General features: G+C 31.2%; 91 protein-coding genes, 2 tRNA genes and 2 pseudogenes. 28 read left to right on the top strand and 67 right to left on the bottom strand.

Translation table 11 applies throughout. From position 1 onward, the window contains the following. Window positions 1-29: 29 nt before the first annotated feature. Window positions 30-455 carry an HYC_CC_PP family protein gene (locus JL193_RS14660; RefSeq protein WP_243456767.1) on the bottom strand — a complete coding sequence of 142 codons (426 nt, stop codon included), beginning with the start codon at window positions 453-455 and terminating at the stop codon, window positions 30-32. 89 nt (window positions 456-544) lie between these two features. Further along, window positions 545-1,423, bottom strand: a complete 879-nt coding sequence (locus JL193_RS14655; protein WP_207971497.1) for an MBL fold metallo-hydrolase — start codon at window positions 1,421-1,423, stop codon at window positions 545-547. A 214-nt stretch (window positions 1,424-1,637) separates the two neighbouring features. On the opposite strand from JL193_RS14655, the gene JL193_RS14650 reads away from it, so the two are divergent. Continuing rightward, window positions 1,638-1,710, top strand: a tRNA-Gly gene (locus JL193_RS14650). Between the two features lie 116 nt (window positions 1,711-1,826). Here the strand turns inward: JL193_RS14650 and JL193_RS14645 are convergent. The 7 genes from JL193_RS14645 to porU form a co-directional block, all read right to left on the bottom strand. Further along, a complete protein-coding gene (locus JL193_RS14645) occupies window positions 1,827-3,470 on the bottom strand; it encodes a PBP1 and LysM peptidoglycan-binding domain-containing protein (RefSeq protein ID WP_243456766.1) in 1,644 nt (547 codons plus the stop codon). 5 nt (window positions 3,471-3,475) lie between these two features. Then, the gene (gene guaA, locus JL193_RS14640) at window positions 3,476-5,011 is read right to left on the bottom strand and encodes a glutamine-hydrolyzing GMP synthase (RefSeq protein WP_207971495.1); all 1,536 of its coding nucleotides are present in this window, start codon (window positions 5,009-5,011) and stop codon (window positions 3,476-3,478) included. A 367-nt stretch (window positions 5,012-5,378) separates the two neighbouring features. Next, window positions 5,379-6,443: a 3-oxoacyl-ACP synthase III family protein gene (locus JL193_RS14635; RefSeq protein ID WP_207971494.1), complete on the bottom strand. Its 1,065-nt coding sequence runs from the start codon at window positions 6,441-6,443 to the stop codon at window positions 5,379-5,381. A gap of 285 nt (window positions 6,444-6,728) precedes the next feature. Beyond that, window positions 6,729-6,959 (bottom strand): group III truncated hemoglobin, encoded by a 231-nt coding sequence (locus JL193_RS14630; RefSeq protein ID WP_207971493.1) that lies wholly within the window; start codon window positions 6,957-6,959, stop codon window positions 6,729-6,731. Window positions 6,960-6,961: 2 nt separating this feature from the next. After that, window positions 6,962-7,444 (bottom strand): cytidine deaminase, encoded by a 483-nt coding sequence (cdd, locus tag JL193_RS14625; protein WP_207971492.1) that lies wholly within the window; start codon window positions 7,442-7,444, stop codon window positions 6,962-6,964. 77 nt (window positions 7,445-7,521) lie between these two features. Beyond that, window positions 7,522-8,649 carry a type IX secretion system outer membrane channel protein PorV gene (gene porV / locus JL193_RS14620; protein ID WP_207971491.1) on the bottom strand — a complete coding sequence of 376 codons (1,128 nt, stop codon included), beginning with the start codon at window positions 8,647-8,649 and terminating at the stop codon, window positions 7,522-7,524. A 53-nt stretch (window positions 8,650-8,702) separates the two neighbouring features. Then, window positions 8,703-12,119 (bottom strand): type IX secretion system sortase PorU, encoded by a 3,417-nt coding sequence (porU, locus tag JL193_RS14615; RefSeq protein WP_207971490.1) that lies wholly within the window; start codon window positions 12,117-12,119, stop codon window positions 8,703-8,705. Window positions 12,120-12,322: 203 nt separating this feature from the next. Between porU and gldJ the strand changes: the two genes are divergently transcribed. Both gldJ and JL193_RS14605 read left to right on the top strand, forming a co-directional pair. After that, the gene (gene gldJ / locus JL193_RS14610) at window positions 12,323-13,993 is read left to right on the top strand and encodes a gliding motility lipoprotein GldJ (RefSeq protein ID WP_207971489.1); all 1,671 of its coding nucleotides are present in this window, start codon (window positions 12,323-12,325) and stop codon (window positions 13,991-13,993) included. A gap of 107 nt (window positions 13,994-14,100) precedes the next feature. Continuing rightward, window positions 14,101-15,357, top strand: coding sequence for a UDP-N-acetylmuramoyl-tripeptide--D-alanyl-D-alanine ligase (locus JL193_RS14605; protein ID WP_207971488.1), 1,257 nt, complete (start codon window positions 14,101-14,103; stop codon window positions 15,355-15,357). Here the strand turns inward: JL193_RS14605 and JL193_RS14600 are convergent. Further along, on the bottom strand, window positions 15,350-16,201 hold the full coding sequence (locus tag JL193_RS14600) for an N-acetylglucosamine kinase (RefSeq protein ID WP_207971487.1): 852 nt from the start codon (window positions 16,199-16,201) through the stop codon (window positions 15,350-15,352). The two genes, JL193_RS14605 and JL193_RS14600, sit on opposite strands and share 8 nt — an antisense overlap. A 125-nt stretch (window positions 16,202-16,326) precedes the next feature. Between JL193_RS14600 and JL193_RS14595 the strand changes: the two genes are divergently transcribed. Beyond that, window positions 16,327-17,067: a tyrosine-protein phosphatase gene (locus JL193_RS14595; RefSeq protein WP_207971486.1), complete on the top strand. Its 741-nt coding sequence runs from the start codon at window positions 16,327-16,329 to the stop codon at window positions 17,065-17,067. Between the two features lie 204 nt (window positions 17,068-17,271). On the opposite strand, the gene JL193_RS14590 is transcribed toward JL193_RS14595, so the two are convergent. From JL193_RS14590 to JL193_RS14470, 25 genes are all read right to left on the bottom strand, one after another. After that, the gene (locus JL193_RS14590; protein WP_207971485.1) at window positions 17,272-19,659 is read right to left on the bottom strand and encodes a GumC family protein; all 2,388 of its coding nucleotides are present in this window, start codon (window positions 19,657-19,659) and stop codon (window positions 17,272-17,274) included. Between the two features lies 1 nt (window position 19,660). Next, window positions 19,661-20,455, bottom strand: coding sequence for a polysaccharide biosynthesis/export family protein (locus tag JL193_RS14585; RefSeq protein ID WP_243456765.1), 795 nt, complete (start codon window positions 20,453-20,455; stop codon window positions 19,661-19,663). A 24-nt stretch (window positions 20,456-20,479) separates the two neighbouring features. Beyond that, a complete protein-coding gene (locus JL193_RS14580; protein WP_367890017.1) occupies window positions 20,480-22,372 on the bottom strand; it encodes a polysaccharide biosynthesis protein in 1,893 nt (630 codons plus the stop codon). A 21-nt stretch (window positions 22,373-22,393) separates the two neighbouring features. After that, entirely contained in the window at window positions 22,394-23,524 is a 1,131-nt protein-coding gene (locus tag JL193_RS14575) for an aminotransferase class I/II-fold pyridoxal phosphate-dependent enzyme (RefSeq protein WP_207971483.1), read from the bottom strand. Then, entirely contained in the window at window positions 23,514-24,131 is a 618-nt protein-coding gene (locus tag JL193_RS14570; protein WP_243456764.1) for an acetyltransferase, read from the bottom strand. The genes JL193_RS14575 and JL193_RS14570 overlap by 11 nt, the downstream gene beginning before the upstream one ends. Next, entirely contained in the window at window positions 24,124-24,729 is a 606-nt protein-coding gene (locus JL193_RS14565) for a sugar transferase (RefSeq protein WP_207971482.1), read from the bottom strand. The genes JL193_RS14570 and JL193_RS14565 overlap by 8 nt, the downstream gene beginning before the upstream one ends. Further along, a complete protein-coding gene (locus JL193_RS14560; protein WP_207971481.1) occupies window positions 24,729-25,973 on the bottom strand; it encodes a glycosyltransferase family 4 protein in 1,245 nt (414 codons plus the stop codon). Before JL193_RS14560 ends, JL193_RS14565 begins: the two co-directional genes overlap by 1 nt. Before the next feature lie 5 nt (window positions 25,974-25,978). Further along, a complete protein-coding gene (locus JL193_RS14555; RefSeq protein ID WP_243456763.1) occupies window positions 25,979-27,574 on the bottom strand; it encodes a heparinase II/III domain-containing protein in 1,596 nt (531 codons plus the stop codon). A gap of 262 nt (window positions 27,575-27,836) precedes the next feature. Continuing rightward, on the bottom strand, window positions 27,837-29,954 hold the full coding sequence (locus JL193_RS14550; protein WP_207971480.1) for a bi-domain-containing oxidoreductase: 2,118 nt from the start codon (window positions 29,952-29,954) through the stop codon (window positions 27,837-27,839). A gap of 8 nt (window positions 29,955-29,962) precedes the next feature. Beyond that, a complete protein-coding gene (locus JL193_RS14545; protein ID WP_207971479.1) occupies window positions 29,963-31,234 on the bottom strand; it encodes an oligosaccharide flippase family protein in 1,272 nt (423 codons plus the stop codon). A gap of 8 nt (window positions 31,235-31,242) precedes the next feature. Next, entirely contained in the window at window positions 31,243-32,577 is a 1,335-nt protein-coding gene (locus JL193_RS14540; RefSeq protein WP_207971478.1) for a hypothetical protein, read from the bottom strand. Next, the gene (locus tag JL193_RS14535; protein ID WP_207971477.1) at window positions 32,574-33,668 is read right to left on the bottom strand and encodes a glycosyltransferase; all 1,095 of its coding nucleotides are present in this window, start codon (window positions 33,666-33,668) and stop codon (window positions 32,574-32,576) included. The genes JL193_RS14540 and JL193_RS14535 overlap by 4 nt, the downstream gene beginning before the upstream one ends. Window positions 33,669-33,672: 4 nt before the next feature. Beyond that, window positions 33,673-34,908: an O-antigen ligase family protein gene (locus JL193_RS14530; protein ID WP_207971476.1), complete on the bottom strand. Its 1,236-nt coding sequence runs from the start codon at window positions 34,906-34,908 to the stop codon at window positions 33,673-33,675. Further along, window positions 34,905-36,131 (bottom strand): UDP-N-acetyl-D-mannosamine dehydrogenase, encoded by a 1,227-nt coding sequence (wecC, locus tag JL193_RS14525; RefSeq protein WP_207971475.1) that lies wholly within the window; start codon window positions 36,129-36,131, stop codon window positions 34,905-34,907. The genes JL193_RS14530 and wecC overlap by 4 nt, the downstream gene beginning before the upstream one ends. 42 nt (window positions 36,132-36,173) lie before the next feature. Then, window positions 36,174-37,304: a glycosyltransferase gene (locus JL193_RS14520; protein WP_207971474.1), complete on the bottom strand. Its 1,131-nt coding sequence runs from the start codon at window positions 37,302-37,304 to the stop codon at window positions 36,174-36,176. Window positions 37,305-37,307: 3 nt separating this feature from the next. Then, window positions 37,308-38,423, bottom strand: a complete 1,116-nt coding sequence (wecB, locus tag JL193_RS14515; RefSeq protein WP_207971473.1) for a non-hydrolyzing UDP-N-acetylglucosamine 2-epimerase — start codon at window positions 38,421-38,423, stop codon at window positions 37,308-37,310. Window positions 38,424-38,475: 52 nt separating this feature from the next. Further along, complete coding sequence (locus JL193_RS14510; protein WP_207971472.1) at window positions 38,476-39,408, bottom strand: Gfo/Idh/MocA family protein; 933 nt, start codon at window positions 39,406-39,408, stop codon at window positions 38,476-38,478. A 1-nt stretch (window position 39,409) separates the two neighbouring features. Next, entirely contained in the window at window positions 39,410-40,693 is a 1,284-nt protein-coding gene (locus JL193_RS14505) for a nucleotide sugar dehydrogenase (RefSeq protein WP_207971471.1), read from the bottom strand. Window positions 40,694-40,695: 2 nt separating this feature from the next. Continuing rightward, complete coding sequence (locus JL193_RS14500) at window positions 40,696-41,676, bottom strand: SDR family oxidoreductase (protein ID WP_207973485.1); 981 nt, start codon at window positions 41,674-41,676, stop codon at window positions 40,696-40,698. 128 nt (window positions 41,677-41,804) lie between these two features. Then, window positions 41,805-43,130, bottom strand: a complete 1,326-nt coding sequence (locus JL193_RS14495) for a UDP-glucose dehydrogenase family protein (protein ID WP_207971470.1) — start codon at window positions 43,128-43,130, stop codon at window positions 41,805-41,807. A 306-nt stretch (window positions 43,131-43,436) separates the two neighbouring features. Further along, a complete protein-coding gene (locus tag JL193_RS14490) occupies window positions 43,437-44,363 on the bottom strand; it encodes a metallophosphoesterase family protein (RefSeq protein ID WP_207971469.1) in 927 nt (308 codons plus the stop codon). A 12-nt stretch (window positions 44,364-44,375) separates the two neighbouring features. After that, on the bottom strand, window positions 44,376-45,608 hold the full coding sequence (locus JL193_RS14485; protein WP_207971468.1) for an alkaline phosphatase family protein: 1,233 nt from the start codon (window positions 45,606-45,608) through the stop codon (window positions 44,376-44,378). Window positions 45,609-45,767: 159 nt separating this feature from the next. Further along, window positions 45,768-46,547 carry a DUF5018-related domain-containing protein gene (locus JL193_RS14480; RefSeq protein ID WP_207971467.1) on the bottom strand — a complete coding sequence of 260 codons (780 nt, stop codon included), beginning with the start codon at window positions 46,545-46,547 and terminating at the stop codon, window positions 45,768-45,770. Window positions 46,548-46,600: 53 nt separating this feature from the next. Then, complete coding sequence (locus JL193_RS14475; RefSeq protein WP_207971466.1) at window positions 46,601-48,346, bottom strand: RagB/SusD family nutrient uptake outer membrane protein; 1,746 nt, start codon at window positions 48,344-48,346, stop codon at window positions 46,601-46,603. Between the two features lie 12 nt (window positions 48,347-48,358). Further along, window positions 48,359-51,514, bottom strand: a complete 3,156-nt coding sequence (locus tag JL193_RS14470) for a SusC/RagA family TonB-linked outer membrane protein (RefSeq protein ID WP_207971465.1) — start codon at window positions 51,512-51,514, stop codon at window positions 48,359-48,361. A gap of 214 nt (window positions 51,515-51,728) precedes the next feature. Between JL193_RS14470 and JL193_RS14465 the strand changes: the two genes are divergently transcribed. Further along, a complete protein-coding gene (locus JL193_RS14465) occupies window positions 51,729-52,346 on the top strand; it encodes a TetR family transcriptional regulator (RefSeq protein WP_207971464.1) in 618 nt (205 codons plus the stop codon). On the opposite strand, the gene JL193_RS17580 is transcribed toward JL193_RS14465, so the two are convergent. The 6 genes from JL193_RS17580 to JL193_RS14440 all read right to left on the bottom strand — a co-directional run bounded on the left by JL193_RS17580 (window position 52,343) and on the right by JL193_RS14440 (window position 61,724). Further along, entirely contained in the window at window positions 52,343-52,594 is a 252-nt protein-coding gene (locus JL193_RS17580) for a CBU_0592 family membrane protein (protein ID WP_437440080.1), read from the bottom strand. The two genes, JL193_RS14465 and JL193_RS17580, sit on opposite strands and share 4 nt — an antisense overlap. A gap of 315 nt (window positions 52,595-52,909) precedes the next feature. Next, complete coding sequence (locus JL193_RS14460; protein WP_207971463.1) at window positions 52,910-54,373, bottom strand: glutamate synthase subunit beta; 1,464 nt, start codon at window positions 54,371-54,373, stop codon at window positions 52,910-52,912. A gap of 4 nt (window positions 54,374-54,377) precedes the next feature. Beyond that, a complete protein-coding gene (gene gltB, locus JL193_RS14455) occupies window positions 54,378-58,892 on the bottom strand; it encodes a glutamate synthase large subunit (protein ID WP_207971462.1) in 4,515 nt (1,504 codons plus the stop codon). Between the two features lie 213 nt (window positions 58,893-59,105). Continuing rightward, entirely contained in the window at window positions 59,106-60,347 is a 1,242-nt protein-coding gene (locus tag JL193_RS14450; RefSeq protein ID WP_207971461.1) for an ammonium transporter, read from the bottom strand. 21 nt (window positions 60,348-60,368) lie between these two features. Further along, window positions 60,369-60,707 (bottom strand): P-II family nitrogen regulator, encoded by a 339-nt coding sequence (locus JL193_RS14445; protein WP_207971460.1) that lies wholly within the window; start codon window positions 60,705-60,707, stop codon window positions 60,369-60,371. 27 nt (window positions 60,708-60,734) lie between these two features. After that, window positions 60,735-61,724 carry an outer membrane beta-barrel protein gene (locus JL193_RS14440; protein WP_207971459.1) on the bottom strand — a complete coding sequence of 330 codons (990 nt, stop codon included), beginning with the start codon at window positions 61,722-61,724 and terminating at the stop codon, window positions 60,735-60,737. A gap of 365 nt (window positions 61,725-62,089) precedes the next feature. Here JL193_RS14440 and JL193_RS14435 point away from each other — a divergent pair, with 365 nt between their 5' ends. Then, window positions 62,090-62,872: a tRNA pseudouridine synthase A gene (locus JL193_RS14435; protein WP_207971458.1), complete on the top strand. Its 783-nt coding sequence runs from the start codon at window positions 62,090-62,092 to the stop codon at window positions 62,870-62,872. A gap of 186 nt (window positions 62,873-63,058) precedes the next feature. Here the strand turns inward: JL193_RS14435 and JL193_RS14430 are convergent, their stop codons facing one another. Further along, the gene (locus tag JL193_RS14430) at window positions 63,059-64,201 is read right to left on the bottom strand and encodes an acyl-CoA dehydrogenase (RefSeq protein WP_207971457.1); all 1,143 of its coding nucleotides are present in this window, start codon (window positions 64,199-64,201) and stop codon (window positions 63,059-63,061) included. A gap of 88 nt (window positions 64,202-64,289) precedes the next feature. Here JL193_RS14430 and JL193_RS14425 point away from each other — a divergent pair, with 88 nt between their 5' ends. The 10 genes from JL193_RS14425 (at window position 64,290) to JL193_RS14380 (ending at window position 73,496) form a co-directional block, all read left to right on the top strand. Next, the gene (locus JL193_RS14425; RefSeq protein WP_207971456.1) at window positions 64,290-65,348 is read left to right on the top strand and encodes an anhydro-N-acetylmuramic acid kinase; all 1,059 of its coding nucleotides are present in this window, start codon (window positions 64,290-64,292) and stop codon (window positions 65,346-65,348) included. 185 nt (window positions 65,349-65,533) lie between these two features. Further along, entirely contained in the window at window positions 65,534-66,766 is a 1,233-nt protein-coding gene (locus JL193_RS14420) for a Glu/Leu/Phe/Val dehydrogenase dimerization domain-containing protein (RefSeq protein WP_207971455.1), read from the top strand. Between the two features lie 14 nt (window positions 66,767-66,780). Continuing rightward, a complete protein-coding gene (nhaD, locus tag JL193_RS14415; RefSeq protein ID WP_207971454.1) occupies window positions 66,781-68,190 on the top strand; it encodes a sodium:proton antiporter NhaD in 1,410 nt (469 codons plus the stop codon). A 141-nt stretch (window positions 68,191-68,331) separates the two neighbouring features. Next, on the top strand, window positions 68,332-69,021 hold the full coding sequence (locus tag JL193_RS14410) for a MotA/TolQ/ExbB proton channel family protein (RefSeq protein ID WP_207971453.1): 690 nt from the start codon (window positions 68,332-68,334) through the stop codon (window positions 69,019-69,021). 33 nt (window positions 69,022-69,054) lie between these two features. After that, window positions 69,055-69,447, top strand: coding sequence for an ExbD/TolR family protein (locus tag JL193_RS14405; protein WP_207973484.1), 393 nt, complete (start codon window positions 69,055-69,057; stop codon window positions 69,445-69,447). 145 nt (window positions 69,448-69,592) lie between these two features. Next, window positions 69,593-70,423: an energy transducer TonB gene (locus JL193_RS14400; protein ID WP_207971452.1), complete on the top strand. Its 831-nt coding sequence runs from the start codon at window positions 69,593-69,595 to the stop codon at window positions 70,421-70,423. A 63-nt stretch (window positions 70,424-70,486) separates the two neighbouring features. Further along, window positions 70,487-70,918 (top strand): adenylyltransferase/cytidyltransferase family protein, encoded by a 432-nt coding sequence (locus tag JL193_RS14395; protein WP_207971451.1) that lies wholly within the window; start codon window positions 70,487-70,489, stop codon window positions 70,916-70,918. 13 nt (window positions 70,919-70,931) lie between these two features. Further along, window positions 70,932-72,140, top strand: a complete 1,209-nt coding sequence (locus tag JL193_RS14390) for a bifunctional folylpolyglutamate synthase/dihydrofolate synthase (RefSeq protein WP_207971450.1) — start codon at window positions 70,932-70,934, stop codon at window positions 72,138-72,140. Between the two features lie 59 nt (window positions 72,141-72,199). Continuing rightward, window positions 72,200-72,277: transfer RNA gene (locus JL193_RS14385), tRNA-Val, on the top strand. A 325-nt stretch (window positions 72,278-72,602) separates the two neighbouring features. Further along, window positions 72,603-73,496 (top strand): IS982 family transposase, encoded by an 894-nt coding sequence (locus tag JL193_RS14380; protein WP_207970412.1) that lies wholly within the window; start codon window positions 72,603-72,605, stop codon window positions 73,494-73,496. A 67-nt stretch (window positions 73,497-73,563) separates the two neighbouring features. On the opposite strand, the gene JL193_RS14375 is transcribed toward JL193_RS14380, so the two are convergent. The 4 genes from JL193_RS14375 to JL193_RS14360 form a co-directional block, all read right to left on the bottom strand. Further along, window positions 73,564-74,139: a YdeI/OmpD-associated family protein gene (locus tag JL193_RS14375; RefSeq protein WP_207971449.1), complete on the bottom strand. Its 576-nt coding sequence runs from the start codon at window positions 74,137-74,139 to the stop codon at window positions 73,564-73,566. Next, a complete protein-coding gene (locus JL193_RS14370) occupies window positions 74,140-75,465 on the bottom strand; it encodes a M28 family peptidase (RefSeq protein WP_207971448.1) in 1,326 nt (441 codons plus the stop codon). Between the two features lie 14 nt (window positions 75,466-75,479). Then, window positions 75,480-76,799, bottom strand: coding sequence for a hypothetical protein (locus JL193_RS14365; protein WP_207971447.1), 1,320 nt, complete (start codon window positions 76,797-76,799; stop codon window positions 75,480-75,482). Window positions 76,800-76,891: 92 nt separating this feature from the next. Then, window positions 76,892-77,278 carry a DUF6249 domain-containing protein gene (locus JL193_RS14360; protein ID WP_207971446.1) on the bottom strand — a complete coding sequence of 129 codons (387 nt, stop codon included), beginning with the start codon at window positions 77,276-77,278 and terminating at the stop codon, window positions 76,892-76,894. A gap of 146 nt (window positions 77,279-77,424) precedes the next feature. Here JL193_RS14360 and JL193_RS14355 point away from each other — a divergent pair, with 146 nt between their 5' ends. Together JL193_RS14355 and JL193_RS14350 are read left to right on the top strand one after the other, a co-directional pair. Then, window positions 77,425-78,006, top strand: a complete 582-nt coding sequence (locus JL193_RS14355) for an RNA polymerase sigma factor (protein ID WP_207971445.1) — start codon at window positions 77,425-77,427, stop codon at window positions 78,004-78,006. Continuing rightward, entirely contained in the window at window positions 77,993-78,403 is a 411-nt protein-coding gene (locus JL193_RS14350; RefSeq protein WP_207971444.1) for a hypothetical protein, read from the top strand. Before JL193_RS14355 ends, JL193_RS14350 begins: the two co-directional genes overlap by 14 nt. On the opposite strand, the gene JL193_RS14345 is transcribed toward JL193_RS14350, so the two are convergent. Next, window positions 78,400-79,515, bottom strand: coding sequence for a DUF2914 domain-containing protein (locus JL193_RS14345; RefSeq protein WP_207971443.1), 1,116 nt, complete (start codon window positions 79,513-79,515; stop codon window positions 78,400-78,402). The two genes, JL193_RS14350 and JL193_RS14345, sit on opposite strands and share 4 nt — an antisense overlap. A 150-nt stretch (window positions 79,516-79,665) precedes the next feature. On the opposite strand from JL193_RS14345, the gene yaaA reads away from it, so the two are divergent. Further along, a complete protein-coding gene (yaaA, locus tag JL193_RS14340; RefSeq protein WP_207971442.1) occupies window positions 79,666-80,424 on the top strand; it encodes a peroxide stress protein YaaA in 759 nt (252 codons plus the stop codon). A 166-nt stretch (window positions 80,425-80,590) separates the two neighbouring features. On the opposite strand, the gene JL193_RS14335 is transcribed toward yaaA, so the two are convergent. Continuing rightward, on the bottom strand, window positions 80,591-82,015 hold the full coding sequence (locus JL193_RS14335; RefSeq protein WP_207971441.1) for an L-serine ammonia-lyase: 1,425 nt from the start codon (window positions 82,013-82,015) through the stop codon (window positions 80,591-80,593). An 88-nt stretch (window positions 82,016-82,103) separates the two neighbouring features. Continuing rightward, a complete protein-coding gene (locus JL193_RS14330; RefSeq protein WP_207971440.1) occupies window positions 82,104-82,445 on the bottom strand; it encodes a DUF2853 family protein in 342 nt (113 codons plus the stop codon). A 258-nt stretch (window positions 82,446-82,703) separates the two neighbouring features. Here JL193_RS14330 and dnaK point away from each other — a divergent pair, with 258 nt between their 5' ends. The 7 genes and pseudogenes from dnaK to JL193_RS14295 all read left to right on the top strand — a co-directional run bounded on the left by dnaK (window position 82,704) and on the right by JL193_RS14295 (window position 92,475). Further along, window positions 82,704-84,614 (top strand): molecular chaperone DnaK, encoded by a 1,911-nt coding sequence (dnaK, locus tag JL193_RS14325; RefSeq protein WP_207971439.1) that lies wholly within the window; start codon window positions 82,704-82,706, stop codon window positions 84,612-84,614. A 1,382-nt stretch (window positions 84,615-85,996) separates the two neighbouring features. Continuing rightward, a pseudogene (locus JL193_RS14320) lies at window positions 85,997-87,299 on the top strand (NAD(P)/FAD-dependent oxidoreductase). Continuing rightward, window positions 87,296-87,604: a hypothetical protein gene (locus JL193_RS14315; protein ID WP_207971438.1), complete on the top strand. Its 309-nt coding sequence runs from the start codon at window positions 87,296-87,298 to the stop codon at window positions 87,602-87,604. Before JL193_RS14320 ends, JL193_RS14315 begins: the two are co-directional and overlap by 4 nt. A 330-nt stretch (window positions 87,605-87,934) precedes the next feature. After that, the gene (locus JL193_RS14310; RefSeq protein ID WP_207971437.1) at window positions 87,935-88,366 is read left to right on the top strand and encodes a DUF4372 domain-containing protein; all 432 of its coding nucleotides are present in this window, start codon (window positions 87,935-87,937) and stop codon (window positions 88,364-88,366) included. Window positions 88,367-88,834: 468 nt separating this feature from the next. After that, window positions 88,835-91,012 carry a TonB-dependent receptor gene (locus JL193_RS14305; RefSeq protein ID WP_207971436.1) on the top strand — a complete coding sequence of 726 codons (2,178 nt, stop codon included), beginning with the start codon at window positions 88,835-88,837 and terminating at the stop codon, window positions 91,010-91,012. Between the two features lie 390 nt (window positions 91,013-91,402). Next, window positions 91,403-91,822, top strand: a complete 420-nt coding sequence (locus JL193_RS14300; RefSeq protein ID WP_207971435.1) for a DUF2141 domain-containing protein — start codon at window positions 91,403-91,405, stop codon at window positions 91,820-91,822. A gap of 29 nt (window positions 91,823-91,851) precedes the next feature. Next, window positions 91,852-92,475, top strand: coding sequence for a hypothetical protein (locus tag JL193_RS14295; protein ID WP_207971434.1), 624 nt, complete (start codon window positions 91,852-91,854; stop codon window positions 92,473-92,475). A 206-nt stretch (window positions 92,476-92,681) separates the two neighbouring features. Here JL193_RS14295 and JL193_RS14290 read toward each other — a convergent pair whose 3' ends face one another. The 11 genes from JL193_RS14290 to kynU form a co-directional block, all read right to left on the bottom strand. Further along, the gene (locus JL193_RS14290; RefSeq protein ID WP_207971433.1) at window positions 92,682-93,770 is read right to left on the bottom strand and encodes an amidohydrolase family protein; all 1,089 of its coding nucleotides are present in this window, start codon (window positions 93,768-93,770) and stop codon (window positions 92,682-92,684) included. A 111-nt stretch (window positions 93,771-93,881) separates the two neighbouring features. Continuing rightward, entirely contained in the window at window positions 93,882-94,412 is a 531-nt protein-coding gene (locus JL193_RS14285; protein ID WP_207971432.1) for a 3-hydroxyanthranilate 3,4-dioxygenase, read from the bottom strand. 113 nt (window positions 94,413-94,525) lie between these two features. Continuing rightward, the gene (locus tag JL193_RS14280; protein ID WP_207971431.1) at window positions 94,526-95,320 is read right to left on the bottom strand and encodes an SDR family oxidoreductase; all 795 of its coding nucleotides are present in this window, start codon (window positions 95,318-95,320) and stop codon (window positions 94,526-94,528) included. 88 nt (window positions 95,321-95,408) lie between these two features. Next, complete coding sequence (locus tag JL193_RS14275; RefSeq protein WP_207971430.1) at window positions 95,409-95,627, bottom strand: DUF6500 family protein; 219 nt, start codon at window positions 95,625-95,627, stop codon at window positions 95,409-95,411. Further along, window positions 95,620-97,062, bottom strand: coding sequence for an aldehyde dehydrogenase (locus JL193_RS14270; RefSeq protein WP_207971429.1), 1,443 nt, complete (start codon window positions 97,060-97,062; stop codon window positions 95,620-95,622). The genes JL193_RS14275 and JL193_RS14270 overlap by 8 nt, the downstream gene beginning before the upstream one ends. Window positions 97,063-97,128: 66 nt before the next feature. After that, window positions 97,129-97,536 (bottom strand): RidA family protein, encoded by a 408-nt coding sequence (locus JL193_RS14265; protein WP_207971428.1) that lies wholly within the window; start codon window positions 97,534-97,536, stop codon window positions 97,129-97,131. A 91-nt stretch (window positions 97,537-97,627) separates the two neighbouring features. Next, window positions 97,628-98,146: a DUF1697 domain-containing protein gene (locus tag JL193_RS14260; protein WP_207971427.1), complete on the bottom strand. Its 519-nt coding sequence runs from the start codon at window positions 98,144-98,146 to the stop codon at window positions 97,628-97,630. Window positions 98,147-98,200: 54 nt separating this feature from the next. Beyond that, window positions 98,201-98,521: a GIY-YIG nuclease family protein gene (locus JL193_RS14255; protein ID WP_207971426.1), complete on the bottom strand. Its 321-nt coding sequence runs from the start codon at window positions 98,519-98,521 to the stop codon at window positions 98,201-98,203. A gap of 38 nt (window positions 98,522-98,559) precedes the next feature. Beyond that, window positions 98,560-100,008 carry an FAD-dependent oxidoreductase gene (locus tag JL193_RS14250; protein ID WP_207971425.1) on the bottom strand — a complete coding sequence of 483 codons (1,449 nt, stop codon included), beginning with the start codon at window positions 100,006-100,008 and terminating at the stop codon, window positions 98,560-98,562. Continuing rightward, a complete protein-coding gene (blaOXA, locus tag JL193_RS14245) occupies window positions 100,001-100,831 on the bottom strand; it encodes a class D beta-lactamase (protein WP_207971424.1) in 831 nt (276 codons plus the stop codon). Before blaOXA ends, JL193_RS14250 begins: the two co-directional genes overlap by 8 nt. Further along, window positions 100,832-102,091, bottom strand: coding sequence for a kynureninase (kynU, locus tag JL193_RS14240; RefSeq protein ID WP_207971423.1), 1,260 nt, complete (start codon window positions 102,089-102,091; stop codon window positions 100,832-100,834). It abuts the gene before it with no gap. A gap of 117 nt (window positions 102,092-102,208) precedes the next feature. On the opposite strand from kynU, the gene JL193_RS14235 reads away from it, so the two are divergent. Then, a complete protein-coding gene (locus tag JL193_RS14235; protein ID WP_207971422.1) occupies window positions 102,209-103,396 on the top strand; it encodes a C40 family peptidase in 1,188 nt (395 codons plus the stop codon). Between the two features lie 326 nt (window positions 103,397-103,722). On the opposite strand, the gene serA is transcribed toward JL193_RS14235, so the two are convergent. Next, window positions 103,723-105,615, bottom strand: coding sequence for a phosphoglycerate dehydrogenase (serA, locus tag JL193_RS14230; protein ID WP_207971421.1), 1,893 nt, complete (start codon window positions 105,613-105,615; stop codon window positions 103,723-103,725). 138 nt (window positions 105,616-105,753) lie between these two features. Further along, window positions 105,754-106,575, bottom strand: a complete 822-nt coding sequence (locus tag JL193_RS14225; protein ID WP_207971420.1) for a UbiA prenyltransferase family protein — start codon at window positions 106,573-106,575, stop codon at window positions 105,754-105,756. A 165-nt stretch (window positions 106,576-106,740) separates the two neighbouring features. On the opposite strand from JL193_RS14225, the pseudogene gcvP reads away from it, so the two are divergent. Beyond that, window positions 106,741-109,625 (top strand): annotated as a pseudogene (gene gcvP / locus JL193_RS14220) (aminomethyl-transferring glycine dehydrogenase). A gap of 470 nt (window positions 109,626-110,095) precedes the next feature. Here the strand turns inward: gcvP and JL193_RS14215 are convergent. The 5 genes from JL193_RS14215 to JL193_RS17575 all read right to left on the bottom strand — a co-directional run bounded on the left by JL193_RS14215 (window position 110,096) and on the right by JL193_RS17575 (window position 115,260). After that, window positions 110,096-110,917 carry a carbonic anhydrase gene (locus tag JL193_RS14215; protein ID WP_207971419.1) on the bottom strand — a complete coding sequence of 274 codons (822 nt, stop codon included), beginning with the start codon at window positions 110,915-110,917 and terminating at the stop codon, window positions 110,096-110,098. Window positions 110,918-110,928: 11 nt separating this feature from the next. After that, entirely contained in the window at window positions 110,929-111,639 is a 711-nt protein-coding gene (locus tag JL193_RS14210) for a DUF2490 domain-containing protein (protein WP_207971418.1), read from the bottom strand. 84 nt (window positions 111,640-111,723) lie between these two features. Then, window positions 111,724-112,086 (bottom strand): hypothetical protein, encoded by a 363-nt coding sequence (locus JL193_RS14205; RefSeq protein ID WP_207971417.1) that lies wholly within the window; start codon window positions 112,084-112,086, stop codon window positions 111,724-111,726. Between the two features lie 492 nt (window positions 112,087-112,578). Next, complete coding sequence (locus JL193_RS14200) at window positions 112,579-112,890, bottom strand: DUF3467 domain-containing protein (protein ID WP_207971416.1); 312 nt, start codon at window positions 112,888-112,890, stop codon at window positions 112,579-112,581. 156 nt (window positions 112,891-113,046) lie between these two features. Then, window positions 113,047-115,260, bottom strand: coding sequence for a DNA-directed RNA polymerase subunit beta' (locus tag JL193_RS17575; RefSeq protein ID WP_437440092.1), 2,214 nt, complete (start codon window positions 115,258-115,260; stop codon window positions 113,047-113,049). Between the last annotated feature and the right edge of the window lie 83 nt (window positions 115,261-115,343).

Below are 115,343 nucleotides of genomic sequence, written 5' to 3'. Positions count from 1 at the left end.
AGGATATTACAGTCTATTGTTTAAAAAAATCAAATTAAGTAAGTCTCGTCAATCTTAAAAATTTCTTTAATGACGAGTGGTGGTTTGTAAGCTGAATAAGAAGTTGTATTGCTATCTAAACCTTTAAAAAGATGAATGTAAGTGTAAATAAATGAAGCTACAAATAACTGTTGATTTAGAGAAATTTTATCAACTTGCAATTGTATGATTTCATCTTGACCATTAATTAATTGTTGTTCGTTTTTACAACAATCTTTTTTAATGGTTGAACAACTAGAAGTGGTTTTTGAAATTACTTTTTGACTTTCCATACCACAAGAAGAGGCTTCACTAAAAACGGAAGTATCTACAAGAGTATCTCCACAAAAATGTTTTGTGATAGCAAATGAAGTTGTAGAAAACAACACTACAAACGACATTAAAACAGCTAATATTTTATGGAAAACTATTTTCATAATACACTACAAAGTTAATCAAAAATAAGAAAACCAACTTTCTATTAATGTTAAATTTAACTTATAAATTATTGTAATGGCAGGGTACTTTATTTTGTTACCAGACTCGAATAAATAGCAACTCTAATTTTTTCTTCGTTAATCCATCCACTAAAAGCACTGTATTTTTTAGTAATTTCGTTATTTGCTTTTACTTCTTCTAACGTTTTTCCTTTGTCGATTTCTAATTGTATTTTCTCTCTTAAATCGACCAACATATTTTTATAAGCAATTAATTCTTCTCTGTTAGAAAGGTTTCCATGTCCAGGAATTATTTTGGTGTGATTGTCTGCCAATAAAATTACTTTTTCTGCAGCTGCAATAAATCCATTTACGTTTCCTCCAGAGTTTAAATCTATGTAAGGAAATTTTCCTTGAAAATAGGTATCTCCCATATGAACCACATTATTGGCTGTAAAATAAATAATGGCATCTCCATCTGTATGCGCATTGTGTACATGAGAAACTAAAACATCGTCGTTATTTATGTGCAACATTAAATTATCTGAAAACGTAATGATTGGTAGCGCTTCTTTTGGCGATGCTTTTTTTATTCTTCCTCTTATAGTAGTATCTGTACTCATTCTTTTTCTTACATTATCGTGTGCCACAATTATAGCCCCTTCTTTTTGCATATTTTTATTTCCTCCTGTATGGTCTCCATGCCAATGAGAGTTTACCAAATACTGCACAGGTTGGCTTGTAATTTTTTTAATTGCGTTTAAGATTTTAGGTGTTAAAGGTGCAAATTGATCGTCGATCATAAAAACAGCATCTTCTCCTACAAAAAGTCCTATGTTTCCACCTTGTCCTTTTAACATGTAAATATTCTCGGTAATTTTTTCTGAAGCAATTTTTACTTCTCTATTTTGAGAATGTATCGAAAAAGTAACCGTAAAAAGCAGTAATAAAAAAGTGGATGTTTTCATAATATAATTCTATTTTTCAGTTTGATAAGATACGTAGTTATTTTAGTAGCTAATTTGTAGATTCCTTACATTCTAAAATAAAAAAAATTATAAAATTTACACCTAACTAATTTAGTATAAAATACATTTGAAAAATGAGTTTATTTTAGCATTTTTTAATAAAAAAAACATTGCAGAACTAAAAAATGATTTTATATTTGCAACTCTTTACCATGCGAAAGTAGCTCAGTTGGTAGAGCGTCAGCCTTCCAAGCTGAATGTCGCCAGTTCGAACCTGGTCTTTCGCTCTAAAAGCTTCATTAGAAATAATGAAGCTTTTTTATGTCTGATAACGATTTTTTTGAATCAACTATTTTCGAGGAATTCTTTTCGATTAAATTGGTATTATTTGCCTTTTATCTTATTAATCTACTCTTGTTAAAGTTAAATCTGGATTGTATTTAACAATAAACAACCCTTTGTTTTCTGAGGTCTTAAACATTTTGCTTGTATAATCGAACTTGCTTTCTACTCTGTAAGAATAGCCATCATCAAAAGTAGATTTTAAACTTTTTCCGGATGCCAAACGTATTAAAACATCGTAAGTAACATCAAAACCTCGAGTTGCATAATAAGATGGTAAAACGCCATTTTTTTGCAAATACTTGTTGTAAAAGTTTTTAGACTTAAAAGAATCTTCTCTAACAAACTCGTCACTTACATAGGTAAAACCTATTTTTGCAAGTTTAAAATTGTCTATTTTATTAAAAGCACTTACCTTATCGAAGGTAAAAACTTGAACAGTTACATCTTCTGGCAAGCTAATTAAACTGTTAATAGCACTTGCCACAATTACGTTATCGTCTGTAGTTAAAACCACTAGGTTTTTCATATTTGGTTTTAAAACATCTGTAAACTTACTTCTTTTAATATAACCTTTTTGAGGAGTTATAACAGTTATAGAGTTTATAGAATCGTGTGTTGCTAATTCTCTTTGAATTTGATTGGTATTAAAATTAGAAGTTGCTTTTCCATCGCCTACCAAAATAATATTTCCATCGTGAAAATTTTCTTTGATATATTTTAGTAATTTCTCTCTAAATAACTCTTTATTAGGTGACGTTTTTACGATTCTTTTTGAAGTAAATGTAGATTGCTTTTTGGAATAAAAAGGAAAAATTATTGGAGTTTTTACTTTCCCTGCTAAAAACGTAGCTTCCTCAGAATACAAAGGGCCAATAATAACATCGTTATCATCTAAATCTTTTTCTGCTACAATATTTCTAATCTTAGTACTGTTAGCTCCTGTATCAAAAACATCTAATTGAATGTTTATACCTTGTTTTCTTAAAGAATCTATAGCAATTTCTGCCCCCATATAAAACTCGGTTACGATGTTTGCTAATTTACTGTTTCCAAAAATTTGAGTTTGCGTTAATGTATCTAATTCGCTTGCTCTAAAAGGCAACATTAAGGCTGCTTTAATAGAAATGTCTTCTTTAATTTTATCTTCATACAAATAATCTTCTTCATCAAAAACTTCTTCTAAAGGTTTAATTTTAATAATTTGTTGTAGTTTTAAACCATTAGACAATTCGGGGTTTAAAGCAATTAAATCTTCTTTAGAAACATCGTAAAATCTTGTTAAGCTGTAAAAAGTATCTCCTTTTTTTACTTCATGGATTTTATATTTTTTTTCTAATTCTTCAATTAATTTACTTCTTTTAACTTCTTTATCTGTAATTACCTCTGTATTTACAGTATTTTCATCCTTTTTATGCTCGTTCTTATTTGTATCTTTTTCGGTAATATTTTCATTTTTAGTCGTTCCATTTTTAAGATCTTTCATCTTTTTATTAGGAATAATAATTACCGTATTTTCTTTCGGTTTTTTATTTACATCTGGATTTAAACGATACAAATCTCTTGCAGACATATCTAATTTCTTAGCAATTTCTGTAATCGTTTCTCCTTTTTTAATTTTATATTGAATGTATTTTTTCTGTTGACCGCAAGAAACAGTAAACGTTAAGATGCACAGAAAAACAAAAAATTTTAAATGTTTCATATGTTCTATTCCCATTCTATAGTTGCAGGTGGTTTTGAGCTGATATCATATACTACTCTATTAACGCCTTTTACTTGATTTATTATCTTATTTGAGGTTTTTTGTAAAAACTCGTATGGTAAATTTACCCAATCTGCAGTCATTCCATCTGTACTTTCTACAGCTCTTAAAGCAACCACTTTTTCGTAGGTTCTTTCATCTCCCATAACTCCAACCGAATTTACTGGCAATAACATGGCTCCTGCTTGCCAAACGCTATCGTACAAACCTTCTTCTCTTAATCCGTTAATAAAAATAGCATCTACTTCTTGCAAAATACGAACTTTTTCGGCAGTAATGTCGCTTAAAATTCGAATTGCCAAACCTGGTCCTGGAAAAGGATGGCGTCCTAATAAGTTTGAATCGATGCCCATTGAAGCTCCTACTCTTCTTACTTCGTCTTTAAATATCATTTTTAAAGGCTCTACAACTTTTAATTTCATAAAATCTGGTAAGCCTCCTACATTATGATGGCTTTTAATTGTTGCAGATGGGCCTCCATTTACAGAAACAGATTCTATAACATCTGGATAAATGGTTCCTTGTGCCAGCCAAGTTACATCTTTTATTTGATGTGCTTCGTCGTCGAAAACTTCGATAAACGCGTTTCCAATCGCTTTTCTTTTCTTTTCTGGATCTACTAAACCTGCTAAAGCAGTTAAAAATCGCTCAGATGCATCTACACCTTTTACGTTTAACCCCATGCCTTCGTATTGTGCTAAAACACTTTCGAACTCGTTTTTTCTTAGCAAACCATTATTTACAAAAATACAATACAAGTTTTTACCAATTGCTTTGTGTAATAAAACGGCTGCAACTGTAGAATCTACACCTCCAGAAAGTCCTAAAACTACTTTATCGTTTCCTACTTCTTTTTGAATGGCTGCAACTGTACTTTCTACAAAAGAGTCTGCTGTCCAAGTTTGTGCAACTCCAGCAATTTTCACTAAAAAGTTTTCTAACAATTGTTTGCCATCTGTAGAATGGTACACTTCTGGATGAAACTGAATTGCATAGGTTTCTTCTCCTTTAATTTTATAAGCTGCGTTTTCTACATCTCTTGTACTTGCCAATCTTACTCCGTTTGTAGGCAATTCTTTTATGGTATCTGAATGGCTCATCCAAACCTGGCTTCCTTCAGAAATATTTTCAAAGAAAACCTCGTCTTTTTTTATGTACGATAAATTTGCTCTACCATATTCTCTTGTGTTGGAAGGCGCTACTTTTCCACCAGAAAAATGTGCTAAATATTGTGCCCCATAACAAACCGCTAATACTGGTTTTTTTCCTCTAATTTTAGATAAATCTGGATGTAAAACATTTTCTCCTCTTACCGAATTTGGGCTTCCAGATAAAATAATGGCTTTAAATTCTGAAACATTTTTTGGAGGTTTATTATAGGGATGAATTTCACAGTAAATGTTTAATTCTCTTACTCTTCTCGCAATTAATTGAGTGTATTGCGAACCGAAATCTAATATAAGTACGTTGTGTTGTTGCATGCGCAAAAATAATATATTGAGATTAGATTTACGATATTACTTCTTAGATTTTTTAACAAATTTGTTTTAAATCTTTTTTTTGTAAAATATTAAGGTAAAACTATTTATTTCTGAAGGAAATTTAGGTAGAAAATAACTTTTACGGACTCTGCCTAGCATTTAGGGTATTATTTTATGTGTAAAAATTTAAAAATATTTTGCTGAAGATTGGTTCTGAATACTAAAACTGTATCTAATCTCTTTTTGTTTTAAGCACAATAGGAACATAGAAAATATAGGTTTTTGTATGTCTATTTAAAGTCTGAAAAATCTGGAGTTTTAAAAGTTTTACAACTTTGTGTCTTTACAGTTTTGCGTATTTGCGAAATTAAAATTTGTACACAATCGCATTGATATTCATTCCTGCGCCGACAGACGCCAAAATAACAACATCGCCTTTATTGACTTCTTGGTTTTCTATATTTCCTTTTAAAACCAAATCTAACAAAGTAGGCACTGTGGCTACAGAACTATTTCCTAATTTATGAATACTCATGGGCATAATGTCTTTTGGAGGTTGCTTTTTGTAGAGCCTATAAAACCTTTTTACAATCGCTTCGTCCATTTTTTCGTTTGCTTGATGAATAAATATTTTCTTTACTTTATCAATAGCAACACCACTTTTATCTAAAGCAATTTTCATTGCAGTTGGCACATTGGTAATTGCAAACTCGTATATTTTTCGACCGTACATTTTTATATAACGAACATCTTTGTTTTCTTCTTTATTAAAAGAATTTCCAAAATGTAAAAAATAAGCTTCTTCTTTTGCAAAGGTTTGTGTGGCATGACTTAAAATTCCAGATTCTTTATTCTCTGTTGCTTCTAAAATGCATGCTCCTGCTCCATCACTATAAATCATAGAATCTCTATCGTGCTTGTCTATAACTCGAGACAACGTTTCTGCGCCAATTACCAAACACTTTTTTGCCATTTTTGCTTTTATAAATGCTTGTGCTTGTATAACTCCTTCTATCCAACCAGGGCAACCAAAAAGAATATCGTAAGCAACACAATTGGGGTTTGCAATGCCTAATCTATACTTTACTCTTGTTGCCAAACTAGGCAACATATCGCTTTGGATGGCGCCTTGCTTTACGTCGCCAAAATTATGCGCAACAATAATATAATTTAGGTCTTCTGGATTTATATTGGCATCTTCTATTGCTTTTTGAGCGGCAAAAAATGCCAAATCAGACGTTTTGTATGTCGCTTTTGCATAACGTCTTTCATCTATACCTGTTATGGTTTTAAACTTATCGATAATTACGTCGTTATCAGAAGAAAAAACAGAACCATCTTCATTTAAAAAAGCGGCCTTTAAAAAAGCTTTATTTTCTTTTTTTATTGAAGGTATAAATGTTCCTGTTCCTGTAATTTTTGAGGTAATCATAAATTTTATTTTTTTTTACGAATAAATTGTGCTTTAAAATTACAAACTTTGTTTGTCTTTTAAAATGCAAAGAAAACTAAAAACCGATGTTCAAATTTGTCTTTGTTTTAAGGTGCAAACTTGTAAAATAGTTTTCTTATTTATAGATGCCCATCTTAAGCTCCATTACTGTTGCTATAGACCTTGCACGGTTTTTCATATTGTTGGCATTTTCGCCTTCGAAATAAGCATCTATTGTTTCGAATAAATACGATATCCAACTTGTAAAATGTTGTTTTTCGAACTTTACAAAAGCATTTTATCTAAATGTTTTTGCATGGTATTGTTTTTATAGGTAGAAGTGTAAAAAAGTAGGTCGTTCCAAAAGTCGGAAATAACTTCTAGGTGTTCTTTTAAATGATTTTCTGCAACAATGTCTTCAAAAAAAGGAAACATCGTTTCGTCTGCTAACAATTTATCGTAAAATTTTGTAATGATAAATAGAATGTCTTTTCTGTTGGAAATGTCTGGTTTCATAATTATAAATAAGCGCTATCAAAAGAAAAAGGCAACAAAGATAAAAGCGATTCTGTTTTTACAACTTCGCCAACTTCGCCCATAAATAAAATTTCGAAAGGTTGTTTTTGGTTGATTTCAAATTCTAACAATGTTTGCCTGCAAGCTCCACAAGGTCCTACAGGTTTGTTTACTTTAGATATTGTTGAGCTTGCAGTTATGGCCAATTTTAAAATTTTTATATCCGGAAAACGAGAACCTGCGTTCCAAATGGCAACTCTTTCTGCACACATGCCTGATGGATATGCTGCATTTTCTTGATTGTTGCCCAAAACTATTTTGTTATTTTCTAACAATAAAGCAGCGCCTACATTAAATTTAGAGTAAGGTGCGTATGCGTTTTTTCTTGCCTCTATGGCTTTTCTCATTAACATTTCGTCTTCTTTAGGAAGTTCTGAAATATTTTTAAAAACAATTGCTTGAGTAGTAATTTCTATTTTTTTCATAAATAAAACAGTCAAAAAAAGCAGCCTTTTGCAGACTGCTTTTTATCTTTTATAAATTTACTATTTTTTTATGACTTTTAAAAATCTTCGTAAATTTCTCCTAAATCAAAAGATAAAGAAAAACGAAGTGAATTTTCTAAAGGATTATTTACATCTGAGGCATTAATTAAATAAGACAAATCGATATTTAAAGCATTGGTTTTAAAACCTCCACCCATTGTAAAGAATTGCCTGTTTCCTTTGTCTTCACTTTCATGAAAATAACCGGCTCTTAATGCAAATGCATTGTTATATAAATACTCTGCTGCTAATGCGTATGTAACTTCTTTTAGCTCTTCGCTAAAACCTCCTGGAGCATCTCCAAAAGAACTAAAAATACCTTCTACCCAGCCTTTTTCGTTATTTGGATCTTGTACTGTTGGCACCAGTAGTTTTGTAAATTCTACTGTTGTAGAAATTGTATTATAATCGTCTAAAATAAAATCGAAACCTCCTCCTAATTTAAGATTTGTTGGTATAAAATCTTCTTCTCCAGGAGTGTAAGAAACTTTTGGCCCTATGTTGGCAATGTTAAATCCGAGTCGATAACGCCCGTTAAAGTTTCCGTAAAATTCTTCTGTAGATTGGTAATACCCAGAAACATCTACTCCAAAAGAATTAATTGGCTGTAAATTGTTTCCATTGGTTCCATTAAAAACTAAATTAGAACGAATGTATTTTAAAGAAACTCCCATCGCAAAAGTTTCGCTTAATTTTAATGAGTAAGCTCCTGTTGCTACTAATTCATTAGGGTTTATAGAACCATTATCCCTACCATCGTCAGTTGTTAAATCGATTTGTCCTAAAGAAAAATACTTAAAATCTGCACCCCAAGCAGCGTTTTCACTAAATCTATTAATATAAGAAGCACTTCCTACAAAAATATCGTCTGTTAAATTACGTAACCAAGGTGCATAGGTAATTCCAGTTTTTATTTGCCTATCGCTAAAAGCCATTTTAGATGCGTTGTGAAACAACGAAAAAGCATCTGCAGTTGTTGCAACACCAACATCTCCCATACCTCCTGATCGTGCATCTGGTATAATTAATAAAAATGGCGCTGCTGTTGTAATTCCGCCAATTCTATCTGTATTGATTGTAGTTTGAGCGTTAACTTTTAATGTCGCTAAAACACAAAGTACTAAACATATTCCTAATTTCTTCATCTATTATTTTCTTGTTAATTATTACAAATATACTATTTATATATTATTACTATTTATTGAAGTATTACCAATTTCTCGTATTTCTCGGAAACCAAATTACTTGTTGTAGATTTTACTCTTAATTTATATACATAAACTCCTTTTCCTATTTTATTTCCAAAATCGTCTAAACCATTCCAAGTAACACTTCTCGATAAATTACCTGTTGTTTGTATATTTCGATTGATTGTTTTTATCAATTTTCCAGAAACAGTAAAAACCTGAACTTGAACCTCTAAAGGCTCGTTTGGTTTGTTATGATTGAACCAAAACTGGGTGTAATTTACAAAAGGGTTTGGATAATTTAAAACGTTTTCTAAATTTAAAATGGCATCGCTAACCACCACGAAGTTCAACGTTGTTTCTGATGAGTTATTGTATGTATCCCACGCTTTTATTTTTAAAGTGTGTGGACCTACTGCCAAATCTCGCAATTTATAGGTTACTTTTCCTTTTGTAAAATCGTTTAATTCGGTTTGGTAAAAATCGTTTAATACAATTGGGTTAGAGGTGTCTCCATCTAAAATTCCAACAATATCGTGATCTACAGCTGTAATAGAAGTATTTATGCCACTTGGATCCGACAATACTGCAATTAAATTCGGAGATGTGTTTGTATTACCTCCGTCTATAAAAGATTCGTCATTCATAAATAACTGAATTTCTGGACCAACTGTATCTTCTGGAGCGTTCTCGTTAATGCCACCAACTACTACATCAAAATTAAAACCTGCTTTGTCTGTTTCTCCATTTTCTGCATAAAAACTTAGTTTTCCTTTTCCAAAGGCTACTTTAATATCTTTGGGCACAATAAATTCAAAATTAAAGGTGCCGTTTGTAATGGTCGATTTTCCTCTAAATAATTTACTATCTTGTGTATCAAATGGCATTGTTACTCCAAAACCATCGTTATCTAAGGTCGATTTATCTAAAGGTTTATCGAAAACGGTTGTCGATAAAGAGCCATTAAAGTTATTTAAAACAACATCTGCATTATCTACAACCACACCTTCGAAACGAACTTTAGACAGTGCCTTTAAAGTATCTAAGGGTTGGGAAATATCTTTCCCATTCATTTTAGTAATTTTTACATTGGGTTCTGGCACTGCTAATTTCATGGCAGGATCGCCAAATGAATAAATAAAGAATTTTTGAGTGTTAAAAAACTGATTTTTTGCTCTTGTTAAAGATTCTGAAATGGTTAAATCTTCGTTATTAAATTCTAGTAAAATTCGAATTAAATCTTCGTTAAAACGTTGGCCTACAGGAATAAGAACTTCTCTTGTAGTTGTTATCATACTTGCTGCACCTCCATTTTTGTTCCACAATGTAAGTTCGCCTGCAGTAATTCTACTCGGGTTATCGAAACGAGAAAAATCGCAGGTAACTGTTATTAATAAAGGCAATGTGTTTGGATTGTTAAACTGTTGTATTTGAGTTTTTTCTAGAATTCTTTCGGATGCAAAACCATCTTCTCCTCCATGACCAAAATAATCGAGAATTAGGGTTCCTTTTTCAATAGCATTTGTAATGGCTTTATTCACTTCTGGATAACGCTCGCCACCAGAAGAATTTTCTTGCACAAAAGCGTCTGCATATATTTTATTGATATTAAATATTGGCTTTTTTATTTTAATTTCATCTGCAATAGACTCTACTCCACTTTGTATTACTTCTTCTCCAGTATCATCTATATCGTCTGCTAAAAGTGTTATTGTATTTCGCCAATCGCCTATCGCTGTTTTATTATAATAAGAGAGAATTTTATCTACAACTTGTTTTGCTTGTGCATTGGTACTTACAGGTATTCTACTGGAGGCAACATCTAATGTATGTGATGCTAACATGGTGCCTTCATGATCTTCAAGCATCACAAAATAATCGTCGGTAACATAAGAATTTGCCAAATTAAAACTATTTTCAGATAGTTTTACAGGAACAATGTTATTGTTGCCAGAAATTCTATCTTTATAGTCGTAAGAAGCATCTCCAAAAAAACAAACATATTTCAGTTTTCCATCTTCGGATGAATTGGCATATAAATGTTTTAAAAAATCTCTAACACCAGTAATATCTTTAGATCCTGAAGCAAATTCGTTATAAATTTCATCTAAAAGAACCACTTTCGTGGTAAGGTTAGAATTTTTTTGGTGGTAATCTGCCAATCTTTGTGCTTGAGAAAACAACTCCGAATTTGTAATTACAATATAATTAAGGTCTTTTAATGCATGTAAATTTTGATTGTTAACTTTAGAATTTTCCACAGTCTCTGGAATGTAAAAATCAGATTGATTTAAAACCACATATTCTTTTAAAATCTCTGTATTGTTTTTATCTCTTGTTCTTGTTTCATCTTTAAAACTGAAGTTGTTTGCTGTACTTTCGTTTGCAATTAATTTCGGAGACATAAAATCGGAAACATCCCAAACCTGAAAAATGTTATTTTTATTTTGAATCTCGAAAGTTACGGTTCCAGATGCATCAAATTGCTCGAAACTTCTAAACGAAAATTGATTTCCATTTGCGATTAAATTCTTTTTTCCAACAACTTCTATAAAATCTAAATAAGTATTTGCTGAAGGGTTTCCACCATTATCGTAGGTAATTTCAACATTTATAGATTCTGAAGAATTATTAATGCTCGCTGTTCTTTCTGATGTTAAAGCTTTGGTTAAAGAAGAAGGATTTATGGCTGAGTAAGGTATGGTGTACAGCTCTACGCCATTTACTTTTACTTGCATGGAAGAAGATGCCACAGAATTACTAACTCCTCTAGTTCTAATAGAAATTAGCGAATTTGTAATTGCATTGGCAAAAGGTATAGAAAATTTCTGTGTATTTTCAATGCTAAAATCATCATTAAAAAACCATTGTGTTCCTGCTGCAAGTATATTTAATTCTTCTTTTTCTAAAAAAGTAAAATCGTCGAATGTATTAATTGTTAAAGTTGATGAATTTGTATTCGGTGCTTTGGTTGCAATTCTTTTTCCATCTGTTTCGTTTACAGTAATAAAGTAATACCCCTTATCTGAATAGATGTTTTGACGATGTTTTGCGGTTTTAGATGCTGTATCTACCTTCCAACTATGAGGCCCTTTCGCATAAAAGAGAATAAAATCGTTATTATCGAAACTTCCATCATTTTCGCCTTCGATAAAAATAGCGTTTTCTTGCAAATCGTCATATCTAAAATCGCTATTTAATTCTGGCAACAAATTGCCACCATTACCATAAATATGTATTTTTTTGGGGTTTAAACCGTTTGTAGAAATACCAATTCTTTGTAGTAAATTTTTATCGATTTTAAAAACCCCAGTCGTGTCTATAGAGAATTTAAACCAGCTTCCAGAAGACAAAACCGAATTGGTTGTTTGTGCGTTGGAAAAAGGAACAAAAAATACAAATAACAATAGTTGTAAAACTCTTTTCATAAAATATATTCAAATAACGCAAATAAATTAGAGATATTTTAATCGTTACAAAGATAAATTATACTAAATTTAATTTGTACTCGTTTAATAAAATATGAACAAAAAATTGATGCGTTAAATTTTATTATTTACTTGCTTGAAAGTATAATTATTGTAAATTGCATCGCAAATACGAAAAATCATAAATAATTTTCAATTTGGAAATGAAAAATATCTTAAAAATAACTTTAATTGCCCTAACAACACTGCTATTAGCGAATTGCAATAGATCTAGTGCTGGTAAATCTCGTTTAACAGGTTTATCTTTTAACGACCCCAAAAATGGCAATTACATTCGTTCTAATTCTTTTGAAGGTCAAAAACCACCATTAGGTATGGTAGAGATTGAAGGTGGTAGCTTTACAATGGGGCGAGTTCAAGACGATGTAATGTTCGATTGGAATACAACACCAAAGAAAATACACGTTCGTTCGTTTTTTATGGATGAAGCAGAAGTTACGAACTCGGAATATTTTTTATATGTGCAATACATAAAAGATGTATTTCCGCCTTCTGAAGAAAAATACAAACATATTTACAATTCTGTTCTTCCAGATACTTTGGTTTGGAGAAAAAGTTTAGGAAATACAGATATTTTAGCCGAAAACTATTTTCGCCATCCTGCGTATGCAGATTATCCTGTAGTAGGGGTTAGTTGGTTGCAAGCAAATGAATATTGTAAGTGGAGAACAAACGCTGTAAACTTAAAAACCTTAATCGAAAAAGGACATATAGAAAATATTTTCGAAAGAGATTCTGTAAGAAACTTTTTTGATACGGATGTTTTTTTAGCAGACGACTCTAAATTATTTGAAGGAGATACTACTATTTATAAAAGGGGAGTTAGAACCAGAGGAAGATCTTCTAAAAGTGATAAAAATTCGTTTCAAGGAAGAAAAATTACAAAAGCCGACGGAATTTTACAGCAAAAATTTAGATTGCCAACAGAAGCCGAATGGGAGTTTGCGGCAAAAGCAAATATTGAAAACAGAGAATATAACAATATTAGAGGTAGAAAAAAATATGCTTGGAATGGTAAATACACTAGAGATAAAAAGAAGCGCTTTAGAGGAAATCAGTTAGCTAATTTTAAGCAAGGTAAAGGAGATTATAGTGGTTTGTCTGGTTGGAGTTCAGATGGATCTGACATTCCTATTCGTATAAAATCTTACCCTCCAAATGCATTTGGTTTGTACGACATGTCTGGAAACGTAGCTGAATGGGTAGCAGATGTTTACAGACCAATTATAGACAACGAAGCAAACGATTTTAACTATTTTAGAGGTAATTTGTTTACTAAAAAAATGATTAACGAAGACGGACAAGTGGTAATTGTTGGAAGTGAAACTGCAGAAGTGGATTACGATACTTTACCAAATGGTAGAATTATACCCAAACAACTTCCAGGATCTATCAAGTACATTCCAATTACAAAAGACGATGCTACTTTTAGAACAAACTTTTCTAAAGCAGAAAATGCAAATATTGGAGATGGAGATTTAAATTCTACACGTTATTACGAAGATGACGAAGAAAGATTTGCCTCTAGACCTAGCATGTACAATTCTCCTAAAAGACCAGTAAGGGTTAGAGATTCTGTTACAGGAAGAGATGTTATTGCTACAGACTCTAAAACTAGAACTACTTTAATTAGTGATAGAACAAGAGTTTATAAAGGCGGTTCTTGGTCCGATAGAGAATATTGGTTAGATCCTGCTCAACGAAGGTATTTACCAGAATATATGGCTACCAACTATATTGGTTTTAGATGTGTAACCGATAAATTAGGTCCAATGACCTACAAGAAAAGAAAAAAGAGAACACCAACGAGATAATTAATGTATCTTTAGAATAATTACAGCCTCATTGTTATCTTTACAATGAGGTTTTTTATTTTTCCAAAACTTTATAAAAATAAAGGATTACCATTTAAGATTTAAAAATGCGCATAGAAGAAATTTACGAAAAATATACAGCACACTATTTAATAGCTACCGATACAAGAAAAATTCGCTCTAATGCAATTTTTTTTGCATTAAAAGGAAGTAATTTTAATGGAAATAATTTTGCAGAAAAAGCATTAGAATTAGGAGCCAAATATGCTGTTATAGATGAAGCTGACTTCGAAATTAAAGGAAAAACCATTTTAGTTGATAATGTTTTAGAAACATTACAAAACTTAGCCAAGCATCATAGAAATCAATTAGATATTCCAATTATTGGCTTAACAGGCAGTAATGGAAAAACCACAACCAAAGAACTTATAAATAGTGTGCTTTCAGAAAAATATAAAACAACTGCCACTATTGGAAATTTAAACAATCATATTGGGGTTCCTTTAACTTTACTATCTATAAATCCAACAACCGAAATAGGCATTGTAGAAATGGGCGCAAATCATCAAAAAGAAATCGATTTTTTGTGTTCGATTGCTCAGCCCGATTTTGGTTATATTACAAACTTTGGCAAAGCACACTTAGAAGGTTTTGGAGGTGTAGAAGGGGTTATTAAAGGAAAAAGTGAACTGTACAATTATTTAATTAAAAACAACAAAATAGCTTTTGTAAACCCAGATGATACTATTCAAATGGAAAAAACAACAACCTGTAACAGGGTTCTCTTTTCTAATAAAATAAGGTTTTTGGAAGCAAATCCTTTTGTAAAATTATCTTACAATTCTAAAGAAATTCTTAGTAATTTAATAGGAAAATATAATTATACAAATATAGCAGCTGCCATTAGTTTTGGTCGTTATTTTAATGTTTCTGATGAAGCTATAAAAAAAGCCATCGAAAAATATTCTCCAACGAATAATCGTTCTCAAATTATCAAAACAAATTCTAACGAAATTATTTTAGATGCCTACAATGCAAATCCATCTAGCATGAAGGCTGCATTAGAACATTTTTCTAGCTTAAAAAAGGGAGAGAAAACTGTAATTTTAGGAGATATGTTCGAGTTAGGGAAAGATCGCTCTAAAGAGCATCAAGAAATCGTAGATTTATGTGATTGTTTTTCGTTTAAAAATACTTTTTATGTTGGAGAGTTATTTTTTGAAACTAGCACAAAAAACAAGGTTTTTAAAACTTTTGAAGATTTGAAACAACACCTCATAAAAAAACCTCTGGAAAATCAATCTATTTTAATTAAAGGCTCTAGAGGTATGCAATTAGAAAGAATACTCGATTTTATTAATTGATATTGTTTCTGTGATATTCTAATAAATTATCGATAGGTCTTTGAATAACATCTGTAATTTGCAAGTTATTTTTTTGAGCGATTTTCTCTAAAATATCTCTAAAATAATGTGCTATAGAGCCTATAAAATATATTTTTGTTTCACGATTAATATCGTAAGGTAAAATTCTATATTTAAAAAACTCTTGAAATCCTTTTTTAATAATTCTTTTGATATATTTTTCGTCTTTAAAATCGAACATAAACTTCGCAAAAGAAGCTAAATACATATTTGGATTGGGTTCTTTGTATATATTTTTCTTAATATAATCTGCTTCTAAATTAAATTCCTCATTAAATTTTTCTGCAATTGCTTTGGGCATTTTGCTGTAATAGTAATCTACAATTAACTTTTTACCAAAGTAATTACCACTCGCCTCATCCATTAAAATATACCCCAAAGAAGGCACTAACATTTGCATCTCATTACCATCGAAATAACAACTATTAGACCCTGTTCCTAAAATACAAACCATGGCAGGTTCTTTACCAGTTGCTGCATAAACTGCCGCCAACATGTCTTCTGCTATAAAAACTTTTGCATTTGTAAAAATAGATTCTAATATTTTTTTTAAAATTGCAGTTGGTTTTGGAGTTCCACAGCCAGCACCATAGAAATGAATTTCAGTAACATCTTCTTTAATGTTTATTAACTGAAACATATTTATAATTCTATTGTACAATTCCTCTTCTGCAACAACAGCCGGATTTAAACCCAAGGTTCTTACTCTAAATTCTTCTTTTTTGTTTTTATTTATGGCTATCCAATCTGCTTTGGTAGAACCTCCATCTGCTATTAAAATCATATTTTTAGTATTTAAGACCAAATATATAACAACGGAATCATTTTAACAATAATAACTAAAACTTCAATCGTTTTCGCTGTTACAAATAATCTGAAATATCGTAAATTTGCAATAAAATATGATGTATGGTTTTTTTTAAGAAGAAAATAGTGCCTTTAACGGATATTTTCTCTGATAATTTTATCGATATTCATTCGCACTTATTACCTGGAATAGATGATGGAGCAAAAAATTTAAAAAATTCATTAGAATTAATTTTAAAAATGCATTCTTACGGAATTAAGAATTTTATAACCACTCCGCATGTTTTGGGTGATGTATATCCTAATTCTTCTGAAACGATAAAAAACAAACTTACAGAAGTACAAAATGCTTTAAAAGAAAAAGGATATACTGATATTAAAATAAACGCTGCTGCAGAATACATGATGGACGAGCAATTTAGCATTCGTTTAGAAAAAAATGATATTCTTCCTTTGAAAGACAAGTATGTTTTAGTAGAGATGTCTTATTTTAATGCTCCTATTAATTTATATGAAATCCTTTTTGAAATTCAATTAAAAGGCTACAAACCTGTATTAGCACATCCTGAAAGATATCATTTTTATCATAATAATTTCGATAATTATTACAAACTTAAAAAGGCTGGTTGTTTGTTTCAACTTAATTTACTTTCTTTAACGGAGCAGTATGGTAAAAATGTGCAAAAAATAAGCAACGAGATTTTAAAGTTAAATATGTACGATTTTGTAGGTACAGATACGCATCATCATTATCATTTAGAGCTACTTAAAAAAATTGGAACAAAAAAGAATGCTAAAAAAATTGAGCATCTATTAAGAAATAATGCTACAGTTTTTAATTAAAAGAAGCTGTCTCGAAAGTCTTAAAATTTGTCATTTCGACTGTCATTGAGAAATCTTATTTGCTGAATTTCAATATTTTATATTTTTCGATGACTTCGTTAGCTACTTTCAATCAAAATATATTTTGATTTTAGTAATGCTCAAAATGACCATTAAATTTACTTTTGTGAAAGCCTCTTTTTATGTGATATGATAATTTGTCTATTATGAAAATATTTTTTTGTACCAAGGTTTTGTTTCATCTTCGGAAAGATAGCCATAACCTCCATAACCATAACCATAACCATAGCTTCTTTTAGGATCTGTATCGTTTAAAACGATAGACATATTTGGCAATCTCTTGCTTTTATAAAGTTCTTCTGGAATCGCTAATAACCTTTTGTCTAAATAATTTGCTCTTACTACGTATAAAAACATATCTGCATATTTAGAAATTAATAATGTATCTGTTACCAAATTAACTGGAGCCGTATCTACAATAATAAAATCGTAATAATCTAAATCTCTAACTTCTTTAAATAAGTTCTCGATACTTTTACTTGCTAACAATTCTGCAGGATTTGGAGGAATAGCTCCAGAAGATATGATGTCTAGTCCTTTAGATTCTGGAATACTAAACCTAATATCATCTAATGATAAATTATCATTTGTAATGTAGTTGGTAATCCCTTTACGGCTTTCAATACCTAAATATTCGGTTACTTTTGGAGCACGTAAATCCATTCCCATTAACAACACTTTTCTATTAGACAAAGCTAATGTAGCTGCTAAATTTATGGAAATAAAAGATTTTCCTTCACCACTTGTGGTAGAAGTAATAAATATAAACTTGCTGTTTTTTGTGTTGTTAGCCAACATAAAATCTAAGTTTGTTCTTATCAATCGAAATGCTTCAGAACCACTAGATCGTGCATCGTTACTTACAATAATTTTCTCATTACTTTCTGATTTTGGTATATCTCCTAAAAAAGGAACGGATAAAGCCGCTTCAATATCTTTTTTATTGTGGATTTTGGTATCTAATAAATTTTTTAGATAAATAATGATAAATGGAATTAAAAGTCCTAATAATAAAGCTGCCAAATAGATGATTTTTTTCTTGGGAGAAACCGGATTTTCTGAACTATAGGCTACATCAATAATTTTTGCATTGGGCACAGTAACTGCTAAAGAAATATCTGTTTCTTCTTTTTTCTTTAATAAGTATGAAAATAAACCAGATATAATTTCTTGTTGCCTTGCAATATCTATAAAACCTCTTTCTAATGCAGGTATAGAGGAAACCTTAGAACTCACAAGAGAAGCAGATTTATTTAGTTGCTCTAATTGTGCTTCTAGAGAATACAAATGGTTTTTTATACTTTTTTTAAGGTTCCTTCTCTGAGAATTAATTTCGCTCCTGTATTGTATTAATAGTGGGTTCTTTGCACCGGCATTTAAACTCAATGCATTTTTTTCATTAACCAATTCGTTATATCTTATTATTGATTCAGATATACTCAAATCTTTAAACCCTAAATTAGGAGGTAAAGTCTCATCTGCGTCATTAATAGTATCGCTGTTTAAGCTTTCATAAATGCCTTTGGCTAAACTTAATTCTGTTTTTAGTTCTATTATCTTTTCATTATTTTTGGATGCATTTTCCAAAGCCAATTCGCCTTCCATTGAAAGGCCTGTTATTTTATTTTTTTCTCTATAATCTTTAACGCTATCTTGAATTTTACTTAAATCCTGACCTATTTTCTCTATTCTTTCCGAAATAAAATCTCTTGTTTTTTTTGAAACTTCACTTTTATCATTAATTGCATCTATATTATACTGCCTAACTAATTCATCTAGAAAATCTTCTGCTTTTTGCCTTACAGCATCTTTAATAGACAAATTAAGAACACTAGAATTCTTTCCTATGGAACTAATATTTAGTCTTTCCCTGTAACTGTCTATAATTTTAGACTTTTTGTTTATTAAAATAAAAACATCTGACTGGTCATCTTCAAATACTGTATTCCGTGAAATTTTAAACTTACCAATTTTAGAAATAATAACTTCATTATAATTATGTGTCGAAATAATTTCTCTGTCAATATTTTTTAATTGAAATTTATTTTTATCTTTAAATGAGATTGTAATTAAGGTATCTTTATTTGTAAATGCGGAATCTCTTGATAACAATACTAATTTAATTGGACTGGAATTATATAATTCTGTTTTCTTTATTCTACCTTCCCTGAAGTATAAAATATCCAAATCTAAAGAATCGACTACCTGCCCAATAATTTTTCGAGATTTTATAATTTCTATTTCGTTATCTGTATTGTTGACAGAACCTGTACCCACAATTCCTAAATCTGCTATTGCCGATAATTCTTGCGAAATCCCAGACTTCTGATTGTCTTTAATCATTATCGTGGAAGAAGCACTGTATTGAGGAGTTGTATATCTTAAATATAAAAAAGCCCCTATTAATGCCATAGTAACTCCTAAAACAAACCATTTCCAGTAGATCGCATACTTTTCTACCTCTTCTCTTATATTAATAGTGTCGTTATTCTCTTGTATTTGAGAATTTATTATTTCAGAATTTTTATCCATTCTATCTAGTTAAAACAGCGATTAAAGAAATTAATATCGAACCTATTGAAATAAATAGTCCTGTATTTTGATTGTATGAAGCAGATTGAATTGCAGCGTTATTATGCTCTACATACACAATATCGTTTTGTTGCAAGTAAAATACTGGGGAGGTGTTTAATTTATTCGATCTTAAATCTACTTTATATTGTATCTTTTTCCCATCTACTTCTCTCTGAATCATTACATTGTCTCTTCTTCCTGATATATTTAAATCTCCGGCCAATGCAATGGCATCTATAATGCTTACACGTTCATTCGGAATATTATAAGTACCTGGTTTTCTAACATCTCCTAACACCGAAATCTTAAAGTTAGAAATACGGATATTGATATTAGGATCTATTACATAATCTGGATCTAATTTTGATTTTAATAACAAAATTGCTTCTTCTCTTGTTAATCCACCAATTTTTAATTTCCCTAAAATCGGGAAATCAATTTCTCCTTTACTATCAATTAAATAAGATTGTTGTCTTGGTTGCCCAACCACAGCATCTGTTGTTGAACCAAATGTTACTGCTGGCAAGTTAAATGGTTTTACCGCTTTTAAATCTTCGGAAGAAACGGTTATTTGAAGTAAATCATCGGGTTTAAAAACTGTTTTGTAATTGTTACTTACATTTGCTTGATCAATTTCATCATACTGAAAGTAGGCAATTTTTTTATTTGAAACACAGGAAGATAAGCTTCCTATCACTAGAAGAAATAAAATAGATTTCTTTAAAGACATATCCATGACAATAATTTTGGGCAAAAATAGCATTTTTAAATTGAAATCTTATTTATTAACATCTAATTTTTCGTAGATAGAATTTTTAGAAATATACTCTGGTACAATTTCTTTAATCGCCTCCACAATTGCATAATTATTTAGATGGTAATTTTCTACACATAATTTTTCAATCTGCCCCTTCACAATTGCGTGTTCTATTTCTGGAGATTTTGCAATCATTATTTTTTCATGGTATGTTTTCTTCGTATTCTCTCCATTGGCTAAAAGCTCTTCGTATAGTTTTTCTCCAGGTCTTAAACCTGTTATTTTTATGTCTATATCTTCAGGATAATTTAAGCCCGAAAGAGAAATCATTCTTTTTGCCATGTCAAAAATCTTTACAGATTTTCCCATATCAAAAATATAAATCTCACCACCCACACCCATTGTACCTGCTTCTAAAACCAGTCTGCACGCTTCTGGTATGGTCATAAAATACCTAGTAATATCTTTATGTGTTACTGTTAATGGCCCTCCATTTTCAATTTGTTTTTTAAACAAAGGAATCACAGAACCATTAGAACCTAAAACATTTCCAAATCGCGTAATGGTAAACTTTGTAAATTTAGACTCTTTACTTAAACAACAAATGTATTTTTCGGCAACTCTTTTAGATGCTCCCATTACATTTGTAGGATTTACAGCCTTATCTGTAGAAACCATTACAAAACGTTCTACATTATATTTTAACGATAAATCTGCAATATTTTTTGTTCCGCAAACATTAATTTTTATTGCTTCATAGGGGCTATGCTCCATTAATGGCACATGCTTATAGGCTGCTGCATGAAATACTTTTTCTGGTTTAAATTCTTTAAATATTTCTTCCATTCTAACAAAATCTCGAACATCACCTACAATCGCTACAAAATTGTTAATGCCTTGTTGAAATAATTCTTGCTGTAAATCGTATAAAGGCGATTCTGCCTGATCTACTAATATTAACTTTTTTAATTGATAAGAAGCTAATTGTCTTGAAATTTCACTTCCTATAGAGCCAGCTGCACCTGTAACGATAACCACCTTATCGTTTACCTCTCTTTTAACAATAGGATTGTCAATAGAAATCTGATCTCTTCCTAATAAATCATCGATATTGATTTGTTTGATTTGATTTGCCTGTAAATTACCTCCAATCCATTTAGACAATGGTGGTACAATTTTAACTTCTACGCCTAAGGATAACAATTTATCGGTTATTTCTAACAGCCTATTGGGTTTTATGTTTTGTATCGAAATAATAACTTCATCAATGTCATGATAATCAATAAACTCTTCATCTATTTTTTGAGAATCATAAATTTTTATTCGATCGATTTTTTTTCCAATCTTATTTGAATCATCATCTATAAAACCTAAAACATCGTAATTATTCTCTCTCTCTCTATTAATTGCTCCGTAAGTGATTAATCCTGAATCTCCAGCTCCATATATCAATACATTAGTGATTGACTTTAATTCCGTAGAAATAATTTCGTAAAAAGCTTTAAAGACAAACCTACTGACTATCAATACAAAAAGTGATACTAAATAGTGGATAAAGACAATGGATTTGGGAACAGTAAAACCATCATAAATATTAAAAAACTGATTTAGCAGTACAACTGTTATCGTAATAAATGTAAAAATACTTACCCCCAAAAAAACATTAAAAGCGTCTTTAACACCTGTGTGCCTGATAATGCCTTTGTACGAACCTACTACCAAAAAGCTAACTAAGGCAGCAATAATAATAAAAGGAAGTTGCATTTTTAATGCCTCTACATTATAGTTTAACGAAAGATTAAACCGAATAGAATATGCAATTAAAAAAGACGTACAGATAAGAAAAATATCTATAAGTAGCACTAGCCATTTAGATACATAATTATTTAAAGCGTCTAAAAATAGTTTTTTCATCATCCATAATTTATTACAAAGTTACAACAATTTATTTATTGAAACTTCAATTCTTTGTCTATCGTTTTGAGAAAGATTGGATCCTGATGGTAAACATAACCCATTTTCAAATAAACTTTCTGATACTATTGTGCCATAAAAATCGTAGTTTTCAAAAATAGGTTGCAAGTGCATGGGTTTCCAAAGGGGTCGCGACTCGATATTATCTTTTTCTAATATTAGACGAAGATTTTCTCTTGTAAAACCTGTGATTTGTTCGTCAATTAAAATACAACTTAGCCAATGGTTAGAAAAATAATTGTTGTTTGGTTCGTCAAAAACAGTAACGCCATGTACTTTGAAAAATAGTTTTTTATAAAATTGATGCATTCCACGACGAAATCCTATGTGTTTGTCCAAAACTTCCATCTGTCCACGACCAATTCCTGCCAAAATATTACTCATTCTGTAATTATATCCTATATGAGAATGTTGATAATGAGGTGCATTATCTCTAGCTTGTGTTGCTAAAAAAATGGCTTTTTGCTTGTCCTCTTCATTCTTACACACCAAAGCTCCTCCGCCTGAAGTGGTAATAATTTTGTTCCCGTTAAACGATAAAATTCCGAAATCACCAAACGTACCGCACTTTTGTCCTTTATAAGTTGAACCCAATGCTTCTGCAGCATCTTCTATTAAAGTTATATCATACTTTTTTGAAATAGCTACTATTTCATCCATTTTAGCGGGCATTCCGTACAAATGCACTACGATGATAGCTTTGGGTTTTTGCTTTTTTTCGATACTTTTTTTGATGGCTTCTTCCAAATGACTTGGACACATATTCCATGTATCCTTCTCACTATCTATAAATACAGGAGTTGCTCCTTGATACGTAATTGGATTTGCTGATGCCGAAAATGTAAAGCTTTGGCAAATAACAGTATCGTTATGGGTTACTCCTGCTAAAATTAAGGCTAGGTGTAAAGCCGAAGTTCCCGAAGACAAGCAAGCCACTTTACTATCACTACCAACATAGTTTTCTAAATCCTTTTCAAAACCATTTACATTTGGTCCTAAAGGAGCTACCCAATTGGTGTCAAATGCTTCTTGTACGTATTTTTGTTCTCCACCTCCCATGTGTGGAGAGGATAGCCATATTTTATCGTTCATACTTATTATATTTTACTATTTTTCCTGGATTACCAACCACTACGGCATAATCTGGTATGTCTTTAATTATTACCGTTCCTGCTCCAATAGTTACCCATTTGCCAATGGTAATATTTGGAATGACTGTAGCTCCAGCACCTATGTGTGTTCCTTCTCCTATTTTTACATTTCCTGTAATTGTTGCGTTTGGAGAAATATGAACAAAACTATCAATAACACAGTCATGATCTACTACTGCGGCAGAGTTAATAATTACATGTTCTCCTATTTTAACATCAGAATTAATTACTACCTTTGGCATTATTACCGTACCATTATTAACAACTGCGTTATCTGCAACTGATGATGATACATCAATAAGTTTTATAAAATTATTAGGTAATTTTTTCGTAACTTTCTTTCTAACTCTATTATTTCCTATACTTATTAGAAAATTATGTTCTGTAAATTCATTCAACTCATCGGTATGCTTTACAACTGTATCTTGAAGAAGTTTAACATCAGGGTTATCATCAAAAAAAAAGGCTACGTCCATACCTAAATTATTAGCTATTTGTTTTACTACTTTACCATGTCCACTAGCTCCATATAGACAAATATTATTCATTACCTGTAAATTTTACTGTTGTAGCTTGGTTTTGTGTATTTATTCCTTCGGATTTAAACACTTTTAAAAAAGTCATAAAGAATATTTTCGCATCTAAAAAAAAAGATAAATTCTCTACATACCAAACATCATATTCAAATTTTTGCTGCCAACTTATTGCATTTCTGCCATTTACTTGAGCCCACCCAGATATTCCTGGTTTTACCAAATGACGTTTCTTTTGTCGCTCGTTATATAATGGCAAATATTCTGGCAACAAGGGTCTTGGACCAATAATGCTCATATCTCCTTTTAGTAAATTATATATTTGAGGCAGTTCATCTAAAGATGTTTTTCTTACTATTTTACCAATGGTTGTTAATCTTTCGGCATCGGGAAGTAAATTCCCATCTTTATCTTTTTTGTCGTTCATAGTTTTGAACTTCACAACTTCGAAAATTTTCTTGTTTTTTCCAGGTCTTTTCTGAAAGAAAAATGGTGTTCCCTTATTGTTATAAATCAATAATATAAAAACAATCAAAAAAAATGGAAAAAAAACAATAACGCCTATTAATCCTATTAGGATATCGAAAAAGCGTTTAAAAAAGTGTTTGTACATTATTTTATAATTTCATTAATTTTTTGTAGATACTTTGTGGCAAGTTGATTTCTATCAAAATGTGATTTCGCATACAGGTAACCATTTACTCCCATTTGATGAATTTCTTCTTGCGTTTTTGCAAGTAAGAACCGAACACCTTCAACAATTGCTTCTATACTCTCTGGCTCAACATATACTCCGCATTTAGCATCATTAATCAAATCTTTAGAAACACCATCTATTGCTAATAGAATTGGTTTTTTACAAGACATATAGTCGAAGGTTTTGTTAGAATAAATAGTTTTAAATGTATCTACTTTTTTTAACACAGATGCTCCAACATCAGACGCTAAAATATATTTAAAAACTTCTTCTTTAGGAACTGAATCCCTAAAAACAACATTTGTTAGTCCTTTTTCTTCAGCTACCTTTATAAGGTATTCTTTTCGCATTCCAGCACCTATGAGTTGAAAAACAACATTTGTATCCAACAGCCTCTCTGCTGCATTAATTATTTGTATAAGATGATTTGCCACTCCATGAGCTCCGACGTAAGTAATAACAAATTTATCCTCTAAATTTAGTTTCCTTTTAAATTCAGTAGCATTAAAATTTTGCTGAACTTTTTTTGCTAATGAAAAATCTGCGGCATTGGGTATAAAAATAACTTTTTCTTTTGGTATTTGTTTCTCATTTACCAATTTATCTCTAAAGGCAGGTGTTAAAACATTAATTAGTCTTGCTTTTGAATAGATAAATTTTTCAAACCAATATGCAAACTTAATAATAAACTTGTTTTTTAAAACTCCTGTATCAATTGCGGATTCTGGCCATAAATCACGAATTTCAAAAACAAAAGGGCTACGTTTTAACTTTGACAATACATAGGCGGTAATTCCTACAAATAATGGTGGAGAAGTAACTACAATTACATCAAACTTCCCCTTAGTTTTAAAAAAACCTGCATAGATACTTGAAAAAACAAATGAAAAATATGCCCATAGTCTTCCTAAAAAATTAATATTATAACTCTCTGAAACGTAACAACGTACAACATCAACATTTTCATAAAAACTTTTATCTTGATAGGTGAATTTACCTTTGTAACGCTCTTGCTTTTTACCCGTAGCATAATGAACCATACCTGCAAGCACCGTAATTTCATGACCTTGAGCAGACCAATTTTTAGTCATTTCGTTAAATCGAGAACCTCCACCATCACCTTTTTCTAAAAAATATTGATGAATTAATAATATTTTCATTTACGCTATGCTTTATATTTAATTGTGGTTTCTACTTCATTTTCAAAAACATACGACTTTGCAGCTCCCTCAGTCTTAACTCCATAATAAGAAGAATTTAATGACATCTCTTTCTGTTCTTTTAAACTAGTAGAACTCCAATCAATTTTTGCATCATCAAAATGCCAAATTTGTTTTTTCTCTGACGAGTCCAAACCTATAATTTTGTCATATACTTTCCAAGTAGTATCATTTTTATTAATTTCTACTTTTCTGTAATGTTTCGCTGAAGAACTTAATTGTTGAAAAGCCTTTATAGTTCCTTCAAAAATATAAGACTCTTCTGTTTCTTTCCAATGAGCATTTTGAGACTGCGTCCAATAAAACCAAATAAATCGACTCCCTTTTAACATTTGCGAATGCTTATCAACTACAACAGCATTATGTCCCTTTGTACCATTAAAATAGTTTATATATTTTTCTTCAGTATTGTACTTATATGAACCTGAATCTCTCAAAATATTTTTACCTTTTACCCAAACATCTATATGAAGATTATCCGATTGGAATGGTCTATCCTTATAACTACCACATCTTATGAATGTAAAATGATTTTCGGTTTTGCAAATATAATAGCCGCCTACATCAAATGATTGTATCCCATATTTTTTTGTTATGGGTTTCGTCTTATTAATGGCTGAATCATCTCTCAAAAAATCTTCAATTAATGTGTCATCTTGATAAAAATATGCCCCAGTTAACAATTTATGTAAACTATTTAATTGCGGTCGATAATCTCTATAATCTGTATCGGACAGCGGAAAAAACCATGCCCCATCGTTTGAGCCATAATTAGGTAAATATCCATTTTCCTCTTGTAAGCATTGATATAGAAAATTAAGCGATTTATACGCTTTTTGATATACTACCGCAGAAAACGGCTTGTCATATTTTTCGGATATTGAAATGCCTAGCGAAAGTAACTGAATTACCACACGATGATAATTCATGCTAAATTGCAAAAAAGTTCCATCATCATAAATTTGATAATTTATTTCTTCTTCAAAATATTTTCTGCCTTTTTGAGCCCATTTTTTTGTTTCCGAAATAAAAGGAAATAACAATTCACTTACTGTTAAAAATAATGTTTCGGTAATAGCGTGGTTATTTCTTACTGCAATCCTAGAAAAATTGATATGATGATATACATGATGCAAAGACCAATAAATGGTGTTTTGTATTTTATTCCACCTCTCTTCTGTTAGCGCTTTGTCATTTTTATAATAGTCTAAAGCAAAACACCAATTAAAAATTCGTAATGAAATTTCTTGGCTACAACGCCAATTAGGACCTTGGTTTACTGGGTTTGCATCAATCCAACTTTCTATTTCAGAAAAAATAAACTCAGCATTATTTTTATCAAAATGATAATCATAACGCAAAATAGTTAGTAAATAACTGAACCTAGATTTTTCCCAAACAAATTTAATATCACCTGCTTCTTTTGCTAAATCTGGAATTTCTGACCAATGTTTAAAAATATCGTATCTAAAATCTGTTGATGGATTGGTTACCCAATCATAGTCTTTTTTTAAATTTTTCCATTCTGAACTAAAAAACAATAATTCTCCTTTAAAAATTCTATTGGCTTTTTCTTCTATTTTTTTGTGGAGTTCTTTTCCTTTTTATTAAGATTTATAACTGAAAAATTAGTTTTTCTCCAGTCTCCAAGAGAAATAAATTTTTTATTTGTAGGATTTGTAGGGTGTTTCCTTTTTAATTTTCCTGTTTTTTTTTCAATAGCATGACCAATTCGATACTTTACGTATCGAAAACCCATATTTTTAAACAATTGTAAGGCTAATTTTAGTTTCATCAAAAATACTATAAATCAATCCATGTATCTTTTTTAAGGCTTTCTATGGCTGCAAAACTTGCCTGTGTTGTGTTTATAATTTCATCAAAAGGAATTAACTCTTTTCCTCCTTTTTGAACGGCTTCAACCAATCTTGAAAATTGGTTTTTGTGTCCTTTGTCTAATTTCGTTTTCAACTTAGAGAAACCTTTAAACCCGTAGGCTTTGGTAACTCTAAAATTATCCATGACTATGGTTCGCTCTTGTGAATATACTTCAACCCTTTCTTTAGAGTAAGACTTAGATCCATTAGAAAAATAATTGATGACTCCTGTAGAACCATTTTCATATTTCAATAAAATGGTTGCATTATCTGTGTTTTCTTCGGGATTTATTCCCATCGCGTTCATACAAACACTTTTCACTTTGCTTCCTGTTAAAAAAGTTATTAAATCAATAAAGTGGCAAGCTTCTCCAATAATTCTTCCACCTCCGACTCTTAAATCGTGTACCCAAACATTTGGTGGAATTGCCCCTGCATTCATCGTAGCAATTACATTCATAGGTGAATTTCCCAGTACACTTTTCATCTTTTCGGCATGTGGTGAAAAACGCCTATTGAATCCAACTGTTACGGTTTTATCATTATTTTGGTACGCTTTGATAACCTCTTGTAGCTCCTCGTTATTTAACGCTAATGGTTTTTCAACAAAAGCATGTTTCCCAGCATTTAGCACTTCAACAGTCATTGAAGCATGTAAGTTATGACGAGTTGTATTAAGTACTAAATCTACGTCTTTGTCGTTCAAAATTTCTTTGTAATCAGATGTAGAGTTGGCTATGTTGTATTTTTGAGCCATTGCAGTTCCAGAAACCCCTCCTTGACTAGCAATATATTTTAAATTTGCTCCCGTATTTTTAAAAGCAGGAAGCATTGTCATTTTAGTAAAGTTTCCTGCGCCAATAATTCCTAAAACTCCTTTTTTTCCTTGAAAAGTGTTCTTGTCTAGTGTTACAACACTTTTTGGTTTTTTATTTTCTTGATTAGGATATGATAAAATAGAGGCTATCGACTTACTTGCTCCTATCTCTCCATATATCTTCAAATAGTCGTTTAGAGGAATAACTTCAGAAATCATTTCTTTTACATGAAGTTTTCCTGCAGAAATAGTTTGTAAAATGGCTTCAAAGTTTCTTTTTTCTGTCCACCTTACAAAGGCTAACGGATAGTCTTGTCCTTTTTGTTCGTAGTTTTCATCGTAACGACCAGGACCATAAGAACAAGATACTTGAAATGATAATTCTTTTTCGTAAAACTCTGCTCTACTTAAATTTAATCCAATCACACCAACTAAAATAATTCTACCTCTTTTACGAGACATTCTTGCTGCTTGCGAAATAATTTCATTATTCTTTACAGAAGCTGTAATGATAACTCCATCAGCTCCAACACCATGGGTTTGTTCTTCTACAAACTTAACAACATCGCCACCGGAAATGGGATTAAATGGGATTATTCCCCACTGTTTTGCTAATTCTAATTTTGCATCGTCAATATCAACACCAATTACTTTACATCCGTTAGCAATTAACAGTTGTGCTGTAATTAAACCTATTAAACCTAAACCTGTTACTACAATCGTTTCGCCTAAGGTAGGTTTTAACAAACGAATGCCTTGCAAACCAATAGCTCCAATAACGGTAAAGGATGCTTCTTCGTCGGAAATATTATCGGGTATGTGTGCTACTAGGTTTTGTGCTACACATACAAATTCTGCATGTTGCCCATTTGAAGTTACACGATCACCTACTTTAAAATCAGTTACGCCTTCTCCTACAGCAATTACTTTTCCAACGTTACAGTACCCAAGTGGCAATGGTTCTCCTAACTTGTTAAAAACAGCTTCAAGCGTTGGTAGTAAACCATCTGTTTTAATTTTATCTAAAACTTGTTTTACTTTATCCGGTTGTTGTTTAGCTTTTGATATTAAATTGGACTTACCAAACTCTACCAACATACGCTCTGTACCTAATGACACTAAGCTTTTGGTAGTTTGTATTAAAACAGCTCCTCTTTTTACCTGTGGGGCTGGTACTTCTTCTAATATGGTTTCTCCTGTTTTAAAGGATTGTATGATTTGTTTCATTAATATACTTATTTATTCTTTAAAAATTTAAAATTTACTAAAATTGAAGTAGCTATAAAAATTAAAAGACTAATTGTTATAATACTATAAATTACGACAATTAAAGATGCTTTATTATTTAATAAAATAAAAATAACTGTAAAATTTAATAATGCAAATATTAGATTTATATAGTTAGTTACATATGTTTTAGCTGTTCCTAAAAGGAATGAAATATTGATTGCATTTAAACTTCTAAAAAACCATGCAAATAGTAGTATTTCTAAATATTTTATTCCTAAATAAAATTTTTCTCCATAAAATAATTTAATCATCATAGGTAGAGTGAAATAACATAAAAGAAGAACTAAACACGCTGCAATTAGTAAAAATAAACTATATTTTTTGTATACACTAATTAATATGATTTTATTATTTATATATTTAGAAAAGAAAGGAGTTGATACCTGTACAATAGTGCCTTGAAACATTCCTAAAGCTGTTATGAAAATAGTTGCAAATCCATATTGACCTACTAAACTTGGATTAGAAGAGTAAAAATAACCTAATAAAATGATATCAATGTTTAGTGCTATATTCCCAAATATATTGGCTCCAAGACCGTGTATACTTATTTTTAATTGCTCTTTTGTTTTGTCCCAAAATTTACTAATATTAAAGTTAGTATTAAGTCCATAATTTTTTTTTACAAAGAAAGCATAAATAAATAACGTCAATAGCAAACCTATCCATAATCCGTGCATAAAACCTAAATATCCAAAGAAATATGTGGTTATGACAATTAATATTAATGATAAAATTTTAGAGACTATTAGAATAAATGAAAATTTCTTAAAATCTCTGTTAGCTTGAAAAAAAGAAGTATATAAAGCTGTTATAGCTAAAATAATCATTATAAATGAAAAATCACTAAACAAAATTTTGACTTGATCTATTTTAGTAGAAAAACCGAGATAATTCGCAAACATAAATAATATCCAAACTACAATAGAAATTGGTATTACGTTAAATAAAGCTACGCAGAATAAATCTCCTTTTCTATTATAATTTTTTGGATTAGCCGCTAAAACTAAAAGCGAAGTGCTAAAACCTAAACCAGCTAAAATTCCTAAAATTTGAGTAGTACTTTGAAAAATCTTGATAAAACCTAACTCTTGTTCTGTTAAGAATTTTGCAACCAATAGTTGAGATCCAAATGCTACTAAAGCAAATAGTAAATTTGCTATTAAAACATGAAAAAAACCTTTTTGATTAACACTTTTAATTATTTTTAATAACAAAATTCTTTTTATTTTATTAATAGATTTATTTTACCAGACTTGGTTCTATAAGGCTCTTTAACTTTCTTAAACTCTATATCTAAGTTTAAATTTTTAGCATCAAATAGTTCTTTAGCCATTTCTGTACTAGCATTTTCGGAAACAAAAAAAATAATTATTTTTCCTTGTACAGGTTGTTTAAGCTGTATAAATTTAGCATAATCAAATAATTTATGATGTCTACCAAAAATTAAACCTGTTAGGCTTATTTTTTTCCTATTTTTATCTATCACAAATTCCCCTTCTCTCCCTCTACTAATTTTAAATGAGTCTAATAACTCATCTTTATAGTGCAGGTCATTTATCTTGTCTTGGGTATTATATCGTATTAACGGACTAGCATAATTATAATAACTGGTAGATACTAAGTCATAATCTTTTTCATTTTTTATAGCCTCTGTAAATCCATATGTTTGGAAAGGTTCATAAACAAATTTTTCATTTCTTTCATAAGCTAAAACTGCTCTTTCAGTGTGACCATACCAAGAAATGGATTTTGTATTAAACGTTTTTTCTATAACATTTCTAAAGTGACTATGAGGATACTCAGACCCTAAAAACACTCCATTGAGTTTATTTGATATTGCCAACTTTAATTCCTCATCATAATCCCTACAATAAGTAGCAAAATCGTATATAGATGATGGATATCCATGTAAATACTTTATGGATTGTCTTTTTAAGATTTTTTTTAAAACCTTAGATACCTCGATATAATCTGCATAAATATTTATAGCATAGTGGTTTCTAACAACATCATAATCTATAGTATTTTTCACATTACTTCTTCCTCCAAAAACTAGTTTTAAATCAGATGGTTTATATTCAAACTTACTCCATATAGTGTGCATATGCGCCCATTCATGTCCCATAGAATCAGGCAATATATTTAAACTAAAAGGAGTTCCTGAGGTGCCTCCTGTATTGACTTTATAACTATTTTTGAAATATTTACTCCGCTCATCAATTGTGTATGAATTTAAAATAGCTTTATTTATGATTGGTATACGCTTTATATCTTCGAACTTTTTTAATAAGCTAGGATTAAATTTTTTTTCTTTGTAGTAGGTATTGTAAAATTTAATATTATTATATGAGTAATTAACAATATTCTTCACTTTTTGAAATATAAAATCTTGTTTTTGATTAGTATTAAAGTTATCAAAATTATGAATGTCCTGTTTTGATCTAGTGTAGACTTTACCTATACCTGGCCTAAGGCCATATGGTAACTTATTAATAATAACACCTATGTCTGGTGGAATATTTTTTAAATTTTCTTTTAAAAATAATGCTATATTCATTTTATCATTTTATTCAAAGCCTTATTAAAATTTGTACTGAAATAATACTTATCAATAATTATGTTTTTTATTCTTTCTTTTTGTTCTTGATTTTTAGCATTTTCATTTAAAATTTTTTTCTTCATTTCTTCCGCAATTTTATTTGCATCTAATGGTACTAAATTAAAATCAAACCCAAAATATTTTTTTAAATATTTGTAGGGAGGTATATTACTTATAATAAGCTCTTTTTTATTAATTAATGGTTCGAATATTGTATTGGATAGCTGATCGTGTTCAGCTATTTGTAATCCGCAGTCCATTACTTCCCACATTAAATTAAAATTTTTAGTATCAAAATATTTAACTCTCTCTAATAAAATCACTGTTTCACTCAAATCATACTTTTTAACTAAATCTTTAATGTAATTTTGCCTCTCTATATTTACGGCATTGCCGTCAATAAAATATACTTTAAAAGCAGGTAAGTTTTGCATTTTTAAAATCTTTACTGCTTCAACTACCAAATCGTGTCTGCTAACAGATAAAAAAGACTTCGGGTAGTAAAAATTATAACTATTTTTACTAACCTTTTTTTTAAGTTTAATTATCTCTTGATCTACAGGGTTTGGTTTTAAAAAGTACTCTTCAGAGAGTCCTAAGACATTAACTTTAACCGAACCATTTTTAATCTTTTTTTTCAAAATTTCTGCCGTCCCGTACCAATTGCAATTAATTACTTCATAATACTTTATCAAAAAACGAGTAAATTTTCCAAATATGTTATCAGAAACAGCTCTCAAAGGCAAGGTTTCCCCCCAAATATGTAAAATCGTTACACATTTTTTCTTTTTGAAAAGTAGTGGAATAAACAATAAATAAATTAGCCTTCCTCCTCCCATTAACCAAATAAAATCGTATTTTCTAACATTGAATACAAAGTACAAAAACTTCTTAGAAAACTTAAAATAGTTTAACTTATTATATTCTTTTTCAAATTGATTGTCTCCATGATAATAAAAATCTACTTCAAAACGACTATCTTTATCAAAGTAACTTATAAAAGAATACATGTTGTGACCATGCCCAGGACCGAATAGTGCTATTTTCATTTGTTTAGCTAGTGAATATTAGTTTATTCTTTTCATTACTATTAATAATAGTTAAAATTGAAAACAATATTAAGTTAGGAATATAAAAAAAAAATGAAGATGGGATAGCAAATATGTATCCCACGATTATTAATGTAAACATAGCGATTTCTACAGTTGTTTTTTTAGAAAAATTATAAAAAAAAGAAAGAACAAATTTTAAAGTCGTTATTAGGAAGAATACTAAAAATAATAATCCATAAAAAAACAACATAAACACATATTCGTTATCTGTTTGTCTAGCTTCTTCACCAAAATAATCTTTACCCCAACCTATTAATAAATACATTTCATTATCAAACGCCTTTTCTTTTAAGGCATTCCATATTGAACTTCTATCATTAACTGTTTGTTTACTGATACCACTTTCATACAGACTTACAAATCTAACTAGTTTATCAGAATTGTTTTTTAAAAAATAAAACAACCCTAAACTAAATAAAACCATCAAAAAGAAAATTGACTTAAATCCTTTTCTTCTAAATTTGATTAAAATTAAAATAATAAAAGAAATAAGCATACAAATCAAACCAGTCCTAGATAGTGTAGCAAAAATAATAAAAGCTAAAATAAAAATCATAAATAAATTAATTATTTTTTTTGATCTTTCATTAAATAAATAATTTGATAAAAAAAGAATAAAAAAAAACACAGATGATGAAGCATGTTGCCCTGGCCCTGAAAAAAGACCTTTACTTCTCCCTCTCGAAACCCAATGTGTTTCAGCCCAATAGTTAGCCTTAATCAACTTAAAAATTGAGGTATCAGATGTATAAGCGATAAAAAACTCCATTAGGGTTATAGAAAAATCTACTAAAACAACCAATGTCAAAATCCTTATTAAATGGTTAAAAGTGAAACCTTTGAAAGAAGATGACATTACTAACAAATAAACTGGTAAAAATAAACGAGCTACCTCGGTAATGTCTTTTTCCAAAGAGACATTAAGTGTAAAAATTCTAATTAAAGTAAATAGAACAAAGCTTAAAAAAGCTATAACTAACATTTTAGTATGACTTATTTTATTTTTTTTGTATGTAAAAAAAAATAAAATTACCATAGTTAAAATTAAACCAAAATAAGTTTTGTAATTCTGTCCTCTAGGTAAGAAATAAACAGATGTTAAAAATAAAAAAATCTTACCTAATGTATAAGACTTTATTTTTTCTCCCTTAACATTTAAAATTGAAAAAACATTCATATTAAGAATTCGCCTCGATTTATCCCACAAAAATCCAAAATAACTTTATTACCACCAATAGACACTTCCTTAAACTCATTATGAGCTACTAAAAATACTATAATATCAGCTTTACTGCAAGCCTCCTTATAATCTGTTATTTTAAACACATTATGTTCTTCAATATTTGGCTCAACAATAAAATATTCTCCATTATTATCGTTTTGTAAAACTTTATTAACGATATATTTTGCTGGAGATTCTCTTAAATCATCAATATTTGGTTTAAAGGCTAAACCCATTAATGCTATTTTTGGTTTTCTTCCATGGTTTAATTCAAACTTTAGTTTTTCTGTTTGAATTTTTTCTGCACACCAAAACGATTTATAGTTATTTACTTCACGTGCTGTTCCTATTATTTTAGATTCCATTGGATACTCTGAGACTATAAAATAAGGGTCAACAGCAATGCAATGTCCTCCAACACCACAACCAGGTTGTAAAATATTTACACGCGGATGTTTGTTTGCTAAATTAATTAACTCCCAAACATTGATATCGGCTTTATCACAAATTAACGACAACTCGTTAGCAAATGCAATTTGCACATCTCTCGAAGAATTTTCTGTTAATTTACACATTTCTGCTGTTCTAGCGTTTGTAGCGTGCAATGCTCCTTTAACAAATTGTTTATAAAAATTTAATGCTTTTTCGGTAGATTTTTTGTCAACACCACCAATTACTCTATCATTATACACTAATTCATGCATTACATTACCAGGCAAAACTCTTTCTGGACAATATGCTATGTTTAATTTATCTTCTAACTCTGGTCTTTCAGAATAGATAAGATGCATCATTTTTTCTGTAGTACCAATTGGAGAAGTTGATTCTATAATGTATAAATCATCTTCTTTTAATAAGGGAATTATGTTTTTAGTTGCAGCTTCAACATATGATATATCGGGCTCGTGGTTTCCTTTAAAAGGTGTTGGAACTACAATAAGATAAGTTTCCGCTTTAACAGGTTTAATATCTGCTTTTAAGAAGCCTTTCTTAACTGATTCTTCAACTGCAATATCTAAACTCGGCTCAACAATGTGAATTTTACCTCTATTGATAGTGTCCACTACATTTTGATTTACATCGACGCCATGAACTTGAATTCCATTTTGTGCTATTAATGCAGATGTTGGCAACCCAATATAGCCTAAACCTATAGTTACTACCTTTCTTGTATTCATAAATTTTAAATTTGAAAATAAGCTAGAATAAAAAACATATTATTACCCATATGTTTCTTCATTTAATGATTCGATTATTTTTATATATTTTTCGGTCCTATCTAGACTACTATAAAATCGTCTAAAATTTTTTGCTGCTAAATTAATTATTTTAGTTCTAAAAACATCGTTTTTAATTATGAAATTTATTTTATCACTTGCATCTTTAGCACTTAAGGGGGTGAAATAAACTGCGCCATCTCTGCATATATCTTTTGCAAACAACAAATTGGTTGTAAGAATTATTTTTCTTGTGTACATGGCTTCTATATAAGAAGCAGAAAAAGTTTCTAATAAAGTAGGCATAAACAACATATCTACGTTAGAATATAGTTTTGGTAAATCTTCAATATCTACCTCTCCAATAAAATCTATATGGTTATCATATTTTTTATCAAAATTTACTTCTTGTTCATCTAATGTTAAAATAAATTTAATTTTTTTTTCATTATTTGATTTTAGTAAATAATCAATTACTATAGGAATAATGTTTATGTTTTTGTGCTTGTAATTTGATGATAAAACCAAAATATTAAAAACTTCTGCATCTTTCCTTTCATAACTTATTTTCTTATCAAGAAATACTTGATTCAATGCATTGGAAACTATGTATGTTTTTTTTTTATTTTTCCTATTATATAAAAGATTAAATCTTTCTTCAGCTAATTTAGTTTCAAAAACTAGAGATGTAGATCTATTCTTTAAGAAAAAAAGTTTAGTTTTTTTGAAAATAAATAATTTAAATAAATCTCTCTTTGATAATGTTTTAAAGTATGGAGACTCATAATACAAGTATTGTGCAAGTGCAAAACCTACTAGTTTAGGTACATTACTTTTATAGTATGAGGGACCAAAAACTGAAAAAACTATATCTGGAGACACTTTCTTTTCAATACTTTGTAACTTATTTATTCTTTTGAATAAATATGAATAAATAGATGTGGGCAAATCAATAAACTCAAACTTTTTTTTATCAAACAATTCTCTATCAAAAATTGTTTTCATTTGTGGCGAAAGAACGATAGTATATCGCTTAATTTTACAACTAATAATCTTTAAGTCATAAATAAAAGAAGCGGCCACTTGAATCCCACCTCCAACTCTCAAACTAGAACAATCAATTAATAATTTCATTTGTTACAACTTTGAAACAAACTCAATAATTCTCTGACACGCTTTTCCATCTCCATACGGATTGTGTAAAGCGCTCATTGAGGTATATGTTTCAGAATTGTCTAGTAATTCTTGTGTTTCTTTAATAATCTTTTGCGTATCAGTTCCTACCAAAATCACCGTTCCTGCTTCTACTGCTTCTGGTCGTTCAGTCGTGTCTCGCATCACCAAAACAGGTTTTCCCAAACTTGGCGCTTCTTCTTGTACACCACCACTATCGGTAATAATCAAATAACTTTTATTCATCAACCAAACAAATGATGGATATGATAATGGTTTTACCAAATGAATATTTTTAACTTTACCCAATAGTTTATTAACTGGCTTCAATACATTTGGGTTTAAGTGTACAGGATATACAATTTCTACAGATGAGTTTTCCTCTGCAATATATTTTAGAGCCGCACAAATATTGATAAATCCTTGTCCGTGATTTTCTCTTCTATGACCAGTAACTAATAAAATTCTTTTGTTAAAATCTACTTTTTCTTGAAGATGTGTAATTTCTTCGTTTTGCAAACTTTCTACTCGGTTGGAACTTTCTAATAATGCATCAATTACAGTATTTCCTGTAACTAAAATATCATCTTTGAGAATGTTTTCTTTAAGTAAATTTTCCTGTGATTTTATTGTAGGTGCAAAATGATAAGTTGCAGCTCTTCCTGTAACTTGCCTATTCATCTCTTCTGGAAAAGGCGATAACACATTATGTGTACGTAAACCTGCTTCTACATGACATACTTTTGCTCCTGAATAAAACCCTGCAATACTTGCTGCCATCGTCGTCGTCGTATCGCCATGGACATATACAAAATTAGGTTGAAATTCTTCTAGAATTGGTTTTAATCCCGAAATAACCTCGCCTGTTAAATTATATAAATTTTGATTGGGTTTCATCAAACTCAAATCATAATCGGGTGTGATGTCAAAAAAGTCTAGTACTTGATCTAGCATTTCTCTATGCTGACCTGTTACACAAACTCTAGTTTCAAATCGATGATTTTTTAAAAATTGATTAACCAAAGGTGCCATTTTAATAGCTTCTGGTCGGGTACCAAAAATTATTAGGTTCTTTTTCATAAATAAGTCTTTCAGAGTTGAAATTTTATTTCTGCAAATATATAATAATAATCTATTTATTAAAGAAATGGTTATTGATACTTTTAAAAATCTGATTATTTCTAATATCATGAACTATTTGTATAGACTGTCTAACATCTTCCAAACCAAAACCATTTCCTTTTAATATTTGTTGATAACTTTTTGTATGTAATTCAGTAAAACCGTCGCTAAACTCAACTTCTTCATTGTTTATAGTTATAGAACGAAAAGTTCTTTGGTTGATTTGTTTGATATGAACTGGCAAATCATTTTCATCAATAGACAAAAACCATCGAACTCTGGCGTTTTCAAATTCTAAATAGCCTGCTGCTTTGTGGTTTTCTCTTAAATGAACTTTATTTTCTTGTACTCTTCCAAAGACCCAAGATAACATATCGTAAAAATGTACTCCAATATTGGTTGCAATTCCTCCTGATTTACTTTCATCTCCTTTCCATGAAATATCATACCATTTTCCTCTTGAGGTAATGTATGTTAAATCGACATCGTATTTCTCTTTTCTGTTTTCGGAAGCTACTTTATTTTTCAATTTTATAATAGATTCGTGCAATCTTAATTGAAGAATTGTATTAATGTTTCCTTGTGATTCTTTTTCAATGGCTTCTAAAGCATCTATATTCCAAGGGTTTAACACGATTGGTTTTTCACAAATTGCGTGAGCTCCTCTTCTTAGCGCCATTCTTATATGAGAATCGTGTAAATAATTTGGCGTACAGATACTTACATAATCTAATTGTGTTCCTGCTCTTTTTAATTTTTCTATATGACGATCAAACCTTTCAAATTCTACAAAAAAATCGGCTTCTGGAAAATAACTGTCCATAACCCCCACAGAATCGAACTTATCTAAAGCTGCAATTAAATGATTATTGGTGTCTTTTATGGCTTTTAAATGCCTTGGTGCAATGTAACCAGCTGCTCCTATGAGTGCAAAATTCTTCATTTTAAAGCGATTTGTCTATTTTCTCTGTTTCTAAAAAATTCTTAACATCGTAAACCACAGATTTTTCTTTTTTCAACTTATCTAAATTGAGTTTTTTAAATTCGTTGTGAGCAACTGTTAATATGATTGCATCGAATTTTTTATGAGGAATATTTTTTTGAGAATCTAAATTGTATTCTTTTTTAACCTCTAAAGGATTGGCGCAAGGGTCGTAAATAGTAACATTTGTTCCAAAATCTATCAACTCTTTAACAACATCTACTGCTTTGGTGTTTCTAACATCGGGGCAATTTTCTTTAAACGTAATTCCTAAAACTAAAATATCTGCATTTTTTACTTCAACATCTTCTTTTATCATTAGTTTTGCAACTTCAGACGCTACGTATTTACCCATACCATCATTTACTCTTCTTCCTGCTAAAATAATTTCTGGATGATATCCAAATTCTTGTGCTTTTTGCGCTAAATAATACGGATCTACACCTATGCAATGTCCACCCACTAAACCTGGTTTAAATGGTAAAAAGTTCCATTTTGTGCCTGCAGCTTCTAAAACATCATTGGTATTAATATCCATTAAATTGAATATTTTTGCCAATTCATTTACAAAAGCAATATTGATATCTCTTTGAGAATTCTCTATCACTTTTGCTGCTTCTGCAACTTTTATGGTTGGGGCTAAATGAGTACCTGCGATAATAACCGATTGATATAAATTATCTACTTTTTTTCCAGTTTCTAAATTTGACCCAGATGTAACTTTTAAAATTTTTTCTACGGTATGTTTTTTGTCTCCTGGATTAATTCTTTCTGGAGAATAACCCGCAAAAAAATCTTTGTTATATGTTAGTCCAGATTTCTCTTCTAAAATAGGTACACATTCTTCTTCTGTTGCTCCAGGATACACTGTCGATTCGTAAATTACGATATCGTCTTTTTTTAAAACAGCTCCAACAGTTTCACTCGCCTTTATTAAAGGTGTTAAAACGGGTCTGTTATTTTTATCTACTGGTGTTGGAACGGTAACAATGTAATAATTACAATCTTTTATATCGTTTCGTTTTGTGGTGCAAAAAAGTCCTTTTTCGTTCGAACCATCATCAATTAAAACATCTTTTAAAATATCTTCTTCAACTTCTAAAGTAACGTCTTTTCCTTGCATTAATTCAGATACCCTCGTTTTATTAATATCAAAACCAACTACTGGATATTTTGTAGCAAACAATCTTGCCAAAGGAAGCCCAACATAGCCCAAACCTATTATTGCAATTTTAATCTCGCTCATATTTATAAATTATTCCAATACCAATCTATTGCTTCTTTTAATCCTTTTTTTAAAGAAAACTCAGGTTTATAGCCTAATATTTTTTTTGCTTTATTTATATCTGCTTGTGAATGTGGAATGTCTCCTTGCCTATTAGGCCCGTATTCTACCACAATATTTTTTATTTCTGGATTGTATTCTGATAAAAAAAATTTTAGGTATCCTATTAAATCGTTTAACGTATTTCTATCTCCGTACGCAATATTATAAACTGTATTTATCGCATTTTTATCCGCGACTAAGCTTAATAAATTGGCCTGAATTACATTATCTATATAAGTAAAGTCTCTTGAATAATTTCCATCTCCATTAATTGTAGGAGATTCTAAATTCATTAATTGACTAACAAATTTTGGTATTACAGCCGCATAAGCTCCATTGGGGTCTTGTTTGCGTCCAAAAACATTAAAATAACGCAATCCAATGGTTTCTAAACCATACGTTTTTGAAAAAACAGCTGCATACAACTCGTTTACATATTTCGTAACCGCGTAAGGAGAAAGCGGTTTTCCTATTTTATCTTCAATTTTAGGGAGTGATTCCGAATCGCCATAAGTAGATGAACTTGCTGCATACACGAATCTTTTTACCTTATGATCTCTTGATGCGACTAACATATTTAAGAAGCCAGAAACATTAACTTCGTTAGAGGTTATTGGATCTGCTATTGATCTTGGAACAGAACCCAGTGCGGCCTGATGCAAAACATAATCTGCATTTTTTGTTGCTTTTAAGCAATCTTTTATATTTCGAATATCACCGTTAATTAGGGTAAAATTAGAATCTTCTAAAAAAGGAATTATATTTTCTTTTTTTCCTGTTGAAAAATTATCTAAACAAACAACCTTATTGTTTTTATTAAGAAGTGTCTCACAAAGATTAGAGCCGATAAAGCCAGCTCCGCCTGTTACTACTATCTTTTTTTCCGACAATTCAATATTCATCAACAATAACTATTTTAAGGTAGCGAAAATACAAAAACTATCTTAATCATTAATCCAATAATAAGAATTCGTTTCTGTTTTAGAAAATTTCATGTTTTTTTTCTTCTTAAATTAAGAATAATTTTACACTATTCTTTCCCAATCTGGTAATACTCAAATCCATTATCCTTTAAATTAAAAGCATTGTACTGATTTCTACCATCAAAAATAATAGGAAATTTTAATTGTATTTTTATTTCTTCAAAATCTGGAGAACGAAACTCTTTCCATTCTGTTAATAAAATTAAAGCACTTGAATCTTGTAAAACTTCGTATTTCGTATTGCAGTAAACAATATTTCGAATCTCTTTTAAATAAAACGCTTTTGCATTCTTAGTGGCTTTCGGGTCGTACACTTTAACAACAGCGCCTCTTTTTACCAATTCTTTAATTGTATAGATAGAAGGTGCTTCTCGCATATCGTCTGTTCCTGGTTTATAGGACAACCCCCACAAACCGAAAGTGAACCCTGTTAAATCTTCTCCAAACTTTGCAATTACCTTGTTAACAATTGCTAATTTTTGACTGTTGTTTACCTCTTCTACAGCAGCGATTAATTTTGCTTCATATCCACAGTTTTCTGCTGTTTTTTTTAAAGCTTTTACATCTTTTGGAAAGCAAGAACCTCCATAACCAACTCCTGGATAAATAAAACTATACCCTATTCTTTTATCTGAACCGATTCCTAACCGTACTTTATTTGCATCTGCCCCTACATTTTCGCAAATATTGGCAATTTCGTTCATAAAAGAAATTTTAGTTGCCAGCATCGCATTTGCGGCATATTTTGTCATTTCTGCAGAACGAACATCCATTCTTATAAAACGATCGTGAGTTCTAAAGAAGGGTGAGTATAATTGTTCCATTTTTGTAAAAACAGCTTCTGAATTTGTACCAATAACTATTCGATCTGGTTTCATAAAATCGTTAATGGCATCTCCTTCTTTTAGAAATTCAGGGTTGGAAACGACATCAAAATCAATAATTACATTTCTAATTTTTAACTCTTTTGCAATTACTTCTTTTACTTTATCTGCTGTTCCAACAGGCACTGTAGATTTATTTGCAACAATTAACTTATTTTGCATTGTTTGCCCAATTGAACTCGCTACTTTTAAAACATATTGTAAATCTGCTGAGCCATCTTCGCCCATAGGAGTTCCTACAGCTATAAAAATAATTTCGGTGTTTTTAATAACCGAAGACAAATCTGTAGTAAAAGAAAGGTTCTTATTTTTTGCATTTTTTTGAACCATCTGTGTCAAGCCAGGTTCAAATATTGGAATTATTCCATTTTTTAAGAGGGTTATTTTTTCTTTATCAATATCTACACAAGTAACTGTATTTCCCATTTCCGCAAAACAAACTCCCGAAACTAACCCAACATAACCCGTTCCAACAACAACTACTTTCATTATATGCTTTTAAAATTAAAACAAGCGAAGTTACAAAAAAAGTGAACATTGTTTAAATAAAAAAAATCCTTTACAGGATGTATAGGATTTTTATCTTGATTTGTAAATGACCTCTAAGGTTTCTTCTAAAGTTATGTTTTTATACCATTTATCATTTGAAAATCCTGTAATAAATCGCCTTTTTTTCCTTTCTATTTCAGAATAAAAAAAACCGTAGCTAAGGCTATGCTTTCGTTTTCTTGTTTATATAAAGAAAAAAATTATCCATTTCTTTTCCAGTAATTTCAAACAATAACGGGTATTAGATTAATAAGGATGTGGATAATAGATGTTATTTATAGATCCATCGTCGAAGAAATCGATAATAGAATATCCAGGAGGCGTTTCGTGATACCAATATTTGCCTGCAGAATCTTTATCTCCTTCTCCCCACCAATAACCACTCATAGAACCATTGCAGTAGTAATTTACGTTATTATAAATGGCTGTATCTAACAAATGCATATGACCACTAATGCAATGTATTTTTTTGTTTGGATGTTTATAAAATAACTTCATAATGTATTTACTATCTGTATGACTACCTCCATAAGGAATGGTGCTTACAGCCAAGATCGGGTAATGGCTCATTACTAATACTGAAGCATCTTTTGGCATTTTGCTTAATTCATTTTCTAACCAAGCACGCTGTTCTTTATCTAAGGAACCTGCTCTAGAATTATTACTGTCTAGCACTATAAAATACCATCCGTTTTTAAAAAAGCTATAATACCTGCTTTGCATTTCCATTCTTTTAATTACATAGTCTTTTCCATACATTGAATCTTTTTTATCTGGAGCTGCCCACCACATATCGTGATTGCCTAAGCAACTGTACATTTCGTATTCTTTGAATTCTTGTTTTAATTCGTCCCAAAGTTTCCACTGCTCTAATACTCTTTCGCGAGTAATGTCTCCATAGTCTGCAGCCATAATTGTATCTCCTCCATTTAGAAAAAAATCGACGTTGTGTTTTTTTACGTCTGCTATACACTTTTTAAAACGATTGGGCGCATCATTACCATCTGACATGTGAATATCTGTGACATGTGCAACTCTAAGCACCTTTTTTTTGCTACTTTTAGTCGTGTTGTTTTGAGCCGACAATGTTATGGGAGCTATTGCTGAGGCACCTGCAACCAATCCGATTTTTTTTATAAACTCCCTTCTTTTAGAATTTTGAACTTCTTTCATGCTTATTAAATGTTATTTATTAATTACCCAAGTGTTAATGGTATTGTATTTTCCTTCTAAAACAACTTTATAAAAAGATGATTTAAATTTTGAGACATCGATTATCACTTCTTTTTTCCTAGTTTTGATATTTTTCATCAGTATATATTGATCTTTTTTACCTTTAGAGAAATTATTTGTAGTTGCTATATACACCTTTACTTTCCCTTTTTTATTTAGCACTTCCCAATTAACCTGTAATTTATTGTTTTTAAGATTTGCTGTAGCATTTGCAATGGATACTTTTCCTGTTAATGGAACCCCATCTATTTCCCAAAGTTGTTCTTTTTTGGGTTTAAGGTTAAGACTGCGTAGAATTGTAGGCATTATATCTACAATTGCTGGTTCTTTTGTTTTAAAATAAGAGTTTGTTTTTGCATTTGTAACAATCCAAGTAAGTCGTTCTCTATCGCTTTGTCCTCCATGTCCTTTTCCTGTTTTACGATTTCTTCCATGGTCGGTTGTAATAAAAATTTCCCAGTTCTCGTTATGCGATTTCTCTCTATATTTTAACGCATTCCACAAACTACCTATCTGTTTATCCATAATTTTTACAGCATTGTAAAATTGCTCGCTGTCGCCAAATCTATGTCCCATATCGTCTGTATATTCTAAATATACCCAAGAGAGATCTGGTGATTTTTTTTTAATATATGCTGATGCTTCTTTTACCACGTGTTCATCTATTTTATGAATAAACATCCTTTCTTTATCATGAGGAAAGTTTAAGGTATCTTTTTCAAAACCATCAAAATGATAATCTAGTTGTAGGTTTCCTGTAGCAGGAAGATTTTCGCCAACTAATTTGGTACGATTGTCTAACCAAGTAGAAAAAATAGCGGTTTTTAAATCTGGAATATGCAGCTCTTTTGCAAATCTAAAAATAGTCCAATATTTGTAATTAGGAGCCACAATCCCATTTCCCCAAACGTTGTGTTTGTTAGCCCAAGTACCTGTTAGCAGACTATTATAGCCGACTGCTGAGATCGTTGGGGTTTTAGAATACCCATCTTTTAATCCTCCAACATATGCACGTGTATAACTACCTTCTTTGGCAATAATATCTAAATTTGGAGTAGGTATTTTTTCGATAACATCTGCAGAAATGCCATCAACAATTACAAAAAGTACTTTTTTTTCGTTATTTTGAGCATTACTAATTTGAATGCTAAATGCAATTAAAAAAATATAAAATATCTTATTCATCTTTAATTAAATCATTTAATATAATAAGAATTTGGCAAGTTATAATTGATTATTAAAGTAGAAGAGAAAGACATTATACCTTTCTCTTCTTACTCAAATCAAATTAACTCAAACAAAAATTATATTTTATGATTTAACATTTTTATTTATTATTAAATATTAATTTTTTGAAAATTTAAATGGATAGGATGTTCTTCCTCCATATCCTTCAAAAACTGGATCTACGTTTAATGTAAATGTATTTAAATCGTAAGTTCCTGCGGGACCAGCAGTATATTTACAATTATAACCAAATGATTCGAATGACACGTCATTCAAAAGAGTAATAGAACCTGTAAAGTCTGATGAATCTGGTTCCCCTAATTCAAGTTCAAAAACCACTTCTGGAGTTGAACTTCCCCAAAACTCAAATGTTAAAGTAACATGCGTACAATCTGTTTGCACTGCAGTAACTGTTGATGGGCTGTAACTTGGAAATATAGTATCGGCTCCATTAACTCCGGTTCCAGACCAAAAATCTGTTAAACAACTAATATCTGGCATATTAGGGTCTTGTTCTATAGATATTGTCCAATCTGCAGTAGCTCCTGATGGTGCTGTAACTCTGTACGAGCTTGATAAAAAATTACCAACTCCTCCAAATTCTGGTGACCCATTTAAAGGCTCAATACTACACCCTGTCTCTAATCGCACACTTGCCCATACATTTTCAATAGAAGCAAATGTTTCTAGATACATTTTTATGGTATGTTTCTCGGTATCAATTTCATTTAAAGAAACTGTAATAGGGCTAAATGCACCTGTCTCACTCATAGAACCAACCATTACTTCTGTAATATTAGCAAGGTTTGGTACAACATCAACATCTATTTTTTCTGGCTGCATACAACTTACAGCGAAAAAAATAGCAAATAAACTTATTTTAGAAATTTTTCTCATGATTTTATATATTTTTTATTTTTATACACGGCTATTTATTTATAAAATGAAAATTACCAACCAAATATTTGTTTTAATTCTGGATTTACGAGAACTTCATTTGTTGGTATTGGTCTATAGTAATACTTTGGCTCCACAAATGTACCAATACTTGTTTGTTCTAATTTGAACATTATGTGTCCAGATTTTCCAAACTCAAGAAAAATAGGAACAGTATCTTCGCTAGTAATTAATCTAGTTATTCCACTTGGTAAATTTCCTGGATCATTTGATCCATCGTCACTAATAAAATAATCTGCAACACCATCTCCTGTAATATCAACCAAACCTGAAGGTGGAACATAAATTCCTCTTTGTGGTTTTTCAAAAATCTTTCCTACTTTCCAACGCATCATATCTGTATAACGATGTCCTTCTCCAAATAATTCGACTCTTCTTTCTCTTCTAACCTCTAAAATTTCTGCTTTTTGTGATGAAGAAACATTTGGATATAAAGCTTCTTGTGAAGGATCTATTGGAGGGTTTATTTTTAATGGTGCCACTCCTACTCTAGAACGAAGTTTATTTATAGATTTATCTAAATCGCTTTGCGTTAACTCACCTAGTTCTGCTTTTGCTTCTGCATAAATTAACAGTACTTCTGCATACCTGTATAAAGGAAGGTCTGTATGAACGGTTGCAAAACCATCCCAATGGGTATCTCTTTCATTAGGCATAAACTTAATTTGCGCATAGCCACCTGTTTTACCAATTGGTAGTTTATATGGGTTGGTGTCTGTTGGTACAATATAACCTGGATAGAAAAGTGATTGCACCATTCTAGGGTCTCTTCCTGTAAATGCATCATTTATTTCTAATGTTTCGGTGTCTGTAGATGTCATAAAGGTACCATCTAATTTTAAATACGAATCTGCCATCGATCGACTTACTCCATTTTCATAATCTAACACTAACTCTGCACCATGTTCTCTTTTATCGTCTTCGTAGTCTAGATACATAATAGTTTCAGGGCTGCCCGCTAAATCTATTACTCCGTTAAATAAATCTCCATAATTACCCGATTGGATCGAAAACTCATTTGAATTTATTATTGCATTTGCAGCTTCTATTGCTTTATCGTAAAAATATTTTGGAGGTGTCGTAACATTTAAATCTTGTTCTCCTGCATGATATTGCCTGTACGTACCTTCATATAAACAAAAACGTGCTAATTGTGCGTATGCTGCCCATTTTGATAAAATTGTTTTATCTCCTTCGCTTTTAAGGTTTGTTGTCGCAAATTCTAAATCGGCTATAATTTTCTCTACAACAAATTCTCTGGTATCTCTTGGTTTATACAATTCTTCACTATTTGTATTTAATACAGTACCATACCAAGGAACATCACTAAAGGTTTGAACTTTGTTAATATAGAACATAGCTCTAGAAAAGTAGCCCATTGCTGCGAATTTATTAATATCTTCTTGGTTGCCTTGTGCTTTTTCAAAATTATCTAAAAAGAAATTTATAGATCTTAATCTGCTCCAATTATTTTTACCCCATCCACTTGAGTTATCGGCAGTTACATTACCTAACATTAAGCGTCTAATAGCGCCTTTTTCAACAGTTGTATTGTCTGAGGGTCTGTCCCAAAAACTTGCTCCTAGGTAATCATAAAATTGATAGCTATATGTTTCTAAATCAGAGACATTATTGAAAAAGTTTTTTTCACTAATTTCCGTTTGAGGAAATCTTTCCAAATAGTCGTCATTACATGAGACTAAAAGAAGAACTAAAAATGTAAAATATATTGTTTTCATTTTGTATTTAATTTAAAAATTTAGATTCAAACCAAATGCAAACAAACTCTGCATTGGATAACCAGTATTAAGTGTTTCTGGATCGATATTCGGGTTTTTTAATCCCGTAAACGTCGCTAAGTTTTCTCCCGATAAATAGAGCCTTAATCTATCAATACCCATTTTTTTATTGAAATTTTCAGGTAAGGTATAACCTACTGTTACATTCTTTAAGCGCATATACCATGCATTTTGAAGGTATCTTGTATTTTCTTGTAAAATCTCTGCTCCACTAAAGTTTGAAGCTGCATACCCTTTTACTCTTGGTAAGTAAGCATCTGGTGTTTCTGGTGTCCAGGTATTATTATGGTTGTATTTTTGTAAGTTACTCCAAGGACTTGTACGTAATCCCCAAAAATCGAGTCCTCCAGGATACCAATCTCTTTTTAAAACACCTTGCCAAAACATACTAAAATCAAATCCTTTCCAATTAGCTCCATAATTTACACCAATTGTATATCTAGATCTTCTATTTCCAATTATTCGTTCATCTTGCAGATCGTTTATAGTTAATGCTCCTCTTATAACACCATCACCATTTAAGTCTTTAAATTTTATATCACCAGGTGCTGGAGGAGTTTTATCTGGGTAAGACCAGTAATTTGATTGATTTGCATGATTTGCAATTTCTTCTTCTGATTGAAATAGCCCATCTGATTCAAACCCAAATATGGTACCTATTTCGTATCCTACGTAATAATCGTTTAAATTACCATTAGGGTTATCGAATTCGGTAATCCAAGAACGACTGTCTGCAAGAACAACACCAAAATTATAATTAAATCTTGATCCTTTCATCTCAAATCCATCTCTCCATCTTAAAGAAAAATCCCAACCTTTAGTTACTAAATCTGCTGCATTTTGTTGCGGTTCAGAAGTTCCTAATACTCCTGGTAATTGCTTCGATTTTGTTAACATATCTAGGGTTTCTCTTTCGTAATAATTTGCAATTCCCGTTAATCGATTGTTAAAAAAACCAAAATCTAAACCAAAATTTGTTGATCTTACTGTTTCCCAAGTTAACGAACCTGAAACAAGGCCTGGAGAAAGCAATGTAGTTTGTTGATTTCCTCCAATAATAGTAGTTGTTTCTCTAGATGACATCGATGCTAAATACGCGTAAGAATCTACATCTTGGTTCCCCAGAGAACCATAGGAAAACCTAGGTTTTAAACTACTTATATATTCACCCGCTATGTCTTTAAAGAAATCTTCCTTAGCAATATTCCAAGCAATGGAAACAGAAGGAAAAAAACCAAAACGATCGTTTTTTGAAAACCTTGAAGTTCCATCATACCTTCCATTTAACTCCAATAAATATTTACCTTTGTAATCGTAAAGAAATCTACCAAATCCGCTTCGAGTTGCCCAATCCCAAATTTCTTCTTCAACATCACGATCTCCAGTTGCTAATTCGAGACTTGGCACACTTGTACTTATTAAATCTCTACGCTCTGCAAAAAACCGAACCTGAGAACGATATTCTTGATTGTACCCTACTAATAAATGTAAATTATGATTACCAAAACTTTTTTTAAGATCTGCAAAAACATCATAAACATTTTGTACTGTTTGTATTGCTTCACGTCTTGCTACTGTTAAGGCTCCTAAAACCCCACCACTGTTTGGCCCATTGTTGTAACTAACAGGAAGTGAATATCTACCGTACATTCTATCTCTTTTCATATAACTCGCCCTAGCTGTTACAGTTAATAAATCTTCCCAAAAAGATCCTTTTACTGTAAAAAAGGTCGAAAATCTTGAGTTTGATGTTGTTGCACGCCCTCCTTCAGAAGAACGACCAAAGATACTTGCTCCTGATTGCGTCCATGATCCATCAGGATTCCTAATAACATCTGTTGTAGGTTGATTTCGAAGTCCATTAAAATTAAAACCTTGAGATGGTTCATCGTATTCATCTAAAACAAATGATGAATTATTGGAAATCGTTAACCAGTCTGAAGCTTTAAAATCTAGCTTTGTTCTTAAGTTGTACTTATCGAAAGTATCTTTTCCATATTTAAAAGCACCATCCGTAGAAGATACACCTCCTGACATAAAATAACTTACCTTATCGTTACTTCCAGATAATGATAAATTGTATATTGTAGAAGCAGCATTCTTATTTATTGCTTCCTTGTACCATTCTGTTCTTCCTGCATATAAATATCTATTCGTATTGTCTGGGTTTACAATTACTTCAGTTCCTTCGTCGCTTAATTTTCTTAACAAATCCCAACTACTGTTTCCCCAAACACTTCTTAAATCATACCACCCTCCAGCACCAGTAACACGGTTTTCTTGAACAGTGTATGGGTCTAAAATATATTCTGGAACGTGCAAAGCATTTCTATACGATGTATTGGTATCAAAAGAAACACTTAATTTACCTTTTTTTGCACTTTTTGTTGTAACCAATACTACCCCAAAAGATGCTCTTGCCCCATAAATTGCAGAAGAAGCAGCGTCCATTAAGGTGGTTACACTTTCTATATCAGAGGGGTTTAACTCTGTAAACTGTCTAATATCTGATGGAATTCCATCTATTACAATTAAAGGAGCTCCTCCAGACAGAGATTCAAATCCTCTAATGTTAATATCTGCCAATTCATTTGGCCTTCCATTTCCATAGGTAATATTTAAACCTGGTAAGGCACCTTGTAAAGCTTTTAAAGGATCTACAACAACTCTATTCTCTAGTTCTTTTGCAGAAATTGTTTGAACTGCACCTGTTAAATTCGCTTTTTTTCTTGTACCATAACCAACTACCACTATTTCGTCCAATGCTTGGGAATCTGGTTGTAAAGTAACATTTATGTTCGTTTTTTCCCCCACTACAATTTCTTGGGTTAAAAAACTTACAAATGAAAATCTGAGTATCGATTTTTTGGAAGGAACAATAATTTCATATTTACCATCAAAATCTGCAACTACTCCTGTAGTAGTTCCTTTTATTAAAACACTGGCTCCAGGTAACGGCTCGTTTGTCTCGGCGTCTTTAACACTACCGGTTATTTTAATTGATTGTGCCCACCCTTGATGAGCAAAAAGCAATAACAATAAAAAACTTATTACTTTAATACTGTTTCCACTTTTTAAGAAGACGTAACATTTTGTTGCTCTTTTCATAAAAAAAATTAAGGTTAATTAGTTAATGTTAGTTTTTATATACTACCAAACAGTTTTATTTCTATTGATTAAATAGTTAAACAACACTTGTTTAATTAATATTGGGCTAATATAGTAAAAAATATTTTGATTGAACAATCAATCAATTTAAAATTAAAGTGTTACTTTTGTAAAGTTAAAGTTAAATTTGCTCTATATATAATGTAATATAAATATGGGAAGGAAAAGTTTAAAAAATGTACGGCAAAAAGAAATTATAGAATCTTTTTATACTGTAGCTCAAAGAGAAGGGTTGGAAAATGCTTCTTTAGCGAAAGTTGCTAAAGAAATGGGTGTTAACACTAGTTTAGTACTGCATTATTTTAACTCTAAAGACGATTTAATCTTCGAACTTATCAATTACATCTTAAAGCGCTACAGACAAATTTACCTATCTGCCAGTTCTACAAACAATAAAGGGGAACCCCAAATATTACGCTTGGTTGATAATTTATTTTCAAGAGAATGGAATGCACTTATCGATGATAGTGTTTTTTATAGCTCATTTGCATTGATTTTTAGAAATAAAAAAATTAAAACAGCCTACAGGAAACTTCACGACAATTTAAGGTTATTACTAAGTGAGGTTATTGAAGATGCTAAAAAAAACGGAGAAATTGATGTAGATGATCCTAAAAAAACAGCAGATTTAATATTTATTATTGTCGAAGGTGCTTACTATTACTTATCTTTATATGATCTCGATGAAGATTATATAGAGAAATTAAACGAATATAAACATACAGCTCTAAATTTGCTTCAATTCACTAAAAAAAAACAACTTTCATTTTAGTTTTTCTTAGCCCTTTTCTTTACGATTTGTACGACAGCGAAAAGGCCTATAAACATCCAAACAAGATTTGTAAATAAATTTGGATTGTCTTTTGTGCTATATGCCGAAATTACAAGGCATAAACCGCCTAATATATTCATTAATTGATACGGAATATTGTCTGCTTTCAATTTATTTGTACTTAGTAGAAAATACGAGACAATAAAAAGCGCAGATCCAATCCAACCTATAATTTCAAATACACTCAAATTTTATTAATTTTTAGTTTCGCTGGAAAGATACTTAGAAATTTAAGAAATGTACAGGAGCAGTTCCAAAAATTATGCGTGAATTACAAAAATTTGATTTTTATTACTCAGTTTTGTAAACAAAAAGAAGCTGTCTCAAAAGTATTAAAATTTGTCATTTCTACGCTAACAGAAAAATCTTATTTATTGAATATTAGTATTTTAGACTTTTCAACTTCACTCAAAACGACAGTAAAATTTACTTTTGTGACAGCTTCTTTTATTCGAAAAAGGCATTTAGACTAAACTACACAATATATAATAGTAGTTCTTGAATTACATAGCTACCAAATCTCCAGAAACATCTTTAGATGGTAATTCTGATTTACCCATTAAATAAATATCTACTTGTCTTGCAGCTTCTCTACCTTCGGAGATTGCCCAAACAATTAAAGATTGCCCTCGCCTCATATCACCAGCTGTAAAAATGTTAGAAACATTTGTTTGATATTTTCCATATTCTGCTTTGTAATTCGAACGAGCATCTTTATCTATCCCTAATTGATCTGCTAAAGTGCTTTCTGGACCTGTAAAACCAAGGGCTAATAGTGCCAAATCACATGGCCAAGTTTTTTCTGTACCTTTAATTTCTATTAATTGTGGTCTTTGTCCTGGAACCATTTTCCACTCAACATTTACTGTTTTTAATGCAGTTAATTTTCCATTTTCATCGGTTACAAATTCTTTGGTGTTAATTAACCAATTACGTTCTACACCTTCTTCGTGAGAAGAGGAAGTTTTTAACTGTAAAGGCCAAAAAGGCCAAGGAGTTGTTGGAGAACGGTGTCCAGGAGGTTTTGGCATAATTTCGAAATTAACGACAGACTTTGCTCCTTGCCTGTTTGAAGTTCCAATACAGTCTGAACCTGTGTCTCCACCACCAATTACAATTACATTTTTACCTGTAGCCATCACTTGGTCTTTTACTTCTTTGCCAAATAAAACTTTTGTTTGCTGTGTTAAAAAATCCATTGCTTGTACAACGCCATCTGCATCTATTCCTGGAGTTGGTAAACTTCTTCTTTCTGTTGCACCCCCACATAAAACTACAGCATCGAAACTTTTTAATTTTTCGATATTGTAATTAACGCCTACATTTACATTGGTTTTAAAAGTAATTCCTTCTGCTTCTAAAATAGCAATTCTTCTATCGATAATTTCTTTTTCCATTTTAAAATTCGGAATTCCATATCGTAGTAACCCGCCAACTTCGTCGTCTCTTTCGAAAACCGTAACTGTATGACCCGCTCTGTTTAATTGTTGTGCAGCCGCTAAACCAGCAGGACCAGAGCCTACAATAGCAACTGTTTTTCCAGTTCTTGTTTTTGGAGGCTGTGGCTTAATCCATCCTTCTTTAAAAGCACGTTCTACAATGTTTTTCTCGATATTTTCAATAGATACTGGGTCTTCAATAATACCTAATACACATGATTTTTCGCACGGAGCAGGACATAAACGACCTGTAAATTCAGGAAAATTGTTTGTTGAATGTAGAATCCAAGAAGCTTTTTTCCATTCACCTTGATGTACCATATGATTAAAATCTGGAATTAGATTTCCTAACGGACAGCCACTATGGCAAAAGGGAATACCACAATCCATACAACGTGAACCTTGCTTTGTTAATTCTTTTTCTGAAAGAGGAACTGTAAATTCTTTGTAATGCTTTATACGATCTTTTACAGAAATGTATTTTTCATCTTGTCTTTCAAATTCTTTAAATCCTGTTACTTTTCCCATGACATTATGCTTTTGTTAATTCTTCGAACATTGGTTCTTCTGTTTCTAAACGTTTTAGTGCTTTTTTATATTCTATTGGCATTACTTTTACAAAGTTTTTTAAACTTGTATCCCAATTTGCCAATAAAGTAGCACCTTTTTTACTATTTGTATATAAAACGTGTTTTTCTATGGTTGTTTTTAAGTCTAATGCATCGATGTCTGAAACTTCTTCGAATTCGATGGTTTCTGTATTGCAAAGACCATTTACAAATTTGTTTTCAGGATCATATACATAAGCAATTCCTCCACTCATTCCAGCAGCAAAATTTCTTCCCGTTTTTCCTAAAACAATTACTTTTCCACCAGTCATGTATTCACAACAGTGGTCTCCAACACCTTCTACAACTGTTTTTGCACCCGAATTTCGAACCGCAAAACGTTCTCCTGCGATTCCGTTTATGTAGGCTTCGCCTTCGATAGCTCCAAACAAACAAACATTTCCTACAATGATATTGTTTTCTGCAATAAAATCTGCTTCTGCTGGTTTTTTAACAATTAATTTGGCTCCAGACAATCCTTTTCCTAAATAATCATTTGTATTACCACTTAAAGTAAATGTTAAACCATGTGCCCCAAAAGCTCCAAAACTTTGCCCTGCAGAACCTGTGAAATTAACATTTAATGTATCTTCAGGTAAACCTAAATGCCCATAAATTTTAGAAATTTCGTTACTAACAATTGCTCCAACTGTTCGATCTGTATTTTTTATAGAGTACGAAAGATTCATTTTTTCTTTACGATATAAAGCTCTATGTGAATCTTTTAAAATAGTAAAGTCTAAAACTTCATCTAAATTATGATCTTGCTGTTCTGTGTTTCTTACGGGAAGATGATCGTACCCCATTGGTCTGTGCAAAATACTAGACAAATCTAATCCTTTTGCTTTGTAGTGTTTTATGGCTCTATTCGCATTAATTTTATGCGTTTGCCCCACCATTTCGGCTACAGTTCTAAAACCAAGTTCTGCCATTATTTTTCTTAATTCTTCAGCAATATAATAGAAGAAATTAATAACATGTTCTGGGGTTCCTTTAAAGTTTTTGCGCAACTCTTTATCTTGAGTGGCAATACCAACTGGACAGGTATTTAGGTGGCATTTACGCATCATAATACAACCAGAAGCGACTAAAGGAGCTGTTGCAAAACCAAATTCTTCTGCCCCTAATAAGGCTGCAATTGCAACATCTCTACCGGTTTTTAATTGCCCATCGCATTCTACCACAATTCTACTTCTTAAGTTATTCATCACCAAAGTTTGTTGTGCTTCAGACAAACCAAGCTCCCAAGGCAAACCTGCGTGTTTTAATGATGTTAAAGGAGAAGCTCCAGTACCCCCATCGTAACCAGCAATTAAAACAACATCTGCTTTTGCTTTTGCAACACCAGCAGCAATGGTTCCAACACCAACTTCAGAAACTAATTTTACATTAATTCTCGCTTCACGATTTGCATTTTTTAAATCGTAAATTAATTGAGCTAAATCTTCAATTGAATAAATATCGTGATGTGGAGGAGGAGAAATTAAACCTACAAAAGGCGTTGAGTTTCTTGCATTTGCAATCCAAGGCAACACTTTATAACCAGGTAATTGACCACCTTCACCAGGTTTTGCACCTTGTGCCATTTTAATTTGAATTTCTCTAGCATTCGTTAAATAGTGAGAGGTCACACCAAATCTACCAGAAGCCACTTGTTTTATTGCCGAGTTTCTACTATCTCCATTGATGTCTTTTTGAAAACGTTTTCTATCTTCACCGCCTTCACCAGAATTAGATTTTCCACCAATTCTGTTCATTGCAATGGCTAAATTTTCGTGCGCTTCTCTAGAAATTGATCCATAAGACATGGCACCTGTTTTAAAGCGTTTTACAATTTCTGTCCAGGGTTCTACTTCTTCTAAAGGAATTGGATCTAAATTATCGAACTGAAATAAACCACGAATGGTCATTAAATTTTCGGCTTGCTCGTTAATGGCTTTAGAATACACATCGTAACTTGCTTGATCGCTTAAACGAACCGCTTGTTGTAATTTTGCTACGGTAGTTGGGTTGAATAAATGACGTTCTCCATTTCTTCTCCATCTGTAATCTCCACCAATATTTAAACCTAAATTTTTATCAATTTGATTGTCTGGATATGCTTGTTTGTAACGTTGATCTATTTCTTTTTCAATTTCATATAAACCAATCCCTTCGATTCTTGAAGCTGTGTATGGAAAGTATTTTTCTACAAACTGTGAATTAAAACCAACAATTTCGAAAATTTGAGAACCTCTATACGAATGTAAAGTCGAGATTCCGATTTTGTTCATCACTTTTAAGATTCCTTTTCCAATTGCTTTATTGAAATTATCTACGGCTTTTTGTTCGTCCATACCAACAATAAAGCCTTCTTTTACTTGTGCTCTAATAATTTCGTTTACCATATAAGGGTTGATGGCACTTGCTCCATAACCAAATAAAGTTGCAAAATGATGAGGTTCACGAGGTTCTGCTGACTCTATAATGATATCGAAAAAAGAACGTTTTCTTAAACGATTTAATTGATGGTTTACAAAAGAACACGCTAACAAAGCAGGAATTGGGGCAAATTCTTGATTGACACCTCTGTCTGAAAGAATGATGATGTTATTCTTATTTTCAATTGCTTTTTCAACTTGAATAACAATATTATCTAAAGCATCTTCCAGCCCATTTAATCCTTTTGCTTTTGGATATAAAATATTTATGGTGGTTGCTTTAAAACTTTCAATATTTATACTTCTAATTTTTTCTAAATCGGCATTAGAAATCACAGGGTTTTTAATATTTAATTTTCTACACTGTCTTTCTGTAATGCTAAAAATATTTCTATCTTTTCCTAGGTTTAAACTGATATCTGTTACAATTTCTTCGCGAATACCATCTAAAGGTGGGTTTGTAACCTGTGCAAATAGTTGTTTAAAATAGTTAGAAATTAATTGTGGCCTGTCAGATAAAACTGCCAAAGGAGTATCAATTCCCATAGAACCTAACGCCTCTTTACCAACTTGTGCCATTGGCGTAATTACTTCTTGAATATCTTCAAAAGTATAATTAAACAAACGTTGGCGTGTTTTAATATCTATGGTTTCAATTGGGCAAGTATCTCCAGTATAAGGTACATCTTTTAAATGCAAACGCGTTTTATCTAGCCATTCTTGGTAAGGTCTTTCTAAAACAATTTTTGCTTTTATTTCTTCATCTTCAATAATTCTACCCTCATTCATGTCCACCAAGAACATTTTCCCTGGCTCTAATCTACCGTGTTTTTTTACGTCTTCTGGAGCGATGTTAACCACACCAATTTCAGATGACATAATTAACTTTCCACTTTTTGTAACGGTATATCTTGAAGGTCTTAAACCATTTCTATCGAGTAATGCTCCAATGTAATCTCCGTCTGTAAATGGTACAGATGCTGGGCCGTCCCAAGGTTCCATAATACAACTATTGTATTCGTAAAAAGCTTTACGCTCTTTAGACATTGTTTTGTGTTTTTCCCACGCTTCAGGAATCATCATCATCATAATTTCTGGTAAAGAACGTCCTGTGTGCGTTAGTAATTCTACTACCATATCCATAGAAGCAGAATCTGATTTTCCTGGTAAAATAATTGGGAATAATTCTTCGATTTGTGGCCCAAAAACATCACTTTTCATGATTTCTTCTCGCACACGCATTCTACTTACATTACCACGTAAGGTATTAATTTCTCCATTCTGACACATGTGTCTAAATGGTTGTGCCAACTCCCAAGTTGGCATTGTATTGGTTGAAAAACGTTGGTGCACCAACGCCAAACGAGTAACCAAATCTAATTCTTGGAGGTCTTTATAATACAGCCCAATATCTTCAGGCATAATAATACCTTTATAGATAATAGTGGTTATAGACAAGCTTGAAACGTAAAAATAATGACTTTCGGAAGTTTTAGACTTTCTTATTTTATGTTCTGCTATTTTACGAGCAGCATACAGTTTTGCTTTAAAGGTCGCTTCGTCTAAATCTTCTTCGTTTTTACCAACAAAAATTTGCTCGATATTGGGTTCGGAAGCCAATGCAATTGGTCCTAGTTGGGTAGAATCTACAGGAACATTTCTCCACCCTAGGATAGAAAGCCCCTGTGCTTTTATTTGATTTTCGAAAGTAGATTTACAAAAATTATATTGGTTTTTTGCTTTTGGTAAAAAAACCATTCCAACAGCATATTCTCTTTGTTCAGGAAGCGAGAAATCACAAACTCTTTTAAAATATTTGTGAGGAATATCGATTAATAAACCAGCCCCATCTCCTGTTTTTCCATCAGAACTAACACCTCCTCTATGTTCTAGTTTTACTAGAATTTCTAAAGCATCGTGTATAATTTGATTTGTCTTTTCTCCATTTAAATTACAGATAAATCCTGCACCGCAATTTTCGTGTTCAAATTCGGGTAAATATAAGCCTTGTTTCTCCATATTATAATAAATTATATCTGCTAATTTATATTTTTTATTGAGAAAAAAGTACTGTTTATGAGCTTTTAATATAATTTTTATGATGAAAATAAAAATTCACTAGAAATAATTCAGTAATAATAATTAAATGATATTATATTGTGATATTCATAAAAAAGGGGAAACCTGCAAATTTTAAAAAATTTGCAGGTAAAATAAGGGGTGTTTTATGAGTTAATGTTCGTTTAAACGAAAGTCTGGATATGCATCCATACCATGTTCGTGAGCATCTAAACCTTCTAGTTCTTCTTTTTCGCTAACACGTATTCCTATGGTTTTCTTTAGGGCGAATATAATTATAAACGAAGTTATTAAGCAGAAAACTGCATAACAAGCTACACCAATTAACTGACTTAAGAATTGTGCACCACTAGCTAATTTTCCAAAAATTCCAACAGCTAAGGTTCCCCAAATTCCACAAACTAAGTGAACAGCAATTGCCCCAACAGGGTCGTCTAATTTTAATTTATCGATTAAACTTACAGCAAATACAATTAATGCTCCAGCAATTCCTCCAATTAAAATAGCATCTGTTGGCGACATTTGATCTGCACCCGCAGTAATACCAACTAACCCTCCTAAAATTCCGTTTAGAAACATTGTTAAATCTAAATTTTTATACATAAATGTAGAAACCAGGGCTGCAACCACTCCACCTGCTGCAGCCGCTAAACAAGTTGTTACTAAGGTTAAAGAGGTTAATGTTGGGTCTGCAGATAAAACAGAACCTCCGTTAAAACCAAACCAGCCTAACCAAAGAATTAAAACTCCTGCAGTTGCTAATGGAATGTTGTGACCAGGAATGGCTTGTATTTTTCCGTTTTTAAATTTTCCAATTCTAGAACCCAATAAGCAAACTGCCACTAAGGCAGCCCAACCACCAACAGAGTGCACTAAGGTAGAACCTGCAAAATCGTAAAAAGGAGTTGATAATTGATCTAAAAAGCCACCACCCCATTTCCAAGAACCAGCAATTGGGTAAACGAATCCTACATACAAGATTGTAAAAATCATAAATGGTCCTATTTTCATTCTTTCTGCAACAGCTCCAGAAACAATGGTTGCAGCTGTAGCAGCAAACATTCCTTGGAATAAGAAGTCTGTCCAATAAGTATAACCTTCGTTATAAGCTAAGTCCAATGTTCCTTCTGCTGTTAATGGAGAAGAAAGCCCAAATACGAAGTCTCCTAAATAACCAGATGCATTAGCACCCCAAGTTGGGTACATTAAGTTAAAACCAACGAATGCATACAATAGCAAACCAACTGTAATAATAAAAATGTTCTTAAATAAAATATTAATGGTGTTTTTTTGTCTTGTTAAACCAATTTCTAAAAATGCAAAACCAGTATGCATAAAGAAAACCAGTGCTGTACAGATCATCATCCATACATTATTTGTTGTAAGTAATTCCATAATAAAAAATAGTGTAATAGTTTAGTTTAAAGTTTGTCCTCCTTTTTCTCCAGTTCTAATTCTGTAAGCATCTATAATGTCGCTTACGAAAATTTTTCCATCGCCAACTTCTCCTGTAGAGGCCGCTTCAATTATTGTATTGATCGTAATTTTTTCGAAATTATCATTCACAACAATAGAGATATATCTTCTTTGAATGTCGCTTGTACTATAGCTAATTCCTCTATAAACATGTCCTTCTTGTTCGTTACCTAAACCAGTAACATCCCAATAAGAAAAGAAATTAACCCCTACTTCATGTAGTGCATCTCTTACTGCACTAAATTTCGATTTTCTAATGATTGCTTCTATTTTTTTCATAATTAATAAATATTATTTGTTTGAGTATTAGAATGAGTAAACTGCGGCTAAAGTAACACCAGTCATACTATCTTGAGTTGGAAAACCTGGAATAATCATATCGTCTGAAGAGTCGTATCTAACCTCTGGAATAAGATTTAAGCTTTCTGTTAAAGAAATGTTCCCTGATAACGTAATCGCAGTTACACTTGCATCTCCAGCCCCAGAAGTTGTTTGAAAATATTCTGGCCTTAACCCTAAAGAAAACGTATCGCTAAATGTATTTTGCAAGTATAAAGCAACACCTTGGTAACCAGCATCTGCATCCTTAGAATTAGAATAGGCTGCATTAATTCCTAAATAAAAAGAGTCTGATACATCGAAACCACCTGTATAATCTAGGTATAAAACATCGTTAAAGCCAAACCCATCTGCCCCGTAAGCAAAGTTAAAATACTGCCCTTTATAACCCGTTTGAAACCCTAATTGATAATTTGTACTTGGATTCGCACCTGCTGTAACACCATGAGGATTTGTAACCGCTAACATAAAAGATAAATCTTCTGAAGCTGCATAATCCATTTTTAAACCTGTATGAGAAAATGGCCCTGCGTTAAACAAGTAAGAAACAGAATAATTAAAGTTTCCTGCGGGAGAAATAACTTCATATCCATAAAAAGTATTAAACTGACCTAAAGTAAAAGTAATTTTTTCTGATGCTTTATAGTATGCATATAATTGATTAATTGCGCCTTCATACGCATTCGCTGCATTCGCTCTTGGCCCATAAGCTAAATCTGCAACCACCCCAGCTTTTCCTTTTTCATAAGAAAAAATAGTATTTGCCATTCCTAAACCAAATCCATTTGCGGCACCACTACCTCCATACAACACACCAACACTTCCTAATGAATTGTCTTTAAGGTTACTTGTGTAGTAAGTATCAACCGTTCCACTAACTGTAAATGTACCTTTTTCTTCTTGTGCAGTAGCTACTAAACTTGTAGTTACTAATAAAGTTAAAATGATTTTTTTCATAATAGTTGTTCTTTTTAATTGTTAGTTGTCTTTAAATTTTATTGAACGGGTCAAATGTATATAAAAGTATTTTAATTTTAGGGGTGTGATTTTTAAAAATGATGTATTTTTATTTTATACCCTCAAAAAAATAGGGGTAATTTTAATAAAAATGTATTTTTACAATTTTAAAGGCTATTAAAAAGAAGGTGTAAACATAAAACAAACTTTAAAATTGCGATATCAATAAAAATGCACTTTTTGAAAAAAAAGTTTATTTTCTTTTGTTTTTGATGAAGAAAAAATGAAGATTTTAAAATTTTGAAGATAAAACTTCAGCAATCGGGGTTTGCGATTTAAATTTAGTTTTATTGTATTTTTGAAAGATGAAATATTCTTTTTCTTATATAATTAAACTTCAATTTTTAGGATTCCGATTTTCTGGTTGGCAAAAGCAGGCAAATGCCAAAACATTACATGATATGGTCGATAAAACCATTTCTTTTGTAATTAAAAAAGGAACTTACAAAACCATTGGAGTAGGAAGAACAGATGCAAAAGTATCTGCAAACTCTTACTATTTACAACTTTTTACGTTTGAAGAAATTAAAGAAAATGAATTCTTAAAGTCTTTAAATGCTAACTTTTCTGGAGACTTTAGAGCGCTTTCTATAAACAAGGTAGAAAGAAGTTACAATATTATAAATGCTCCAAAAACAAAAGAATACCATTATTACTTTGCTTTTGGCGGTAAAAGCCATCCTTTTTCTGCACCTTTTATGGTTTCTTTAAAAGAAGATTTAGACATTAAAATAATGATAAAAGCCGCAAAACTATTTGAAGGCGAGCATTATTTTCATAAATATTGCACCAAACCATCTAAAAATACAATTCTAAAAAGAACCATCACTTCTTGTGAAATTGTTGAAAATGATATTTTAACAGCTAATTTTTTTCCTGAAAAGAGCTACGTTTTAAAAATAAAAGGAAAAGGTTTTTTAAGATATCAAATTCGCCTGATAATGGCAACTTTGTTCGAAGTGGGGAAAGGAAACCTCGATTTAAATTTTATTAAAACTTCTTTAAAACCAGATAACGACAGAATGTTTATGAGAAATATAGCACCTGCGTCTGGTTTGCAATTATTTGATATCGAATTAGAAAATTAATAGCAAAATAAGGTTGCGCAAAGGATTGTTGCATTTGTTTGAGCTCTTTTTTTATTTTTCATAAAAAAAGCGAACACCTTTTGACTTCACTCAAGATAAACTCCAGGCCCAGTCTGAAAGGTTGCGCCCTAAAAAAAATCCACCTTTTAAAAAGATGGATTTCTATACCTTATATAATGAGCTATTTTACCCTTTGATAACACCTCTCGAAATTACAATTTTTTGAATTTCTGATGTTCCTTCGTAAATCTGTGTAATTTTTGCATCGCGCATTAAACGCTCTACATGATATTCTTTTACAAAACCATTTCCACCGTGAATTTGCACAGCTTCTACAGTTTGTTCCATGGCAACTTTCGATGCGTATAATTTCGCCATTGCAGAAGACATATCGTAATTGTTCCCTTGATCTTTGTCCCAAGCAGCTTTCATAACCAACATTCTAGCAGCTTCAATTTCTGTGTACATATCTGCTAATTTAAAGGCAATTGCTTGATGATTACAAATTTCTGTACCAAAAGCTTTGCGTTCTTTAGAATATTTTAAAGCCAATTCATAAGCGCCAGCAGCAATACCTAAAGCTTGTGCAGCAATACCAATTCTACCCCCAGAAAGTGTTTTCATGGCGAATTTAAAACCAAAACCATCTTCACCAATTCTATTTTCTTTGGGCACTTTTACATCATTAAACTGCAAGGTATGTGTGTCTGAGCCACGAATTCCTAATTTATCTTCTTTGGGACCAATATGAAAACCTTCTGTTCCTTTTTCAACAATAAAAGCATTAATTCCTCTGTGCCCTTTTGCCTTATCTGTTTGCGCAATTACTAAATATACATCTGCTCGTCCACCACTTGTAATCCAGTTTTTTGTTCCGTTAATCACATAATGGTCGCCTTTATCTTCTGCAGTTGTTGCTTGCGAAGTTGCATCTGAACCTGCTTCTGGCTCACTTAAACAAAATGCCCCCACAAATTCTCCTGTGGCTAATTTGGTTAAATATTTTTGTTTTTGCGCTTCACTTCCGTAAGCTTCTAAACCATAACAAACTAAAGAATTGTTAACAGAAACAATTACAGATGCAGAAGCGTCTATTTTAGACAATTCTTCCATAATTAAAACGTAAGAAATGGCATCCATTCCACTTCCTCCATATTTTGGATCTACCATAATTCCCAAAAAACCCAAATCGCCCATTTTTTTCACCAATTCTTGTGGAAATTCTTGTTTATTATCTCTTTCAATAACTCCTGGTAGCAATTCGGTTTGCGCAAAGCCTCTTGCAGCATCGCGAATCATCATATGTTCTTCTGTTAAGCTAAAATTCATAGTAAGTATTGTTATATTCGTAATTTAAGAGTGTAAAGATATCGATTTCGTAACATATTTTCAATAGACTTTTATTATTTTTACAGATATGAATAAAAAGAAGGTTTTTTCAATAGGAGTAATGTCTGGAACGTCTTTAGATGGAGTAGATTTGGTGTATGCAAATTTTGAAAAAAGTAGTTATTCTAATTTCGAGATTTTGCATGCAACAACCATTCCGTATTCGCTAGAATGGAAACAGTTATTGCAAAATGCAATGGATCTTTCTAATAAAGAGTTAAAAGATTTAGATGTTGTTTACGGAAAGTATTTAGGCAAAATCATCAATCATTTCATCTTAAATTTTAAAATTAAAAACATCGATTTTATAGCTTCACATGGACATACAATTTTACATCAACCCCAAAAAGGAATTACGCTACAAATTGGTTTTGGCAAAGAAATTGCAAAAATTACACAGCAAAAGGTAATTTGCGATTTTAGAACCCAAGATGTAAAATTAGGAGGGCAAGGAGCGCCTTTGGTACCAATTGGAGATAAATTGTTGTTTGGCGAGTATGATTTTTGCCTGAATTTAGGAGGTTTTTCTAATATTTCTTTTGATAAAGATGGCGAAAGAATTGCGTACGATATTTGTCCGGTAAACATTGTACTAAATTTTTACGCAAATAAAATCGGTTTAGAATACGATGCCTTTGGAAAAATAGCATCTAAAGGAAAAATAAATGATCCGTTGTTAGAAAAATTGAATTCTTTAGAGTTTTACAAAAAAGAGCCCCCAAAATCTTTAGGATTGGAATGGGTACAACAAGAAATATTTCCCTTAATTGAGCGTTTTGAAAAAGATGTTTCTTCGATATTAAGAACTTTTGTAGCACATATTGCCATTCAAATAAGTAAAGTTATTGCGGGCAACCAGTCAGTTTTAGTTACTGGAGGTGGTGTTTTTAATTCATTTTTAATGAAACAAATTGAAAAACATTCAAATGTTAAAATTAAAGAAAATAACAAGAAAATTATCAACTATAAAGAAGCCTTAATTTTTGCTTTTTTAGGCTTATTAAAGCTTGATAATCAAGTTAATTGTTTAAAATCGGTAACTGGTGCCGAAAAAAATCATTCTTCGGGTGTTATTTTTACACCATAGTTTTTGGTTTAAAAAATTTAAAGAATCATTTTTTTACATTAAGTTTGTAGGTAACAGTGTTAATAAATAATAATTCTAAAAAAATATAAGTATGAATCAGCTTTAACTTCAATAAAATTGAACAATATTGTAAAAATTGCATTTGAAAGTTCGTTAAAAACAAGTTGAGAATTTATAAAAATAGAATGAAAGAATTATTAAAAAGATACGAAAATAAGCAGCCAGAAATTGTTTTTCATTGGAAAGACCAAGAAACAGAAGCAGAAGGCTGGACCGTTATAAACTCTTTAAGAGGAGGTGCTGCAGGTGGTGGCACAAGAATGAGAAAAGGCTTAGACCAAAACGAAGTAATGTCTTTGGCAAAAACGATGGAGGTGAAATTTACAGTCTCTGGCCCAGCAATTGGTGGCGCAAAATCGGGCATTAACTTCGACCCAAACGACCCAAGAAAAAGAGGCGTTTTAGAACGTTGGTATAAAGCTGTAACTCCGCTTTTAAAACATTATTATGGAACTGGAGGAGATTTAAATGTAGATGCAGATAAAGATGTAATTCCAATTACAGAAGATTGTGGTGTTTGGCATCCGCAAGAAGGTATTTTTAATGGGCACTTTAAACCATCTGAAGCCGATAAAATAAACCGAATTGGCCAATTACGTATGGGAGTTATTAAGGTAATTGAAGACGAACAATTTTCGCCAGATATCACTAGAAAATATACAGTTGCAGACATGTTAACAGGGTATGGAGTTGCAGAAGCTGTAAAACATTACTACGATATTTATGGCGGAAACATTAAAGGAAAACGTGCCATTGTACAAGGTTTTGGAAATGTAGGTTCTGCTGCGGCTTATTATTTAACTCAATTAGGTGCAAAAGTAGTAGGAATTATAGATCGACAGGGTGGAGTTATTAACGAAAAAGGATTCACTAAAAATGAAATGACAGAATTGTTTCTTTCGAAAAACGGAAATCAATTATCAACAAAAAACATGATTCCTTTTGAAGAAATAAATGAAAAAATTTGGAGCTTACCAGCAGAAATTTTTGTTCCTGCAGCCGCTTCGAGATTGGTTTCTCAAAATCAAGTACAACAAATGATAAATACAGGTTTAGAAGTAATTTCTCCAGGAGCAAATGTACCTTTTGCAGACAAAGAAATTTTCTTTGGTCCCATTATGGAATATACAGATAATCACTTAAGTTTGTTGCCAGATTTTATCTCGAACTGTGGTATTGCCAGAGTTTTTGCTTACTTAATGGAAGCAAGAGTAACATTACCAATGCAAGACAAAGCTATTTTTAAAGACACTTCGAATGTTATAAAAAAAGCATTGCAAAAGACATTTAAAAAGAGTGCATCAAAAACAAATATATGCTCAACAGCATTCGAAATAGCATTAAAACAATTAATATAAATTAAACTAAAAGTATGGAATCAGTAATTATAATTATATTCGTAATGGGGTATTTAGCCATTACACTAGAGCACAATATAAAATTAGACAAACTAATACCGGCCTTAATTATGATGGCTGTTTGTTGGGCTTTAGTTGCACTTGGCGTAGATAATTTTACAAATTGGTTCGATTCCAGTCAGCATTCTTTAGTAGAAGGTTTTGGCACTATGCTACATGAAGATAAGTTACATTTAGTCGAAGAAACCTTGTTGCATCATTTAGGAAAAACTGCAGAGATATTGGTTTTCCTCTTAGGTGCCATGACAATTGTAGAAATTATAGATTATTTCGACGGCTTTTCAACAATTAAAAGCTTTATTAAAACAAAGAAAAAGACAAAAATTTTATGGATTTTTTCGATCTTAGCTTTTATTTTATCTGCAATTATAGACAATTTAACAGCAACCATTGTATTGATTTCTATTCTTCAGAAAATTGTTAAAAATAGAGAAGAAAGAATTTGGTTTGCAGGTTTAATTATTATTGCCGCAAACGCAGGTGGGGCTTGGTCGCCAATTGGAGATGTTACCACAACAATGCTTTGGATTGGTAAAAAAGTAACTACTTTAAAATTAATAGAATATCTATTAATACCATCTTTATTATGTATGGTTGTTCCTGCATTTATCGCTTCTTTTTTACCCGCTTTTAAAGGAGAAATAGATTTTGAAGAAGAAAATGACAAACCCAAAAGCCCACATAGTGGAAGAATGTTATATTTAGGCTTAGGAGCCATTGTTTTTGTACCTATTTTTAAAACAATTACACATTTACCACCTTATGTTGGTATGATGTTGTCTTTAGCAGTTGTTGCTACTTTTGCAGAAATTTATAGTAACTCTAAATTCTCTATTTCTAGTATCGAAGGAGAAGAAGCAGAAGAACATGCAATGGGTGCACACCACAGTCCTGTACATGCATCATTATCTAAAATTGAAATGCCTAGTATTTTATTTTTCTTAGGAATTTTAATGGCAGTTGCTGCATTAGAATCATTAGGAATTTTATTCAATTTTGCATCAACCCTACAAGAAACTGTACCAATGATGGGAACAGAAATGCACGCTGCAGGAACAGCTGGAGTATCTGATTTGGTAGTAATGCTGTTAGGTGTTGGCTCTGCAGTAATCGATAACGTACCATTAGTTGCTGCCAGTTTAGGAATGTTTTCGGAACCAATAGACAACGAATTATGGCACTTTATTGCATTTTCTGCAGGAACAGGAGGCTCTATGTTAATTATAGGTTCTGCTGCAGGAGTGGTAGCCATGGGAATGGAAAAAATAGATTTTTTCTGGTATTTAAAAAAAATATCTTGGTTGGCGTTAATTGGTTTTGTGGTAGGTTCTGCTACATTTATGATTACAAGAACATTATTTTAATTAAAGAAAAATAAACTAAAAAATGTCATTTCATCTTTTTTCTTTGAAATGACATTTTTTATGCAACATAAATTGATTTGGCAAAACAAAACAATTTTAAAAAAGATTTCTCGTTAATATAAAGAACATAAAAAAAGATTCATGATTTTACTTTTTCAAGAAAATACAGAGCTGTTAGAAGAAGCCGTTTCCGAAGAAAAAACATTATCTATCTATAAATTAATTATGGATGGTGGTTTAGGAGGCCAAATAATAATTGCAATCCTTTTTGTGCTATTAGCAATCGCTATTTATATTTATTTCGAACGATTTTTTGCAATTAAAGCCGCTTCTAAAGTAGATAAAAATTTTATGAACCAAATTAGAGATTATGTTTCTAACGGCAAATTAGAATCTGCAGATGCATTGTGCAAAAGTAAAAATACACCAACTGCACGTTTAATAGAAAAAGGAATTTCGAGAATAGGAAAACCTCTAGAAGACATCAATACAGCCATAGAAACCGCTGGTAAATTAGAAATATATCAGCTCGAAAAAAATGTAAGTGTTTTGGCAACAATTGCCGGAGCAGCACCTATGATTGGGTTTTTAGGCACCGTAATTGGAATGATTGTTGCAATTCACGAAATTGCAAATGCTGGCGGACAAATCGATATTAAAATGCTTTCAGACGGATTATATACAGCCATGACAACCACAGTTGCAGGTTTAATTGTTGGTATTATTGCATACATTACATACAATCATTTAGTCGTTAGAACAGATAAAGTAGTGTATCAAATGGAAGCAAAATCTGTAGAATTTTTAGACTTGCTAAACGAACCAGTATAACAAGGGGTTTAAACCCCTTGTCAAATGAAACTTATGAATTTACGCGGAAGAAATAAAGTAGATCCAACATTCAATATGTCGTCCATGACAGATATTGTTTTTTTATTGTTAATCTTTTTTATGTTAACATCTACTTTGGTAACCGTAAGCGCAATTGATGTTTTGTTACCAAAAGCTGGCGGAAAGACAGAAAACAGTAAATCTGTAGCCATTTCTATTACAAATAAATCGATATTTTATATCGATAAAACAAAAGTAGATGCATCTAATTTAGAAAGCGAAATCTTAAAAAGCGTTGGAACCGATAAAAAGAAAACCATTGTAATTAGAGGAGATAAAGACGTACCTTATAAAAATGTAATGAAAGTAATTGATATTGCAAATAAGAACAAATTAAAAATGATTTTAGCTGTAAAAGGGAAATAATTTTTTTGGGCGTTTTAACGGGCTTTACACTATATCTTTTTGCTCAAAAAGGCAAAAAGGATGTCGTTTCAATCCCTAACGCAAAATGCTTGTTTAAAAAAAAAGGTATCATTCAAAATATGACAATAATTCTTTACAAAAGAAAATGAAAATATTAGAAACAAAACATAAACGAAAATCGGCATTAATAACAGCAATAATTTTAATGTTATTAGTGTTTGCTATTTTTAATTATGGAATGCAATATTTAGATCCGCCAGAAGAATATGGGTTGTCCATAAATTTTGGCGATTCGAATGTTGGTATGGGAGAACCTGTGATAAACTCAAAAAAAACAGCTCCAAAAGTTGTCGAAAAAAAAGAAGAAGTAGTCGAAGAGGTAAAAGAAACTCCCAAAGAAATTATCAAAGAAGAAATTATTACAGAAGATACTACAGAAGATGTACCAGTAGTTGAAAAAATAAAAGAAAAAAAGAAAGAAACAGTAAAAGAAGTTGTTAAAAAAGAAGTAAAACCAAAAGAAAAACCAAAGCCTAAACCCTCGAAAGAAAATCAAGATGCTTTAAATAAATTATTAAACGGAAACTCTTCAGACGGAGAACCTAAAGGAGAAGGAGATGACAAGGTTGAAGGCGTAAAAGGAAAAAAAGCTGGAGACCCAACATCTTCTAAATACTATGGAAATACAGGAAGTGGTTCTGGCGGAAATTATAATTTAGCCGGAAGAAAAGCATTGTCTAAACCCAAACAACAACCAGATTGTCAAGAAGAAGGTATAGTTGTGGTAAGAATCACAGTAAATAAAAACGGCGAAGTAATTCGTGCAATTCCAGGGGTAAAAGGCTCTACAAATACAGCACCTTGCTTATTAAAACCCGCAAAAGAAGCCGCCCTTAAAACAAAATGGAACGCAGATACTAAAGCGCCTTCAAAACAAACAGGAACAATTATTTATAAGTTTTCTTTGTCTAAATAACATTTAATTTGGTTATTTTTAACCGTTATAAATGTTTAAGACACTCTTAAAAATCATTAAAACATGAAAATAGGAATTACTTTTAGCGCCTTCGATTTACTACATGCAGGCCATATTACAATGTTAGAAGACGCAAAACGCCAGTGCGATTATTTAATTTGCGGATTACAAACAGACCCAACAATAGATCGACCAGAAAAAAACAGACCCGTTCAATCTGTAGTAGAACGCTATATACAATTAAAAGGATGTAAATTTGTAGATGAAATAGTACCTTATGCTACAGAGCAAGATTTAGAAGATGTTTTACGTTCTTTTAAGATTGATGTAAGAATTATTGGCGAAGAATATGCAAGTAAACAATTTACAGGTAGAAAATATTGTGAAGAGAAAGGAATAGATTTGTATTTCAATAAAAGAGAACACCGTTTTTCAAGTACTTCGTTACGCAAAGAAGTTCAGGAAAAAGAAAATTTGAAAAAGAAAGACAAATAATTGTTTTTTTTGTATGACTTACAAACAAACTTTAGATTGGATGTTTGCACAACTTCCAATGTATCAAAGAGAGGGTAAAACAGCTTTCAAAAAAGACTTAACCAATATTTTAGCATTTTCTGAAATACTAAATTTTCCAGAAAAAAAGTTTAAAACCATTCATGTTGGCGGTACAAATGGCAAAGGTTCTACAAGCCATATGCTGGCTTCTATTTTACAAGAAGCAGGGTATAAAGTAGGTTTATACACCTCTCCTCATTTAAAAAATTTTACAGAGAGAATCCGAATAAATGGTAAAGAAATTCCAAAACGAAAAGTCTCTTCTTTTATCAATAAAAACAAAGCTTTTTTAGAAAAACAAAAACTATCTTTTTTTGAAATGACAGTCGGAATGGCATTTGATTATTTTGCCAATGAAAAAGTAGATATTGCTGTTATTGAAGTAGGTTTAGGCGGAAGGTTAGATTCTACAAATATCATTGCACCAGAAGTGTCTGTAATTACAAATATCGGTTTGGACCATACGCAGTTTTTAGGCGAAACATTGCCAGAAATAGCTTTTGAAAAAGCAGGAATTATTAAAAAAAATATTCCTGTTGTAATTGGTGAAGCGCAAAAAGAAGTAAAACAAGTATTTCTTAAAAAAGCAAAAGAAACAAATTCTAAAATTATTTTTGCCTCTAAAAACAAAGAAGTCTATAAAACAGATTTGTTAGGCGATTATCAACAAAAAAACACAAAAACAGCAGTTGCTGCGCTTCAATATTTAAAGGAATTTAAAATTTCTGAAGAAAACATCAAAACCGGACTGCTAAATGTTGTAAAAAACACCAATTTAAAAGGAAGATGGCAAGTTCTTCAAGAAAATCCAAGAGTAATTTGTGATACAGCCCATAATAAAGAGGGTTTACAAATTGTTTTAAATCAACTTCAAAAAGAAAAACATAAAAAAATGCATATTGTTTTAGGAGTTGTTTCTGATAAAAAATTAGAAGAAATATTTCCTTTATTTCCGAAAGATGCAATTTATTATTTTTGTAAACCAGATATCCCAAGAGGGCTTTCAGAAAACGTTTTGCAAGAAAAAGCCAAAGATTTTAATTTATTCGGAAAAAAATATTCATCCGTAAAATTAGCTTTTAAAAAAGCATTACTAAATGCAAATCAAGAAGATACAATTTATATTGGAGGAAGTACATTTGTCGTTGCAGAAATAATTTAAAATAAATGTCTTTTTTATTTTGGAGATATTAAATTCTGTATTATATTTGCACCCGCTAAGGGCAATTAGCTCAGTTGGTTCAGAGCACCTCGTTTACACCGAGGGGGTCGGGGGTTCGAATCCCTCATTGCCCACCAAAGTAAAATCCTTCACAGATGTGAGGGATTTTTTTTGCCCAATACTTTCTTTCGTAAACTGGATCAAGTGGATCAAGGAGGATCAAGTCCAAAAGTTGTGTTTACGCAAATATTGTTGTTAATTTAAAAAGAAAGAACTCTACTTTTACACGAATCATTTTTTTATCTGCTAAAAAGTAAATACAGGTTTTGGAATAAATTATAGTTTAAAAATTTGTATTAACCTGAGTTCGATTAAAATTTAGGCATTTTTTTCTAGTAAAAAAGATAGATTTTCAGTAAATTAAAGTATTGAATTTCAATTTATTAATCTAAAAATCTATCTATGATAATCTACTCTAAAATTACTGAAATTTTCTGTCTTGTTGATGAATTTTGTAAAGAATATGACCAAATAGTCAGTAAACACCTTTTAGGCAATCCATCAAAACGTCCCAGTGTTATGTCAAATAGCGAGGTAATTACCATTACCATTTTGTTTCAGCTTAGTGGTTTTAGGACCTTTAAACACTTTTACGTGTATTACTTGCAAAAGCATATGCAAGATGATTTCCCAGCTACAGTTTCATACAATAGATTTACAGAACTCATGCAGCAAAACCTCATGCCAATGACTTTATTTTTAAAGACATGTTGTTTAGGTAATTCTACGGGTATTTCTTTTGTAGATTCTACACCTGTTAGAGTTTGCAGCCCCAAACGAATTAAGAATAATAAAGTATTTAAAGGCATTGCAACCACTGGAAAATCCACTATAGGATGGTTCCATGGCTTTAAATTGCATATCGTTATAAATGATAAAGGTGAAATCCTAAACTTCTGCATAACCCAAGCTAATGTTGATGATAGAACGCCATTAAAAAAGAAGTCTTTTTTAGATAAAATTTATGGTAAGTTATATGCGGACAAAGGTTATGTTGGAAAAGATTTAATGCAGTTACTTTTTGCTGATGGATTGCATTTAATTACTCATATTAAAAACAATATGAAGAATTCTTTAATGACAATGAGTGATAAAATTTTACTGCGTAAACGCTCTGTTATTGAAACCGTAAATGACGAACTCAAAAATATTTGTCAAATTGAACATTCTAGACATAGAAGTTTTACTAATTTCTTGTCAAACATAATCGCAGGTCTTATTGCATATAGCTTTTTACCAAAAAAACCTGCTATAAAATATCAGACTGTAAAGTCTAATCAGTTGACAATTTATTAATCGAACTCAGGTTATTATGTATTCATTTGAATTTTTCTTTTACAGCAATTTCAAATAACAAATGGCATTACCTATTTCCCCTCGATTTTATATTTTTTTCAGAGAGCGAAATAATTTCTGCAATTCTTTTTTCTCTTGTGGTTATTCTTTTTGCTTGATTTAGCCAATACAAATAATTCTTTCTGTAGCTTGGAGCAAAGTTTTTGTAATTTGTAAGAGCAGTTTTATTTTTATCGAATTCTGTTTGTAAATCTTCTGGAATAATTCCTTGTTCCACCTTGTCTAAAGCTGTCCAAGAACCGTTTTCTTTTCCTATTTGAATAATCTCTAACCCACTTTTATGCATTAACTTATCTTTCGATAATTCTTTAATGTATTTTTTATTGAGTGCACTCCAAACACTTTTAGGGTTTCGCTTGCAAAAATATTGCCTTCGCTTTCCATTTCCTAAACTCTTTACAGTAGAATCTATCCAACCAAAACATAAGGCTACTTTTACAGCTTCTTCCCAACGCATCGATTCTTCGTCGTTTGTTACTTTATAAAAAATAAGGTAAACTCCTTTTGAAGAATTATAATTTTTAGACAACCAATTACGCCATTCTACATCATTTTTAAAATAAATTTCTGGTTTGTCGGGCATTTATCTTATAATTTTATTTGGAAAAACCACTACGCTTTCATGCCCGTTTTTACCTACTGAAGCCACTCCAAAAAAGAAATTATCGATTACAATTCCATCTAACGTAAATTGGGTACCTTCTACATATCTACTATAATCCCAAGTTGGCGATGTTGTATCTCTCCAGTAAATTTTATAGCCTTTTGCCCCTTCTACTTTATTCCATTTTAATTTTGCAGAAGCCTCTACAATTCCACCAATTTCTACTGTGGTTGGACTTGGAGGCGCCCAAGCCAAACTTGCTAAATTAATGGCATTTACGGCTGTTAATTTTTTGGCATACCCGAAATTTACGTGCTCGAAAGTATCTCCATATTTAATTCCGTTTTCGGTTCTTATATCTTGGTGTTGCTGCGTATAATTTTCATGAGCTTCCATAATTCTAATGCCTGCAAAACCTAAGTCGTTAAAGGGTCTGTGGTGCCCTCCTCTACCAAAACGATCTAGTCTATAAATCATCATTGGATTCATTTCTGGCATGTATATTTTTACATTTTTGTGAATGTATCTTGCTAATTGGCGAGAAATACCATCTACTTCTCCTCCATAAAAACGCCTAGCTTTTCGCTGTCTTTCTGTTTCGTTTGCAGATACTGGTTCCGAGAAAATTCTAAAACTTCTATTGTCAATTACGCCATCTACGCCTTCAATATTTCCAATCATATCGTTGTTTAAAACTCCTATAATGTCCCAACCTTTTTCTTTGGCATATTTAGCGAATCCTGCACCGCCAAACAAACCTTGTTCTTCACCAGACAAACCTAGATAAACAATACTACTTTCAAATTTATACTTACTTAAAACTCTTGCTGCTTCGATTGTTCCTGCCATTCCTGAGGCATTGTCGTTGGCTCCTGGAGCATCTTTTGTAAAGTTAGACCCATCACTATTTCGAGAATCGATATCTCCACTCATAATTACAAATCTATTGGGATATTTTGTTCCTTTTTGTACAGCAACTACGTTTACAATCCATGCATCATGTGGTACTCTACTGCTCATTTCTTTAGTAACCAAATCTTTTTGGTAAAAAACATCTATACAATGGTTACAATCTTTAGAAATGTTTTCGAATTGAGATTTTATCCAACGTCTTGCAGCACCAATTCCTCGAGTGTTAGAAATGGTATCAGAAAAAGTGTTTCTTGTACCAAACTCTGTTAATGTTTTTACATCTGCTTTTATTCTTTCTGCAGAAACTGCATTTATAATGTTATAAATTTTAGCATCTGTTTGTGAAAAACCAACAGTTGCAATCAATAATACTAAAAGTGTAATTTTTTTCATTTTTTAAATTTTTTCTATTGTTTATAATACCAAAAAGGAATGTCTATAATATGTTCGTTTTCTAGCTTTTTGCTTTTTTCTGATGTTACAAATCTATTTAAATTTACAGTGTGTTTTCCTTCATTAACATTATTTAACGAAATAAAAGTTTCAAAACCTAACTGATTATTAATTTCTGTTACAGAAAAATCTGATGTCACTTTTTTACCATCGATTTTTAAAGTATATACATTTTGAAAAGCTTTTAAATATAATGAAGTGATACTATCTTTTTCCTTATAACTACTTTTTTCTTTAGGTAAAAAAAAACTAGTTCTAAAACCTCTTCTATCTTTAGTTTTTTTTAGGTCAACATTTTGTTCTAAAATTAAGTCTTCAATTTTTTCTTTAAAAGGAATAAAAACCTGCAAATAGTTCTCTTTTATAATTTTAGATTGTAGCGCAGCAACTCTTATATACTGATATTCTTCTAAAGAATTTAAATAGTTGTTATTGTTTGAATAATATGTAGATGCATATTTTTGTTTTACTACATAATTAGATCTAATACTTGTAAACGTGGTTAAAAAGAAAGCTAAAATGTACACAGGAGTTAAAACCATGGTTAATCTTCTGCTAAACTTATTATCTAAAATATTATAAACCAAAGGCCTATATAAAAAAGACATGGTTATTACACTAAAAATTTTATATATAGGAAAGTAAAGAAAAGAAGTCCATTCTTTTTTCTTTAAATAACCTTGAGTAATAAAATCTAAAAAAACAATAAATAATAAAAAAATAAATACAATACCAAAAAAACCTAAAATTGTTGTTCCTAAAACTTCTGGGAAAATGCCAGAGATTACAAATAAATAAGTTGCTCCTACAAAAATTAAAACAGCAATAAAAAATGAAATAAGATAAAATAACGATAGAAAGGTAATGGCAAATAAAATACTACAATAGTTTTCTAAAACTCCAATATACTTATCAAAAGAACCTACTTTCTTTTTTAAATGATTCGTAAAACGTTTTTTATATTTTAAAGCATCGTAATCTATTTCTCCGGAAACATATCGTAAACCTATAGCACCAATCCATAATCCGCGTAAAACTACATGAACAACTAAACTTATTATTAAAAGATTACAGGCAATAAAGGCAATAGGATATAAAAACTTAGTATTCGACTCTAAAGCAACAGCTCGATTCCATAAATTTTCTATGGGACCTAACGAGGTAAATAATCCAAAAATTGCAAAACCAGAAATAAGCAATTCTAACTGCCAACTTTCTTGTTGTAATTTATCTAAAAGTTCTTTAAACTTATTTTGTGAATAATTGTTGTTCATTAAAAAAATATTTTTTTAAAGATAGTAACTTTATAAAACACAAAAAAACCACTTCTAAAAAAAAAGTGGTTTAAAATTTATGTCGCTAAATCTTATTCTTTGTCTAAATTTTTGGTAATACTAAATCCAATTAATAAAGAAGCTCCTGCACATAAAAAGATAGATGCAGCGTATAAAGTATCTGAACTTATATAATTAGCAGGTCTATTTTCCCAACCTCCATTATAGCCGAAGTTATAGCTTAAAATCGCTCCTAATAAAACACCTACTCCAATTCCCATCGCCAATAGTCCTAGGTTTAAAATTAAAATTTTCCAAAAAGGTGCTGCTTTTTTATTTTGTTCACCTTTCATAAAAATAGAAGCATCTGCTCCTTTTTCTATTAATGCTAAACGTTCTTTATTTCTAGTTGAAAAATACAAATAGAAAATCCCAAATACTACTGCAAATAAAAATATAAATACTATTCCTGGTCCCATAATTTAATGTTTTAAGTTTTAAAATGATTAATTTTATTGTGTTTGTAGCTTTGACGATTACCTTAAAAAAAAGGTTACAAAAAATAAAAATTATTTTTTTTATAAATAGTGTAACCTATTTTTAAAAAGTACAGTCAAATAATAAAATGACTAACAACGACCAACTAATTATTAATAAAGTACTGAAAGGAAATACAAATGCCTTTTCAGAATTAATAGACACCTATAAAGATTTGGTGTTTTCGCTGGCAATTAAAATGACTAAAAACAGAGAGGAAGCAGAGGAAATAAGTCAAGATACATTTGTAAAAGCATATAAAAACTTGAATAAATTTAAAGGAGATTCTAAATTTTCTACTTGGTTGTACAGAATTACGTATCATACTTGTTTAGATGCTCTTAAGAAAAACAAAAAACATACAAACAGTTTCGAGTTGAATGAAATTACGCTTAATCAAATACAAACAACGGATAATGCTTTACAAACTCTAGAAAGAAAAGAACGTGCAAAAACAATGAACAAATGTTTGTTACAGTTACCAGCAGAAGAACGTTCTATTTTATGGTTATTTTATTATAAAGAATTAAGTTTAAAAGAAATTATTGAAGTAACTTCGTTATCGGAAGCAAACATAAAAGTAAAATTACACAGAGGTAGAAAGAAATTATTAACGATTGTTAAAGACACTTTTGAACCTGAAACTATAGCACATTATGGGAGAAAATAAACACATAGACGAACTAGATGCTTTTGCAAAAAAGTATGTAAAAGAAATAAAAATTGATAAAACACCTACAAATTTTACTTCATCAGTAATGAATAGCATCATTGCAGAAAAAAGAAGTAATGCTATTAAAAATTCAGCATTAATTTCTAAGAAAGCATGGTTTTTTATTGTAGCCTCATTAATTACTTTTTTATTTATATCCTTTAAAAACCATAAAGAAAGTGCAATTACTTTCTCTAAATTTGATTTTTCTTTTTTAGAAAAATTTCAAGCTTTAAATTTATTTGAAAACATAAGCATTTCTAAAACCGTTTTTTACTCCGTGTTTTTCTTTGGTTGCATGTTATTATTTCAACTTGTGTTCTTAAAAAAATATTTTGAAAAACAATTACATTAAAATTCTCTAGTAACTATTTGCGGTTTTAATTTGCTTTTAAACGTATTTATATTAAAGTCAACAACCCCCAAAACCAAACTTTCTTCGGTAATTACCTCTACTTTCCATTGCCCATCTATTACGTTGTTTTTGTAGCTGTAACCCCTGTAACCACGATCTCTTCCGCCAACAATTTCGAAACCTATTTTATCTAATGTAATCCATTCTTTAGTTTCTGGATTGTACCATTTCCAAACATGATAAATTTTCTTTTTTAAATCTGTTGGAGCAAAAACTGATGTAAAAATATAAACTGGTTGATTTCGATTTCTATTAAAATTTATCTTATGGTCTCGCCAAAAAACATACCAATTATCTACCTCATACGTAACAACATAAGTGTCTTTTTGTTTTAAAACACTATGTGCCACCAAACCTTTGTCTAATGCTAATGGCACTGGAGGAATCAATCTAAAATAATAGAATGTATTAATTAATACATATATGGCTAAAATCATTCCTAACATTTTCCATTTTACAATTTCTATTCTTGTAGATGCGCTACTTCTGTACACCAAAACAATTAAAAGTAAGGTTGATGCCAAACTTAAAATTCCTGAAATTATAAAAATGGTGGTATTCATTTCCTTTAAGATTACAGGAACAAAAAAGCTTAAAAAAGTAAAATTAACGAAGAAATAAGCACAAAACTGTAAGTATTTATTCGAAATTCTTTTCTTAAAAAGTTCGTTTGCAATTAAAAGAAAAATTAAAATTAAAAAGAAAGAGGCTGTTTTAGATATAGAAACGCTTCTCGAAAAATAAATTACATATGCACTAGACAATCCTCCTAAAAAAAACTGAATGGCCAAAGGCAAGTATTTTCCATAACGTTGTACGAATTTATTTTTCCATTTTTCATTATCTACCAAATTATAAAAATAAATACTTACAGTTAGCAATGTTATATAGGTACATAAAATAACATTGTCGTATAATCTATCAATTCTTCCTAAAGTAAGAGAATCCCAAGTAAAACCAGCAATAAAAAATAAAAGAGGGGCATATTTTTTATGTTTTTTTAAGAAAACACCAAACTTACTGTCTTTGTATTTTAACAAGTTACTATTCATCAATTGGTTTTGTATAGAGGGTAAGAAATATACATAAATTTTATCAATACAATAATAAATATAAAATCAATTTTTATTGAAGAAATACAGCAATCATTTGTATTTTTAAGGTCGAATTTTAAGAACACACATCTTTTCAATTTTATAAAAATGAAAATAATTATATCTCCAGCAAAATCATTAGATTTCGAAAGTAAAGTGCCCACAAGTTTGCATACACAACCTCGATTTTTAGAAGCTTCAGAAAAGTTGAACAAAAAACTAAAAACACTATCAAAAAAGAAATTAGCAGATTTAATGTCAATTTCCGACGATTTAGCTTCTTTAAATTACGAAAGAAACCAAGAATGGAAAATTCCATTTACAGAAAAAAATGCAAAACAAGCAATTTATGCTTTTACGGGAGCCGTTTTTCAAGGAATTGATGTAAATTCTATGGACGAAAAAAAACTACCACTTTTACAAGAGCGTTTGCTAATTTTATCTGGCTTGTATGGTTTGTTGAAGCCTTTAGATTTAATTTTACCTTATCGATTAGAAATGGGCACAAAATTAAAAGTTGGTCGAAAAGAAAATCTTTATCAATTTTGGGGAGATACCTTAGCAAAATCTTTAAATGAAGAATTAGAAGAAGGCGAATTATTAATTAATTTAGCAAGTAAAGAGTATTTTAAAGCGCTACCAAAAAAAGCATTAAAAGTTCCAATGATAACTCCAGTTTTTAAAGATTTTAAAAACGGACAATATAAAACTATAATGACTTATGCTAAAAAAGCACGTGGACTAATGGTACGTTACATCATAGAAAACAACATAAAAACCTTAGAGGAATTAAAAGGTTTTAATGTTGAAGGTTACGGTTTTTCGGAAAAAATGTCGTCTGTAAATGAATTGGTTTTTACGAGGTAGAATAGTAGGCAGTCGCAGTTTACAGTGGCAGTTGCTAACTTTTAAATGCTGACTGCTTACAAAAGTTTATAATTGAATATTAAATTACAGATTACTTCGTACCTCACAATAACGAACAGACTGAAAACTGCTACTGCAACTGCCAACTGAAGACTGCCAACTAACTCTAGCAGTCCACCATTCTTACGGTTACAGCCAAGCCACCTTCAGATGTTTCTTTGTAATTTTTATTCATGTCTTTTGCAGTTTCCCACATGGTGTCAATCACTTTATCCAAAGGAACTTTTACATTTTTAGGATCGGTTTCTAAAGCCATTTCTGCTGCGTTAATGGCTTTAATGGCGCCCATGGCATTTCTTTCGATACAAGGTATTTGCACCAAACCCCCAATTGGGTCGCAAGTCAATCCTAAATGATGTTCCATCGCAATTTCTGCAGCTACCAAAGATTGTGCTGGAGTTCCTCCTAATAATTCTGTTAATGCAGCTGCAGCCATTGCCGAAGAAACGCCAATTTCTGCTTGGCAACCTCCCATAGCTGCAGAAATTGTGGCATTTTTCTTAAAAATACTACCAATTTCGCCCGCTGTTAATAAGAACTTTTTAATATGTTCGAAATCTGCATTGTGGTTTTCTATGACCAAATAGTACATTAAAACTGCAGGAATTACACCTGCACTTCCATTAGTTGGTGCTGTTACCACTCTTCCTAAAGAAGCATTTACTTCATTTACAGAAAGCGCAAAACAACTTACCCATTTTAAAATTTCTCGGAATTTTACCTCTGTACTTCTTATAGAAGTAATCCATTCTTTTGGGTTTGTATAAGTTGTATCTTTTATAAGTTTAATATGTGTGTCGTAAGCACGTCTTTTTACATTTAAACCTCCTGGTAGTTTTCCTTCTGTATGGCAACCTATATACATACATTCTAACATGGTTTCCCAAATTCTATTCAACTCGAAGTCAATTTCTTTGGCGTCTCTTAATTCCAATTCGTTTTTAAATACAATATCAGAAATTAATAAATTATGTTCTTCGCAATACGCTTCTAACTGAATGGCTTTGTTTACAGGAAAAGGAAAATTCTTTTTATTAATTTCTATTTCTTCTTCTAAATTATCGTTTTCTTGAACGATAAAACCACCTCCAATAGAAAAATAGGTTTGGGTAGATATTTCTTTACCTTTAGCGAAACCTCTAAAAGTCATACCATTAGAATGAAAAGGCAAAAACTCTCGATTGAAACGAATGGAGTTTTCAGGAAAAGTAACTGTTTTTCCTCCTTTAAAAAGAATTTCTTTTTGTGTATTTATTCTGTCAACAATAATAAAAACATCTTCAATTGGTACATACTCTGGGTCTGCTTCACTTAAACCCAAAAGTATTGCCAAATCTGTTGCATGCCCTTTTCCTGTTAAAGATAAAGAGCCGTATAAATCGACTTTTATTTCGTCGATTGCATCGAACTTTTTGTTTTCTTTAATTTTTTGAACCCAAGCTTCTGCAGCTCTCCAAGGACCTAATGTATGTGAGCTTGATGGCCCCACACCAATCTTTAACATATCGAAAACACTAATAAATTGCGACATTCCTAAAAATGATTAAAAAATTTGCTGTAAATGTAAAAAATCCAACTCAATGAGTTGGATTTTTTTATATATTTTAAAAAAAATCTTTCTACATTCCGTAAACTGACTCTTTATCAAACTTTTTAACTAACATATAGTAAACTACGGCTCTGTATTTTTTTCTTTCAGATTTTCCAATACGCTCCATTACTTCTTCTATACCTTCGTCTAATTCTTTACTGTCTGTCAATCCTAATTTCTTAATCAAGAAGTTGTTTTTTACGGTTGCCAATTCTTTCGCATCAGAACCAGAAACAGTTTCTGCATCTGCTTTATAAATAGATGGTCCCAAACCTTTTGTAACTGCAGCTAATAAATCGGTATTAGAACGTAAATTTCTATCGTCCATAAACTTCTTGTACAATGCTACTTTTTCGTCGAATTTACTCATGTTTTCTTGTGGTTTAATTATTTGTATTTTATTTAATTCTAATAAGAACTATCCAAATATATGAAAAAAAACGATTCATTTCAAATATTCTTCTGCTCAATGCTTTAGACACCAACTTGTGTCATTATGTCACATCAAATTTCAAAATTGTTTTCAAAAACTGACATTTTCCAAAGAAAAAATGGTTGGCACACACTTTGACTAATTGTAATTGTAAAATTGAAAAACGAATTAAAAATTACAAAATAACTATTAATTATGAGTAAAATAATTGGAATCGATTTAGGTACAACAAACTCTTGTGTTTCTGTTATGGAAGGAAACGAGCCAGTTGTAATACCTAATTCAGAAGGAAAAAGAACGACACCATCTATTGTTGCCTTTGTTGAAGGTGGAGAACGTAAGATTGGTGATCCTGCAAAAAGACAAGCAGTTACAAACCCAACAAAAACAGTTTCCTCGATAAAACGTTTTATGGGAAACAAATTTTCTGAATCTTCAAAAGAGGTAAAAAGAGTACCTTATAAAGTAGTAAAAGGAGATAATGATACACCAAGAGTAGATATTGATGGACGTTTATATACACCTCAAGAAATTTCTGCAATGGTATTACAGAAAATGAAAAAAACTGCCGAAGATTACTTAGGCGCAAATGTTTCTGAGGCTGTAATTACAGTGCCTGCATATTTTAACGACGCACAAAGACAAGCTACTAAAGAAGCTGGTGAAATTGCTGGATTAAATGTAAGAAGAATTATAAACGAGCCTACTGCTGCTGCATTAGCTTACGGCTTAGACAAATCTAATGACGATAAAAAAATTGTTGTTTTTGATTTTGGTGGTGGAACACACGATGTGTCTATCTTAGAATTAGGTGATGGTGTTTTTGAAGTATTAGCTACAGATGGAGATACGCATCTAGGTGGTGATGATGTTGATGAGAAAATAATTAACTGGTTAGCAGAAGAGTTTAAAGCTGATGAAAATATGGATTTAAGAGACGATCCAATGGCTTTACAACGTTTAAAAGAAGCTGCCGAAAAAGCAAAAATAGAATTATCTTCTGCGACTTCAACAGAAATTAATTTACCTTATATAACTGCAACTTCTAGCGGACCAAAGCACTTGGTTAGAACTTTATCTCGATCTAAATTCGAACAGTTAATAGACGATTTAGTTAAAAGAACAATCGAACCTTGTGAAACTGCCTTAAAAAATGCAGATTTATCTAAATCTGATATCGATGAAATTGTATTAGTAGGGGGTTCTACAAGAATACCTGCTGTACAAGAAGCAGTCGAAAAATTCTTTGGAAAAGCGCCAAGTAAAGGTGTAAATCCAGATGAAGTAGTGGCTTTAGGAGCTGCAATTCAAGGTGGCGTTTTATCTGGAGATGTAAAAGATGTACTGCTATTAGACGTTACACCTTTGTCTTTAGGAATCGAAACTATGGGGAATGTTTTCACTAAATTAATTGATGCAAACACAACCATTCCAACTAAAAAGTCGCAAATATTCTCTACAGCAGTAGATAATCAACCTTCTGTGGACATTCATGTTTTACAAGGTGAAAGAGCCATGGCTGCAGACAATAAAACAATTGGACGCTTTCAGTTAACAGACATTCCTCCAGCACAAAGAGGGGTACCACAAATTGAAGTAACTTTCGATATTGATGCAAACGGTATTATAAAAGTTTCTGCAGTAGATAAAGCTACTGGAAAATCGCAAGATATTCGTATCGAAGCTTCCTCTGGATTGTCTGAAGAAGAAATCGAAAAAATGAAACGCGATGCAGAAGCAAATGCAGATGCTGATAAAATTGCAAAAGAAACTGCTGAAAAAGTAAACGGAGCTGACTCTATGATTTTTCAAACAGAAAAGCAATTAAAGGAATTTGGTGACAAATTATCTGCAGCTAAAAAAGAACCAATTGAAGCCGCTTTAGTAGAATTAAAAGCTGCACACGAATCTAAAGATTTAGCACAAATTGATGCTGCAATGGAAAAGATTAACGAAGCTTGGAAAGCAGCTTCTGAAGAGATGTATGCTGCACAAGGTGGTGCTGAAGGTGCAAATGCTGGAGCACAGCAACAAGGGCAACCAGAAGCTGGAAATGCAGATAGTGGAGACAATGTGGAAGATGTAGATTTTGAGGAAGTAAAGTAAGCAGAGAACCAAAATTTAATTAGAAATTTTGTGTGAATCGCTTATACCTGTGAAAACAGGCATCTATAATAAATCAAAGTTTTTGTAAATATTTAAAACGCAATCATTAATTTGATTGCGTTTTTCTTTTAATAGCAATAGAAGTTCAAAATCTACAATTTGTATATTTTTTTAAACATTCTTTTTGAAGAAAAAACGACTAAACTTCAACCTAAAAAAGTTGTTTTTAGCATTCCGTTTCTCCACACAATTTGTCATTCCGTAGGAATTTCACATTAGTGGCTTACTTTTGTTTGAGACTCTTTCAGCGTGACAAAACTGTACGTTTAATTTTTAATGAAATTAAAAAAAATTTGAAATCAACTATCTTTGGAGAAGAGTTACAGAAATATTTCGCTAACAAATTCTTTTCGATTAAAAAATTCAGATAAAACAATATCTTATAATTGTTTTTAGCATTCCGTTTCTCCCACACAGTTTGTCATTCCGTAGGAATCTCACGTCAGTGGTTTGCTTTTGTTTGAGACGCTTTCTGCGTGACAAAACTGTACGTTTAATTTTTAATGAAATTAAAATAAATTTGAAATCAACTATCTTTGGAGAAGAGTTACAGAAATATTTCGCTAACAAATTCTTTTCGATTAAAAAATTCAGATAAAACAATATCTTATAATTGTTTTTAGCATTCCGTTTCTCCCACACAGTTTGTCATTCCGTAGGAATCTCACGTCAGTGGTTTGCTTTTGTTTGAGAAGCTTTCTGCGTGACAAAACTGTACGTTTAATTTTTAATGAAATTAAAAAAAATTTGAAATCAACTATCTTCGGAGAAGAATTACAGAAGTATTTCGCTAATAAATTCTTTTCGATTAAAAAATTCAGATAAAACAATATATTATAATTGTTTTTAGCATTCCGTTTCTCCACACAATTTGTCATTCCGTAGGAATCTCACGTTAGTGGCTTGCTTTTGTTTGAGACACTTTCTGCGTGACAAAACTGTACGTTTAATTTTTAATGAAATTAAAAAAATTTGAAATCAACTATCTTCGGAGAAGAATTACAGAAGTATTTCGCTAATAAATTCTTTTCGATTAAAAAATTCAGATAAAACAATATGTTCTAATTGTTTTTAGTATTCCGTTTCTCCCACACAGTTTGTCATTCCGTAGGAATTTCACGTTAGTGGCTTGCTTTTGTTTGAGACGCTTTCTGCGTGACAAAACTGTACGTTTAATTTTTAATGAAATTAAATACCCGAAACAAAACAAACTTATTCAATTTAAATCTGTGTAAATCTGTGTTATAATTTATTACCAATAAATTCCTTTTCAGTAAATTTGTACTTAGAAAAACCCTAACACTTAAGTCCAAAAACCAAATATGAACATTCCACAAACAAGTTTTCCAAGAATTGTAATTATTGGTGGAGGATTTGCTGGTTTAGCAGTTGCAAAAGGATTAGAAAAACAAGAACTACAAGTTGTTTTAATAGACAAGCACAATTACCACACATTTCAACCTTTATTGTATCAAGTAGCCACTGGTGGTTTAGAACCAGATTCTATCGCTTTTCCTTTAAGAAAACGGTTTAATGATGTAGATAACTTCTTTTTTAGATTGGCAGAAGTTGTTAAAATAAACCCAGACAAAAACCTCGTTGAAACTTCCATTGGAAATTTAGAATACGACGAATTAATCATTGCCACTGGTTCTACAACCAACTTTTTTGGAAATACCAATATTCAAAAATATGCGATGGAAATGAAATCTGTTCCACAATCTTTAAATATTAGAAGTTTAATTTTAGAAAATTTCGAAGAAGCATTACTAACTTCTAACTTTGAAGAAAGAAACGCGTTAATGAACTTTGTAATTGTAGGTGGTGGCCCTACAGGAGTAGAATTGGCTGGTGCTTTGGCAGAAATGAAAAAAGGAATTTTACCAAAAGATTATCCTGATTTAGACATCAGACAAATGCAAATAAATTTAATACAAAGTTCTGGCGAAATTCTAAAAGGAATGAGTGCAAAAGCTTCTGAAAAAGCAGAAGATTTTTTAATTGATTTGGGCGTTAATGTTTGGAAAAACCTGCGTGTGTTAGATTATGATGGTAAAACAGTTACGACAAACGGATTAGACCATTTTAAGGCAGAAACTGTTATTTGGGCTGCTGGTGTAAAAGGACAAACGATTGACGGTTTACAAGCAGAATGTGTAATAGAAAGAGCTGCAAGAATAAAAGTTGACGAATATAACAAAGTTTTTAAACTACGAGAATATTTATGCAGTTGGTGATGTTGCTTGCATGACTTCAGAAAAAACACCTTTTGGACATCCAATGATGGCGCAACCCGCCATTCAACAAGGAAAATTAGTAGCAAAAAATATTTTAGCAAAATTATTCAACAAAAAACTAAAACCTTTTGTTTATAATGATAAAGGTTCTATGGCAACCATTGGACGTAATAAAGCTGTAGTAGATTTACCTAAATGGAAATTTCAAGGAGTTTTTGCTTGGTTTGTTTGGATGTTTGTACACCTTTTTTCTTTAATAGGTTTTAGAAACAAAGCCATTGTTTTTCTAAATTGGGTGTATAATTACATTCGTTTTGATAGGGAAACACGTTTAATTATTCGTCCTTATAAAAAGAAAAACAAGTATTCTTTTAAAGAACAATTATGAGCGGAAAAAGAATTATAAAATGCCCTAATTGTGGCACTTTTAACACAAATAAAGAGTATTGTACGAATTGCAATACATTAATTTCCCATCAAAAAAAACAAGAAATTAAAGCCGAAGCTGGAAAGCAAAAAAGAATTGAAAAAGCGATTTATGAGAAAGAAAACCCTAATTTGGTTGAACGTCTAAAAAAGCATCCTTTCTTTTTATACAGAATTGTGGGTTGGATTTTTCATTCAGCAATTACGGTGGTTAGCACAATTGGTGCTGGTTTAGCGTGGTTTATTGCAATGGTTGCTGCTGGTTAACATGAAAAACATCCTTTTAAAATATGTTGTCTTATCATTTCTTTTAGGGAGTTTTATTTATTTTTCTTCTTTTTTAAACATTCAATTACCGCAATGTATTCGTTTTTATGTGAATGATTTTTTAATCATTCCAATTGTTTTATTTCTTTGTTTACAGGTTTTAAAACGGACTAAAAACAACCGGAATTACAAAATACCTTTTTTAATCATTTTATACTGTTGTTTTTTATATAGTGTACTTTTTGAATCATTGTTGTCCGATAAAAAGAAGCCAAAAAAGATTGGCTTCTTAAATGATTCGTAAATTTGTGTTTCGAAATACAAAATACGATGAGTAAAAGTAATAATTTTTCTAGTAAATCTGTTTTCGGACAGCTGATTTCTTTAATTGATAATTCAATAATCACAAGAGCCGTTAAAAAGTGTGATTCAAATCGCTACACAAAGCGATTTACAACAAAAAATCATTTGATAAGTATGCTTTTTTGTTCGTTTTCTAAGTGTACATCACTTCGAGAAGTATCTGGTGCAATGCTTGGTTTGTCTGGAAAGACCAGTAATTTTCAATTGAATTGTATTCCAAAACGAAGTACTTTATCCGATGCAAATAAGAAAAGAGACGTTGTGGTTTTTGAAAATATTTATCATCAATTACTAAAACATTATGGTAGTTTTTTATCGGACAGCCGAATTAAGGATGTAATAAATAAGCAAATTAAGATTTTTGATAGCAGTACAATTAGTTTGTTTAAAGATATTTAAACGAAATTGGGCGTTTTCTAATTTGGTTAGTTTTTGTAGAATCCATCTTTTTAATTACCTGAATCTGATTAGGTTTTTGGAAGATCCAGAAAAAGACTGGATTATTGATAAAGCAGAAAAGGAACAACTATCGTTTAATTGGTAGCCTGTTTTTAGAAATTAATAAAACTAAAAAATTAAAACACTGAATATTAGTCATATAGAAAATAGAATCAATCCATTATATTTTTTATCGGACATTAATGATTTAAAATAATCATTTATAACTTTTTTTAAGTTGAAATAAAGCTATTTGAAGCTAAAGAATCAATTAGGACTAAACAAATTAAAAAAATATATTGTGTCTAATTTTTTCAAAGCCTAAAAATTAAAGTGACAACTCATCATTTAAAAATTACAATTCGGTAGTTCTTTTTATAAAAAAGAATACGATTCCTTTCATCTTTGTACCATCAAAAAAACAAAATGATGAAACGATTATTATTTTTTCTCTTTACAATTTGCCAATTTACTTTAATTGCACAAACCACAGTTTCAGGAAAAGTTACCGATTCTAAAAACATTCCTATTTTAGGAGCAAATGTGTATTTAGATGGTACTTATGATGGAACCTCAACAAACGAAAAAGGAGAATTTACTTTTAAAACAGAAGAAAAAGGCACTCAAACTTTGGTAATTTCTTTTGTTTCTTTCGAAACTTATACAAAAACTGCCAATGTAAAAACATTCAATAATTTAAAAATAAAATTACGAGACGATGTAAATTCTTTAGATGCAGTTGTAATAAATGCAGGAACTTTTGAAGCTGGAGAAAAAGGAAAAGTTACTGTTTTAAAACCTTTAGACGTGGTAACTACAGCAAGTGCTTTAGGAGATTTTGTAGGCGCTTTACAAACATTACCAGGTACTGTTGCAGTTGCCGAAGATGGGCGTTTATTTGTAAGAGGTGGAGAAGCAGAAGAAACTCAATTTTTTATAGACGGCGCAAGAGTTTTTACGCCATTTACACCAACCACAAACAACATTCCAACAAGAGGTAGGTATTCGCCTTTTTTATTCAAAGGAATAACATTTTCTACAGGTGGCTATTCTGCAGAATACGGGCAAGCGCTTTCTAGTGTTTTAGCATTATCAACTATCGATGAACCTGATCAGGAAAAAACAGATATTTCTTTAATGACAGTGGGTTTAGGTGTTGGAAATACGCAAAAATGGGACAAAAGTTCTTTCAGCATCAATACTTCTTACATCAATTTAGCCCCTTACAATGCCATTTTTAAAGATAGAAATATTTGGAACAAACCTTTTCAATCTGCAAATGGTGAAATGGTTTTTAGACAAAAATTTAAAGACGATTCCATGTTAAAATTATACAGTGCTTATAGTTACTCTGATTTTGATGTTGTACAAGATGACATAAATTTTGATAATGGTTTACGTTTTGCCTTACAAAACAGAAACTTATATTTTAATGCTTCTTACAAAAATAAATTCGGTAATAATTGGAAATATGAAACCGCCATCAGTTACACAAACGACAATTCTAACATTAAATTTATAGATGATCAAATTAAAAGTAATGAAAACTCATACCATTTTAAAGCAAAATTAAGAAAGCTTTTTTCAAGTAGATTTCGTTTAAATTTTGGAGCAGAATATTTTATTACAAATTACGATGAAAGTTACACACCAATTAACAATAATAAATTCCAATACGGTTTCGATAATAATATTTTTGCCTCTTTTGTAGAAACCGATATTTTCTTCTCTAAAAACTTGGTTACAAAAGTTGGCGTAAGGGCAGAAAATTCTGAATTATTAAACGAGTTTACAGTATCTCCAAGAGCTTCCATTTCATACAAATCAGGTAAAAACTCACAATTTTCTTTGGCATATGGGCAGTTTTATCAAAACCCAAATAATGAGTTTTTAAGATTTACACAAAATTTAAAAGCTCAAAACACATCACATTTAATCGCTAATTATCAATCTGTAAAACAGGGTCAAATATTCAGAATCGAAGCTTATTACAAAGACTATAACAGCTTGGTTAAGTTCGATAATAATTCAACGAATTTTAATGATAATCAGCCTAACTTTAACTCAACATTCAACAATAATGGATTTGGATTTGCCAAAGGAATAGATGTTTTTTGGAGGCAAAATGGTAAAATTAAAAATACAGATTATTGGGTTTCTTACTCCTATTTAGATACTGAAAGAGACTATAGAAATTACCCAAATACAGCACAACCAAACTTTGCATCGAAACATAATTTATCCATCGTAACAAAACATTGGATTGAAGATTGGAAAAGTCAAATTGGTTTTAGTTATCAATTTGCCTCAGGTAGAAATTACACAAACCCGAACGAAGCAGGTTTTTTAAACAGTCAAACAAAAAATTTCAACAATTTAAGTTTCAATTGGGCATATTTAATAGACCAACAAAAAATATTATATTTTTCTGTAAACAACGTTTTAGGAACAAAAAACATCTTTGGCTACACCTATAAAAACACACCAAACATGAATGGAAATTTCGAAAGACAAGCCAGAGTACCCAACGCAGATAGTTTCTTTTTTGTTGGTTTTTTCTGGACAATTAGCGACGATAATAAATCAAACCAGTTAGATAATTTGTGATTTTTTTAAGGAGCTATTTCCAGCTTGCAATTTATCTTGAGCGAAGTCGAAAGGTTGTATCTTTTTGTTGAAAAAAAAGAAAAGGATGTCATTTCAATCTGGGCTAGACTTGTTTGCTAACTAATTGCCATAATCAAAAGTAGATTGTCATTTCGATTGAAACGCAGTGGAATTGAGAAATCTCAAACATAATTTTAAGATTTCTCCATAAAGTCGAAATGACATTCAAAAGAAAGAACTCTGCAACCTTGAAACCTTGAAACCTTGAAACCTTGAAACATAAATAAAACCACAATTCAGTATTAAAAAATTACAATTCGGTATGTTTCTTGTTTTAAAGTTCTAAAAACAACCGATATTTACATCATCAAACAAATACAACAAACAATTATGAAAAAACTACTTTTAACAATAGCCATTATTTTTGGAGGAATTTTAGCCACAAACGCACAAGAAACAACATTCGATTTAACCGTTAATATATCTGGTTTAGACTCTAACAAAGGAAAAGTTTTAATCGCTTTATACAACGAAGAAGGGCAGTTTTTAAAAAAACGTTTTAAAGGTGGAATGGCAAAAATTACCGATAAAAAAGCAACTTATACTATAACAGGAATTCCAAAAGGAGAATATGCAGTTTCATTTTTTCATGATGAAAACGACAACGATAAAATGGATACCAATTTCTTAGGAATCCCAAAAGAAGATTACGGTTGTTCGAATAACGCAAGAGGATTTATGGGTGCTCCAAAATACAAAGACGCAAAATTTCAGTTATCTAAAAACAAAACAATTAATATCGAAATATAAACCAACAACCTTAACTTAATCTCTTAAAAATGAAAAAACTAGCACTCTTATTTATCCTAATGTTTACAGTAACTATTTCTGCACAATCAAAATATCAAAACGGAATGAAAAAAGCTTTTTCTCATTGGGAAAAAGGAGAAATGGTAAAAGCTTTTCAATTATTTGAAAGAATTTCGAAAGCCGAACCCAAAAAATGGAAACCTGCTTACTACGCTGCAACTGTAGAAATTCTAGCAAGTTTTGGCTTAAAAGACGAAGCTACTTTAAAGGCAAAATTAACAAAAGCACAAGAGTTTTTAGATGTTGCAAAATCCAATTCAGAAAATAATCCAGAAATTTTAATCACCCAAGCACTGTTAAACACAGCATATATTGCTTTTGACGGGCAAAAATACGGAATGACGTTGTCTGGAAAAAATGCACAATTATACGCAAAAGCTTTAGCAATTGCACCAAACAACCCAAGAGTAATCATGGGAAATGCGGAATGGAATATGGGAGCAGCTCGTTTTTTCGGAAAATCTACAAAACCTTATTGCGATGAAATTAAACGTGCCATTAAATTAGGAAAAGAAGAAAAAATTGAGGAAGAATTTTATCCGAAGTTTATGATAAAAAGAGCAGAACAGGTTTTAAAACAGTGCGAGAAGTAGAATTAGTTTGCAGTTTTCAGTAGGCAATACCCAGTCAGAAACTCGACTAAAAACAAAGACCGCATACAGAAGACTGCCAACTGAAGACTGCCAACTGCATACTGAAAACTGCAAACGTTAAGAACTTTCATTTCGAGCGAAACGCAGTGTAGTTGAGAAATCTTTTTATTACATTCATAGATTTCTCCACAAGGTCGAAATGACAGTTATGCTTTTAAAATCTTATTAATAAGGTTTTGTTTCGATTTTTCATCATTCCCAAACAACCATTGTAAAACGTTGTCTTCCCAAATTTCATCACAATCTTTATCATTTAAAATATTGCGTTCTTTAGCCAAATCTAATATTTTTCCTGGATAAGAAGATTGTTTTGCACTTTCCATTTCACCTAAAGGATAAGGATCGTCTAAACCCATTAAAATTTGTTTGGTTCCTTGATTTTTTACTAATAAATCTAACGAATTAGTATCATGAACCAACGTATCAAAAAAGATATTTTTATGACCAACTGCTTTTCTTGGGTGTGTTTTGCCTTCAAATAAATCGGGTCTTCCATCAAAACCTTGAATTCTTCTTCCTAAATTTATTTGCGCTAATTGCCCTCCATGTGCAAAACAAACACGCATTCCTGGGAACTTATCTTGATAACCGTTTAAGGTAAAAAAATGATAAGCATCCGCACATTGTGCCAACATCCAAATTAAATGAAAACGCCAAGATGTATTTTCTAATTTTATAAATTTTTCTCCATCATAAGGATGAATTTCTACAGCCAAATTATGCTTACTGGCTAGCTCAAAAATTGGGTCGTTTTCTTCATCAAAAATGCAACGCCAAGTTCCAATGGTATCCATATAATGCGTTGGCAAACACAACAATCGCATTCCTAAAACCTCTACACAACGTTCAATTTCCCAACAAGCACCTCTTACAAATCCTGGATGCACCACAAATCCGCAGGTAAATTTAGAAGGGTTTTCATGCTGAATTCTCGCATTAAAATCATTTTGAAAACGCAATGCTTGTTTCATTTCTTCTACGCGCAAACCATTTCCATATAATTGCGATAAGTTTAAAACCACAGCATGATCTATTTTGAAACGCTCCATCCAAGCCAATTTTTCATTTAAGAAAAAACTAGAGTCTGTAATGGGTCTGTTCCAATCTTTTTGGAGCATAAATTTACGATCTTTATCTACCCAAAAAATCCCCTTATCTTTCATGTATTGTGGAATTTCCTCTGGATAAGGAAGCAAATGCGAATGTCCGTTAATGCGTAGTTTTCTTCGTGTCATAATTTTTGTAATTCCTTAAAAATTAGAAAATTTATTATTATTAATTAAAATATATTGTGGATTTCTACTGAAATTTACTTTGATAAATAGTTGAAAGTCAGAGATAAAAAATTATTTAACTTTATTAGGTGGTTGCATTACGGTTCCACAATTGTCGCAAGTACATTTTTGTTTGTCGGAATAATATTTATCAAAAATAACGGGCATATCTGTTTCGATATTGTCTAACGCAAATTCTTCTCTGTATAAAGGATTTCCACAGTTTTCACAATACCATTCCAAGGCATCTAACATTCCTTCCGAACGCGGATATTCTATAACCAAACCAACCGTATTTTCTTTTCTTTGTGGCGAGTGTGGCACTTTTCCTGGAAGCAAATAAATATCTCCTTCGTTAATTGCTACATCAATCATTTCGCCTTTATCGTCTATGATTTTTAAAATCATATCGCCCTCTATTTGATAAAAAAATTCGGGAGTTTCGTTATAATGGTAGTCTTTTCTGTTATTGGGACCACCCACAACCATTACAATGTACTCGCCATTTTCCCAAACTTGCTTGTTACCAACTGGTGGTTTTAATAAATGACGGTGTTCGTCAATCCACTTTTTAAAATTTAAAGGTTGTACTAAATTACTCATAATATTATTTTTTGGGCGTTACCTAAAAAGGTCGGGCTTTTCGCTTCAATCTTTTGCCTTAAAAAAGGCAAAAGGATTTCCACTGCAATCCCTAACGCGAAATTTCGTTAAATTTACAAACTTTTCGTTCTTCCACCATCAACAGGAACGTTAATTCCGTTGATAAAACTGGCTTTTTCACTCGCCAAAAACACAATTGCATTGGCTACTTCTTCTGGTTTTGCGAAACGTTTTGCTGGGGAAGCATTCATCATATTTTTAGAAACTTCTTCTATTGACAAACCTGTTTTGCCTGCTTTATTTTTAATAATTTCATTCAAACGTTCTGTATTTGTGGCTCCTGGCAAAACATTATTTACGTTAATTTTAAATGCCCCCAACTCATTTGCCAAGGTTTTAGACCAATTGGCAACTGCACCACGAATGGTATTTGAAACGCCCAAACCGTCTAAAGGTTGTTTTACAGAAGTAGAAATTACGTTGATAATTCTACCATAAGATTCGGTTTTCATAAACGGAACCACTGCCTGTACCAAAATATGATTGCATTTTAAATGCTGAGTAAAAGCGCTTTCGAATTCTTCGATTTTTGCATTAAATATTGGGCCTCCTGCAGGACCTCCTGTATTGTTTACCAAAATATGAAATTGCAAATCCGAATTTTCTAACACTTGTTTTAATTCATTTGGTTTGGAAAAATCTGCTACTAAATAATTGTGATTTTGTTCTCGACTGCGCTCGAACTGACACTCTTCAATTTCTTTTAAAACTGATTTCAGTTTTTCTTCATTTCTAGCAAGTAAAGTAACATTAGCGCCTTCTTCTGCCAATAATAATGCTGTTGCTTTTCCTATACCTTGTGTGCTTCCACAAACCAAAGCGTTTTTGTTTTTTAATTGTAAATTCATATACTTCTGTCATTCCTGTGAAAACAGGAATCTATTTTTAATTTGTAATTCTATTATGGATTCCTGCCTGCGCAGGAATGACAATAGGTTATTTATGTTCAATAATCATTCTCTTAATCTTAATCGCTTTTTCGAAATAATCTAATTTATGGGTTTCAATCCACCAAGTTGCAACTTCCATTAACAACTTTGGGTTATTATTTTTATTTTTGAAAAATGCATAAAAAGACAAACCTACGTTTTCTCCTTTTTTAGCAATTTTCTCGTTACAAACTTCTATTATTTTTTCTCTTATTTCTTTATTCATATTCGATACAAATGTTCTTTGGCTCTGTAAAAAAACGTAGTGCTTCAAAACCACCTTCACGTCCTACTCCACTTTCTTTTGCTCCCCCAAAAGGTGTTCGTAAATCACGCAACATCCACGTGTTTACCCAAACAATTCCGGTTTGTAACTGTTTGGAAAACTGCATCGTTCTGTTTAAATTGTTTGTCCATAAAGTTGCAGATAAACCGTATTTTACATCGTTCGCCAATTGCAGTGCTTCTTCATCTGTTTTAAAAGACATAATAGTTACTACTGGTCCAAAAATTTCTTCTTGATTTAGTTTACAATTGTTGTCTGATACTTCAATAATTGTGGGTTGCAAATAATAACCGTTTTCGTAATTTTTTACATGTACTTCTTTTCCACCAAAAAGGATTTTCCCTCCATATTCTTCTGCATTATCTATATAAGATTTTACTTTTTCTAAATGTTGTTTGGAAACTAATGCTCCAATATTTGTTGTTGAATCTGATGGATTTCCTACTTTTAAATTAGCTACTTTTTTAGTAAAATCTTTTTTAAATTGCTCGTAGATTTTTTCTTCAACCAAAATTCTACTTCCGCATAAACAAATTTGACCTTGATTTGCAAAGGAAGAACGCACTGTGGTTGCCAACATGTTCTCATAATCACAATCTGCAAAAATGATATTCGGGTTTTTTCCTCCTAATTCTAAAGAAAGTTTCTTAAACATGGGTGCTGCAATTCTAGCAATGTGTGCTCCTGTTTTTGTACCTCCAGTAAACGAAATCGCTTTGATTTTTGGATGCGCAACAATGGCTTGTCCTGTTGATATTCCTAGGCCATGTACAATATTTAAAACACCTTTTGGGAGGCCTGCTTCGTCGCAAATTTCGCTTAATAAAAAAGCAGTCATTGGTGTAATTTCACTTGGTTTGGCAACGACACAATTTCCTACAGCAATGGCTGGTGCGATTTTCCAGGTAAATAAATACAAAGGTAAGTTCCAGGGAGAAATGCAACCTACTACTCCAAGTGGTTGACGCAAAGTAAAATTAACAGCATTTAAACCTACACTTTCGTGACTTTCTGATGCAAACTGTGTAATGGCATTGGCAAAAAATCGAAAATTACTGGCTGCTCGTGGAATATCTACCGTTTTTGCTAAACTGATTGGTTTTCCATTGTCTTTGGATTCTGCTGCTGCTAAAAAATCTAATTTTTCTAAAATTAAATCCGCAATTTTTAATACTATTTTACTTCTTTCTTCTAAAGTTGTATTGCTCCAAATTGGAAATGCTTTTTCTGCGGCTTGTACTGCTTTTTCTACATCTTCTTTGGAAGAATTAGGAATTTGTCCGTAGATTTCTCCTTTTGATGGAATGTAATTATTAATATATGCTCCATGTATTGGATCTTCGAATTTTCCGTTGATGTAGTTTTTTATTTTCATTCTTTATTTAGATAAGAGAAAATAGATTAAAGATTCAAGACCTCTTTATTCTCTTTTCTTAATTCTTTATTCTTGCTTTTTATAAGCAGTTACTTTTATCTCTACCACCAAATCTGGATGTGGTAATTGATGTACAGCAACTGTGGTTCTTGTGGGGCCAGTTTCCTTGTCGAAAAATTCTGCATAGGCTTTGTTATAGTCTGCAAAATCGTTCATATTTACTAAAAAAGAAGAAACATCTACAACGTCTTTTAAACTTGCGCCAACGGTTTGCAAGTTCTTTTCTATATTTTCTAAAACGGCTTTGGTTTGTAAATACGCATCTAATTTTTTAGTTCCCATTTCGTCAATAATTACGACTCCTGCAATAGAATTATCTGCTCTTCTGGAACTTGTTCCTGAAACAAAAATAAAATCGCCCACAACTTTTATGTGTGGATATGCGCCTCTTGGTGTTACTTTTTTTTCTTCCATTTCTCTTGTCAGGTCGAGCGCAGTCGAGACCTAATTTAATGTTTGTTATTATTAAAAACCTCTCGACTGCGCTCGAGGAGACATTTAATAATTATTTTGCTAATTCTAATAGCTTTAAAGTTGTTTTGTAATTTCTTGTTGTTGCAATTACATTCAGTTTTTTCTCAATTGTATTGTTGGTTAATTTTGTTTTTCCAAAACCTGATGGACAGTATAAATATACAACATCATCATTCAATTGGAATTTATCTTCATCTAAATTCCTGATCTCCAAATTTAAATTTTTTGGCTTTTTACTTAGAAATGCAAAAGCTACTATTTTTTCGTTTTCTATTGAAAAAGGATAATTATCAATTACTTTTTTCCATTCTTCAATTGTTCTTGCTAATACAGGAACATCAAAACCAAATTCCTCTTGAATTCCTTTTTTTATTTTTGAGCAAGTTTCTTCTTTCTCTAAAGTGGTTTCTAAGATAATATTACCACTTTGAATATAAGTTTGCACATTTTTAAAACCTAAACTAGTTAATATGGTTCGTAAATCTGCCATTGGAATTTTGTTTTTTCCTGATACATTTATTCCACGAAGTAAAACAATATATTTTTTCATTCTTTTTGTCAGTTCGAGCCTTTCGTTAAGCTCAAGACAGGCTCAAGTCGAGAACTATTTATTTTCAGGTTTATATTTATGATGAGTTGCTTTTTGACATTCTGATAATATTTCTAACATATCAAAATCATCATTTGTCAAAGCTAATTTCTTTTTCTTACTCCACTTTTTAATTTTCTTTTCAAAATAAATTGCTTGTTCGACATCATTAAATTCTTGATTGAAAATTAATTTTACAGGCCTTCTTTTAAAAGTAAAACAACTTTTATTTAGTCCTTTTTGATGCTCTTCAAATCTTCTTTCTAAATTATTTGTAATACCTGTATATAATAACTTATCTGAACATTCTAATATGTAAACAAAATATCTATTCATATTTACTTCTCGACTGCGCTCAAAGTGACAAAATACTTCTACAATCCCGCAATTTTATCTTCTTTTAAAATTTCGTTTGTTTCTTTAATTACTTTTTTTAATACAATTTCTAACTCTTCTTTTGTCATATCGAGCGAAGTCGAGATGTCATCACCCGAAATTAAATTCAACAGTGCTTTATCTTGCGCTCTACCTCTATCCATGGCTTTTTTATATCCCATATTTTCTTTAAATGTTACCAAAGAATATTTTGAAAAATATTGCATTGGAAAATGCTTTTCTAAATCCATTTCTATTTTTCTTTTTTCTTTAAAAAGCGGATTTGCAACATGGTCTTTCATCTCATGAAAATTATCAATTGCCAAATCTGCAATGGCATCTGTGTCTTTTTTCCTGGCTTTTTGATACGCTTTAAAAACAGTTTTCCAATCAAAGATTTCTCGACTGGAACCAGTCTTGAGCTTGTCGAAAGGCTCGAAATGACAAAGAATTTCATCTAACACAAAAACATCTTCGAAAGAAGCATTCATTCCTTGTCCGTAAAAAGGGACAATTGCGTGTGCAGCATCGCCAATTAAAAGCGTTTTATTTTGATAGTACCAAGGACTGCATTTTACGGTTCCTAAAGCACCTGTTGGATTGTTGATGAACTCTTCTTTTATGTTTGGAATTAATGACAATGCATCTGGAAATTCTTTTTCGAAAAATTCGGTTATTTTTTCTTCGGAAGTTAAATTTTCGAAATTATATTTACCTTCATCGTAACTTAAAAAGAGTGTTACTGTAAAACTACCATCCATATTTGGTAAGGCAATAAGCATAAAATCGCCACGTGGCCAAATGTGTAAATGGTCTTTACTAATTTGATGATTTCCTTGCTTATTGGCTGGAATCTCCAGCTCTTTATAACCATGATTTAAGTAATTTTGCGAATAACTGAATAAGAATTTTCGCTCGGAAATATAGCTTTTTCGCAATGAGGAACCTGCGCCATCTGCCCCAAAAATAACATCTGCAATTACAGGAAATTCTTCTTTGGTTTCGTAATCTTTAAAATGTGCGATATTTTTTTCTATTTCTACTTTTTTGCATTTTTTGTTGAAATGAATGTTTACATTTTCGTGTTTTTCTGCTTCGTCTAATAAAATGGCGTTTAAATCTCCTCTTGAGATGGAATTAATGTATTCATTTTCTCTTCCAGAATAATTAGAGGAAAACGTGTTTCCTTCTTTATCGTGTATTAATCTGCCATACATAGGAATACAGATCTTTCTAGTTTTTTCTTCCATTCCGCATAAACGCAAAGCTTTTAAACCTCTGTCTGACAGGGCTAAATTGATGCTTCTTCCTGCAGAAATATCTACTTTTCTTAAATCGGGTCTGCTTTCATACACCTCAACTTTGTACCCTCTTTGTGCCAAACGCAAAGCTAAAAGTGAACCACATAATCCTGCTCCAATGATTAATATTTTATCTTTTTTATTCATCTATTATTTCTAATTCTTTTAAAGCTAACATCGATATTTCTTTCCTTAAAGGAATAAAATCTCTTCTAATCATCTCTTCTTTTGGGGTTATTATTGTGGCAAAATAATAAACGCTTTTATTAATTTCTACATAACCAACAAACCAACCTGCATCTTTTTCCTCATTTATTGCTAAACCAGTTTTTCCTCTTAAAATATATTTTTTAAAAACATCTATTTTTAGAATATTTTTAACTATTTCTGAAGTTGATTTTGAAACTGGTAATTTATTATTATATAGCCTTGTTAAAAAGTCAATTTGTTGAAAAGGAGTTATTTTAGAATTTCCTAAAAGCCAAAAACTATCAATTGTTTCTGAATTTACGTCCATATCTCCAAAAGATAACTTCTGAAGATATTTATTCATTTTTTCAACACCAATACTTCTCGCTAACTCTTGATAACAAGGAACACATGAGCTCTGAAATGCTTCTTTTAAACTTAAATCTTTCTCCCAAATAGACATAGCTCTCGATTCTCCATTCCATTTAAAAATAAATTGTTCATTTTTAATAAAACCTGTTTCTAAGCCGATAATGGTATTTGGAATTTTAAATGTAGATGCTGGTAAATATGCTTCTTTGGCTTTTACAAAATTATTAGAATAATACTTCTTTTGTTTAGCGTCGTAAATAAGAATTGCTCCTTCTAAATTATTATTCTTTAAAATACTTTCTAACTCTTTATTTTTAACGTATTTTAATTCCACGTTTTTAACTTTCTGCTTTTTTGAACAAGAAAATATTAACACAGAAATAAATAAAATAAAAAGTATCTTTTTCATTTATAATAATCCTTTTAAAATTTCTACCATTCTGTAAACATCTTCAAAAGAATTATACATGGGTACAGGTGCACAACGTATTACATCGGGTTCTCGCCAATCTGTAATTACATGTTGTTCCATTAATCTTTTATGTAAACTTTTATCGGCATTTTTTACCTGGATAGATAATTGGCAGCCTCGTTCTTTTGGATTTTTTGGGGTGATGATTTTAATGTCATCTGAATCAATTTCGTTGATTAAAAACTCGAAATATCCTGTTAGTTTTTCTGATTTTTGACGCAACTTTTCCATACCAACTTCGTCAAACAAATCTAAAGAAGCCTTAATCGCTGCCATCGATAAAATAGGAGGATTGGACAATTGCCAACCTTCTGCACCTTCCATCACATCAAAGGGTTGTCGCATGTTAAAACGCGTTGCTTTGTTATGGTTCCACCAACCTGAAAAACGTGGCAAATCTTTATTTTTAGCGTGTTTTTCGTGTACAAATAATCCTGCTAAACTTCCTGGACCAGAATTTAAATATTTATAGGTACACCAAGCAGCAAAATCTACTCCAGATTCGTGTAAATTGGGTTGAATATTTCCTGCACCATGCGCTAAATCGATACCCACAACACAGTTTTTTGAATGACCGATTTCTGCGATTTTTTTTAAATCTAAAAACTGCCCTGTATAATAATTTACGCCTCCAATTAATAACAAAGCGATTTTATCTCCTTGTTCTAAAATAATTTTTTCTAAATCTTCGACATGTAGCAATTCTTCTCCTTTTCTTGGTTTCCATTCTATAATATCATCCGCAGAAAAACCGTGAAACTGTAATTGCGATTGTACAGCATATCTATCTGATGGAAATGCATCACTCTCGATAACAATTTTATATTTGGTTTTGGTAGGTCTGTAAAACGAAACCATTAGCAAGTGTAAGTTTGTGGTTAGTGTATTCATTACCACAACTTCTATGGGTTTTGCATCTACAATTTTCGCCATTTTATCGGTTAAATATTCGTGGTAATTTAACCATGGATTTTTTGCTTCAAAATGCCCTTCAACCCCTAAATTAGCCCAATCTTCTAATTCTTGATGGAGGTATTTCTTGGTTGATTTTGGCTGTAAACCCAACGAATTTCCTGTAAAATACAACCATTCTTTTCCTGACTTATCTCTCGGGATATGAAATCGATTTCGTAAATGCGAAAGTGCATCTTCTCTATCTTGTTGCTTTGCAAATGCTATGTTATTTTGATATTTCATCAACTAAAAAAATGAGTTCTTCAAATATAAAACAATCTTACTTTAGAATTAAATTTAAAATAATTAATTACTATCTTTATTCTTAAATTTATACCATATATTACTTAACAACAACGTATGAAATTGATAAAACACTTATTACTTATTACACTAATTCTTTTTGTTTCTTGCAATAACAATTCGCTTTTAATTAGCGGATTAAAAGGTGTAAACGACAGCTTTAAAAACCAATATGCACCTGATAAAAGAGTGGCTATTTACACGATTGAATTTGATAGTTATGATGATAAAATTATTGTTGAAGGAGAAACAGATTCTAAAGAAGCGTACGTAAAATTATTAGACAGTCTTAAAATTTTAAAAGTTAAAATTGTAAATAAAATTAGAGTTTTACCAGATTCTGTTGTTGGAGATAAAATGTTTGCGGTTGCGAGAAACTCTGTAATAAATATTCGTTCGAAACCTAAACATTCTGCAGAACTAGGCACCCAAGGTTTGTTAGGAATGCCGTTAAAAGTGTTAGATAAAAAAGGCGATTTTTATAGAATTCAAACTCCAGACAGGTATATTTCTTGGGTTGATAAAGGTGGCATTCATTTAATGACCAAAAACGAATACGAGAATTGGAACACGTCTAAAAAAGTACTTTTTACACAAAATTTTGGGTATGTGTATTCGAAAAGTAGTTCTAATGCGGCCATTGTTTCTGACATTACTTTGGGCGGAGTTCTAAAATATTTGTCGGAAGATGCTTCTTTTTACGAAGTAAAATATCCTGATAATAGAGTTGGATTCATTAAAAAAAGTGAAGGCGTAATTTTTGATTCGTGGTTACAAAAACTGCAACCTTCGCAAGAAAACATCGAAAGAATTGCTCTAAAAATGGATGGTTTTCCTTATTTATGGGGAGGAACTTCTTCGAAAGGAATGGATTGTAGTGGTTTTACAAAAATGGTGTATTTAATGAATGGCTTGGTTATTCCACGTGATGCTTCGCAACAAATAAATGCGGGTAAAGTTGTCGATAAAAACTTAACTTTTAAAGATTTAGAAAAAGGCGATTTGTTGTTTTTTGGTAAAAAAGCTACTGAAGAAAAAAAACAAAGCGTTACACATGTTGGTATTTGGTTAGGAAATGGTAAAATGGAATTTATACACGCTTCTGGAAATGTACATTTGAGTTCGATGGATTCTCTGCAGCCTAATTACGATGAGTTTAATAAAAACAGGTATTTGGGTAGTAGAAGATATTTAGGTGTAAAGGATATTTATATTTTAGATCTAAAGGAAGAGTTGAAATTTTAGATTCTTATGCCATTTCTTGTTTGAAATTACTATAATGAAACGCCCTTTTTTCTTTACAAAAACATAGAGGTACAAAGTTTTTTTAAAGCTAAAAGTTATTGGATAGGTTTAGCCCAGATTGAAGCATTTGTTTGAGCTCTTTTTTTATGCTAAACTCGAGTTAGTACCTGCTTTAATCATAAAATTAATTGTTTTGTAAGCGAGGTGTTGAAATAAATTCGGCATAAAAAAAAGCGAGTGCGTAAAGCTGGAAATAGCTCCAAAAAAAAACCTTTCAACATAAAATGGAAAGGCTTTTTAACTTTTTTAAGGGGTTGTAGCCTCTTTTAATACAAAACTCTAAATCTAATTGTACCTTCTACTTTTCTTAATTTATCGATTACTTCTGTATTGTATTCTTTGTCTAAATCTGTAATTACATACCCTACTTTTGGGTCTGTTGACAGGTATTGTCCGTTGATATTTAGGTCGTATTTCGCTAAAATCTTGTTGATTTTCGCCATCACTCCAGGTACGTTTTTATGAATGTGTAAAAAACGGTGTGCATTGGTTTGCCTTGGTAAACGAATATTTGGAAAATTTACAGCATCTACTGTGTTTCCAGAATTGATGTATGCCATAATTTTACTCGGTACAAAATCGGCAATGTCTCTTTGTGCTTCTTCTGTGCTTCCACCCACGTGAGGTGTTAAAATTACGTTTGGCAAGCCTTTTAATTCTGTATAAAATTCTCCGTTTTTTCTTGGTTCTTCTGGATATACATCTATTGCAGCACCAGCTAATTTTCCACTTTTTAAAGCGGCAACCAAAGCAGGAATATCTACCACAAAACCTCTTGCTAAGTTTACTAAATGTGCACCATCTTTCATTTGAGAAATTTCTTTTTCTCCAAAGAAGTTTTTGTTGGCAGCATTGTCATCTACATGTAAAGTTACGACGTCTGAAATTGCTAATAAATCATGTAAATTACTAACTTTAGTAGCGTTTCCTAAGGCTAATTTGTCTTCTACATCGTAATAATACACGTCCATTCCTAAAGCTTCTGCTAAAACCGATAGTTGTTTTCCGATGTTTCCATAACCAACAATTCCTAATTTTTTACCGCGAACTTCTTTAGAGCCTTCTGCTGTTTTATTCCATTGTCCATTGTGTATTTCTGTACTGCGTTGAAAAACAGAACGCATTAGCATAATTATTTCTCCAATTGCCAGTTCTACCACAGACCGTGTGTTGCTGTAAGGTGCGTTAAAAACAACAATTCCTTTTTCTTTACAGGCTTCTAAATCGATTTGTTTGGTACCGATACAAAATGCGCTTACCACCATTAATTTTTCTGCGGCATTCACCACTTTTTGTGTAACGTTTGTTTTAGATCGAATTCCTAAAACGTGTATGTCTTTTATTTTTTCTATCAATTCGTCTTCCGACAAACTTTTAGAAACTGTTTCTACAGAAAAACCGTCTTTCGATAGCTTTTCGAAAGCATCTGAATGTACGTTTTCTAATAATAAAATTTTAATTCTGTTCTTTGGGTATGAGATATTTCTTGGCAAATCGTTTATGTATAAAAATTCATCTAAATTTGGTGCAATATGGTCTGCGTTTTGGGTAGTTTTTTCTCTTGAAACATTTTCTGTGTAAGCAAAAAATTTGTCTGCAACACCAGCTTCACGAGTTACATAATCGCTGTAACCATCACCAATAACTTGTATTTCTCCGTTTAAATCCATGTCTTTTAAACATTGAATTTTTCCATTGTGTTTTGACAGCACATTGTTTGCATCAAAACCAATAATTTCTCCATTTTTAGCAAACTCGAAAGTATTTGCATATACTCTTTCGGAAGGAATGTTGTATTCTTTTACAATTGGGTCTATAAATTCTTTAAATCCGCATGAAATTACATAAATGTCTTCTGCAAATTTTTCGAAAAACTCTTTATTACTTTCTATAGATTTAGAAACTTGCTTTTTTAAGGCTTCTACCAAAGCACTTAAATCGGCTTTGTTGGCTTTTAAAAGTTTTATTCTTCTTTCTAAAGATTCTGTAAAAGAAATTTCACCATCGATACCTAAATTGGTAATGTTGGTAATTTCTTGAATAATCGCTTGTTTCTTCGGATTGTTTTCGAGTGTAATTTCTGCCAAAACATCCAATGCTTCTACTTTTGTTAAGGTACTATCGAAATCGAAAATATAGTTTCTTTTGTTGGTACTCATTTTTAAAATCTTGGTTGATTTATTAACCGTAAATCTACAAATATCGTAAGTTATTAGAAAGTAATTTTAAAGTTTTATCAAATCGATTTTATTTGATATCAATAATATTGAAGTCTGTAAAAAACAAGTTTAATTTCTTTAAATATTATGAATTCCCAAAAGAAGTAACCACCAAAAAATAGGCAATGCTTCTACCCAAAACGAACTATAATATTTAGATTGGTTAATTTTTGCCCTCATTAAGAATAAGATCACCAAAAAAAAGAAAATCATAAATGCATTTTTCGCATCATTTTTTGGCACAATTAAATATTCTAAAAGCAACGAAAACATCATTAAAATTAACCCTAATTTTTTTGTTTTTTGAACGCCAATTTTCTTAGGAATTGTTTGTAGTGAAATGGCATCGTATTTTACATCTCTAATATCGAAAGGTAATATTAAAGTAACTACAATTAAAAACCGTTGAATGGCCAATAACACCACATTAAAATCGATAGTTTTAGTTGAATCAAAAACAGGAACTAACACTGTAAAACCCGCCCAAACCAAAGCAACTACAACTATTTTTAAATAACTAACCTCACGTAGGTTTTTATGAAAACCACTTAAAAAAGGAACCGCATATAAAACTGTTAACAAGGTAAAAGGAACTACAAAAAGCAGTGTTTTAAAAGGAATTAAAAACGCATAATAACACAATACTAAAAAACAAATAAAAGAAAATATTTGAATAATTTTTAAGCCATTTGTTAAACTTCTATGATGCAACTTTGCAACCCCTGCATATTTTACAAAGTTATAACCTGTAATTGTACCTAAGAAAATAAAAACATCTAAATTTTTACTGTACGATACACCTAAATAAACCTCTGTAATTCTTACCAAACTATATACAGCCAAAGCTACGTGAATGCTAGCATTTATATAAAAGTCGAAAAGCGTCTTTAAAATCTTCATTTTACAAAAATAGCTTTTCTGTTAATAACATTGCCGTTTGGTTAATAATTAACTAATTATTATTAATATTCTATCAAATAAGAATCTATTAAATTCCCTATTTTTGTTCTGCTTAAAAAAGCACAACTCAATCGTTTGAGAAAAGACATAAAAAACCTTATTTTAATGAATACAAACTCGTTTCAACTAAGACATATTGGACCTAATAAAAAGGAACAAGAAAAAATGTTAAAAACTATAAAAGCCGATAGTTTAGATCAATTAATTAACGAAACCGTTCCTGAAAACATTCGTCTAAAAAACGACTTGGATTTAGAGCCCGCAATGAGCGAATATGAGTATTTAGCTCATATTAAAGAACTCGCCGAAAAAAATAAAGTTTTTAAAAGTTACATTGGTTTAGGATACCATGAAGCAATTGTACCCAGTGTTATTCAAAGAAATATTTTAGAAAACCCAGGTTGGTACACTGCTTATACACCTTACCAAGCAGAAATTGCCCAAGGTAGATTAGAAGCCTTGTTAAATTTTCAAACAATGGTTTGCGATTTAACAGGAATGGAATTGGCGAACGCCTCTCTTTTAGATGAAAGCACTGCTGCTGCAGAAGCCATGGCCTTGTTGTTTGATGTTAGAGAACGTGCTAAGAAAAAATCTGGCGCGAATAAATTCTTTGTTTCTGAAGAAGTTTTACCACAAACCCTATCTTTATTACAAACACGTTCTACACCAATAGGAATTGAATTGGTGGTTGGAAATCATGAAGATTTCGATTTTGGTAACGACTATTTTGGTGCCATTTTACAATATCCTGGAAAATTCGGGCAAATTTTCGATTACGAAACCTTTGTTGCCAAAGCAAATGAAAACGATATTAAAGTAGCAGTTGCTACAGATATTTTATCGTTAGCAAAATTAAAAGCTCCTGGAGAATTTGGTGCTTCTGTAGTCGTTGGAACCACACAACGTTTTGGAATTCCTTTAGGATATGGTGGCCCACATGCTGCTTATTTTGCCACAAAAGAAGCGTATAAAAGAAGTATTCCTGGAAGAATTATTGGGGTTACAAAAGATACTGATGGTGGTTTTGCATTAAGAATGGCATTACAAACTAGAGAGCAGCATATTAAACGAGAAAAAGCAACTTCTAATATTTGTACTGCACAGGTTTTATTAGCGGTTATGGCAGGAATGTATGCTGTTTACCATGGAAAAGATGGAATTCAGTTTATTGCAGATACAGTTCATAACAAAACAAAATTGGTAGCAAGTTATTTAGAAAAAGCAGGTTTTAAACAATTAAACTCGGCTTATTTTGACACCCTTTTAGTAGAAATTGATGCTGTTCGTTTAAAACCCATTGCAGAATCTTTTAAAGTAAACTTTAATTACATTACAGATAGTCTTATTTCGATTTCTATAAATGAAGCAACAACACAAAAAGATTTAATGAAAATTTTTACCATTTTTGGTCAATTAAAAAAACAGCCAAACTCTTCTACAGCAGAAAGTTATGGCGATTTTCATCAAATTTTAACGCAAGAATCTTTTGGTTCTGATTTTGAAGTGATTGCAGAAAATACAAAAGAACAACACCTTTCTTAGAAAACGAAATTTTTAACACCTATCAATCTGAAACAGATATGATGCGTTATATTAAAAAATTAGAACGCAAAGATTTGGCGTTAAACCACTCTATGATTTCTTTAGGGTCTTGTACCATGAAATTAAATGCCGCTTCAGAAATGTTACCTCTAAGCAACCCTCAATGGGGCAATATTCACCCATTTGTGCCTTTAAATCAGGCAGAAGGATATCAAATTGTTTTAAAAAAATTAGAACATCAATTAAATATTATTACTGGTTTTGCTGGTACTTCTTTACAACCAAATTCTGGTGCACAAGGCGAGTTTGCTGGTTTAATGGCTATTAGGGCTTATCATCAAAGTCGTAGCGATTTTAATCGAAATATTTGCTTAATTCCTGCTTCTGCACATGGTACTAACCCTGCTTCTGCTGTAATGGCAGGAATGAAAGTGGTGGTAACCAAAACCGCAGAAAATGGAAATATCGATGTTGATGATTTACGTGAAAAAGCGCAATTACATAAAGATAATTTAGCTGCTTTAATGGTAACATACCCTTCAACTCACGGAGTTTATGAGAAAGAAATTAAAGAAATTACCAAAATTATTCATGATAATGGTGGACAAGTTTATATGGATGGTGCAAATATGAACGCACAAGTTGGTTTAACAAACCCTGCTACCATTGGCGCAGATGTTTGTCACTTAAACTTGCATAAAACATTTGCAATTCCACATGGTGGTGGTGGTCCTGGGGTTGGTCCAATTTGTGTTGCTCCACAGTTGGTTCCTTTTTTGCCATCTAATCCATTAGTTCCTACTGGAGGAAAACAAGCAATTACTGCAATTTCTGGAGCTCCTTGGGGGTCTGCTTTGGCATGTTTAATTTCTTACGGATACATTACAATGTTAGGTTTTAGCGGATTGAAAAATTCTACAAAAAATGCCATTTTAAATGCAAATTATATTAAAGAACGTTTAAGTGGACATTACGAAACTTTATATACTGGAGAAAAAGGGCGTGCTGCGCATGAAATGATTATTGATTGTCGCAATTTTAAAGAAAACGGAATTGAAGTCGTTGACATCGCAAAACGATTAATGGATTACGGTTTTCATGCACCTACAGTTTCTTTTCCTGTTGGAGGAACCATGATGATTGAGCCTACAGAATCTGAATCTTTGGCAGAATTAGACCGTTTTTGTGAAGCAATGATTTCTATTCGCGAAGAAATTAAAAATGCATCTAAAGAAGACAACAACAATCCGTTAAAAAATGCACCTCATACACAAGCCATGTTAACTGCAGACGATTGGACTTTACCATATACAAGAAAACAAGCTGCTTTTCCTTTAGAATATATTTCAGAAAACAAATTTTGGCCTACTGTAAGAAGAGTAGATGATGCTTTTGGTGATAGAAACTTAATTTGTTCTTGCAACCCTATTGAAGATTATATGTAGCAGACAATGTCTGTAGATAAGTATTTTAAAGAAAGCTGTCTTAAAAGTAAATTTAGCTGTCGTTTTATGCATTACTAAAATCAAAATATATTTTGATTGGAAGTAGCTAACGAAGTTATCGAAAAATCTAAAATATTGAAATTCAATAAATAAGATTTCTCCATTACAGTCGAAATAACAAGTTTTAATACTTTTGAGACAGCTTCTTTTTTTTTATAAAATTGAGTATAAATGCCAATTTATAAATAAAAAGATCCTTTCAGGTTTTAAAAAATCTGTAAGGGCTAAAATTTTGTTTTTGCAAAAAAAATAAAACATAGCCTTCGTTACAATTTCTTTTTTACAACGAAATAGAAAAGAAAAAAAAGACGTTTTATTACGATAATTTCAAATAATAAATGGCATAAAAAACCGCCTAAACAAAAAATTTGCTTAGACGGTTTTTCTCCAATCAAAAACTAACGGTATATTTATTTTGTCATTTTTATTTTTCTTCCATTTAAAGGTTGTTCATTTCTATAATTATTAATAGGCATTAATTTTTTTAATTTATTTACCTGCTCTAAAGAAACCGTAATTGGTTCTTTAAAAACAAACCAATTTACCCCTTGTGTACATGGTGGTGTGGTAAGCGAACCTACATAATTGTAATATCCTTTATTTTTAGGAAGATTTAAATTAAGATTAAACGAGCTATCTACCGTTTTTATTTCTCCTTTCTTAAGTGGTAAATAACTTTCTAAGAAATCGAAAGGAGCACTTGAAACACCTTCTTTTGCCATAACTGCCAATACTAAGTACTCTCCTTTTTTACTTACATGTACCATGTGAATTACCAACGGAAACCGAATTCCGTTTATTGTATGTTCAGACGATTCATGAAAATGAATTTGCTTTAAATCGTAGGTATCGCCTTTATAATTGATATAATCTCCACTTTCAAAATTATACTGAATAGAATGTCCGTTATTTTTTACATCATGAATTTTAGTACTAGATGCGTAATGGATGTCTAATGGTTTTAAACTTTCATCTGCCAATGCATCTACACTTACAATATTTACCGGAGATTGAAACTCTCCTCCACATTCTGAGTTTTTTTCGATCTCTACCCAATGTTCTGGACCGGTTTCTCCAGCATAACTCCAATGTTTTTTTTGATGATTTGTTGCAGAAACCTGCTCTTTTTCAGGAGTTTTTTTAGATTGCTTTGCTGTTTTTGTTCCTTTATTGCAAGACGTGAATGTAATTGCAAGTAATACGACTGCGAAAATGCTATTTTTAATTTTCATTTTAAATTTATTTAAAGATGATATTTTAATGTTGTTTGTAATATATTATTGTTTCTAAAACTATTTACCCCCACTGGTGCATAATCATTTAAATACCCCATACCTAAAGAAGCATTTTTAAATATTGGGTAAGAAATTCCTACATAAAACCAATTCTGATTTATTGATTCTGGTACAATTCCACTACCTGTATTCAACCAAATCTCATCAAATGCCGTAAGGTTTATTTTTTTAGTATCGGTAACTTTAAATAGTGGCATTCCCCAAGTGAATCGATATCGAAAACGCATCTTAAAGTCGGTTCCATTTTCGCTAAAACTAGCATTAGAAAGTTGTACAAATTGTTCTATAAAACGTTGTTCGAGTCTAAAACGATGTTTAAAGTTCGATTTTCCAGATGCATGCGACAACATTATTTGTTGCCATATATCGTTTTCATTAAAATTATGAGTATCTCTATAATTTTTAGCAAAAGTATAACCTACTGCAAAATCGACCGTTTTGTTAAGATTGTAATGTATAGAAGGTCTTATTAAAATTTGTTGCCAATCGTCTAAAAAATGAGTTCTTCTAAAATGGGCTTCGTTTTTTAAATAAAACTTGTTGTTAATTTTATAATCTAAAATTACAGTGTTCCAAGAACTATTGCTTTGTTTTACTGTTTTACTTTGACCTAATACTGCTACAGGTATTAAGAATAGTATAATTAATATATATTTCAATGTATTATTATTTAAGTTAAATAGTGGTTAAAGGAATTCTAAAACTAGAAATCCTAAATGCGTACGAACTGATAAATAATAACCTTAGAAATGTGTTTTTAACTGGCAGTATAAAATATAAAATCGCTTTTTTGCTGAAGAAAATAAATGTCCATCAATACACTTATAGAAATGTATATTATTTTGGATATAAGCGATATTGCTAGAAAGAGTGCCCGAAAAATTATTAGAAAAACTTTCTTCTTCCTCTTTTTGTTGTTCTGCAAAAATTATAACATCTATCAATACATCGTTCTCTTCTTCATTAAAATTATTTGTTGAAAAAGATATCGAGCTTAAATTAGAAGATACGGGTAAAGTATTTGCCTGTAATTTATTATTAAAAACAAGCGCAAATATTACTGTAAAAAGTAATTTAAAATAAGGATATTTAAGTAAATGTTTCATTTGCAATACAAATGTACAGTAGTTTATCAATTCTATTTTACGAGAGAATTCTTTTTAACATAATTTTTAACAAAGTGTTTGTTTTGTCTCGTTTGTCTCTAAAACTATTTTCAAATGGTATTCTTACGTGAAAATTCACAAGCTACAGTAGCATCATTTAGGAATGTTTAGTTTTGAAATTATTTGAGAAAATAATGTTATATTTAGCATCAGAGAAAGCTGTTTTTTGTGGTGCTCCACAAAGGTAACTTTGAGAAACAAATTTCCCTTTCTCTTTTTTAATCGTTTAGGACGCTATTGTTTTTTAAATATTAATTTTCAAGAAAATTCCATTCAAAAAAACAACAGCAAAAAAGATTACCATAAAAGAGTTAATCGCCCATTATGGGCTTCGTTTGTAAGAAAAACATATTTATATTTCTTCTTTAGAAAAAGAATTACTAACCATAAAAAAAAGCGAAATGTAATATTTCACTTTTTTAATTTTAACTTTTAAGCCTGACCTGTAGGGCCAAAATTCATTGGAATTGGTGGTTGCTCGTAATCTTTTATTTCTCCATGTGCTTCTTCGAACTTACGAACATTGTCTGCCAAAGCTTTAGTAAGTCTTTTGGCGTGTTGAGGAGTTAGTATAATTCTAGATTTTACTTTTGCCTTTGGTACGCCTGGCATAATATTTATAAAATCTACAATAAACTCTGATATCGAATGGTTAATGATTGCCAAGTTAGAATAAGTACCTTCTGCGATTTCTTGATCTAACTCGATATTTAACTGACCGTCTTTGTTTTGATTTTCTTCCATTTTGATAAATTTGTCAGGTCGAGCGCAGTCGAGACCTCTATTATAAACCTCTCGACTGCGCTCGAGGAGACATCATAAAAAAAAGTTGAATTGAATATTGTAATTAATTACAGCATACAATTCAACTTTTAAAATATTTAAGTGTTTACACGTTATTTAGAAACTTTGTTCTATTTCGTCTTTAGGTCCTACGATTATTTTATCGTAAACTCGCATTCCTGTTCCTGCTGGTATTTTCTTACCAACAATTACATTTTCTTTTAAACCTTCTAATGTATCTACTTTACCACTTACAGCAGCCTCGTTTAATACTTTTGTAGTTTCTTGGAAAGAAGCTGCAGAAATAAACGACTTTGTTTGTAAAGAAGCTCTTGTAATACCTTGTAAAACTTGTTCTGCTGTTGCAGGTTTTGCATCTCTTGCGGTTACTAAGTTTTGGTCGTTTCTTCTCAATAAAGAGTTCTCGTCTCTTAATTGACGTGCAGAAATAATTTGACCCGGTTTTAAGTTTTCTGAATCTCCAGCATCTTCGACAACTTTCATTCCATAAATTGCATCATTTTCTTCGATAAAGTCGTTTTTATGAATTAATTGATTCTCTAGGAATAAAGTATCTCCAGAATCTATAATTCTAACTTTACGCATCATTTGACGAACTACAACCTCGAAATGTTTGTCGTTAATTTTTACACCTTGTAAACGATATACTTCTTGAATTTCGTTTACTAAGTATTCTTGTACTGCAGAAGGTCCTTTGATTCTTAAAATATCTGAAGGAGTTGTTGCCCCGTCTGATAATGGCATACCTGCTTTAATAAAGTCGTTTTCTTGAACTAAAATTTGGTTAGATAATTTTACCAAATACTTTCTAACATCTCCTGTTTTAGACTCAACAATAATTTCTCTATTACCTCTTTTTATTTTTCCGAAAGAAACCACACCATCGATTTCTGAAACTACAGAAGGGTTCGAAGGGTTACGTGCTTCGAATAACTCTGTTACACGTGGTAAACCTCCAGTAATATCTCCTGCTTTACCAGATTTTCTTGGTATTTTAACTAAAGTATGACCTTGTGCTACTTTATCTCCATCGTTAACCATTAAGTGTGCACCTACTGGTAAACTGTAAGAACGTAAGGCGTTACCATCTTTATCTTCAATAATTAAAGATGCGATGATTTTCTTGTTCTTAGAGTCAATCATTACTTTTTCTTGGAAACCAGTTTGCTCGTCGATTTCTACAGAGTAGTTAATACCTTGTTCTAAGTTATCGAATTTTACTTTTCCTGCAAATTCAGAAATAATTACACCGTTAAATGGATCCCATTGTACAATTGCATCTCCTTTTTTAATGGTCTTTCTATCTTTATCGAAAATGATAGAACCGTAAGGTAAAATATTGGTACTTTGTGTAATTCCTGTTTTCTTATCTACAATTTTAATTTCAGCAGTTCTAGAGATTACAATATCTACATCGTTTCCTTCGCTATCTTTACCTACTACTGTTCTTAAATCTTCTATTATTACATTACCATCGAACTTTGCAATTAATTTATTATCTTCGGAAATGTTACCAGCAACTCCACCAACGTGGAATGTACGTAATGTTAACTGTGTACCTGGTTCTCCAATAGATTGTGCTGCAATTACACCAACTGCTTCACCTATTTGTACTTTGTTACGGGTAGATAAACTTTGTCCATAACATTTTGCACAAATACCTTTAGAAGATTCACATGATAATGGAGATCTTACTTCTACACTATCTATACCAGATTTATCAACTGCTTCTGCTAATTGAGAGGTAATTGGTTGGTTTGCTTCTAAAAGAAGTTCGTCTGTTAATGGGTGATAAACGTTGTTTAAAGAAACTCTTCCTTCGATTCTGTCTGCTAAAGATTCTACAATCTCATCATTTTTCTTCAATGGAGCAACTTCTAAACCTCTTAGTGTACCACAATCTTCTTCATTAATAATAACATCTTGAGAAACATCTACCAATCTACGAGTTAAATAACCTGCATCTGCGGTTTTTAAAGCGGTATCTGCCAATCCTTTACGTGCACCGTGTGTAGAGATAAAGTATTCTAAGATCGATAAACCTTCTTTAAAGTTCGAAAGAATTGGGTTTTCGATAATTTCTCCACCACCTGCTGTAGATTTTTTAGGTTTCGCCATTAATCCACGCATACCTGTTAACTGACGAATTTGCTCTTTAGAACCCCTTGCTCCAGAATCAAGCATCATATATACTGAGTTGAAACCTTGTTGGTCTTCACGCAAATTTTTCATAGATAATTCAGTTAATCGATTGTTGGTGGAACCCCAAACATCAATTACCTGATTGTAACGCTCTTTTTGCGTTAACATACCCATGTTATAGTTTCCTACGATGATATCTACTTCTTTGTTCGCTTCATCAATCATCGATTGTTTTTCGTCAGGAATAATAA

The organism is Polaribacter batillariae (assembly GCF_017498485.1).
GTDB classification, from domain to species: domain Bacteria; phylum Bacteroidota; class Bacteroidia; order Flavobacteriales; family Flavobacteriaceae; genus Polaribacter; species Polaribacter batillariae.
This window is presented reverse-complemented; position numbering and strand designations above follow the sequence as displayed.

Excerpts from the sequence above, each read along its gene's own strand:
- JL193_RS14660 (WP_243456767.1), bottom strand. The coding sequence starts at position 455 with ATGAAAATAGTTTTCCATAAAATATTAGCTGTTTTAATGTCGTTTGTA.
- JL193_RS14655 (WP_207971497.1), bottom strand. The coding sequence starts at position 1,423 with ATGAAAACATCCACTTTTTTATTACTGCTTTTTACGGTTACTTTTTCG.
- JL193_RS14645 (WP_243456766.1), bottom strand. The coding sequence starts at position 3,470 with ATGAAACATTTAAAATTTTTTGTTTTTCTGTGCATCTTAACGTTTACT.
- guaA (WP_207971495.1), bottom strand. The coding sequence starts at position 5,011 with ATGCAACAACACAACGTACTTATATTAGATTTCGGTTCGCAATACACT.
- JL193_RS14635 (WP_207971494.1), bottom strand. The coding sequence starts at position 6,443 with ATGATTACCTCAAAAATTACAGGAACAGGAACATTTATACCTTCAATA.
- JL193_RS14630 (WP_207971493.1), bottom strand. The coding sequence starts at position 6,959 with ATGAAACCAGACATTTCCAACAGAAAAGACATTCTATTTATCATTACA.
- cdd (WP_207971492.1), bottom strand. The coding sequence starts at position 7,444 with ATGAAAAAAATAGAAATTACTACTCAAGCAATTGTTTTTAAAAATATT.
- porV (WP_207971491.1), bottom strand. The coding sequence starts at position 8,649 with ATGAAGAAATTAGGAATATGTTTAGTACTTTGTGTTTTAGCGACATTA.
- porU (WP_207971490.1), bottom strand. The coding sequence starts at position 12,119 with ATGAAAAGAGTTTTACAACTATTGTTATTTGTATTTTTTGTTCCTTTT.
- gldJ (WP_207971489.1), top strand. The coding sequence starts at position 12,323 with ATGAAAAATATCTTAAAAATAACTTTAATTGCCCTAACAACACTGCTA.
- JL193_RS14605 (WP_207971488.1), top strand. The coding sequence starts at position 14,101 with ATGCGCATAGAAGAAATTTACGAAAAATATACAGCACACTATTTAATA.
- JL193_RS14600 (WP_207971487.1), bottom strand. The coding sequence starts at position 16,201 with ATGATTTTAATAGCAGATGGAGGTTCTACCAAAGCAGATTGGATAGCC.
- JL193_RS14595 (WP_207971486.1), top strand. The coding sequence starts at position 16,327 with ATGGTTTTTTTTAAGAAGAAAATAGTGCCTTTAACGGATATTTTCTCT.
- JL193_RS14590 (WP_207971485.1), bottom strand. The coding sequence starts at position 19,659 with ATGGATAAAAATTCTGAAATAATAAATTCTCAAATACAAGAGAATAAC.
- JL193_RS14580 (WP_367890017.1), bottom strand. The coding sequence starts at position 22,372 with ATGAAAAAACTATTTTTAGACGCTTTAAATAATTATGTATCTAAATGG.
- JL193_RS14575 (WP_207971483.1), bottom strand. The coding sequence starts at position 23,524 with ATGAACGATAAAATATGGCTATCCTCTCCACACATGGGAGGTGGAGAA.
- JL193_RS14570 (WP_243456764.1), bottom strand. The coding sequence starts at position 24,131 with ATGAATAATATTTGTCTATATGGAGCTAGTGGACATGGTAAAGTAGTA.
- JL193_RS14565 (WP_207971482.1), bottom strand. The coding sequence starts at position 24,729 with ATGTACAAACACTTTTTTAAACGCTTTTTCGATATCCTAATAGGATTA.
- JL193_RS14560 (WP_207971481.1), bottom strand. The coding sequence starts at position 25,973 with ATGAAAATATTATTAATTCATCAATATTTTTTAGAAAAAGGTGATGGT.
- JL193_RS14550 (WP_207971480.1), bottom strand. The coding sequence starts at position 29,954 with ATGAAACAAATCATACAATCCTTTAAAACAGGAGAAACCATATTAGAA.
- JL193_RS14540 (WP_207971478.1), bottom strand. The coding sequence starts at position 32,577 with ATGAATATAGCATTATTTTTAAAAGAAAATTTAAAAAATATTCCACCA.
- JL193_RS14535 (WP_207971477.1), bottom strand. The coding sequence starts at position 33,668 with ATGAAAATAGCACTATTCGGTCCTGGGCATGGTCACAACATGTATTCT.
- JL193_RS14530 (WP_207971476.1), bottom strand. The coding sequence starts at position 34,908 with ATGAATGTTTTTTCAATTTTAAATGTTAAGGGAGAAAAAATAAAGTCT.
- wecC (WP_207971475.1), bottom strand. The coding sequence starts at position 36,131 with ATGAATACAAGAAAGGTAGTAACTATAGGTTTAGGCTATATTGGGTTG.
- JL193_RS14520 (WP_207971474.1), bottom strand. The coding sequence starts at position 37,304 with ATGAAATTATTAATTGATTGTTCTAGTTTGAGAGTTGGAGGTGGGATT.
- wecB (WP_207971473.1), bottom strand. The coding sequence starts at position 38,423 with ATGAAAAAGAACCTAATAATTTTTGGTACCCGACCAGAAGCTATTAAA.
- JL193_RS14510 (WP_207971472.1), bottom strand. The coding sequence starts at position 39,408 with ATGAAGAATTTTGCACTCATAGGAGCAGCTGGTTACATTGCACCAAGG.
- JL193_RS14505 (WP_207971471.1), bottom strand. The coding sequence starts at position 40,693 with ATGAGCGAGATTAAAATTGCAATAATAGGTTTGGGCTATGTTGGGCTT.
- JL193_RS14500 (WP_207973485.1), bottom strand. The coding sequence starts at position 41,676 with ATGAATATTGAATTGTCGGAAAAAAAGATAGTAGTAACAGGCGGAGCT.
- JL193_RS14495 (WP_207971470.1), bottom strand. The coding sequence starts at position 43,130 with ATGAAAGTAGTTGTTGTTGGAACGGGTTATGTTGGGTTAGTTTCGGGA.
- JL193_RS14490 (WP_207971469.1), bottom strand. The coding sequence starts at position 44,363 with ATGAAAGAAGTTCAAAATTCTAAAAGAAGGGAGTTTATAAAAAAAATC.
- JL193_RS14485 (WP_207971468.1), bottom strand. The coding sequence starts at position 45,608 with ATGAATAAGATATTTTATATTTTTTTAATTGCATTTAGCATTCAAATT.
- JL193_RS14480 (WP_207971467.1), bottom strand. The coding sequence starts at position 46,547 with ATGAGAAAAATTTCTAAAATAAGTTTATTTGCTATTTTTTTCGCTGTA.
- JL193_RS14475 (WP_207971466.1), bottom strand. The coding sequence starts at position 48,346 with ATGAAAACAATATATTTTACATTTTTAGTTCTTCTTTTAGTCTCATGT.
- JL193_RS14470 (WP_207971465.1), bottom strand. The coding sequence starts at position 51,514 with ATGAAAAGAGCAACAAAATGTTACGTCTTCTTAAAAAGTGGAAACAGT.
- JL193_RS14465 (WP_207971464.1), top strand. The coding sequence starts at position 51,729 with ATGGGAAGGAAAAGTTTAAAAAATGTACGGCAAAAAGAAATTATAGAA.
- JL193_RS14460 (WP_207971463.1), bottom strand. The coding sequence starts at position 54,373 with ATGGGAAAAGTAACAGGATTTAAAGAATTTGAAAGACAAGATGAAAAA.
- gltB (WP_207971462.1), bottom strand. The coding sequence starts at position 58,892 with ATGGAGAAACAAGGCTTATATTTACCCGAATTTGAACACGAAAATTGC.
- JL193_RS14450 (WP_207971461.1), bottom strand. The coding sequence starts at position 60,347 with ATGGAATTACTTACAACAAATAATGTATGGATGATGATCTGTACAGCA.
- JL193_RS14445 (WP_207971460.1), bottom strand. The coding sequence starts at position 60,707 with ATGAAAAAAATAGAAGCAATCATTAGAAAATCGAAATTTAGTGCAGTA.
- JL193_RS14440 (WP_207971459.1), bottom strand. The coding sequence starts at position 61,724 with ATGAAAAAAATCATTTTAACTTTATTAGTAACTACAAGTTTAGTAGCT.
- JL193_RS14435 (WP_207971458.1), top strand. The coding sequence starts at position 62,090 with ATGAAATATTCTTTTTCTTATATAATTAAACTTCAATTTTTAGGATTC.
- JL193_RS14430 (WP_207971457.1), bottom strand. The coding sequence starts at position 64,201 with ATGAATTTTAGCTTAACAGAAGAACATATGATGATTCGCGATGCTGCA.
- JL193_RS14425 (WP_207971456.1), top strand. The coding sequence starts at position 64,290 with ATGAATAAAAAGAAGGTTTTTTCAATAGGAGTAATGTCTGGAACGTCT.
- JL193_RS14420 (WP_207971455.1), top strand. The coding sequence starts at position 65,534 with ATGAAAGAATTATTAAAAAGATACGAAAATAAGCAGCCAGAAATTGTT.
- nhaD (WP_207971454.1), top strand. The coding sequence starts at position 66,781 with ATGGAATCAGTAATTATAATTATATTCGTAATGGGGTATTTAGCCATT.
- JL193_RS14410 (WP_207971453.1), top strand. The coding sequence starts at position 68,332 with ATGATTTTACTTTTTCAAGAAAATACAGAGCTGTTAGAAGAAGCCGTT.
- JL193_RS14405 (WP_207973484.1), top strand. The coding sequence starts at position 69,055 with ATGAATTTACGCGGAAGAAATAAAGTAGATCCAACATTCAATATGTCG.
- JL193_RS14400 (WP_207971452.1), top strand. The coding sequence starts at position 69,593 with ATGAAAATATTAGAAACAAAACATAAACGAAAATCGGCATTAATAACA.
- JL193_RS14395 (WP_207971451.1), top strand. The coding sequence starts at position 70,487 with ATGAAAATAGGAATTACTTTTAGCGCCTTCGATTTACTACATGCAGGC.
- JL193_RS14390 (WP_207971450.1), top strand. The coding sequence starts at position 70,932 with ATGACTTACAAACAAACTTTAGATTGGATGTTTGCACAACTTCCAATG.
- JL193_RS14380 (WP_207970412.1), top strand. The coding sequence starts at position 72,603 with ATGATAATCTACTCTAAAATTACTGAAATTTTCTGTCTTGTTGATGAA.
- JL193_RS14375 (WP_207971449.1), bottom strand. The coding sequence starts at position 74,139 with ATGCCCGACAAACCAGAAATTTATTTTAAAAATGATGTAGAATGGCGT.
- JL193_RS14370 (WP_207971448.1), bottom strand. The coding sequence starts at position 75,465 with ATGAAAAAAATTACACTTTTAGTATTATTGATTGCAACTGTTGGTTTT.
- JL193_RS14365 (WP_207971447.1), bottom strand. The coding sequence starts at position 76,799 with ATGAACAACAATTATTCACAAAATAAGTTTAAAGAACTTTTAGATAAA.
- JL193_RS14360 (WP_207971446.1), bottom strand. The coding sequence starts at position 77,278 with ATGGGACCAGGAATAGTATTTATATTTTTATTTGCAGTAGTATTTGGG.
- JL193_RS14355 (WP_207971445.1), top strand. The coding sequence starts at position 77,425 with ATGACTAACAACGACCAACTAATTATTAATAAAGTACTGAAAGGAAAT.
- JL193_RS14350 (WP_207971444.1), top strand. The coding sequence starts at position 77,993 with ATGGGAGAAAATAAACACATAGACGAACTAGATGCTTTTGCAAAAAAG.
- JL193_RS14345 (WP_207971443.1), bottom strand. The coding sequence starts at position 79,515 with ATGAATAGTAACTTGTTAAAATACAAAGACAGTAAGTTTGGTGTTTTC.
- yaaA (WP_207971442.1), top strand. The coding sequence starts at position 79,666 with ATGAAAATAATTATATCTCCAGCAAAATCATTAGATTTCGAAAGTAAA.
- JL193_RS14335 (WP_207971441.1), bottom strand. The coding sequence starts at position 82,015 with ATGTCGCAATTTATTAGTGTTTTCGATATGTTAAAGATTGGTGTGGGG.
- JL193_RS14330 (WP_207971440.1), bottom strand. The coding sequence starts at position 82,445 with ATGAGTAAATTCGACGAAAAAGTAGCATTGTACAAGAAGTTTATGGAC.
- dnaK (WP_207971439.1), top strand. The coding sequence starts at position 82,704 with ATGAGTAAAATAATTGGAATCGATTTAGGTACAACAAACTCTTGTGTT.
- JL193_RS14315 (WP_207971438.1), top strand. The coding sequence starts at position 87,296 with ATGAGCGGAAAAAGAATTATAAAATGCCCTAATTGTGGCACTTTTAAC.
- JL193_RS14310 (WP_207971437.1), top strand. The coding sequence starts at position 87,935 with ATGAGTAAAAGTAATAATTTTTCTAGTAAATCTGTTTTCGGACAGCTG.
- JL193_RS14305 (WP_207971436.1), top strand. The coding sequence starts at position 88,835 with ATGAAACGATTATTATTTTTTCTCTTTACAATTTGCCAATTTACTTTA.
- JL193_RS14300 (WP_207971435.1), top strand. The coding sequence starts at position 91,403 with ATGAAAAAACTACTTTTAACAATAGCCATTATTTTTGGAGGAATTTTA.
- JL193_RS14295 (WP_207971434.1), top strand. The coding sequence starts at position 91,852 with ATGAAAAAACTAGCACTCTTATTTATCCTAATGTTTACAGTAACTATT.
- JL193_RS14290 (WP_207971433.1), bottom strand. The coding sequence starts at position 93,770 with ATGACACGAAGAAAACTACGCATTAACGGACATTCGCATTTGCTTCCT.
- JL193_RS14285 (WP_207971432.1), bottom strand. The coding sequence starts at position 94,412 with ATGAGTAATTTAGTACAACCTTTAAATTTTAAAAAGTGGATTGACGAA.
- JL193_RS14280 (WP_207971431.1), bottom strand. The coding sequence starts at position 95,320 with ATGAATTTACAATTAAAAAACAAAAACGCTTTGGTTTGTGGAAGCACA.
- JL193_RS14275 (WP_207971430.1), bottom strand. The coding sequence starts at position 95,627 with ATGAATAAAGAAATAAGAGAAAAAATAATAGAAGTTTGTAACGAGAAA.
- JL193_RS14270 (WP_207971429.1), bottom strand. The coding sequence starts at position 97,062 with ATGAAAATAAAAAACTACATCAACGGAAAATTCGAAGATCCAATACAT.
- JL193_RS14265 (WP_207971428.1), bottom strand. The coding sequence starts at position 97,536 with ATGGAAGAAAAAAAAGTAACACCAAGAGGCGCATATCCACACATAAAA.
- JL193_RS14260 (WP_207971427.1), bottom strand. The coding sequence starts at position 98,146 with ATGAAAAAATATATTGTTTTACTTCGTGGAATAAATGTATCAGGAAAA.
- JL193_RS14255 (WP_207971426.1), bottom strand. The coding sequence starts at position 98,521 with ATGAATAGATATTTTGTTTACATATTAGAATGTTCAGATAAGTTATTA.
- JL193_RS14250 (WP_207971425.1), bottom strand. The coding sequence starts at position 100,008 with ATGAATAAAAAAGATAAAATATTAATCATTGGAGCAGGATTATGTGGT.
- blaOXA (WP_207971424.1), bottom strand. The coding sequence starts at position 100,831 with ATGAAAAAGATACTTTTTATTTTATTTATTTCTGTGTTAATATTTTCT.
- kynU (WP_207971423.1), bottom strand. The coding sequence starts at position 102,091 with ATGAAATATCAAAATAACATAGCATTTGCAAAGCAACAAGATAGAGAA.
- JL193_RS14235 (WP_207971422.1), top strand. The coding sequence starts at position 102,209 with ATGAAATTGATAAAACACTTATTACTTATTACACTAATTCTTTTTGTT.
- serA (WP_207971421.1), bottom strand. The coding sequence starts at position 105,615 with ATGAGTACCAACAAAAGAAACTATATTTTCGATTTCGATAGTACCTTA.
- JL193_RS14225 (WP_207971420.1), bottom strand. The coding sequence starts at position 106,575 with ATGAAGATTTTAAAGACGCTTTTCGACTTTTATATAAATGCTAGCATT.
- JL193_RS14215 (WP_207971419.1), bottom strand. The coding sequence starts at position 110,917 with ATGAAAATTAAAAATAGCATTTTCGCAGTCGTATTACTTGCAATTACA.
- JL193_RS14205 (WP_207971417.1), bottom strand. The coding sequence starts at position 112,086 with ATGAAACATTTACTTAAATATCCTTATTTTAAATTACTTTTTACAGTA.
- JL193_RS14200 (WP_207971416.1), bottom strand. The coding sequence starts at position 112,890 with ATGGAAGAAAATCAAAACAAAGACGGTCAGTTAAATATCGAGTTAGAT.
- JL193_RS17575 (WP_437440092.1), bottom strand. The coding sequence starts at position 115,260 with ATGTTAACGCAAAAAGAGCGTTACAATCAGGTAATTGATGTTTGGGGT.